This window comes from Fusobacterium sp. FSA-380-WT-3A (assembly GCF_012843705.1).
Taxonomy (GTDB): domain Bacteria; phylum Fusobacteriota; class Fusobacteriia; order Fusobacteriales; family Fusobacteriaceae; genus Fusobacterium_B.
On record NZ_JABAFQ010000006.1, the window covers coordinates 1 to 103,588 of the forward strand.

Here is a 103,588-nt window from a genome sequence, read left to right on the forward strand (position 1 = left end):
TAACACTTACCGTTATTTAAACACCAAAATATGGTTGTTTGCTTGTCATATATCTCTATTCTGTTGTTAATGTCCTTAGTTCCGTATCTCACGGACAAGATTAATTATACCTTAGAAATTAAAATATGTCAACATATTTTTAAAATATTTTTATGTTTTTATTTTTTTTCTTTATTTTCCAATATTTTTTAATAATTTTAAATCAATTTGATGAAAAATATAATATAAAAATTACACTTTATCTTTAAAATTAAAATTTTAAGGTAAAGTGTAATTTAATATTTTATTTAGTCTATTATAATAGCTCTTTCTTTTAATATTTCTGGTAATTCTATTCCTAATTCCTTCATAGAAGTTCTATTAATTAATAAAACTGTATTTTCTAATGTTTCAATTGGTATATCATTAGGTTTTTTACCATTTAATATTTCTATAGCCATTTCACCAGCTTGATATCCTGAATTTTTATAACTAATAGTTTCAGTCGCTAGTGCTCCTTGTTTTATTTGATCCTCTATACAGCCTATTACTGGAACTTTATTTTCTTTTGCTTTTGATAATACAAGTGGTGTAGCCGCTACTATTAAATTATCAGTTGGTGTATAAAGAACATCTACTTCTTTTAAAATTACATCCATTGCTTGACCTATTTCATTTATATTTGTTATGCCTTTTTCTACAATTTCGTACCCATATTTATTACTTTCTTTTTTTAATATATCTACTAATACTAAAGAATTTTCTTCGCTTGTATTGTATACAACACCTATTTTTTTAGCAGTTGGTAATAAAATTTTTATAAGTTCTACCTGTTTTTCTACTGGAGCCATATCACTAACTCCTGTTACATTAGCTCCTATAAGTCCTGCAGATATTGGATCTGTTACAGCCGCTACAATTATAGGTATTTCTTTTGTTACATTATACATTGCTTGAGAAGATGGTGTTGATATTGCCAAAACTAAATCTTTTTTATCTTGAACATATGAATTTGCTATAGTTTGTGCAGTACCAAAATCTCCTTGAGCATTTTGATAATCTATTTCAACTTTTGTTTCATCATATCCTTTATCTTTTAAACACTCCTTAAAACCTACTACAACCTCATCCAAAGCAGCATGCTCTATTATTTGTGTTATTCCAATTTTTATCTTTTCTTCTTTTTTTTCTCCACATCCAACTAATACTCCTAATATTGATAAAATTAATAATATTTTTTTCATCATCTTCATTTCCTCCTAAAATTAAAAATTTATTTATGAAATAATAATAACATATTTTAATTTTAGTTTATAGATAACAATTTTTTTATTTTTTTGTTCTCTATTTCTATCAATTTTATTTTCTATTTATTTATTTTCACAATTATTAGAATAATTAAAATTGTTCGATATTTATTTATTTTCTTAATAATTACAAGTCTCTTAATAGAATTTTTATCTTTTTAATATAATATACTTTTACTTTTTTACAAAAAATAACTTAAAAACCTTTTAATACTTTTTCTCCTTATTATTTTAATAAATTCAAAATTCTTTATACAATATCAATCTTTTTTTTAATTATAATTTTTTTAATTTCTTTTCTTATCTTTTTGATAAATTTTTTTATCATAAATATAAATTTCTCTATATTTTATCTATTTTTATCATATTTTGATAATTTTTCTAAACTGTTCTCTCCTATATCTTTTTAATTTTCTATAAATTTTAGTTAAAAATTATAATTTCTTATATAATAAAAAAAAGATTGATAAAGTGATCTATTTATCAATCTTTTTTTATTCTTATTTAAAATTTAACACTAAATGAACTTTACAAATAAAGGTACTAATACTAAAGAAACTATTGTCATTAATTTTATTAAGATATTTAAAGCTGGTCCAGAAGTGTCTTTAAATGGATCTCCTACTGTATCTCCAACAACTGCTGCTTTATGTCTATCTGATCCTTTTTTATCTCCTTTATATCCACCTTCAATTTGCTTCTTACCATTATCCCAAGCTCCACCAGCATTTGCCATCATTATAGCCATTAATATTCCTGTAACTAATGCTCCTGCTAATAATCCTCCTAATGCTTCAACAGACCAAAGTCCAACAACAACTGGAGCTACTATAGCCAATATTCCTGGAACTATCATTTGTTTTAATGATGAATGTGTAGAAATTTCAACACATTTTCTATAATCAGGTTTTGCTTTTTTCTCCATAATTCCTGGGATTTCTCTAAATTGTCTTCTAACTTCTTCAACCATTTCCATTGCAGCTTTTCCTACTGCTGTCATAGTTAATGCAGAGAATAAGAATGTTAACATTCCTCCTATAAATAATCCAACAATTACATCTGGATTAGTTACATCTATTCTTAATTCATCAGCTGTTAAATTATTAACTGCTTCTCTATAAGATGCAAATAATGATAAAGCTGTTAATGCTGCAGACCCTACTGCAAATCCTTTTCCTACTGCTGCTGTAGAGTTTCCTACTGCATCTAATTTATCTGTACATTCTCTTACTTCGTGAGGTAATTCAGACATTTCTGCTATTCCACCAGCATTATCTGCTACTGGTCCATAAGCATCAACTGCTACTACCATTCCTGTAGTTGCTAACATTCCGACTGCTGCTATAGCGATTCCATATAATCCAGCTGTTTTAAATGCTACTAAAATTGCTGCTGATATAACAATAATAGGTGCTACTGTAGATTCCATTCCAACTGCTAATCCTTCTATTATAGCTGTAGCTGCTCCTGTTCCTGCAGCATCAGAAATTCTATTAACAGCTGTTTTTCCTGTATCTGTATATATTCCTGTAAAGTAAGCTATTAATATACCAGCTACCAATCCAGCAACAATAGCCCAAAATACTCCCATAGGCATTGCTAAAAATTTAACAATTCCAAAAGATGCTACTATCGTTAAAATTCCAGCTATTCTTGTTCCACCTTCTAATTTAGCATGTACTTTACTTGGGTCATCTGTTTTTACTGTTACAGTTGCTAAAATTGAAGCTATAATTCCAAATCCTGATAATAAAATTGGAGCTACTACATACCCCATATTATTTAATTGTTGAGCTGTTAAAAATCCTAATGTTACAGCTGCAATTATAGAACCAACATAAGATTCAAATAAGTCTGCTCCCATACCTGCAACGTCTCCAACGTTATCTCCAACGTTATCAGCTATTGTTGCTGGGTTTCTTGGGTCATCCTCAGGAATTCCTGCTTCTACTTTTCCAACTAAGTCAGCTCCAACGTCAGCAGCTTTAGTATAAATTCCTCCTCCAACTCTTGCAAATAATGCTATTGAAGAAGCTCCCATTCCAAATCCTGTTAAATCAGCAAATGCTGTTGCATCTTGACCAAATACTAACATTAATAAAGATAACATTAACATTCCTAATCCAACAACTGAAAGTCCCATAACTGCTCCACCAGAGAAGGCAACGTCTAAGGCTTTTGCTAATCCTCCTTCTTTGGCAGCAATTGAAGTTCTTCCATTTGCTTTAGTAGCTATTCTCATTCCAATGTTACCTGCTAATGCTGATGTAACTGCTCCTAATACAAATGCTATTGCTGTGTTTACAGAAATAAAAAATCCTAATATTACAGCTACTCCGACAACAAACCAAACTAAAATTTTATATTCTGCTACTAAGAAAGCCATTGCTCCTTCTCTTATAGCCTCTGTTATTTCAGCAACTCTTGGTATGTTGATTTCATAACTTTCAACTTTTTTAGAATAGAAAAATGCTGCTATTAAAGCTAATATTCCAGCACCTATTCCTAGATACAATATTTGTTCCATTTTAACCTCCTAAAAATTTTTCATACCTTATTATTATATTAATTTCTTAAAATATTTTCAAGTTTTTTCTTATTAAATTTTAAAATTTTTTGATTTTGTTATACTATTATCAGTTTTTACGATTAAAAATTCAACATTATTTTCATTAGAAAAATTTTTTATCTTTTCTTCAGTCATTCCAAAAAAGCTTGTTGAATAAATGTCAGCTAAAAAAGCAGATGAACAAATAACTACAACCATTCTCTTGTCATTTATTGGATATCCAGTATTTTTATTCATTATATGATGATATTTTTCTCCTGATATTTCTACATATGTTTGATAATCTCCAGAAACTCCTATGGATTTATCTTTAATCTCTAGTACTCCTAACCTTTCATTTTGATTTTTAGGATTTTGTAATCCTATTTTCCAAGAACTTCCATCCATTTTTCCATTTATAGTTGCAATACTAGAAATCGAAGAAATAAAACCATTTCTTATACCATTTTCTCTTAAAATTTCTTTTGCTCTATCTAAAGCATATCCTTTTAAAAACGAACCTGTATCAATTTTTATATTCTTTTCTTTAGTTAAAATTCCATCTTTTATTTTTACTTTAGAAAAATCTATATTTTTTTTAACTTCTTCTATTTCTTTTTGACTTGGAACTGATTTTCTTGCTTCTTCACCAAATCCCCATAACTTCAATAAAGGTTCTATTGTTATATCATATATACCATCTGTTACTTCATACATCTTCTGTATTTCATTAAAGATATATTTTCCTTCTTCATCTAACTCTATTTTTTCAATTTCAGAATTATTAAGTTTATATATTAATGAATTTTTATTCTTACTATTATATTTATTATCTATTCTTGCTATTTCATTAAAAGCTTTTTCCATAATTGAATTAGCTTTTTCTTTATTATCAGAGTAGATTATCATTTGAATATAAGTACCAAATAAAAATCTTTCTTGAGTAAATTTTTCTGGTGTTTTTTTACATCCAATTATTGAAATAATAAAAAATATTAAGAATAAATTTTTTAAGAATTTATTAGTCTTCAACTTTTTCATCTTTTTCATATGCATAAGTTATTTTTCCTTCAACTAATTCTTTAAAAACTTTTTTCATTAAAGGATCTTTTTTATTTGTTTTTACTAAAAGAGGTTTTCCTTTTATAATTTCTCTCATTCTTTTTCCTGTTGTTAATGTTAAAATATATTTGTTTGGAATTTTTTCTAATAATAAATCATATGTTATTTCTTGTTTCATTATTTTTCCTCCTCTTTACTTCTTATTATATTAATTAATTCTTCACAAGATTTTTCAACTGTATAATTAATTATTGTTGTATCATACTCTTTTTCATATTCTAGTTCTTTTAATGAATTTTTTAATCTTAATTGAATAGTTTCTTCACTGTCAGTTTTTCTACCTCTTAATCTTTGTTCTAATTCTTCTTTTGTTGGAGTTTTAAAAAATATCATATTAGCATTTGGATATTTTGCTTTTACTTGTAATCCACCCTGTACATCTATTTCTAATATTACATTTTCTCCACTTGCTAATCTATTTTCTACTTCAGATTTTAAAGTACCATAATAATTTTCATGTACTTTTGCATATTCTAAAAATTCATCATTTTTTAATCTTTTTTCAAACTCTTCTATAGTAAGAAAATAATAATCTTTTCCATCTACTTCTCCAACTCTTGGTTTCCTAGTAGTAGCAGATGTAGCTAAATTTATATTTAACATTTTCCTGACAAGTCTACATATTGTTGATTTTCCAGCTCCACTTGGTCCTGAAACTACAAATAAATTTCCTTTACTCATAATTTTCCTCCGTATTTCTATTCCAATTTGATTATTCTATATTCATTGCTTGTTCTCTAATTTTTTCAATTTCATTTTTACATTCTACAACAATTTTTGAAATTTCATATGAAGATGATTTTACTCCTGTAGTATTTAACTCTCTAAAAATTTCTTGTAAAATAAAATCTATTTTTTTACCTACTATCTTATCCTCAGATTTTATTTCTATTTCTAATTGCTTTAAATGACTATCTAGTCTTGATATCTCTTCAGATATATCACTTCTATCTGTAAAAAGTAATATTTCTTTTAAAATATCTTCTTCATTAAAAGAAACTTCTTCTTTTATATTTTCTAATCTTTTTAATAATTTTTCTTTATAAATAGCAACAACTTGATTTTTATATTTTTTTATTTCAGTTATTCTTTCTTTTATAAATTCAAGTCTTTCTATAAAGTATTTTTTTAATCTATTTCCTTCTGTATCTTTAAATTCTAAAAATTCTTCTAATAAATTATCTAGTTTAGAAAAAATAATTTCTTCATAATCATTATAATCATTTTCTTTTCTTTTTATGACATTAAAATTTCTTATTAAATAATCCATTTTATTAGTAAATTTTTCACCAAAATTATTTTCCATATCTGTTAAAACTTTTAAATAAGCTTTACAAATTTGTTCATCATATTCAAAAAGATTTTCAATTTCTCTTCTATCTTCGAAATCTATTTTTAAATCTATACTTCCTCTAGTTACTTTTTCACCAATTTTTGTTCTAATTTTAGTTTCTAAAAAATTTAAAGAAGCTGGCATTTTTATCTTTAAATTTAAATTTTTATTATTAACACTCTTTATTTCCATATCAATTATAAAATTTTCATCTTGATGTGAATATTTAGAGTATCCTGTCATACTTCTCATAAGGTTCTCCTTTGTTTTCAGATGACAAAATAGGCGACCTGTGTCGCCTATTTATTAAATTACTGTTCCTCTTTTACTTCTTCTGGGATTATTCTTTTGTAATCTACATAACCTGTTCCAGCAGGTATTTTCTTACCAATAATTACATTTTCTTTTAATCCTTCTAAGTAATCTTCCTTACCTTCTATTGCAGCGTTTGATAAAACTTTTGTTGTTTCTTGGAATGACGCAGCAGATATGAAACTTTCTGTATTAACAGCTGCTTTTGTAATACCTTGAATTACTGGCTCATATTCAACAAGTTTTTTACCTTTTGCTTTTAACTCTTCATTTTCTAAGTCAACTAGTCTCTTCTCAATTACTTCATCTTCTAATAATAATGAAGAACCTGAATTTGTGATTCTAACTTTCTTAAACATTTGTTTAACAATAATTTCTATATGTTTATCATTTACAGTAACCCCTTGGTCTCTGTATACTTGTTGTACAGACTCAAGAATGAACTGTTCAGCAGCTACTAATCCTTTAATATTTAATATATCATAAGGAGAAATAGCTCCTTCTGTTATTTTGTCTCCTGCTTTTATTAGCATTCCATCAGTTACTACTAAGTGATCCCCAACAGAAACTAAATATTCTTTAAATTTCTCTGGATTCATTTCATCTTTTATTAAGATTACTCTCATACCTTTTTTCTTCTTAGCAGTAATTTCAACTTTTCCACTAACTTCGCTTAATAAAGCTTTTCCTTTTGGATTTCTTGCTTCAAATAATTCTTGTACTCTTGGAAGACCTCCAGTAATGTCTTTTGTTCCTTCTCCCTCTTTAATAAGTTTTGCAATTACTTGTCCTTTTGTTACTTTATCTCCTTCATGAACCATCATATAAGCACCAAATGGAATTTGATAACTTGCTTTAACTTGTTTATTTTCATCTAATATAAGTAATCTAGGGTTAACATCACCAGAATCTAATGGTTTTACTGATAAATATTCAGTAACTCCATATTTACTATCATAATTTGATTTAATTGTTAATTCTTTATAAGCTACAATTCCTTCTTGGTCACAAATTATAGGTACATGATATGGATTTAAGTTAGCAAGAACTTGTCCTTTTTCAACCATATCCCCATCTTTTACTTTTAAGATAGACCCTGAAGGGATTTCGTGGTCATTATTTCCAATAGTAATTTTAGCTGATTGGCTAACAACAATCTCCTCTCCTGTTTCTTCACTTACAAGTATTTTTACATCTTTAAATACTACTTTTCCTGAGTTTTCAGCTTTTTTAGTTGTAGCTGAAGCTGTTGCTGTAGCAACTCCTCCTGTATGGAATGTTCTCATAGTAAGCTGTGTTCCTGGTTCTCCAATTGATTGAGCTGCAATAACTCCAACTGCTTCCCCAAGTAATACTTCTTTGTGGTTTGACAAATCCATTCCATAACATTTTTTACATACACCTTTTTCTAATGAACATGTTAAAGGTGATCTAATTTTTACTTTTTGAATATTTAATTCTTCTATTCTCTTAATTAAATCTTTTCCAATTAAAGTATTTCTAGGAGCTATAACTTCACCATTTACAATTAAGTCTTCTGCTAATACTCTTCCATTTATTCTTTCTGATAATTTTTCTATTACTTTACCATCAGAAACTAGGTCAGAAACTTCAATTCCTTCATGAGTTCCACAATCTTCTGAATTAACTATAACTTCATGAGAAATATCTACTAATCTTCTTGTTAAATATCCTGAATCGGCTGTTCTTAAAGCTGTATCGGCTAATCCTTTTCTAGCTCCATGTGATGACATAAAGAACTCTAATACTGTTAGTCCTTCACGGAAATTAGCTTTGATAGGTACTTCTAGAATTCTACCTCTTGTATCGGCCATGTTACCTCTCATGGCAGCTAACTGTCTCATCTGTTGAATAGATCCTCTGGCTCCTGAAGTCGCCATCATATAAACTGGGTTAAATTGGTCTAGTCCACCCATCATTGCATCTGTAACATCTTGAGTTGCTTGAGCCCAAACTGCTATAGTTTTTCTATATCTTTCTTCATTTATTATTTTTCCATCTTTATATTCTTGAGCTATAGCTGCTACATCTTCATCAGCTTTTTTTAAGATATCTTTTTTAACAGCTGGTATTTCTAGGTCCTCTACTCCAACAGAAACTCCAGCAAATGTTGAATAGTGATATCCAAAGTTTTTAATATCATTAATTATATCAGCTGTTTTTGAGAATCCATATCTATCATATAAATCAGCTATTAATTTCTTTAATGGATTTTTTCCATAAGTCATATTATAATCTCTGATTTCTTCTGGTAAAATTTCAGAGAATAATATTCTTCCTGGAGTAGTTGTGACCATTTCTCCATTTATTCTTACTTTTATTATAGCATGTGTATCTATAACCCCATTTTCATAAGCTGTTAAAACTTGTTCTCTATTAGAGAATTCTTTTCCTTCTCCTCTACATCCAGGTCTATCTTTAGTCATATAGAAACATCCCATAACCATGTCTTGTCCTGGAACTGCTATTGGTTGTCCATTAGATGGAGCTATAATATTATTAGGAGCAAGCATTAATAATTTTGCTTCCATTATAGCTTCTGGAGATAATACTAAATGTACTGCCATTTGGTCTCCGTCAAAGTCAGCATTGAAAGCTGAACATACCAATGGATGTAATCTAATTGCTTTTCCTTCTATTAATACTGGTTCAAAAGCTTGAATAGATAATCTATGTAAAGTCGGAGCTCTGTTTAATAATACAGGATGTCCTTCTATAACATCTTCTATAATATCCCATACTTTATCATCTGATTCTTCAACTAATTTTTTAGCTGTTTTTACATTAGAAGCTAATTCTCTTTTTACTAACTCTCTCATTATAAATGGTTTATATAACTCAAGAGCCATTTTCTTAGGAATTCCACATTGATTCATTTTTAATGAAGGTCCTACTACAATAACAGATCTTGCTGAATAGTCAACCCTTTTTCCTAGTAGATTTTGTCTAAATCTTCCTTGTTTTCCTTTTAACATATCAGATAATGATTTCAATTCTCTATTGTTTTGAGCAACAACAGGTTTTCCTCTTCTTCCATTATCTATTAAAGCATCAACTGCTTCTTGTAACATTCTCTTTTCATTTTTTACAACAATTTCTGGAGCTTTTATTTCTAAAAGTTTTTTCAATCTGTTATTTCTATTAATAACTCTTCTATAAAGGTCATTTAAGTCAGATGTTGCAAATCTTCCACCATCTAATTGTACCATTGGTCTTAAGTCAGCTGGTATAACTGGAACATTTTTTAATATCATCCATGCTGGTTGATTTTCAGATTCAATAAAGTCTCTAACTATTTTTAGTCTTTTTGCAACTTTCTTTCTTTTTTGGCTAGAATTTACATCATCTAATTCTCTTTCCAATTCTTCTCTTAAAACAGGTAAATTTAAATCTTCTAATAATCTTAAGATTGCTTCTGCTCCCATTTTAGCGTCAAAAGAGTTACCATACATTTGTTTAAATAATTTATACTCTTTTTCATTTATAATTTTTCCAACTGGTAATGTTTCTTCATTACTTTGAACTACTATATATCTAGCAAAATATAAAACAGATTCAAGTTCTTTTGGAGAAATTCCTAAAATTAAAGCCATTTTATTTGGTGTTCCTTTAGAATACCAAATATGAGATACAGGGGCAGCTAAAGCTATATGCCCCATTCTTTCTCTTCTTACTTTTGATTTAGTGACTTCTACTCCACATTTTTCACAAACAAGACCTTTATATCTCATTCTTTTATATTTTCCACAACTACATTCCCAATCTTTTGTTGGTCCAAATATTTTTTCACAGAATAATCCATCCATCTCTGGATTTAATGTTCTATAATTGATAGTCTCTGGTTTAGTTATTTCTCCATGAGACCATTCATATATTTTTTCAGGTGAAGCAAGTTTTATTCTAATTTTTTCAAAACTCTTTATTCCCATATTAAATGTAATGCCTCCTTAATCGAGATAAAGTTTTTACACTTTATAATTTTTTGACCTAAATAATTAAGTATTATTTATTAATCATCTAATCCATCAAATGATAAATCTTCATCAAAAGATTCTTCAAATCCTTCATCTAATTCTTCTCCAAAAGTTGGAGTTCCTAATGAAAATTCAGTTATTGTTTCTTCTTTATTATAATCTTCATCAACATTTATTAGATTTCCATCTTTATCAAATAACTCTATATCTAATGCTATAGCTTGGAATTCTTTTAATAATACTTTAAATGATTCTGGTAAATCTGCCTCAGGCATTTCTTCACCTTTTACTATAGCTTCATATGTTTTTGTTCTTCCGTTTATATCGTCAGATTTAACTGTTAACATTTCTTGTAAGATATTTGAAGCTCCGTATGCTTCTAAAGCCCAAACTTCCATCTCTCCAAGTCTTTGTCCTCCAAATTGAGCTTTTCCTCCTAATGGTTGTTGAGTTACTAATGAATATGGTCCAATTGCTCTAGCATGCATTTTATCTTCTACTAGATGGTGTAATTTTAACATATACATTATTCCAACTGTAACTTTATTATCAAATGGCTCTCCAGTTCTTCCATCATATAAGGTTACTTTTCCACTTCTTGGATATCCAGATTTTTCTAAACGATCTTTTATTTCATCTTCAGTAGCTCCATCAAATACAGGAGTAGCTATATATCTTTCATCTTTATTTGGTATTTTTTGAAGTGCTAATCCTAAATGCACTTCCAATACTTGTCCTATATTCATACGTGAAGGAACCCCTAATGGGTTAAGTACTACATCTAAGTGTGTTCCATCTGCTAAGAATGGCATATCTTCTGCTGGTAATACTCTTGAAACAACCCCTTTATTTCCATGACGTCCAGACATTTTATCTCCAACAGTTATCTTTCTCTTTTCAGCTATAAAAATTCTTATAACTTTATTAACTCCAGCCTTTAAGTCATCTCCATTTTCTCTAGAAAGTTCTAATACTTCTACTACAGTTCCTTTTGAACCATGAGGCATTCTTAAAGATGTATCTCTTACATCTCTTGCTTTTTCTCCAAATATAGCTCTTAATAATTTTTCTTCTGCTGGAGGTTCTGTTTCTCCCTTAGGTGCTGTTTTTCCAACAAGAATATCTCCAGCTTCTACTTCAGAACCTACTATTATTATACCGTTTGAATCTAGATTTCTTAAAGCACTTTCTGAAACATTTGGAATTTCTCTAGTTATTTCTTCGTCACCTAGTTTTGTATTTCTAGCTTCTATTTCATATTCTTCTATATGAATTGATGTAAATACATCATCTTTTCTTAATCTATCTGATATTAAAATCGCGTCCTCGTAGTTATACCCTTCCCAAGGCATGAATGCCATTAATATATTTCTACCTAATGCTAAATCTCCACCTTTTGTAGCTGGTCCATCAGCTATTACAGTCCCTTTTTCTACCCTTTCTCCTAAATCTACAATTGGTTTTTGATGTAAACACATTGCTTGGTTTGATCTTTCATAATTTAACAATGGATAAGTAACTTCTATACCATCATCAGACATTATTTTAATTATATGAGCATCAACATATGTTACTACTCCAGAGACTTCTGTTGTTACAACTGCTCCAGAATCTATAGCTACTTTTCTTTCTATTCCTGTTCCTACATAAGGAGCTTCTGTTCTTAGTAATGGTACTGCTTGTCTTTGCATGTTAGAACCCATTAATGCACGGTTAGCATCGTCGTGCTCTAAGAATGGAATTAATCCAGCTGATACAGAAACAACTTGTTTTGGAGAAACATCTATATAGTCTACTTTTTCTCCTTCAACTTGTAAAATTTCATGTCCAAATCTACAAGTAATATTTCCTAATAATTTACCATTTTCATCAAATTTTGAGTCTGCTTGGGCTATAAATAATCCATCTTCTTCGTCAGCAGCTAAATAATCTATTCTATCAAATTGAATTACTCCATTTTCTACTTTTACATATGGAGTTTCCATAAATCCATATTCATTTACTTTAGCATAAGTTGCTAATGAACCTATAAGTCCAATGTTTGGTCCCTCTGGAGTTTCTATTGGACAAATTCTTCCGTAGTGAGAATCATGTACGTCTCTAACTTCGAATCCTGCTCTATCTCTTGAAAGTCCTCCAGGTCCTAAAGCTGATATTCTTCTTTTATGTGTTAACTCAGCTAATGGGTTTGATTGGTCCATAAATTGTGATAATTGACCAGAACCAAAGAAATCTAAAATTAATGCATTTAATGGTCTAGTATTCAATAATGATTGAGATGATAAAGTTTCAGAATCTTGAATAGTCATTTTCTCTCTTACCATTTTTGACATTTTTGCAAGTCCTGCTCTTATTTGCATTAAAAGAAGTTCTCCTACTCCTCTTATTCTTCTATTAGATAAATTATCTATATCATCTGTATGACCTTCACCATTAAATAAATCCATTATAACTTCTATTGTTCTCTTAACATCTTCTTTTGTTAAAACAATTTCATTAGGATCTACATTAATTCCTAATCTTTTATTTAATTTATATCTTCCTACTGGTTCTAAATCATATCTTTGTGGATTAAAGAACATTTGTCTAATTAAAGATTTAGCTGAATCTATTGTTACTAAATCTCCAGGTCTTAGTTTTTTAAATACCTCAGTTACTGCTTCTTCTTTAGTTTCAGTATCATCATTTAAGATAGTATTTGCTAAAACTTTTTCTTTTGGAGTTACATTATAATAAACTATTTTTTCTACTTTTTTCTCTATTAATCCTAAAATAGTTTCTACATTTATATAAGAACCTGCTTCTCCTATAAATTCTCCATCTTCTTCATTTACTACATCTTCTTTTAAGAAACATCCTTCTATTTTTTCTCTTAAATTTTCTAATATTTCTTCAGAATTACTATATTTTTCATAATAAGGAGTTAAATCTAGTTCTTTTGTTTCTAAAAATTCTTCCATTATTTCTTGGTTATTTTCAAAGAATTCAACTGCTTTTAAGAAAACAGTTGCTAAAACTTTTTTCTTTCTGTCTATTTTTACATTTAAGAAATCATTTTTATCAGTTTCAAACTCTAACCAAGTTCCTTTATAAGGAATAATTTTTCCAATAAAAAGGTCTTTTCCAATTTGTAAGTTTACCTCTTTGTCAAAAGATACACCAGGAGATCTATGTAATTGAGACACTACTACTCTTTCTGCTCCATTTATTATAAATGTTCCTCTAGGAGTCATTAGTGGTAATTCACCAAAATAAACTAAACTTTCTTGTATCTCATTTCCACTTTTCTTATTAGTTAATCTTAATCTTACTTTTAATGAAGCTGAATATGTTTTTCCTCTTTTTTTACATTCTAATTCATTGTTTAAAGGTGGTTCAGCATCATGTAATTCATAAGAGATATAATCTAAACGAATATCTCCATTAGAAGACTCTATTGGAAATATTTCTCTGAAAGCAGATTCTAATCCCTTATTTTCTCTAGATAGTGGATTAATTCTTGATTGAATAAAATCTTCATAAGAATTTAATTGAAATTCTAAAAAATGAGGCATTTCTCCTCTCTCTTTTATTTTTCCAAAATTAAATCTTTCAACGAGTTTCCCCATTTACTCACACTCCTTCAACTTTAATGTCAATACCTAACCTCTTGAAAATAACTTTTTATTTAGTTTCAATAGATTAAGTATCAATCTTTAGAAATAAATTTATATTTATCTTATAGATGACTAAAATAGGCACTCAGTTGGAGTGCCTATTTCTTTTTTCTTCTGTACAAACTATCAGTTTATAAAAGAACTATTTAACTTCTACTGTTGCTCCAGCAGCTTCTAATTTAGCTTTAATTTCTTCAGCTTCTTCTTTAGATGCTCCCTCTTTTATAGTTCCACCATTGTCAGCTAATTCTTTAGCTTCTTTTAATCCTAAACCAGTGATTCCTCTGATTTCTTTGATTACTCCTATTTTCTTATCTCCAGCTGATTTTAATATTACATCAAATTCAGTTTTTTCTTCAACTTCAGCTGCTGCTCCTCCTACTGCTGCTACTGCTACAGGTGCTGCTGCAGTTACTCCAAAGTGCTCTTCTAAAGCAGTTACTAATTCTCTTAATTCTAATACTGACATAGCTTCTAAGTCAGCAATAAATTGTTGTTTATCAAATGCCATTTATTTTTCCTCCTTAAATTTCTACAATAATATGATTTTTATTTTTATATTTTTAATTATTCTGCAGATCCTTCTTTTTTATCTGCTACTGCTACTAATCCATAAGCAAGTTTTCTTACTGGTCCTAACATTCCATTTAACACCATAGATAATAATTGTTCTCTTGATGGTAAAGTTGCTAGTTGTAATACTTCAGCTTCGCTAACTCTTTTTCCAGTTAAATATCCACCTTTTATGTTGAATATTTTTGCTTTTGCATTAGCTTTAGATACTTCATTCATTATTTTAGCAGGAGCTACGATATCGTCATATCCAAATGCAAATGATGTAGTTCCTTCTAGTATATCGTCAAAAGAGTCTTCAACACCAGCTTCTTTTAGAGCTATTTTAAATAATCTATTTTTAGCTACTAAATATTCTCCACCAGCTTCTCTTAAAGATTTTCTTAGTTGAGTTTCTTCTTTAACTTTAATTCCTTCATAGTCTACTAATACGATAGATTGAGCTCTTTTAATTCTTTCAACAAGTGCTGCTACTGCTTCTACTTTAGCTTGATTTGCCATTCCAAGTCACCTCCTCTTTTTCTTAAAAAATACCCCCGACTAATAAAGACGGAGGCTGTATTTTTCTTTGAGGTCTATGAATACCTGATTCCAACCTCGGTAGGATTTATTGCCTAAGCCACCTACTGTCTTTAGTATGGATTTATATTTAATTTTTATCCAACAATCTATTATAATATATTTTTCTCTTTTTTGCAAGAAAAATTTATTATTTTATTATCCAATTTCTTTTGCAACTAATGTTGGGTCCATTTTTATTCCAGGTCCCATAGTTAAAGAAACTGCTACAGTTTTTAAATATTGTCCTTTTGCATCAGCAGGTTTTAATCTTACGATTTCAGCCATAAATGCTTTAAAGTTTTCATATATTTTTTCATCAGAGAAATCTGCTTTACCAATTGGTACGTGAATAGATCCTAATTTGTCTACTCTGAATGCTAATTTACCTTTTTTGAATTCTGATACAGCTGCTGCTATATTAGGAGTAACTGTTCCTGATTTAGGGTTAGGCATTAAACCTTTAGTTCCTAATATTTTTCCTAATCTTCCTAATTTAGGCATCATATCTGGAGTAGCTATAACTAAATCAAAGTCTAACCATCCTTGTTGAATTTTTTCAATATATTCTTCAGCCCCAGCAAAATCTGCTCCAGCTTCTAAAGCTTTGTTTATATTTTCTCCTTGTGTTATTGCTAATATTTTAACACTTTTTCCAGTTCCATGTGGTAATACAACAGTTCCTCTTATTTGTTGACTTGCATGTCTAGGATCTACTCCTAATCTTAATGCAACCTCAACAGTTTCTAAGAAATTAGCTGATCTTGTTTTTACAACTGTTTCTAAAGCTTCTTTCACGTCATATAATCTTGTACTATCTACTAACTTAGCAACTTCTAAGTATTTTTTACCTCTATGTTTTGCCATTTATTTATTTCCTCCTCTGTGGTCAATGGATTTTATCCTACCACTATATATAAAATAATTCGCTATCAAATTAGTCTACTATTTTTATTCCCATAGATCTTGCTGATCCAGCTAATATTCTCATAGCTGCTTCAACTGATCCAGCATTTAAGTCAGGCATTTTTGTTTCTGCTATTTCTCTTAATTTAGCAGTAGTTATTGTTCCTGCTACTTCTTTTTTAGAGTTTCCTGCTCCTTTTGATGTTCCAGCAGCTTTCTTTAATAAATCAGAAGCTGGAGGAGTTTTCATTATAAATGTGAAAGATCTGTCATTGTAAACAGAAATTTCTACTGGTATAATCCATCCTGCTTTATCTTGTGATTTAGCGTTAAATGCTTTACAAAACTCCATAATGTTAACACCATGTTGTCCTAAAGCTGGTCCAACTGGTGGTGCAGGGTTTGCTTTTCCTGCTGGTAATTGTAATTTTATAACTTTAATAACTTCTTTTGCCATTCCTAATATTACACCTCCAAAATATGTGGTACTAATGAATTTTCTCCCACGTGATTAATTATAAAAATTAATCTTCTTTCTTAACATCAGTGATATTTGCTTCGATTGGTGTTAAACGTCCAAACATATCAACCATCACTTTAACTTTTCTATTCTCTAAATTAATTTCAGCAACTTTTCCTTTTTGACCACCAAATCCTTCAGAAACTATTGTTACATAATCTCCTATTTCAAAGTCTACTGCTACTAATTCTGCATCTTCTTTTTCACCATTTTCTTGACTGTAACCAATAACTCTAAAAATATTTTCCACTTCATCATCTTCCATTGGAATTGGGTCAGAACCTACTCCAACAAAACCAGTAACACCATTCGTATTTCTTACAACATACCAAGCATCAGAATCAACACTATAGTTAATTCCATTTTCATTTTCTTCTCTTGTTGCAACCATTTGTAGCATTACATATCCTGGAAATAATTTTCTACTTATTACTTTTTTCTTTCCTCTTCTAAGCTCAACAGAGTGTTCTTCAGGAACAAGTATTTTGGTTACTATTTCATTCATTCCTAAAGTTTCTATTTTTTGCTCCAAATCAGTTTTAACTTTCTTTTCATATCCTGAATAAGTATGAATCATAAACCATTTTTTTTCTAAAACTGTATTCATGTTATTGTCCTCCAAATAGAGATACAAGTATCTTTAAAAGTCTTAAAACAACTATATCAAAAACTCCTAAATATATGCTCAAAGCAACACTCATAGCTGCTACCCATGCAGTTGCATGAATTACTGCCTTTTTTCTAGGCCATTCAACTTTAGAGTATTCCATTTTTACATCTCTTAATAATTTCATAGTTTGTCCACCTTTTTATTTTTTCATAAAAATGGCAGGTCAAGAGGGACTCGAACCCCCAGCCCTCGGTTTTGGAGACCGATGCTCTACCAATTGAGCCATTGACCTGCATGTTGATAACTATTTTACTGAATATTTATTTTATTTTTTAGTTTCTTTGTGTAGAGTTTCTTTTCCACACCATTTACAATACTTCATTAACTCTAATCTTTCAGTAGTATTTTTCTTATTTTTTGAAGTACTGTAATTTCTTCTTTTACATTCTGTACATTCTAATTGAATATTAACTCTCAATTCATACACCTCCATTTATTTATCGGATAATCTTTAATCCTCCCATATTCTTATATATGATATGGTAATAGAGTTTTTATGACTTTAGTTTATTAAGACATAGATAATTATACATTATCTTTTATTTTTTGTCAACTATTTTTTTATTTTTTTATCCTCTAGAATATTTATTCTAGAGGATTTTCTTTTTTGTTTTCTAATTCTTCTAATTTTTTTTCTATATTTTTTATTTTAATGTTCATTTCATTAACCTTAATTTCAATAGAATTAAGTATCCAATATTGAAAATGATTTGTTTTTTTCATTTCATAGATAAGCCAAATTATCTTTACTATTCCTAATAAAATCGCACAATAGACAGAAACATCTAAGGAAATACGTCTTAATACTCCTCCCATAAATAGTAAAACTATTATCATAGAAATCAATAAAATATTTACTCTCTTATTTTGAGTATTATCTCTTCCACCTATTCTTCCTACTATTTTATTTATTTTTTCTTTTTCTTTATGAAAAGCTTCTAATTCTTTCATTAAGTTTTCGTGTGAAGTAGTTTGAGTATTATTATCCATAGTATCCTCCTATTTAATTTTTGCTATAGTTGGCATATTTCTTTTATATTCATTTCTTGATATTTTTTTGAATATTGATTCGACTATTTCTTTATTGTATCCCATATTTTTCATTTCTTCTTCATTTTTATTTTTATAGATTATATGGTAAAGTATCTCATCTGCTAAATCATAAGAAAATCCTAATTCATCTTCATCTGTTTGTCCAGCCCATAAATCAGCACTAGGTTTTTTATCTATTACTTCTTTTGGTACTCCCATTCTTTTAGATAACTCCCAAACTTGAACTTTTAATAACTCTCCAATAGGATTTATTCCACAAGCCATATCACCAAATTGAGTTCCATATCCCAATAATAATTCTGTTTTATTAGAAGTTCCAATTACTAAAGCATTCTCTTTAGCTGAATTGTCAAACAATACACACATTCTAGTTCTTGACATATAGTTTCCTCTTCTAAGTCCAGAAGCTTCTCCAGCCATTCCAAAATAAGCATCTACCATAGGAGTTATCTCTACTTTTTTACAATTTATTCCAGTTGCTTTTACTACTAACTCAGCATGTTCTATACTTTCTTTGCTTGATGTCTTATATGGCATCATTATAGAATAAACATTCTCTGGCCCTATAGCTTTGGCTACTATAAAAGCTACTAAAGCTGAATCAATTCCTCCAGAAAGTCCTAATATAACTTTTTTAAATCCTCTTTTTGTAACTTCATCTTTTACAAAATTAACAACTTTATCTTGGATTTCATCCATATTTCCTACTAGTTCTTGATAAATTTCTTCTTTCATTATATTACTCCTTCTCATTTAAAATTTCTCTGTCTAATCCAAATTTTCCAAGTTTTCCAGCTCTATAATCTCTTAGAAGTGTTAATACAGCTTGATGAGTATTTAAACTTCCGCCCTTTTGAATCATATTCATTCTATAAGCTATATTTTCTATTATATTTCCTGCTACTCCTTCAAAATCTTCATCTAATAACTTATATCTTTCTTTTAAATTTTCTTTTAAACCATAAGCTATCATTTTATCTAAAAATTTACATGCTACATCATCTATTGGTAATATATCATCTTTTATAGCCCCTGAAATAGCTAAATTAAATCCAACTCTTTCATCTTCAAATTTAGGCCATAAAATTCCTGGAGTATCTAAAAGTTCTAATCCTTCTTTTATTCTAACCCATTGTTTTCCTCTAGTATATCCTGGCATATTTCCTACACCAGCACTATTTTTACCAACAATTCTATTAATTAATCTTGATTTTCCAACATTAGGAATTCCAGCTACCATCAATCTTGTATTTACTTTTTTTAAACCTTTTTTCATCATTTTTTCTTTTTTTTCAGAGGCTACTTTATCTATTATGGAATAAAGTCTTCTCATATTAAAACCTGTTTCAGCACTTAACTCTAGTACTTCATCAGCATCATTATGTTTTATAAAGTAGTCTCTCCATTGATTTATTTCTTCTTTGTTAACTAAATCTGATTTATTTATTACTATTATTCTTTTTTTTCCTTTAGCAAATACAGAGATATCTGGATTTCTACTTGATATTGGTATTCTAGCATCTACAACTTCTAATACTATATCTATTAAAGGCATATTTTCTTTTATCATATCCTTAGTCTTTTTCATATGACCTGGATACCAGTTTATTTTTGTCATTGACATAAATGTTTACTCCTCTTCTTCCTCGTCATCTATATCTTTAGCGTATTTATTAACTTTTTCTTTTTTCTCTTCTATCTCATTACCTTTAATTATTACAACAAATTCCCCTTTAAAAGTTTTATTTTCATATTGACTTATAAGCTCTTTTGTTGTTCCTCTTATGATTTCTTCATAAATTTTTGTTATTTCCCTTACTAATACTATTTCTCTTTCTCCAATGAACTCTTCTATATCTTTTAAAGTTTTTATAATTCTATGTGGAGATTCAAAAAACATTATAGTTCTTTTTTCATCTTGGAAGCTTTTTAATAAAGTTTGTCTACCTTTTTTCTTTGGTAAAAAACCTTCAAATACAAATCTTCTCATAGACACTCCAGCTACTGAAGCTGCTGCTGTCATGGCGCTTACCCCTGGAATCGGAACTACTTTTATATCTCTTTTCAAAGCTTCATCTACAACTTCATATCCTGGGTCTGATATACATGGAGTTCCAGCATCAGTTACTAAAGCTATATTCTTTCCCTCTTCTAATAAATTTATGATAGTATCTATTTGATATTGTTTACTATGTTCATCATATCTATAAATTGTTTTTTCAATTTCTAAGTGATTTAAAAGTTTTTTAGTTACTCTAGTATCTTCAGCGAATACATAATCTACTTCTTTTAAGATTCTAATAGCTCTCAATGTAATATCTTCTAAATTTCCTATAGGTGTTGCTACTATATAAAGCATATTTTACTCCTTATTTTTTATCTTTTCTCTCTTTAATCATAGAAATAACTGCTGCCTCAGCTGTTTTAAGTTGTTTATCTTCTTTCTTTATAAGTTTTTCAGCTTTCTCTTTTCCTACAACTGATGTTAAAAGTTTTTCTTTACTAGCTTCTTGATCTTTATCATTAACATTTGTTATAAACCCATCATAGAATAGATAGTCTTCATCTTCCTCTACAACTATATCTGGTTTTATTCCTTTTCCATGAATATTTTCTCCTTTTGGAGTATAATACTTAGCAATAGTTAGTTTAATTCCATCTTCATCTGGCAAAGGTAAAACTACTTGTACACTTCCTTTTCCAAAACTTTTTTCTCCTATTAATAATCCTCTTTTATAATCTCTAATAGCTCCTGATACTATTTCTGAAGCTGAAGCACTACCTTCATTTATAAGAATTACTAATGGAAAATCTCCATAATATTTACCTTCTCTATAAGAAAATATCTCTTTTCCTTTTTTAGGTCTTTCACTTACTATAACTCCTTCTTCTATGAACATTGAGGATATTTTTATAGCTTGTCCTATTATCCCACCAGGATTATTTCTTAAATCTAAAATTAATCCTTCCATTCCTTGTGACAATAATTTTTCTAGTTCTCTTTTAACTTCTAAGTCTACATCTTCAGCAAATTGAGTAAGTTTTATATATCCTACATTACCATCCAACATTTTACTTCTAACATTTTCTAATTTTATATCTGCTCTTATTAATGTTATCTCTCTTTCTTTTTTCTCAGACTCTCTATAAAGTTTTAACTTTACTTTTGTTCCTGATTTTCCTTTTAATAATCTAGAAGCTTCTTCTAATTCTATATCATAAGTAGATTTATCTTCTATATATAATATTTTATCATTAGGTCTTATTCCTGCATTAAAAGCTGGGCTCCCCTCTATTAATAATTCTACTGTTACAGGCTCATTAGCCCCTTTTCTAATAATCATCCCTACACCAGAATATTCCCCTTTTATTTTTCCTTCTAGCTCTTCCATTCCTTTTTTAGAAAAATAATTAGAATGTGGATCTTCTAAACTATCTATCATTCCTTTTAATGCTCCTTGCATTAAAATTGTTTTATCTATTTTTTTTTCTCCAACAAAATTTTCTTGAATAATATCCATTACATCTGAAATTTCTTTTAATTGTTTTATATTATTCATAAACCCAATTTTTTCTTCATTAGCAAAAATATTTGTTGAAATAGAAGTTATACTAATTATTATAAGTAATTTTTTTAGTTTATTTTTTAACATTTATTCCTCCACTACTCTAACTTATCTAATCTCTCTTTTATATTTATATCATTTTTTTTATTTTTTCCAAATAAAGATATATATTCTATATTTCCTTTTCCACCTTTTATAGGAGAAATATCCAAAGCTTCTAAATATATTCCATTTTCATTTGCACTTTTTACAACTTTTTCTATTGAATAAAGATGATATTCCTTTTTTCTAACTATACCCCCCTTTTCTATCATAATTTTTTCAACTTCAAATTGAGGTTTTATTAAGACCATTAATTTTGTTTCTTCTTCAAAAAACTCTTTCAAACATTTTAATATGTTAGTTATAGATATAAACGATACATCCATTACAATATAATCTATTTTTGAAAAACCAATTTCTTCTTTTTTTAATTCATTTATATGTCTATTCTCTATAGAAGTTACTCTTGAGTCATTTCTCAATTTCCAATCTAATTGATTAGTTCCCACATCTACAGCATATACATGCTTCGCTCCATTCATTAAAGCACAATCTGTGAATCCTCCTGTTGAAGCTCCTACATCTAAAACTACTTTATCTTTAAAATCTAAACCAAAAACAGATATTGCTTTTTCTAATTTTAATCCACCTCTACTTACATATTTAGATTCTTTTCCCTTTATTCTAATATGTAATTCCTTTTCTGTATCTATTTTTATCATAGTTCCAGGTTTTTCTATTTTTAAATCATTTACTAAAACTATTCCTGCCATTACAGCTCTCTTTGCTTGTTCTACATCAGGATAAAAACCATTATTGACTAAAAGTACATCTATTCTTTCTTTCATCAATTTATCTCCTAATTTTTAAATATCTCTTTATCTTTTAATACTGATAAAACTTCATTTTTTAAAATCAATTGTCTAAACCCCTCTTTTTCAACTGATTTTATCAATTTTCCTGTCTCAACAATTCTTTTTGTAAAAAAATCATCTCCTAAAGGAACTTTTTTATTTTTCTTAAAATAATTTAATAACTGTTTTGTTGAACCAAGTTTCAATTCTTGTTTAGATTTTTTTAATCTATCTTTTATAACTCCTGTTGTACACTTAAATTTTTTTCCTATCTCTATTAAATTTTCTCCTTTTTCAAAACTTTTAAGTATATCATTCACATCAACAGGATTTATTCTATGATATTTAGCTGAATACATATCAGCCCAATGAACCAATTGAGCTTCTTTAGTACTGGGGATTACTTTTCCCCATTTTCCATGATGTGAAACAACTATATGAATTATATTTTTTTTTACCTCTTCTTTTAAATAAAAGCTTGTTTTCTCTTCTATTTCTTTTAATAAATTTTCTGTTTCTTTTACTATATATTCTGGATTTTTTAACATAATTTGAGAATGAGATATACTGTCTTCATTTTTTCTAAGCGTTCCTTTACTTAAATCATGTATTATTATTCCAACAACTACAGAAAATAAATCTAACTGTTTTTTTGCACTTTCAAAATTATGATAAATTTTTTTTATCTCATTAATAGATAAATTAAAAACATCATAAGTATGAGCTGTTATCTTAACTCCTTGGTCATTATAATTTTCTAAATCAAGAACTTTTTCTTCTATTAATAATTCTTCAAGAAATTTTATTGTTCTCTTATTGTCTTCTACCATTAAGTTTCCCTTCAATTCTTTCGACTAATTTTTTTCCTCTTAATCCATAAATCTCTAATAACTCCTCTCTTCTTCCATGAGGAATTTCACCTGTGTCAATAGAGACTTTTATCACTCTCTTCATTATATTATTATCATTCAAATAATTTATTATACTACTACCAAAACCATTTATTGTATAAGATTCTTCTAAAACAAAAATATTCTCATAATTTTTAAACTCTGTTTCTATATATTGAGTATCCATAGGAATTATAGAAGCTGCACTTACTATAGTTCCCTCTATACCTCTTTCTAATAATAAATCTTCTATATTTAACATTTCTTTTAACATACTACCAGTACATATAAAAAGATTTTTCTTTCCTTTTTTTATTTCTTTCCATTTTCCAATTTGAAATTCTTTATCATTTTCTATATTAAAAACTTCCTCTTTTGGATATCTTATAGCTATAGGACAAGATATATTCACTGAATAATCTAAAACTTCTCTTAATTCTTTTTCTGTAGTTGGTGCTACTAATATAAAATTAGGAATCATTGTAAACATCGGTATATCATAAAGTCCATTATGAGTTTTACCATCTTCTCCCACTATTCCTGCTCTATCTATAAGTAGTCTTATTGGTAAATTTTGCAAAGATATATCATGAATTAATTGCCCAAATCCTCTTTGTAAAAAAGTAGAATATACTGCAAAATAAGGTTTTTTTCCTGCTTTTACTAGCCCTCCAGCAAATGTTATTCCATGTCCTTCTGTAATCCCTATATCAAAAGCTCTTTCTGGATATCTATCAAAAAATCTCTTTAATCCTGTTCCTTTTACCATTCCTGCTGAAATTCCTACAATATCTCTGTCTTTTTCACCTAATTCAGTTAATTTTTCTCCAATAATCTCTGAATAAATTTTTCCATTTGATTTTTTACAAGAACTAGGTCCCACTCCATGAAATTTTTCTTGCTCTTCCTCGGCTGGTTTATATCCCTTTCCTTTTTTAGTTTTTACATGAATAAAAACAGGTCCTTCAATATCCTTAGCTTTCTCAAAAATAGAAATAAGTTCTTTTAAATTATGTCCATCTATAACACCAAAATATTTAAACCCTAAATTTTCAGCTATACTTGCTGGTAAAAAAAAGTTTTTTATAGAATTTTCTGCTCTTTTTATTGTAGTACTTACTTTCTTTCCAAAATTTCCTTTTCCAATAAGTTTTTTTACATCTTTTCTAATAGACATATAAGTTTTGCTTAAAATTAGTTTACTAAAAAATTTAGAAAGTCCTCCTACATTTTCTCCGATAGACATTTCATTATCATTAAGAACAACAATTATATTTTTAACATCTACCATATTATTTAATGCTTCTAATGAATGCCCATTTCCTATAGAAGCATCACCTATCATCACAATTACTTTGTCATCTGGATTTCCAATAGCTAATCCTACTCCTGCTGATAAAGCATTCCCAGCATGTCCACTTATAAAATAATCGTAAGGACTTTCTTTAGGGTCTGTAAATGGCCCTACTCCACCTAAAGTTCTTAAAGTGTCAAATCTATCTTCTCTATCTGTAAGTATTTTATAAACATACGATTGATGTCCAACATCAAATAAAAACTTAGTATTTTTTTCATTAAATACTTTTTTTAGAGCTACTGTTAACTCAACTACTCCTAAATTAGAAGCTAAATGTCCTCCATTTTTTAAAACAACATCTATTATTTTTTTTCTAATTTTTTCACAAAGAGATTTTAATTCATCTATTTCTAAATTATCTAAACACATACTCCGCCTCAAATCCTATTTATATTAAATAATCTTTAAATAAGAATGCAATTATCATACCTAAAATTGTCCCTATTAATACTTCAAAAGGAGTATGCCCCAACAACTCCTTCAATCTTTCATCAGAAAATTTTTGTCCTATCCCTAATTTAAAAGGTAACTCCTCCAACATTTTATTTACTATTCTAGCTTGTTTTCCAGCTGCTCTTCTTATTCCAGCAGCATCATACATAATAATACCTGAAAAAACTATAGAAATAGCAAAATATGGAGTATTAGTTCCATAAACTATCCCTATACAAGTAGTTAAACAAGAGACTGTAGAGGAATGAGAACTTGGCATTCCTCCAGTTTCAAAAAATCTCTTTACATTAAATTCTTTATCTATAAATATTGTTTCAAGGACTTTATAAAACTGAGCTATAAACCAAGCTATAAAAGTGACATCTAATATTTTATTATCAAAAATAATCCCAGCTTCATTCATAAATTTTCTCCTTTCAACAAAATAATTTTATCTATTTTTTAATTCTAAAGAAATTTTTGGATTTTCTTCATTTTCTTTATATAAAATTATTGTTTTTCCTATTATCCCTACTACTTCACAACCTGTTTTTTCTTGAATCTCTTCTGCTATCTCTCTTTTATCAGTTTCTACAGTTTGTAATAATTTAACTTTTATTAGCTCTCTAGAGGCAATAGCTTCTAATATACTTTGTCCTACATTATCTGTATATCCATCTTTCCCTATTCTTACTATTGGCTCTAACTCATGTGCTTTTTTTCTTAAAAATTCTCTCTCTCTACTATTCATTTAATCTTTTTCTCCTATCTTTTTTATACTTCTAAAATAATTGGTAATATTACTGGATTTCTCTTTGTCTTACTATAAACATATTTTGAAACTGCTTCTTTTGTTATATTTTTTATAGGTTGCCAATCTAAGAAACCTTCTTTTTCAACTTTTTTAATTTTTGCATTGATGTGCTCTATAATATCATTTATTAATTCATCTGATTCTTTTGAATATGTAAATCCTCTTGTTATAATTTCTGGACCTGATATAATTTTTCTATTTTCTTTGTCAAATGTAAATCCTACTATTATAACTCCATCTTGTGACAATTGTTGTCTATCTCTTAAAACTGTTTGACCTATATCTCCTACACCTAAGCCATCTATAAATGTAGCTCCAGCACTTACTTTTCCTTTTAATTTTATTCCACTTTTTGTAACTTCTATTTTATTACCATTAAGGGCCAATAAAATGTTATTTTTAGGAATTCCTACTTTTAAAGCTGTATCAATATGAGCTTTTAACATTTTATATTCTCCGTGAATTGGTACAAAATTTTTAGGCTTTATCAAATTAAATATTAATTCTTGTTCTAATTTTGACCCATGACCTGAAACATGAATTCCAGCAACTTTTTTAAATATTACTTCTGCTTCATATTTCAATAAATTGTTAATATTTTTTGATACTGCTTTTTCATTTCCAGGTATTGGAGTAGCTGATATTATAACAGTATCTCCCTCTTTAACTCTAGTATGTTTATGGATATTAGAAGCTATTCTTGAAAGCGATGCCATTGGCTCTCCTTGAGTTCCTGTACATAGTATTACAACTTTATTATCTTTTTGTTCATCAACTTCTGATAATGAAATTAAAGTATCTTTTTTTATTTTTAAATATCCCATTTTAGCAGCTATTTCAAAAACTTTTATTAAACTTCTACCATCTACAGCTATTTTTCTTCCATAAGCTTCTGAAATCTCTATAATTTGTTGTAAACGATGGATATGAGAAGCAAAAGCCGCTATTATTATTCTACCTTTAGCTTTGGCAAACTCAATTTGAAAAGCTTCTCCTACTGTCTTTTCTGATGGAGTAAACCCTTCAGATTCAGCATTTGTAGAATCTGATAGTAATAAATCTACTCCTTTTTCTCCCAATTGAGCCAATCTTGCTAAATCTGTTCCTTGTCCATCCACTGGTGTAAAATCTATTTTAAAATCCCCTGTCAACAACACATTTCCAGCTGGAGTAACTACATGTATAGCATAAGAATCAGCTATAGAGTGAGTTATTCTTATAAATTCTACATTAAAATATTTTCCTATTTTAACTTTAGATCTATTCCTTACCTCTCTCATTTTAGGCATATCTTTTATTTTTAAGTTTTCAAACTTTGATTCGATTAAAGCTAAAGTTAATTTTCCTGAAAAAATAGAAACATCAGTATCTATTTTTTGATATAAATATGGAATTGCACCTATATGGTCTTCATGTCCATGAGTTACAAACAGTCCTTTTATTTTACTTTTGTTATTTTCTACATAAGAAAAATCAGGAATAACTGCATCTATCCCTAATAATCCTTCTCCTGGAAACCCTAGTCCACAATCTACTATTATTATTTCATCTCTATATTGGACTAAAGTCATATTTTTTCCAACCTCGTCCAAACCACCTAAAGGAATAACATACATTTTCTCCTCTTTTATTTCTTTAGGTTCTTCTATTATTTCTACTTTTTTTTCTTCTTTTTTTTCAAAAGAATTCACCTTTTTCTTTCTAAACATCATTTTTCTTCCTCTTTCATTAATTAATCTCCTACTAATATAATTATTTTATTTTTTAATTTTTTATCCTCTTTTAAATTTTCTACTCCTAATTTTTTAGAAATTTTAAAAGCAACAAAGTAATCTTCTGGATTATAAAGAATTTGACTCCCCTTTTCTGAAACTTTAGTATCTATTGATTTTATTCCTAAGTATCCTGCCTTTTCTAAAGTTCTCTTGTACATATCTTTTTCTTTATTTTTTCCCTTTAACTCTATATCATATATTTTATCAGTTTCTTTTCCTAATACTATAACTACATTTGCTAATGTAGGTATTGTAGCATCTTCTTTTAATTTAAAATATTTTTCATCAATAGTCATTATTATATCTTCTACTTGCTTTCTATTTAAATCATTGATTATAATATAACTTTCATTAATATTAGTTTCATAGTTAGCTGCATTACATTTTATTCCTAAAACTTTTTTTAATTTCTCTCCTGTTTTTCTAGCATATCCAGCTTTTCCATTGGCATTAAGAATATCCACAACTATTTTAGAATTTTCAATAGTTGCTTTTTCTTCTATATTATAAAAATCTTCAAATAAATTTTCTATACTAGATGTTAATATATATCTTTTATCATCTACCATTACTTCTGGAACCTTTTTAGAATTTTGTACTTTTAAATCAATATTTCCAACTTTTGCTACCTTATAATCTTCTATTTTTTCTGGGAAGATATAGTTTATATTATTTAAAATTTCAGTATAATTTTTTACTTTTATTAAATCTTCTATTGTTTTTTCTTTATCTAGTTGTATATCAAAAGGTATTTCTATAGCTAATTTATCTTCATAAACTAAAAAAATATTTTGTTTTCCTACTAACATATATCTACTATAATTTTCTTTATTAGTATTATCATGCAAAATGATAAATATTAGAGAACAAACAAAAATTGTAAATACAATTAATCCGCTTAAAACATATCTTATTCTAGTCAATCTCTTCTTATAATTCACCTATCAACATCTCCTTTTCTATAGAGATTATTTCTATATTAATTTCGTCATTCACTTGTAATTTAATACCATTTTTATTTTTTATTTTTACTCTTAAATAATTTTGGCTATATCCATAGTAACTATTTTCTTTTTCTTCCTCTATTAATACTTGAACTTTCTTTCCAATATATTTTTCTCTAATAGTTCTATTTATACCTTTTTGAATATTTTCTAAGTCAATTACTCTCATCTTTCTTTGGTGGACATCCACTTTTCCATCCAGTTTAATTGCCTGTGTATTTTCTCTTTCTGAATATGGAAAAACATGTAAATCAGAAAATTTAATTTCTTCTATTACCTTTTTAGTATTTTCATATCTTTCCTTAGTTTCTCCAGGAAAACCAACTATAACATCAGCTGTATACTCTATTTCTGGAATATTTTCTCTCAATTTTTTTAGCCTTTCTTTTATAAGAGATGTTCCATAATTCCTTCTCATAAGCTTTAAAATTTCATCATCACAAGATTGTAAAGAAATATGTAAATGAGGCATTATTTTTTTATTTTTCATTACCTCTATAAACTTATCACTTATTCTATCAGGATATATAGACCCTATCCTTATTCTAGTAATTCCATCTATTTTTACAATTTCTTCTAATAATTCTTCAAAAGTTCTTGTTTCATCTAAGTCTTTTCCATAATCTCCTATATTGATACCAATAAGAATTATCTCTTTATATCCCTCTAAAGATAATTTTCTTGCTTCCTCTAGGATATTTTGGAAATCTCTAGATCTACTTCTCCCTCTTCCAAAAGGTATTTTACAATATGAACAAAAATTGTTACAACCATCTTGTATTTTTATATAAGCTCTTGACATTTCTCTTAATGTAGAAAACTCTAATTCTTTATATTTTTTCTCCATAAAAATATCAGAAATCATCAAATTGTTTTTTACCTCATCTTTTTCCAATTCTTTTACAAGATTTACTATTTCCTCTTTATTACTATTTCCTACTACATAGTCTACTTCATCTATATTTAATAATTCTTCCCCATTAGTTTGAGCATAACAACCTGTTACTATAACTTTACTTTTGGGATTATTTTTCTTTGCTCTTCTAAGTATATTTCTTGTCTTTTTATCAGCTATTGATGTAACTGTACAAGAATTTACTATATAATAATCTGAATATTCTTCAAATTCTACATTTTCATACCCTAAATTCATAAGTTTTGTCTTTAAGCTTTCAGTTTCATACTGATTAACTTTACAACCCAAAGTATAAAAAGCTACTTTTTTATTTAAACTCATTGATTAGTATTCCTCCTACTACAATACTTGCAGTCTCTGCTCTCAAAATATTTCTACCTAAAGTTATTATATTTGTTTTTTCAATATTTTCTAAAAATTCAATTTCTTCTGTATCAAATCCACCTTCTGGTCCAATAATATATAAAATCTTCTTAGGATTTATTGTTAAATTATTAAAAAGTGTTTTTAATTTTTTATCTTCTTCACATTCATATGGAACTATGATTAAATCATATTGTGAAAAATCTATGTCTTTTAATTTAGTTAAATTTTCTATTTTTAAAAATTTAGTTCTTTGACATTGCTTTACAGCTTCTCTTGAAATTACATCCCATTTATCTTTTTTCTCATTTAATTTTACTATTGTTCTTTTAGTTTCTATGGGTATTATTTTATCTATACCTACCTCTGTAAGTTTTTGAATAGTTAATTCCATCTTATCATTTTTTATTACTGAAATTCCTGCTGTAATTTCCACTTCATCTTTTTGAGCTGCTTTTTTCTCTATTATTTCTAAAAAAATTTCTTTTTTTTCTACAGTCTGAACTCTACAAATATATTCGTTTTCACCATCTACAGCTCTTATAATATCATTTTCTTTAATTCTAAAAGAATTTTTTAAATGGTTAATGTCATTTTTATCTTTAACTTCTATTACACTTCCTGATATATCTTTTTTTTCTACAACTACTGTTATCATCTTTTATCCTCAAATTAAATTATATCTTTATTTTTAACTAAATCTTCCAAAGTAGTAGATTTTAGAATATCTTTCATAGCACTATCTAATCTATTCCAAATACAAGTTCCATTACACCCATCATTTGAACACTCTTTAGTTTCTTTTACATTTTCATTACAATTAATTATCCTATCATCATCATCTAAAATTTTATATATTCTATAAAGAGTGATTTCATTTGGATTAATTAATAGTTTATATCCACCATTTGGTCCTCTTTTTCCTTCAATTATATTTTCATTTTTTAATTTATTTAATATTTGTTCTAAATATTGTATAGAAATATCTTCTTTCTCAGATATCTCTTTTATTCTTACCATCTTTCCTTTTAAACTTTCTTCTACTATATACACTAAAGCTTTTAATCCATATCTAACTTTTGTGTTTATTTTCATTTTTTTACTCCTTATCTTTAAAATACTCTTTACATTTCTCTGTAACAACTCTTCCTCGAGGAGTTCTTTTAATATATCCTTTTTTTACTAAATAAGGTTCATAAACTTCTTCTATCGTTCTTCTATCCTCTCCCAATAAAAGTGAAAGAGTCTCTATTCCTACAGGTCCACCATTATAATTTTCTAACATAGAATTTATAATTCCTCTATCTAAATCATCTAATCCCTCTTTATCTATTCCCAATAACTCCAAGGAATCTAAAACAATTTTTTTAGTGATTATTCCATTTCCTTTTATTTCAGCATAATCTCTTATTCTTTTTAAAAATCTATTAGCTATTCTAGGAGTTCCTCTGCTTCTTTTAGCTATTTCTAAAGCTCCTTCTTTATTGATTTCTACCTCTAGAACTTTTGCACCTCTTATTAAGATTTCTACTAATTCTTCATCTGTATAGTATTCCATTCTATGAGTTACTCCAAATCTATCTCTTAAGGGAGAACTTAAAAGTCCAGCTCTTGTAGTAGCTCCTATTAATGTAAAAGGTGGTAATTCTATTCTTATAGATTTAGCTGAAGGTCCTTTACCTATAATAATATCTAATTCTCCATCTTCCATAGCTGGATATAAAATTTCTTCTACAGATGTATTAAGTCTATGTATCTCATCAATAAACAATATGTCATTTTCTTCTAAAGACGTTAAAATAGCAGCTAAATCCCCTGCTTTATCCAATACTGGTCCTGAAGTTATTCTTAAATTTGTTCCCATTTCATTAGCTATCACTCCAGCCAAAGTAGTTTTTCCTAATCCAGGAGGACCATATAATAATATATGGTCTATACAAGAATTTCTTCTTTTAGCTGCTTCTATAAAAATTTTCATTTTTTCTTTTAATAATGATTGGCCAATATACTCATCAAAACGTTTTGGTCTAAGAGTTTTTTGTATTTCTTTTTCATTTTCTAACTCTTTTTCCGTAACAAATCTATCCATTGTTCCCCTCTAAACATTCCTTATCTATTTTATAAACTATTATATCATTTATAATGTTTTTTTAAAAGTTTTTTCTAATATAATAAATATTTGTTTAATATTATTCCATATATTTTTCAAATAAAATTGTATTCTTTCTAAATATATAGTATAATATACAAAACAAAGCTTTAAAAGGAGGATAAAAATGATTAAGAAAGTTTGGGGTATGTATTTCACTGGTACTGAAACTACAAAAAAAGTAGTCAATCATATAGGAAAAAAACTAGCAAATAAATTAGAAGTTGAATTTGAGGAATATGATTTTAGCTTACCTGCTGTAAGAAAAGTAGAAAAATCTTTTACTGCTGAAGATTTAGTTGTATTTGGAGTTCCTGTTATTGCTGGAAGAGTACCTAATTTATTACTAAAATATCTAGATACTTTAAAAGGAAATGGAGCTCTTACTGTCCCTATAGTTTTATATGGAAATAGAAATTTTGATGATGCTTTAATAGAATTGAGAAATATTTTAAACGATAAAGGATTAAAACCAATTGCTGGTGGAGCTTTCATCGGAGAACATTCTTTCTCTACTATATTAGGAGCTGGAAGACCTGATGAAAAAGATATGGATATAGCTACATCTTTCGCTATAAGTATCTTTGAAAAAATTACTGGTAAAGATTTTGATTCTGATAAATTAATAGAAGTAAAAGGAGAAACTCCTATTCGTTTCTACTATCAACCTAGAGATTCTAAAGGAAATCCAATAGATATTAGAAAAGTTAAACCAAAAACTAATAAAGACCTTTGTACAAAATGTGGAACTTGTGTGGCTATATGCCCAATGGGTTCTATTAATCCTGAAGACCCAAGTGATGTTTTTGGAATTTGTATGAAATGTTGTGCTTGTGTAAAAAGATGCCCTAATGGAGCTAAATACTATGATGATGCTAACTACTTATATCATCAACATGAATTAGAAGACCAATATGCTTCAACTAGAAAAGAGCCTGAACTTTTCTTATAAAATCTATAAAAAAGATTTTTTTAATAGAAATTTATATAATATAAATAGAGGATGTTACAAAATTGTAACATCCTCTTATCTTTTAATTACTATTCCCCTGCTGTTCCATATTTTTCTAGTAATTCTTTTGTTTCTTTTTTCTCTAAATCAATTTCATATGATTTTACAGAAATTTTTATTCTTTGTTTTTCTCTGTCTATTTCAATAATTTTTCCTTTAATTACATCTCCTACTTTAAATTTATCTTTTACATTTTTTATAAAATCTTTAGAAAGTAGTTGTGTTGGAATAAATCCATCTACTCCATCTTCTAAATTTACAAATACTCCAAAATCTTGAATATTTTTAATTGGTTTTTCTACTACATCTCCTACTTTATAGTTTCTTAGAGCTTTTTCCCAAGGACTTTCTTCTAAAACTTTAATACTTCCTTTAATTTTTTTCTCATTAACATCCAATTCTGTTACTTGTAATTCAACTATTTCATCTTTTTTAAATTTTTTATTTCCTATCCAACAGAAATCAGCTTGATGAACAAAAATATCTACTCCCTCTTCTACTTCTACAAATATTCCATAAGGTTTTACCTCTGTTACTTTTCCAGAAACTTTATTTCCTACAGCATATTTAGTTTCAGCATTAGTCCATGGGTCTTCAGATAATTGTTTAATTCCTAATTTTAATTTTCTTGATTCTGGTTTAAATTCAAGAACTTTTACTTTTATAGTATCCCCTACTTTAATAAATTCATTAATAAATACTTTTTTCTTATTCCAAGTTAAATCAGAAATATGGATTAATCCTTCTACACCATCTAAGATTTCAGCAAGAACTCCATATGGTAATATTTTTGTCACTTTTGCATCTACTATATCTTCTGTTTTATAAGTTTCTCCTGCTATATCCCAAGGATTTCTAGTTAAAGATTTTATAGAAAGTTTAATATTTTTCTTATCTTCTTCTAGTTCAATAACTTTTACTGTTATCTTCTCTCCTACATTATATCCTTCAATCTTTTCAGATTTTTTCCATGAAAGTTCAGAAATATGAATAAATCCTCTTAACTTTCCTATAGTTACTACTATTCCAAAAGGTAATATTTCAGTTATAGTTCCTTCTACTATATCTCCTACAGAAATTTTTTCAAATTCCTCTTGTTTTTCTGCCATAATAACATCTTTTCTAGATACAGTAACTTTTTTTCCTTTTTTATCTTCTTTTATTTCTTTTACCATAACTTCTATTTCTTTTCCTAAAATTTCATCAGAATTTTTAGTTTCTGATAAAGATTTAGGTAAAAATGCTTGGTGAGAATATATTTCAACAATATATCCACCTTTTATTTCTTTTATTACTTTTCCAACTATTTTTTCTTCATTAGATGATGCTGCTTTAATTTTTTCCCATCCAAGTTCCATTTCTATTCTTCTTCTAGAACCAATTAAATATTCTCCTTCTGGAGTCTCTCCAACTAGCATAACCTCTATTTCATCACCAACATTATAGTTTATTAATTCCTCTGTTCTAACTCTTACTGTAGTTGCTTCTCCAGGAACATCTAGAAAGCAAAAATTTCTCTCTTTACTTTCAATACGTCCAACTACTTTTTTACCATTTCCTCCTTCAGATGGTAGGTAGTTTTCTAGTAGTTCTTCAAATTCATTATAATCCATGTTTGTCATCCAAGTTCCCCCTTATATATTTTTCTATCTCTATTATTATCTTTTCTGGTGTTGACGCTCCTGCTGTAATTCCAACTCTAGAAATATCTTTAAACCAATTTAAGTCCAATTGATTTTTATCTTCAATAAGATAACTATTCTTATTAATATTTTTAGATAATTCTAAAAGTTTCTTACTATTTGAACTAGTTTTATCTCCAACTACTAAAACTAATTCAACTTCAGAAGCAAGTTTTTCTACTGCTCTTTGTCTTTCATATGTAGCTCCACAAATTTTACTATAGATTTCTATATTTTTAAAATTTGCCACAATATAATCTTTTATTTTAAAAAATATTTCTTTATTAAATGTAGTTTGTGTTAATAATGTATATGAAACTTTTTCATCAATCTTAAAATTAATAAATTCTTCATAGGAAGCAAATATCTTTATATTTTTACCAAAAGATATTATTCCCTTTACTTCTGGGTGGAACTTATCTCCAATAAAAAGTATTTCATTTCCTTTTTCTTCTGCCTCTATAAGAGCTTTTCTTATTTTCTCAACAAAAACACAAGTTGCATCATACAATTTACAATTACTTTTTTTTAAAATATTATAAATCTCTTTTGTTGTTCCATGGGCTCTTATTACAACTAAGTCTTTTGAACTAAGATTTATCTTTCCATTTAATAAATCTTCTTCTAATAATATTTTAAAACCTTTTAAGACTAATTCATTTACAACATTTTTATTGTGAACCAACATCCCTAATATGTATATATTCTCAAATAAAGAATTATTTTTTTTGATAATTTCTTCACAAAGATTTACAGCTCCAGATACTCCAAAGCAAAATCCCATTTTTTCGGCTCTTTTTATTATCATAAAAATTATTCTTCTCCAAATTGCTCTACTTCTATAAGATTTCTTAAAGCTTCTAACATTTCATCTTCATCACTACCATTAGCAGTAAGTGTAAGTATTGACCCTTGTTCTGCTGCTAAAAGCATAAGTCCCATTATACTTTTTCCATTTATCTCTTCATCTTCATATTTTACTTTTATTTCAGAATCGAAATTTCCTGCTGTTTGAACAAAAAGTGAAGAAGGTCTAGCATGAAGTCCAGCTCTATTTTTTATCTCCACAGTAATTGTTTTCATAAACTATTACTCTCCTTTTTATAAAATTATATACTTAAATTTTTTAAACTACACATAACTAAATTATATATTATTTATAGCTATTTTTCAAACTTTTTCTAAAAAATATTTATTTTATTTTCAAAGAAAAAAACAAAAAAAAGGATATTTTTACAATATTAATTTTATAATATTCAAAATTAAAAAAAACTTTACATAAAAATAAAATTATGATAAAATTGCTCCCATAAATATTTTTTATAAAATTGTATCTAAATATTATTTTTTTATATTTTAAATATATGGGAGGGTTTTTCATGAAAAATATGTTAGAAGCTTTTGGAAAAAATTACTTTTCTGAATTAGAGCTTAAAAGTAGAGTTCCTAGTTCTATTTTTAAAGAATTCAAAGCAGTTCAAAGAGGTGAAAAAGAATTATCTATTTCTGTAGCTGAAGTTATAGCTAATGCTGTAAAAAATTGGGCTACTGAAAAAGGTGCTACACACTTTACACATTGGTTCCAACCTCTTACTGAATTAACTGCTGAAAAACATGAGTCCTTTATATCTGTATCTTCTGATGGAAATATTTTATCTCAATTTTCAGGAAAAGAACTTATAAAAGGAGAAGCTGATTCCTCTTCTTTCCCTAATGGTGGACTTCGTTCTACTTTTGAAGCAAGAGGTTATACTGCTTGGGATATATCTTCACCAATGTTTTTAAGAGGACCTGAAAAGGCTAAAACTTTATTTATTCCAACAGCCTTAATAGGATATCATGGAGAAACTCTTGATAAAAAAGTTCCACTTTTAAGGTCAATAAATACAGTTACAAAAGAAGCCTTAAGAATTAAAAGAGTTCTAGGAGATTATAAATCTAATAAAATTGATGTTACTCTTGGAATAGAACAAGAATATTTTCTTATTGAAAAATCTTTCTTTGAAAAAAGAGAAGATTTAATGTTTACTGGTAGAACTTTATTTGGTTCTCTACCACCTAAAGGTCAAGAGTTAAGTGACCACTACTATGGAGCTTTAAAAGAAAAAGTAGAAGTGTTTATGGCTGAGTTAGATGCTGAAATGTGGCAGCTTGGAGTCATGGCTAAAACTAAACATAATGAAGTAGCTCCAAATCAATTTGAATTGGCTATTATGTACTCTTCAGCCAATGTAGCAGCTGACCAAAATCAACTTTGTATGGATATGATTAAAAGAGTAGCTGATAGACATGGATTAGCTGCCTTATTACATGAAAAACCTTTTGAAAAAGTAAATGGTTCCGGAAAACATTGTAACTGGTCTTTAAGTACTGATACTGGTGAAAATTTATTAGACCCTGAAAATCTTTCTAAAGGAAATTTAGATTTCTTAGTATTTTTAACTGCTATTATAGAAGGTGTTGATAGATATGGTGAAGTTTTAAGAGTATCTACTGCTACTCCTGGAAATGACCATAGACTTGGAGGTTCTGAAGCTCCTCCAGCTATAATTTCAATATTTATAGGAGAACCTTTACAAGAATTGTTAGAAAATGTTGATAAAATTAATATCAATAAAACTAAAACAGAATCTATTGAATTAGGAACTTATAACTTCCCAAAAATTCCTAAAGATAGTTCTGATAGAAACAGGACTTCTCCTTTTGCTTTTACTGGAAACAAATTTGAATATAGAATGCCTGGTTCTAGTGCTTCTCCTGCTACTCCTGTTTTTATGATAAATACTATAGTGGCTGATATTTTAAGGGAATATGCTGATATTTTAGAAAAAACAGAAGATAAATCTAATATAAATGATGAAGTTATTAAATTAGTAAAAGATAGATACAATAAACATAAAAGAATTATCTTTAATGGAAATGGATATGATGATTCTTGGATTAAGGAAGCTGAAAATAGAGGATTACCTAATTTAAGTTGTACTGTTGAAGCTCTACCAGTTTACAAAAAAGATTCTACTATAGACTTATTTGAAAGAAATGGAGTTTTAAGTAGAGAAGAATTAAACTCAATCTTTGTTATTTATACAGAAAGATATAATAAACAATTAAAAATAGAAACTACTACTGCTATAAGAATGGCTAGAAATGAAATATATCCAGCTATAATGAGATATATGAATAACATTGCTACTTCTATAAGAAATATTCAAGAAGCTTTAGGTAGTGACTATGAACAATGTGTTGCTGGAGATAAAAAACATCTTCTAAAAGTTATAAATGGAAAAGACCATTTAAGAAGTTCTTTAGCTGAATTAGAAAAAGATTTTGCTGAAGCAATAAGCATTAAAGACCAATATGAAAGAGCTAAATATTATAACTCTCATGTTGTTCCAAGACTTAAACATTTAAGAGAATGGGTTGATGTATTAGAACATCTTTGTGAAAAATCTTTATGGCCATTCCCTGTATATGAAGATTTATTATTCAAATTATAATTTAATAGATTTTAGTTAATAAATAAAAATCACTCTTTTATCTTTTTAGATAGAAGAGTGATTTTTTATAATATTGAGTACTCATAAAAATTTTTTAATAACAAATATTAACATTTTATCTTTTATTTATAAAATTAAAAATTTTTATAATTTCTTATAATTACTGAATAATATTATATTTTCTTTTTTAAAAAAATTATTATATAATAATATATTAAAGGAGGTTATTATGAAATATTTAGGGGAATTTTTTGCATTTATAACAGCTTTAGGCTGGGCTTCAAGTTCATTATTTTTTGAACATGCTTCAAAGAGAACTGATAGTGTTTCGGTTAATGTAATAAGATTGGTTTTTGGAATTATTTTTTTAGGAAGTTTTACTCTTGTAGATAGAGGAATATTTTTACCAACCGATTCTACTATATATAATTGGAAGTGGTTAGGATTATCTGGCTTTGTAGGTTTATTTTTAGGTGATTTATTTTTGTATGAAGCCTATACTTTAATAGGAGCTAGAATATGTATGCTTTTCATGACTATGACTCCTCTTATAGTAGGAATATTTGGATATCTTTTTCTAGGCGAGACTCTAACTTTACTTCAAATTTTGGCTATGATAATTACTTGTAGTGGAGTTTTACTTGTAGTAATCAAACCTAAAAATAAAACTGATGAAAAAAAATTCTCTACTAAAGGAATTTTATTTATATGTATAGCAACAATTTTTGAAGCTACAGGGATAGTTCTTACTAAAATGGGTTCAATGGGATATGACCCTAGCTCCTCTACTCAAATAAGAATGATTTGTGCTTTAGGAGTATTTATACTATTTCTTACTTATAAAAAATTATGGGGTAAAGTTTTTGAAGCTACAAAAGATAAAAAAGGAATATTATTAATAATCGGTGGAACTGTCACAGCTACAGCTGGTATAACATTTTTAGTAGCTGCTCTTAATTTAGGACATGCTGGTATTATCTCTACTATCTCTTCTACAAGTCCTATTCTAATAATTCCTATTTCATATTTTATTTTTAAAGAAAAAGTAAAATTAAAAGAGATAATCGGAGCTTGTATTTCTGTATTTGGAATTGTTTTATTTTTCTTATAAAAAATCAATAAATAATTAAAAAATTTTTTAATCATTATAAATAAAAAAGCCTGAAATAAACTATAAAAAATTATTTCAGGCTTTTTTATTTAATAACTAATCATTAATCTTTCCAACAATCAGCATTTTTTATTTCTGGTACATTTTTAGATTTGAATACAGGGTCTACACCTTTAGCTCTTTGCTCTTGATAATCTTTAATAACAGCAAAAGCAATTTTTGAAAGGATAGCTATTGTAATTAAATTCATTGTAGCCATAAGTCCCATAAATAAATCTGCTAAGTCCCAAACAATTTGAATATGGGCTACACACCCAAATAATACCATTCCAACTACCATTATTCTATAAATAGTTAACCAACCCTTATTAGCTTTTATAAATTCTATGTTAGTTTCACCATAATAATAATTCCCTATTACAGAAGAAAAAGCAAAGAATAGTATACAAGCAGCTATAAATATTGAACCCCAAGAACCAACTTGAGAAACTATAGCATCTTGAGTTAATTGAATTCCATTAGAACTTCCAGAAGTATAATTTCCTGAAATTAAAATTATGAAAGCTGTACAAGAACAAATTACTATTGTATCTGTAAAAATTCCTAAAGCTTGAACTAATCCTTGTTTTACAGGGTGAGATACATCAGAAGTAGCAGCAGCATTAGGAGCACTTCCCATTCCAGCTTCATTAGAGAAAAGTCCTCTTCTAATTCCTTGCATTATAACAGCTCCAAATAATCCTCCAGCTACTGGTTTAAATCCAAAAGCACTACTGAAGATTAAAGAAAAAATAGATGGAATTATTGCAATATTCTTTAATATTATAAAAACAGCTACAAAAATATAAGCTACAGCCATAACTGGTACTAATATTTCTGCTACACGAGCTATTCTTTTAACTCCACCAAAAATTATAATAGCTGTAACTACAGCTAAAACAATTCCTACATGTAATCTTTGAATATTAAAAGCCTTTTCAAAAGCAAAAGATATTGTATTAGCTTGAACTGAGTTAAATATCAATCCATAAGTTATAGAAATAAGAATAGAAAATACAACTCCCATCCATCTTTTTCCTAAAGCTTTTTCCATATAATAAGCTGGTCCACCTCTAAAATGTTCTCCATCTTTTATTTTATATACTTGAGCTAAAGTACATTCTATTAAACTTGAACTAGCTCCTATAAGAGCTATAAGCCACATCCAAAACACAGCTCCTGGCCCTCCAATAACTATTGCTATAGCAACACCAGCTAAATTTCCTGTTCCTACACAAGAAGCTATTGAAATACAAAAAGCTTGGAATGATGAAATACCATTTTTTGAACTAGAGTTTTTTCCTCCTAAAAGTTTTAACATTTCTCCTATAAGTCTAATTTGAATAAATCCTGTTTTTAGTGAGAAATAGAATCCTAATACTAGAAGTAATGCAATTAATAAATATGAATACAACCAAGTATTAACTGTTCCCACAAAATTTGATAAAGCTTCCATTTTTCCTCCTTAGTTTTTTAAAATATTGTTAAGTTTAGTTCTTTTGATAGTTCTTCTAATAAAGCAACTCCAGCCACAGAGTTCCCTTTTTTATCCAATGATGGTCCAAAAACTCCTATTCCCATTTTACCAGGAACTACTGAAACTATTCCTCCTCCTACTCCACTTTTAGATGGAATTCCAACTCTTACTGCAAATTCTCCAGAATTATCATACATTCCACAAGTAACCATCAAAGTTTTTATTATTGTAGCTATTCTTGTGCTTATAACTTGTTCTCCTGAACTTAATTTTCCACCTCTTGCCAAAAATAATCCTATTTTAGCCAAATTTTTAGCAGTTACTTCTATTGAACATTGCTTAAAATATACATCTAAAGCGTCTTCTACATTCCCCTCTATAATCCCTTGACTTTTCAAGAAATATCCCATAGCTCTATTTTTATTTCCTGTTTCTGATTCTCCACAATAAATTTTATAGTTTACATCTAAAGTTTCATCTTCTGTTATTTTTCTAATAAAATCTAATAACCTTTGGAATTTTTCTCTAGCATCTTTTCCATAAATCATAGAACTTACAGCTATAGCTCCAGCATTTATTAAAGGATTGTATGGTTTCTTTCTACTTGAAGTTTCCAATTTCGTTATAGAGTTAAACGGATCTCCTGTAGGTTCCATTCCCACCTTTGAAAAAACATACTCTTCTCCATTATCTAAAATAGCTAACATCAAACTTAAAATTTTAGATATACTTTGAATAGTGAATTTTATATCATAGTCCCCAGCACCAAATTCTTCTTGGTCCATATTATAAATATAAACTCCTAAAGCATCCTTTTTAGCTTTATCTAGTTCTGGAATATAATTAGCTACTTCACCTAATTTTGTCTTTCCTAGATTTTTTTTCACTAAACTCCTTAATAAATCTTCCATTTTTCCTCCAAAATATTTTTTTATGAAACTCTTTTATCATATTTTAAATATATAACCTTCTGACAAATATGTCAATAAAAATTTTAAATTATTGTTATATATTTTTTTTATAACCTAAATATTTCTTTTAGTTATTTTATTTTTTATGTTTTTTAACAGTTTTATCATAAATAAAATATATGGATTTTTCGAATTTTGTATATAGTTCTTTTAGTTAGCTAATATACCCATTTTAAATAAAATTTGTGTTATTATAAATATAACTGGAAAACTTATTATAGTTCTTAATATAAAGAATTTTAATGTATCCCAAAAATCAAACCCTATTTTTGAAGCAACTAATATCATTCCTGTTTCACTTAAAAAAATTAATTGAGCAAAAGATAAAGTTCCAATCAAAAATCTTGCCATCTCACTTGGCACACTTTCTATCAATAATGAAGGTAAATACATATCTGAAAATCCAACTATCATTGATGGGGCCATAACTTCAGCTACTTTTTGAGAAAATCCAAGTAACTTTAGTATTGGAACTAATGGCATTGAAATTATATTAAAAATAGTTGTATGTTCAGCAATAACAAGACCTAAAGTTCCCATAAACATTATTACAGGAATAAAAGTTATATAAAGTATTCCTACTTTCTTTATAGAATCTAATAAAATTTTAACTTCATTAGCTTTTTGAGCTGTTTCTGTAGCTTTTCTTATAGCTACAAGGACAGAAGTACTAGCTTCTTCTCCTTTAAAATCTCTTCCTAAATAATATTCATCTTTAAATTTCTTTAAAGGTAATCTTGCTATAATTATTCCAGCAATAACTGTTGAAAAAGCTATTGTAGCATAGAAAATTATAAATCTATCTGATAATCTTAATAAATCTGAAACTACTGCAGCAAAGGATATTCCAACTATTGAAAATGAAGTAGCTATTATTACAGCTTCTCTTTGAGTATAATATCCCTTTTGATATTGTTCATCTGTTACTACTATTCCTATTGTTCCATCTCCTAAAAATGAAGCTATAGCATCTATTGCAGCATATCCTGGAACTTTAAAAACTTTTCTCATAAATGGAGCTATTAATACTCCAATAAATTCAACAAGACCAAAAGCTGTAAGTAATGGCATTAATAAAACTCCTACACAAAATGTTACCATTAATGATGGTAATAAATCATTTGCCATCATTCCACCTGTATTAGGGTCTAATATTATACTTGGTCCTACACCATAATGAACCATTAAAAAGAAAATTGCCCCTAATATTCTAGCTGTTCCATTTATAGGCCCACAGACAAAGAATTCTTGAAAATATTTATTTTTAAAATCTCTTTTTATAAATCCTAAAATAGTTCCTAATATAGTTACACAAGATACTATAACTACTAACACTCTTATTTCCTCTATATATCCATCTATTATTATAGATTTTATATGTCCCATTAAAATAGATGACTCTTCACCAATTTTAAAAGGTGCTAAGAAGGCTAGTATTCCTAAAATAGAATAAAATAAAAATTTAAAAATTGCCATTTCTCCTCCTAATTATAAAATTATTTTTTAAAGATATCTATGTTGACATCTACTGTTATTTCTAATTCTTTTAAAGAAAATAATTTTTCTATCCCCTCTTTAGGACTTCTCCACCTATATGGAGTCATATTAAATAAACTTTTTATACTTTCATTTTCTTTTATATAGGTTTTATATTTACAATTCTTAGTTTCTACATATTCAAATATTTTTAAATCTTCTATTGGAGAATAAAAATCTTTCCTTATATTCTCATACACTACTTCTTTTATCTCAACTAAATGATTTTCTCCTGTAGATACTATTATTAAATATCCATCTTTTTTCAAACATCTCATCTTCTCTTCTGGAATAATCTTAGCAAACATACATATAATAAAATCTAAACTCCCATCCTCTAAAGGAAGATTTGAAGCACTAGCTACTACCCATTCAATGTCTTTATTCTTCTTTGAAGCCACTAAAACAGCTTCTTTTGATATGTCTATACCTATTATTCTATTTTCTATTTCCTTTTCACTTAAAAATTTTTTTAATCTTTCTGTATAATATCCTTCTCCACACCCTATATCCAATATATTAATGTTATTTTTGGTTAAAAGTGATATTATAGTTTCATTTACCTTTTCTGATATTCCTTGATAATAACCTTTTTCTAAAAATTTTTTTCTACTAATAACCATATCTTTATCATCACCAGGATTTTTACTATGTTTTTGATTATCTAATAACAAATTTACATATCCTGATTTAGATATATCATATGTATGATTATTTTTACAAGAATAACTTTTTCCATTTTTTATTAATTTCTCTTTACATTTTGGACAAATTTTGATTTCTTCCATTATTTTTATCCCTCTAAAATTTTTTTTATTTTTTTATTTAATAATTTATATCCTTCTGGGCTTAAGTGAACTCCATCAGCACTATATTTATTATCTATTATTCCCTCTTCATTTAAAAATAAATTATGTATCATTAGTTTTTCTACAAACATTTGATTTCTCAATAAAAAATTCAAGTTTTTTATTTTTTTATTTTTATCCTTATACATTGTTGGCAACACAGATATTAAAATAATTTTTTTAAATCTTTCCTTTAATATTTCTATTATTTTTAATAGATTATTAAAGATTTTTTCAGAGGGAATATCCCCTAATATATCATTAACTCCTACCATTAAAACTACTGTATCACCTTTTATATCTTCTCTGTCCTCAAGAAGCCACAATACATCTCTAGAACAAAATCCTGGAACCCCATAATTTTTTACATTTGGATAATTATTCCAAGCTGTTATACTATCACCTAAAAAAATTACCTTTTCCATATTTTCTCCTTAAGATAAGTTTTATTTTTAGAAATCAATCTATTATACCACATAATCCATTATTTGTCCTCTAATATTTTTTATTTAAGTCTATTTTTATGTAATTTTATTGACACATAAAATACATATTAATCTGATAAAATGCCTTTTAAAATTTTTGTTGGATATTTCTATTTTTTATGATAAAATACTAAGTATTTTATACAAAAATTTATTTGGAGATGATTTTTAAATGAAAAAAAATAAGGCTATCTTTTTAGATAGAGATGGTACTATCAATATTGATAAAGATTATATGTATCGTATTGAAGATTTTGAGTTTGAGCCTAAAGCAGATGAAGCTTTAAAAATTTTAAATGATTTAGGTTATATACTTATTGTTGTAACTAATCAATCTGGTGTTGCTAGAGGATACTATACTGAGAAAGATATACAAACTCTTCATGAAAAACTTTCAAAAATTTTGAAAGAAAAAAATATAAATATATCTAAATTTTATTATTGTCCTCATCATCCTACTAAAGGAATTGGAGAATATAAATTAGATTGTTTTTGTAGAAAACCATATCCTGGTATGTTGTTAAAAGGAATGGATGAATTTAATATAGACCCCTCTCTTTCTTTTATGGTAGGAGATAAATTGTCTGATGTTGAAGCTGGTTTAAAAGCAGATGTGACCCCTGTAATTTTAAAAACTAGAAATGATATTGATTTTTCTTCTTTATCAGAAAATATTTTAGTTTTTAATTCTCTCTATGATTTTGCTATAAATTTAAAAAACTCAAATAATAATTAAATTACAAAAATATTTTATTTTTTATTGTAAAACAATCACTAAAAGTGTTAGAATATAAATTGGCACTTTAACTTTTTCTATAAATCTAAAAAAGGAGATTTAATTTTTATAAAAATGAAACAATTATTAAAAGTAATAGAAGAAAAATTTCATAAAACTTTTAAAATACATGATATTTCAAAAGTTGAAATTGATAGTCGAAATATCAAAAAAGGAGATTTATTTTTCGCTATTAATAATGGTAAAAATTATATTGAAAATGTCTTAAAAATAGAAGATACCATTGTTATATGTGATGATAATAAATGGAAAAACAATGAAAGAGTTATTGTAGTAGAGGATACTGTAAAAGCTATGCAATCTATTGCTAAAGATTATCGTAAAAAATTAAATATTAAATTAATTGGAATTACTGGTAGTGAAGGAAAAACTACTACAAAAGATATAGTTCATGGTATTTTATCTTCTAAATATAAAGTCAAAAAAACACTAGGAAATTATAATAATCATATTGGACTTCCTTTTACAATATTGCAACTAAATGAAAATGACGAGTTTGGGGTAATAGAAATGGGAATGAGTCATAAAGGTGAAATTTCTGCTCTATGTGATATTTCTGATATTGATTATGGTATTATTACTAATATTGGTGATTCTCATCTTGAATTTATGGTTAATAGAGATAATGTATTTTTAGAAAAAAGTCAAATCAAAAACTATATTTCAGAAAAAAATCTTTTTGTTTTTGGAGATGATATCTATTTAAAAAATCTTTCTGGAAATAAAATTGGATTTAATAAAGATAATAACTTTATTATAACTGCTTACTCTGAAACATTAGATGGAGTTAATTTTTTTGTAAATGGTAATCAATACACTTTTAAACTTAATGGAAAACATAATTGTATAAATGCTTCTATTGGAATAGCTCTTGGACTTTCTTTAGGTTTAACTATTTCTGAAATTCAAAAAGGTCTTGATTTAGTTCAAGTAACTCCTATGAGATTTCAAAAAATAGAAAAAGAAGGAATTTTATATATTAATGATGCTTATAATGCTAGTCCTGTATCAATGAAAGCTTCTTTAGAAACCTTTGATAAAATTAATTTTTCTAAAAAAAAATTAGCAATTCTTGCTGATATGGGAGAAATGGGAGAAAATGCGATTTCTTATCATGAAGATGTTTTAAGATTTGCTAATAAAAGTAATATTGAAACTATCATTATTCTAGGTCCTTTAATGAAAGAAGCATATAAAAATATAAGCTCAAGTAAATTTATTTTAGTTGAAAATAAAGAAGAAATAAAAAAATTAATTAAAAATAATTTTTCAGATAGAATTATTTTATTAAAAGGTTCTAATTTTAACCGTTTATGGGAAATTATCTAGGTTGAGGAGAAAAAATGTTATATATCTTAAGTGAATTAAATAATAATTTAAATTTTTTGAAATCCATATATTTAAGAATTTCAATAGGTTTCGTCCTTTCATTTTTAATTGTTCTTATTTTAGGAAAACCATTTATAAAATATTTAAAAAAAATTAAATTTGGAGAAGAAATAAGAGAATCTGGACCAGCTTCTCACTACTCAAAAAAAGGTACTCCTACTATGGGAGGAGTTCTTATGATTTTTGGGGCTTTAATTTCTTCTTTAGTTATTTGTGATTTAAAAAATAAATTTGTTGTTTTGCTTATAATTACAACTCTTCTTTTTAGTGCCATTGGATTTATTGATGACTACAAAAAATTTACAGTAAATAAAGATGGACTTGCTGGAAGAAAAAAATTAATGCTTCAAACTATTATTGCTATTATCGTTTGGATATTTATAAAAGAATTCGGAATTACAGGTAATAAAATTATTGATTTTTCAATTATAAATCCTCTTTGGTCAGGTTCTCATATATATATAGGTAGCTTTTTTATGTTAGTGTTTACAATTCTTGTTATCAATGGTACATCAAATGCTGTTAATATTACTGATGGACTTGATGGACTTGCTACTATGCCTGTTATAATCAGTTGTAGTATCTTAACAACTATTGCTTATTTTAGTAGTCACTTTGAATTAAGTTCTCACTTAAGATTATTTTATATTGTTGGAGCTGGAGAAATTGCTGTATTTCTATCAACTATAATAGGGGCTGGTTTTGCTTTTCTATGGTATAACTGTTATCCTGCACAAATTTTTATGGGAGATACTGGTTCTCTTACTCTTGGAGGAATAATTGGAGTTATAGGAATTATTTTAAAACAAGAACTTCTTCTCCCTATAATCGGTGGAGTTTTTGTTATGGAAGCTGTTTCTGTTATGTTACAAGTTGGTTCTTACAAGTTAAGAAAAAAAAGAATATTCAGAATGGCTCCTATTCACCATCATTTTGAATTAATGGGAATTCCAGAATCAAAAGTGACTTTTAGATTATGGATTATGGCATTAATTTGTGGAGGAGTAGCATTAAGTATTGTAAGACTTAGAGGTATATTATAATTTATAATTAATTTTGGAGGTAATAATCATGGAAAGAGCTATTATTTTTGGAAATGGTGTTAGTGGTAAAGGTGCAAAAAAATTACTTGAATCAGAAGGAGTTGAAGTTATTTTAGTAGATGATAATAGTGGTATTAAATCATCTGATGCAATTAAAATCTTAAATGAAATAAACCTTTTTATTAAAAGTCCTGGTATTCCTTTTGATAATGAATTGGTAAAAAAAGCTTTAGATTTAGGAATTGAGGTTATTGATGAAATTGAATTAGGTTATAGATATATTATTGAAAAAAAATTGCCTACTAAAATAATTGCTGTTACAGGAAGTAATGGAAAAACTACAACTACTTCTAAAACTACTGAACTATTACAAAAAGCTGGTTTTAAAGCTATGCATGCTGGTAATATAGGAAATTCTTTTGCTGAATTAATTTTAAAAAATCCTGACCTTGATTATGTAGTTTTAGAGTTAAGTTCTTTCCAATTAGAGGGAATCAAAGATTTTAAACCTTATATCTCTCTAATTGTAAATCTTTCTCCAGACCATCTTGACAGATATGCTGTAGTTGAAGATTATTATGAGGCTAAATTTAATATTTGTAAAAATCAAAAAGATAATGATATCTTTATTTATAATGTAAATGATGATGAAACTATGAAAAGAATTACATCAAAAGTTTTCTGTGATACAAGAACTATAACTGTTGGAAAAAATAAAGGGATTTCTAATTGTTTTGATGAAAATGGTTGGGTTCTTTATAATGGAGAAAAAGTTTTAGAAGTTGATAAGCTTTCATTAAAAGGAAAACATAATTTAGAAAACTCTCTTTTCATAATTACAGTAGGTAAAATTTTAAATATTTCTAATGAAACAATACAAAACTGTTTATATAATACAAAATCTCTAGAGCACAGAATGGAATTATTCTATAAATGGGGACATACAGTATTTATAAATGATTCTAAAGGAACTAACTTAGATTCTACAAATTTTGCAATTGCTGCTTATAAAGGTTCTACCCTTATCTGTGGTGGTAAAGATAAAGGTTTACCTTTAGATAGTATGGTTAAAAATATAAAACTTAATATTAAAAAAGTTTATTTAATAGGAAAAATGGCTGATAGAATTGAAAAATCTCTTTTAGAGGTTAACTATCCAAAAGAAAATATCTTCAATCTTGGAACATTAGAAAATGTACTAAAACATATTAAAGAAACTATAACTTTAGAAGACAAAGAAGTAGTTTTACTTTCTCCATCAACTTCTAGTTATGACCAATTCAAATCTTTTGAACACAGAGGAAAAGTCTTTAAAGAATTAGTTAAAGAAATTTTTATTGGAGGAGAAATATTGTGAAAATAGTTATTACAACAGGAGGAACAGGTGGACATATTTATCCTGCTTTATCTGTAGCTAAAGAATTTCAAAAAAGAGGGCATGAAGTTACCTTTGTTGGAAGCTCCTCAAGAATGGAAAAAGATTTAGTCCCAAAATCTGGAATTAATTTTATAGGTTTAAATATTAAACCTGGAAAGTCTATTAAAAATATTATTTCTATTTTCTTTTTAATTTTACATTGTATTAAATATATAAAAAGAGAAAATCCTGATGTTATTATAGGATTTGGAAATTATATCTCTTTTCCTATGGTTTGTGCTGCTTTTATTAAAAGAAAAAAAATATATCTTCAAGAACAAAACGCTAATATAGGAATGACTAATAAATTTTTCTATAGATTTGCTGAAAAAGTGTTTCTAGCTTTTAATCACACTTTTGAAGAATTACCTATGAAGTTTCAGTATAAATTTAAAGTAACTGGAAATCCTTTAAGAGAAGAAATTTATAAAATAGATAAAAAAGAAGAAAGAGAAAAACTAAAAGTTTCTTCTGAAGAAAAAATTCTAGTTATAACAGGTGGAAGTTTAGGAGCTAAAAGTATCAATGAAGCTATAGCAAAATATTGGGATGAATTAGAAAATAAAAAAGGGCTTAGAATTTATTGGGCTACTGGTACTAAAAATTATGAAGATATCTTAAAAAATTTAGAAATAAAAAATGTTAATCATGTAGTAAAACCATATTTTGATAATCTTATTAATGTTATGGGAGCTGCCGATTTAATTATTTGTAGAGCTGGAGCCTTAACTATATCTGAAATTATTCAACTTGAAAAACCAGCTATATTAATTCCATACAATTCTGTAAAAGTAGGTCAGTATGAAAATGCTATGATATTAAAAGAAGCTGGTGGAGCTCTTATTTATAATGATAAAGAAGTGGATGAAGCAATTGAAACAGCTCTAGAAATTTTAGAAAATGAAAATATTTTACATAAAATGGGAAACAATATTAAAAACTTAAAAATAAATAATGCTACAAAAGCAATTGTAGATACAATTGAAATTTGGAGGAACAATTAATGAAAAATATCTTTTTTGTTGGCATCAATGGTATAGGTATGAGTGGTTTAGCTCAGATAATGAAAACATTAAATTACAATGTTTCTGGTTCAGACCTTTCTAATAGTTATTTATCTGAAAAAATGAAAAATCAAGGTATCAATATTTATTCTAAACATGACAGTAAAAATATTGACAATATTGATACACTTATAGTTTCTACAGCTATTGGAGAAAATAATCCCGAATATAAGAGAGCTAAAGAAAATAATTTAACTATTATTAAAAGAGGAGAACTTTTAGCTAATCTTTTAAACGAAAAAATAGGAATTGCTGTGGCTGGTACTCATGGTAAAACTACAACTAGTTCTATGCTTTCTTCTGTTTTATTAGAAAAGGACCCAACTATAGTTGTTGGAGGAATTATTCCTGAAATCAGTTCTAATGCTAGATGTGGTAAAAGTGATTTATTTGTAGCTGAAGCTGATGAAAGTGATAACTCTTTCTTATTTATGAAACCTAAATATTCTATCATCACAAATATTGAAGCTGATCATTTAGAAAAACATGGATGTTTAAATAATATTATTCATTCATTTAATACTTTTGTTTCTCAAACTTCTGAAGAAATTATTATTTGTGAAGATTGTCCAAATTGTAATGATATAATTAAAAATCATTCAGTAAAAACTTATAGTTTAATTAATAAAAAAGCCTTTCTTTTCGCTGACAATATAAGAGTTTATGGGAAAAAAACTTTTTTCGATGTATATATAAATGAAGAATATCTAGGTGAATTTATATTAAGTATCCCTGGAAAACATAATGTTTATAATTCTTTACCTGTTATATATTTAGGCCTAAAATTTGGAGTTTCTAAAGAAAATATTAAAAAATCTATATCTAACTTTACAGGTGCTAAAAGAAGATATGATATCTTATTAGATAAAGAAAATGTCAAAGTAATAGATGATTATGGACATCATCCTACTGAAATAAGAGCTACTCTTGAAGGAGCTAAAAGTATTGAAAATAAAGAAATTACTGTTATTTTCCAACCTCATAGATTTAGTAGAATTAAATTTTTATTAGACCAATTTGAAGGTGCTTTTGATAAAGCTGATGAACTTATACTTTTACCTGTTTACAGTGCTGGAGAAAAAGATGAGTTTGGAGTTACTATTGAAAATCTTTTTGAAAAAATAAAACATCCTAATTCAAGGATTGTATTTTCTGAAAGTGAATTAGAAAAAGATATACTATCTAAGAATATCCCTAGAACATATATATTTATGGGAGCTGGTAATATCTCTACTTTTGCTCATTCTATTGCTGAAAAATTAAAATAATTATTGAGGTCTCAATATGATTATAACTAAAAACTATAATATGAAGAATCATTCTAGCATAAAAATTGGTGGTGTAGCTAGACAATTTATTGAAATAGAAAATAAAGAAGAATTATATCCACTATTGAAAAATTTAAAAAATTATTTTATAATAGGAAATGGGACTAACCTTCTTTTATCTGATGATTTTTTAGATTTGAATTTTATTTCATTAAAAAAATTACGTAAAATATCTATTATTGATGAAAATAGAATAAATGTAGAAGCAGGTTTAGATTTTCCTCTTTTTCTTAATTATTTAGAGAAAAATAATCTTTCTGGATTGGAAGAATTAATAGGAATCCCTGGTACTGTAGGTGGGCTTATTTTTATGAATGGCGGTGCCCATGGAAGAGAAATTTTTGATTGTATAGAAAGTATTGAAATTTTAGATGAAAAAGGGAATATTTCAATAATAGAAAAAAAAGATTTAAAAATAGGTTATCGTTATACTGAAATAAAAGAACATAATTGGATTGTTCTAAGTGCAAATTTTATATTTCAAAAAAATTTTAATAAAGAATTGACTGAAGAGATAAAAAATAAAAGAAAAAATTCTCAACCACTTGAATTCCCTAATTTAGGTAGTACCTTTAAGAATCCATCTGGTTTTTTTGCAGCAAAACTTATTTCAGAATCTGGTTTACAAGGTCATAAGATAGGGGGAGCTCAAATTTCTACAAAGCATTCTAATTTTATTGTTAATGTTGATGGAGCTACATTTTCAGATGTTACTTCATTAATAAAATTAGTAGAAAAAACTATCAAAGAAAAATATAATATTAACTTAGAAAAAGAAATAATAGTTTTAAAATAAAGGGGGAATACAATTTTGAGAATAGCTGTATTTATGGGAGGAATTTCCTCTGAAAGAGAAATATCTTTAAAAACAGGAAAAGCTATATTAGAAAGTCTTCAAAGACAAGGCTATGATGCTTATGGTATTGAACTTAATCATGAAAATTTACTATCTGCTTTCCTTGAAAATGAATATGACTTAGCTTATTTAGCGCTACACGGTGTCTATGGAGAAGATGGAAGAATACAAGGACTTCTTGATATCTTAGGTAAAAAATATACTGGTTCTGGTATGATTGCTAGTGCTGTATCTATGGATAAAAATTTAACTAAACATGTAGCTGAAAATATAGGAATTCCAGTTCCAAAAAGTTATTCAAAGGAAGAAATTGAATCTATAGAAAAATATCCTATTGTTGTTAAACCTAGTACTGAAGGTTCTACTATAGGACTTTATATTTGTAATAATCTTGAAGAACTAAAAAAAGCTATTGAGTTTTCTGGTGATAAAGATATTACAATAGAAGACTTTATAAAAGGTGAGGAACTTACTGTTGGAGTTATTGAAGGAGAATCTCTAGGAGTTATAAGAATAAAACCAAAAAATGGTCTTTACGATTTTACTTCTAAATATACTAAAGGAATGACTGAATATGAATTTCCTGCTAAAATAGATGAAGATTCTTATAATAAAGCTATGGAATATGCATCAAAAATTCATAAAGCTCTTAATATGCGTGGAATTTCTAGAAGTGATTTTATTTTGAGAGAAAATGAAATTTTCTTCCTTGAAGTCAATAGTTGTCCTGGAATGACTGAAACTAGTCTTGTTCCTAAAGTAGCTACTTTAAAAGGATATTCTTTTGATGATTTAACAAGAAAAATGGTTGAAAATTTTAAATAAATATACTATAGGTGATTTTTTTGGGATTACTTATTCGTTTAAGCATATTTGTTCTATTATCAGTTGGAATTATTAAAACACACAATAATTTTTTTAAAAGAGATGACTATAAAATTAATTCTGTAGAAATAACTGGTTTATCTGAAGAAAAAAAAGATGAATTTTCATTTTTTAAAGATAATTTTTTAGGAGAATCCCTTTTACATATAGATGCTGATAAAATTAAAAATTTCATAAAACAAGATGTCAGAATAGAAGATGTCAAAGTTAATATATCAGATTATAATAAGCTAAATATTGATATAAAAAAAAGAAAACCAAAATATTATTTACAATATAATAATAGTATTTTTTTGATTGATAAAAATAATATTATATACGGTGAAATACATGAAGAAAAAATTTCTAGCCTTCCTTTTATTTTAGTAAAAAATAGCTTTGAAATTTTACCATTATTGGGTATAATAAAGAATATCGAAAATATTTTAAAAGGTAGCATTTCTCAAATATATAAAGTAGATGACAATTGTATTAATATTGTTTTAACAAATGGTTCTATTTTAAAAACTAATGAAAAAGTACCTTTAGAAAAATATGTAATAGGTGAAACATTATGTTTTGGATTATCTAAAAATAAAAAAATAGACTATGTTGACCTTAGATTCCAAGATTACATAGTCAAATATTTGGAGGATAAAAATGGGGAATAACAGTATACACAAGTTTGTTCTTGATATAGGAAATTCAACTATTAAATTATTAGCTGGAGAACTTGATGAAACAGGAAATAAATTAAGAGTTATCAGTTATCAAGAAGTTAAAACTCAAGGAATGAAAAAAAATATTATTGAAAATCCTATTATTTTAAGTAACTGTATCAAAGATGTTGTTAAACTTGTAGAAGAAGAAACAGGGCTTATTGTTGAAAAAGTTACTTTAGGGTATGGGGGAACTAATATTTTCTCAAGGACTAAAAATGTTAAAATTGATTTTAATCAAGAAAAAGTCATAACTAATGAGGATATAGAAAAACTTTATAGTATAGCTTATCATGATTTGTGTAATAACGATGAAGAACTTTTAGAAAGAGAAATTTATAATACAAAAGTCAATAATGGTGGACTTATAAAAAATCCTATTGGAATGGTTGGAAGATATTTCCAAGGAGATGTTCATTTAATTTTTATAAAAAAAGAAAATCTAAATGATTTATTAGAAGTTATTCACAGAGCTGATTTAGAAGTAGAATCTACTATATTAAATTCATATGCAGCAGCTAAATCTACTCTTAAAGAGGAAGATAAAAAAAGTGGTGTTGCTCTTATTGATATTGGTGGTGGAAGTACAGATATCATCATTTACAAAAATAATAAACTTATATATACTAAATCTCTTCCTATTGGAGGATATCATTACCTTAGCGATTTAGGATATATTTATAATGTTTCACTAGAAGAAGCTCAAAGTATTATTTATAAAACAGCAGTTATAAAAGGTAATAAATATATTTTACCTAGTAAGGAACTTGAAATAAAATCTGTTTCTGAAGCAATCAATGCTCGTTCTAGTGATTTTATTGGACTTATTAGAAAAACTATAGATGAATCTGGTTTCCAAGGATATCTTGAAAAAGGTATTTTCTTAACTGGAGGAGTTGCTAAAATGGATGAAATGTACGATTGGATTAATATAAAAATTGGTTACCCTGTAACAAGAGTTAATCCTCTAAGAATAAATGGTATAATAAATCCTACTCCTGAAATGTCTGTATCAATTGGTATTCTTTTAGAAATTATGGAGAAAGAGTACTTAGAAATAAAGAAAAGAGAAAAAGAACAAAATGAAAAAAATACTTCTTCTGAAATAGCAAGTAATGTTACTGAAAATTCTACTGAAAAAAATGCTAATGAATCTGCTGAAAAAATTAATCAAAAAACTAAAAAGAAAGAAAGTTTCTGGAAGAAAATATTTTCTAATTTTATATAAAATATTGGGAGGTTATAAATGTCTGACAACATTGTAAAAATAAAAGTTATTGGAGCTGGTGGAGCTGGTGGAAATGCTATAAACGATATGATAACTACTGGAGTTTCTGGGGTTGAATTTATAGCAGCTAATACAGATGCTCAAGATTTAAGTAAATCTCTAGCTGATGTAAGAGTCCAATTAGGGGAAAAATTAACTAGAGGACTTGGAGCTGGAGCTAATCCTGATGTAGGAAGAGAATCTGCTGAAGAAGATGTTGATAAATTAAAACAACTTCTTGAAGATGCTGATATGTTATTTATTACAGCTGGAATGGGTGGAGGTACTGGTACTGGTTCTTCTCCTGTAATAGCTAGAATAGCTAAAGAATTAGGAATTTTAACTGTAGGTATAGTTACAAAACCTTTTGGATTTGAAGGGGGAAAAAGAAGAAATAATGCTGAAAGGGGAATTGCTGAATTAAAACAATATGTTGACTCTTTAGTAGTTATCCCTAATGACAAATTATTTGAATTACCTGATAAAACAATAACTCTACAAAATGCTTTTAAAGAAGCTAATAATATCTTAAAAATTGGTATTAAAGGTGTAGCTGACTTAATGATTGGAAATGGTCTTATAAATCTTGACTTTGCTGATATTAAAACTACTATGCAAAATTCAGGAGTTGCTGTTTTAGGATTTGGAGAAGGAGATGGAGAAAATAGAGCTATGAAAGCTACTGAAAAAGCTTTAAAATCTCCTCTATTAGAAAAATCAATTTCTGGAGCTAGTAAAATCCTTCTTAATATAGCTGGTTCTTCTGATTTAACTTTAATGGAAGCTCAATCTATAGCTAATATTGTTAAAGAAGCAGCTGGAAAAGACGCTGATGATGTTATGTTTGGTGTTAATATCAATGATGAATTAGAAGATAGAATAGAAGTTACTATTATAGCTAATAATTTCGTTGATGAAATGGAAAAAACTGAACCATTTATCAATATTCAATCAAAACAAGAAAAAGTTTCAACTACTCCTGTTGAGTCAAATACTACTACTAGAAACAATGATTTAGATTTAGATTTACCACCTTGGATTAGAAGCAGTAGATAAAAAAATAAAGAGTATTGTAATATTTACAGTACTCTTTTTTGTTTTTTAATACCATATTTTTCACTTTTATTTTATATTCTTTATTTTTTTATTATAATTTTCTAAAATATAAAAAAATCCTTGATTTTATTATAAAAATATGATATTATAATTAAGGCCCTGCTCAATTAATTTAATTTTTTGGGCTAAAACCATAGGGAGGAGGTAAACAAATGAAAGCTTACGAAATCATGTACATCATCAACCCAACTGTTTTAGAAGAAGGTAGAGAAGCTGTTATGGCTAAAGTTAATGATATCTTAACTGCTGCTGGAGCAACTGTTGCTAAAACTGAAAAATGGGGAGAAAGAAAATTAGCTTATCCTATCGACAAAAAGAAAACAGGATTTTATGTGCTTGTTACTTTAGAAATGGACGGAACTAAATTAGTAGATGTTGAAAGAAAACTTAACATTACTGAAGAAGTAATGAGATATATCATCGTTAAAAAAGACTAGTTTCAAAAAATCTATTATTAAGTAAAAGTTTATTTCAAAAGGAGGTATTTAAAATGGCTGAATTCAGAAGAAGAAGAGCTAAATTAAGAGTTAAAGCTGAAGAAATCGATTACAAAAATGTTGATCTTTTAAAAAGATTCGTTTCTGATAAAGGAAGAATAAACCCATCTAGAGTAACTGGAGCTAATGCTAAGTTACAAAGAAAAATAGCTAAAGCTATTAAAAGAGCTAGAAATATCGCTTTAATTCCTTATACAAGAATAGAAAAGTAATTTAGATAAAAAAAGCAGAAAATAAATTTCTGCTTTTTTTTATTTTTTTGAAAAATAAATGAAAATATTATATTTTATAAAATTAATAATAATTTTTGTAGTAAAAAATATTTTTTATAATTTTTAAAATAATCTAATTATAAAAAATAATACTGTTTAATATAAATAAAGTTTTTAAGAATAGAAAAGTAAAACAATTTAATTATTTTTATAGTAAAATAATTTAAAATAACTCTATATTTTTTTAGTCTATTATATTAGATTCAAAGAATAATTTAGGATTTACAAAAGTAGTTCCTACACTAATTGTAAAATGCAAATGAGGACCAGTAGTAAATCCAGTATTTCCACTTTTACCAACAACTTGTCCCTTTTCTACTATATCTCCAACTTTGACATTAAATTCACTCATATGGGCATAAGCTGAATACAAATTCATTCCATGGTCTATTATTAAAGTATTCCCTGTTGTAGTCAATTTTTCAGCAAGAACTACTTTTCCATTATTTGTAGCTTTTAAAGTTGTCCCAATAGGTACAGGGAAATCCATTCCAGAATGATAACCTACAACTTTATTATTTACAAATCTCATAGCTCCAAAAGTACTACTTATATCATGATATTTTTTGTCTTCAATAGGATAAATAAAATTTCCTGTCCATAATTTTTCTTTTATTGGATTTGATTTTGCTTCAGCTGTTTTATTTGTCATAACTTTCATATTAGATGATGACCTTTTTTCTTTCATAGTATTACTAACAGTAATATAACTTTTTTTGAAATTTCCATCTGTTATTTTTATATCTTTTTTATAAATTAATTGATTTTTATTATAAATTTCTAATGGATAATCTCCCTCTTCTGTAGAATAATGGACAGGAATTAAAGTAATTTTTTTATCATTATGGATAAAAGTTTTTAATTTTGTTTGAGATTTTTTAAAAACAATTTTATAATCCTTTTTTTTAGGATATTCAACTACAAATAACTCTCCTTGTTTTACTGTTTCAGTAGAAATTTTTATATTTTTTTTAGTCATATAAATATCAAAATCTTTGTAAAAAAATATACAAGAAAATATGCTTATGCTCAATAATAAAATTAATATTTTTCTCATAAATACTCCTTTTTCTAGTTTTTATTAGTTTATATTATATCATAATTGGTAGAAAAATATAAAATATATCTTTATAAATATTAATTTATTTGGTATAATTATTACAGATAAACAAAAATAAATGTAAATATTTTTTTTTATAAGAATTGGGGGAAGTATGAAATTATCTGTAGCTATGATAACTTTAAATGAAGAAAAAATATTAGAAAAAACTTTAAAATCTTTAGAAAATATAGCTGATGAAATTGTTATTGTAGACAATGGTTCTACAGATAATACAAGAAATATAGCTGAAAAATATGGAGTTAAATTCTTTGAAGAAGAATGGAAAGGCTATGGTCCCCAAAGAAATTCCTCTATTGATAAATGTTCACATGAATGGATATTAAATATAGATGCTGATGAAGAAATTTCTCCTAAATTAGCTGAAAAAATAAAAGAAATAAAAGAGAAGGAAACTGAAAAAAAGGTTTTTGAAATAAACTTTTCTTCAGTTTGTTTTAATAAAAAATTAAAATATGGTGGTTGGAGTAATCAGTATCACATTAGACTTTTTAAAAAAGAAGCTGGACGTTTTAATTATAATGAAGTCCATGAAGGATTTGAAACAAAAGAAAAAATATATAGATTAAAAGAGGAAATATATCATCACAGTTATGTTTCTTTGGAAGATTACTTCAATAAATTTAATAAATATACAACTTTAGGTGCTTTAGAATACTATCAAAGAGGTAAAAAACCTTCTAATTTTCAAATAATCTTCAATCCTATCTTTAAATTTTTGAGAATGTATATTATAAGATTAGGATTTTTAGATGGTATCGAAGGACTTATGATAGCTACAGCTAGTGCTATGTACTCAATGGTAAAATATTTTAAACTTAGAGAAATTTATAGAAATGGTTCTTATAAAAAATAGAGGTATATATTTATGGATATAAATAAAATAAAAAAAATCATAATTTCTAGAACTGATAAAATAGGAGATTTACTTTTATCTATTCCTAGTTTTTTTATGGCTAGAAAACTTTTTCCTAAAGCTGAAATTATGATACTTGTTAGAAATTATAATTATGATATTGTAAAAAATTTACCTTATATAGATAAGATTTTAAAAATAGATGATTATGATGAAAAAGCTTTAACTGATGAAATAAAAAAATTTAATGCTGATGTTTTTATAGCCCTTTATAATGATAAATTTATTTCAAAGATTGCAAAAATAAGTAAAATTCCCTATAGAATAGGACCTATTTCTAAAATTTATTCTATTTTTGCTTTTAATAAGGGAGTTTGGCAAAAAAGGTCACACTCTATAAAAAATGAAGCTTTTTATAATTTAGATTTAATAAAAAGAATAGATGAGAAAAAATTTGATGAGCTTTATGAATTAAATAGTAAAATCTATTTAGAAAAAGAAAATATAGAAATAGCTAATAAATTTTATTCTGAAAATAAAATAGAAGGAAAAGTTTTTTTAATCAATCCTTTTATGGGTGGTTCTGCTAAAACTATTACAGATGAGCAATATACTTCTCTTATTCAAAAGTTTTATGATAAAGTAAAAGATATAACTGTAGTTATAACTTGTCATATTTCTGAAAAAGAAAGAGGGGAAAAAATTGTAAAAAATATAAGTCGAGAAAAAGTTTTTTTATTTGCTAATGAGGGTTCTGTGTTAAATTTAGCTGCTGTTATTGATAGATGTGATTTATACTTAGGTGGGTCAACAGGTCCTACACATATAGCTGGAGCCTTAAATAAAAAAATAGTTGGAATTTATCCAAATAAAAAAACTCAACATCCTATTAGATGGGGAGTAATAAATAATGAAAATGTAACCTATATTATTCCTGATAGACCAGAAAGAAATGTAGTAGAAAACTATTCAAAAGAGGATAAATATTTTAAATCTTATGATAGTGAAATTGAAAATGAATTATTATTAGCTTTGGAAGAAAAGCTTAAATAAAAGTAGGTGAATATTTTGAGAATATTAATTATACATACAGCTTTTATAGGAGATATAGTTTTATCTACTCCACTTATTAAAAAAATAAAGGATATTTATCCTGATTCTGATATTACCTACGTAACTACTCCTAGTGGAGAAGCTATTTTAAAAAATAATCCTCACTTAAACAATATTATTGTATATGACAAAAGAGGAGAACATAAAGGTTTAAGTGGAGTTTGGCAATTAGGAAAAAGACTTAGATATGAAAATTTTAATATGGTTATAGTGCCTCATAGATATTTAAGAAGTTCTGTTTTAGCTTGGCTTTCTCGTTCTCCTATTAGAATAGGTTATGATATTGCTTCTGGTAAATGTTTATTCACTCAAAAAATTAAATATGATAAGACTAAACATGAAGTAGAAAAACTATTAAGTTTTATTGCTCCAGAAAATAAACAAAGATATGAGATTGAATTGTATCCTAGTGAAAGTGAAAAAGAAAAAATATCTAATATTTGGAAAGAAAATAATCTTGAAGATAAAAAAGTGGTAATTCTTGCTCCTGGAAGTAAATGGTTTACTAAACAATGGCCTGTAGAATATTTTAATGAAGTTATAGAAAAGTTAAAAGTTAATAAAAATATAGGTATTGTTGTTGTAGGTGGTAAAGAAGAGGAAAACTTACCAATAGTAAAAGATGGAGTTGTTGATTTAAGAGGAAAAACTTCTCTTTTACAATTAGCTGATGTTTTATCAAGAGGAGATATTGTTGTTACTAATGATTCCTCTCCTATCCATATAGCTTCAGCTTTTAAAAAACCTAGAATACTTGCAATTTTTGGTCCTACTGTAAAAGAATTTGGTTTCTTCCCTTGGAGTTTAAATAGTAAAGTATTTGAAGTTGAGAATCTAAATTGTAGACCTTGTGGAATTCATGGGGGAAAATCTTGTCCTAAAAAAGATTTTCAATGTATGAAGAAAATATTACCAGAATATATTTTATCAGAAATAAATAGCTATTTAGGATGTGATAAAAATGTATAAAGGGATAATGGAAAAAAAGAGAGTTTTTTTTAATGAATTATCTTCTATTGAATTTTTTGATGCTATAAAAGAAGAAAGATATAGAATTCTAAAAACTTTAAAATCTGACCATAGAAGTATTGTTAAGCTTATACAATTTAGAGGAAAATCATATATATATAAAGTTCCTTTAGAAAAAAATACTAGAAAATGGCAAAGATTCTTGTCTCTTTTTAGAGGCAGTGAAGCACAAAGAGAATTTAAAAATTTAGAAAAAATATTGGAAAATGGTTTTGATACTCCAAAACCTTATTTTGCGTGTGAAATAAAAAAATTTGGAATGGTAGTTGATTCTTATATAATAATGGAGTATATAAACGGAAATGCTGGAGATATTAATAGTTTACCTTTTATTACTGATACTCTTAGTAAAATTCATAAAAAAGGTTATATTCATGGAGATAGTCAACTTTCTAATTTTATTCTTACTAATGATAAATGTTATATAATAGATGCTAAATTTAATAAAAGTATTTTTGGAAAAATAGCTCAAGCTTATGAATTCATATATCTAGAAACTAGTTGTGGGCAAGATATAGGACAATTCTATAATAAAAAAGGTATTGTTTATTTAATAGCTAGAGGTATTGATAATTATCTTATTCTTTGGGGAAGATTTAGAGCTTGGATAAAATCCTTAATAAGAGGAGAAAAAAATATTTCTTCAAGTGATACATCTAAAGAAAATTTCATTGATAAATTTAAAAATAAAATATCTAAAAAGAAATTTAGTCAAAGTTTTTCAAAAGTTTTTAAGAAAAAAGAAAATCAAAATGAAAATAAAGAGAATGATGAAACAAAATCAAATAATCAGGAGGAACTTAAGTGAGAATTTTAATTATTAGACTAAGTTCCATAGGAGATATAATTTTAACTACACCTATTCTAAAACAATTAAAAGAAAAATATCCAAATATTACCATTGATTTTTTAGTTTTAAAAAATTTTAAAGACTCTATAGAAGGAAGTCCCTATATTGATAATTTAATTTTATTTGATAAAAAAATCAATGATGGATATAAAAATATCAAAGAATTTGCAAAAAAATTAAGTAAAAATAATTATGACTATGTTTTTGATTTACATAGAAAATTTAGGTCAAAATTAATTTCTAGTGGAATTAAATCTAAAACTTTTACATATCCTAAAAGAAAAATATGGAAAACTCTATTAGTTAGATTAAAAGTTATAAAATATCATGTAGATGATTCTATTATAAAAAATTATTTTAAAGCATTTAAAATTTTAGATTTAAAATATAAGTTTGAAGATTTACATTTTCCATTTACAAAACAAGATTTAGAAAAAGTAAAAGAATTTGGTGGATTATTTGCTATAGCTCCTGGAGCTTCTAAAGAAACTAAAAAATGGTTACCTGAAAACTTTGGAAAATTGGCAAAAAAATTATATGATAAATATAATATAAAAACCGTTTTATTAGGTGGAAAAGAAGATATAGAAAGGTGTAATTTAATAAATAATGTAAGTGATAATTCTTGTATTAATTTAGCTGGTAAACTTTCTTTAAAAGAAAGTGGAGCATTACTTTCCATATCTAAATTATTAATCACCAATGACTCTGGTCCTTTTCATATAGGAAGAGGGGTTGGGTGTAAAACTTTTGTTATCTTTGGGCCAACAGACCCTAATATGTTTCAATTTAATAAAGATACTACTTTAATTTATTCTCATGAAAAATGTGCTCCATGTAGCCTTCATGGGGAAAAACAATGTCCTAAAAAACATTTTAATTGTATGAATAATATAAAAGTAGATTATGTTTTTAATTTAATAAATAAAAATTTAAATAAGGAGGAATTATAGTGGCAGTAAAAAAAGTTACAACAGAAGTTGTAGATAAAAATAAAGCTCTTGAAAATGCTATAAAACAAATTACTAAAGATTTTGGTGAAGGTTCTATAATGAAACTTGGAGAAAATAAATCTATGAATATAGAAGTTATTTCTACAGGAAGTATAAATCTAGATGCTGCTTTAGGACTTGGTGGAGTTCCAAAAGGAAGAATTATAGAAATATATGGAGCTGAAAGTTCTGGTAAAACAACTATTGCTCTTCATATTATAGCTGAAAGCCAAAAAAAAGGTGGAATAGCAGCTTTTATAGATGCTGAACATGCTTTAGACCCTGTATATGCTAAAGCTTTAGGAGTAGATATTGATGAACTTTTGATATCTCAACCAGATTATGGAGAACAAGCATTAGAAATTGTTGATTCTTTAGTTCAATCTTCAGCTATTGATGTAATTGTAGTAGACTCAGTTGCTGCTCTAGTTCCAAAAGCTGAAATTGATGGTGAAATGTCAGACCAACAAATGGGATTACAAGCAAGACTTATGTCAAAAGCTCTTAGAAAATTAACAGGAACTTTAAATAAATCAAAAACTACTATAATCTTTATTAACCAAATAAGAGATAAAATTGGTGGATTTGGTTTTGGACCTCAAACAACAACTACAGGAGGAAAAGCTCTTAAATTCTATGCTTCTGTAAGACTTGAGATAAAAAGAGTTGGTTCTGTAAAACAAGGTGATGATATAATAGGAAACGAAGTTGTAGTAAAAGTTACTAAAAATAAAATAGCTCCTCCTTTTAAAGAAGCAGCTTTCCAAATTATGTATGGAAAAGGAATTTCAAGAGTAGGAGAAATATTAGATGCTTCTATTAAAGCCAACATTGTTTCTAAGTCTGGAGCTTGGTTTAGTTATGGAGATATAAGACTTGGTCAAGGAAAAGAAAATGTTAAAGCAAGACTTGAAAAAGAAGAAGACCTTTTAGAAAAAATCTATAGTGAATTAAAAGAAAAAGGAGTTAAACTTGCAACTTCTACAAGTGAAGAAGATGAAGAAAATTTAGGAGAAAATATTACTGAAGATGAAAATATTGAAAGTTCAGAGGAATAAAATACTTTTTGAAAATAATGTAGAAATTAGTCTTCAAAAAACAACAATAGATGAATATAAATTAAAAGAGGGAGTAGAGATTGAGAAAGATATTTATCTTAATCTTGTTGAGAGAGCAGCTCTCTCTTTTTCTTATTGGTTACTTGCTAAAAGAGATTATTCTACAAAGGAATTTACATCAAAATTGATGATGAAATATAGAGAAAAAAATATTATTATAAATATAGTTGAAAAATTTAAAGAATTAAATTATCTTAATGATGAGGATTTTGCTCTTTCTTATATCAATTCTCATAAAAGTTGGGGAAATAAAAAACTTGAATATAATCTTTTATTAAAAGGTATAGATAGAAATATTATTCATAGTCTTTTAGAGGATAACATTGAAGAAGAATTAAAAGAAATAGAAAAATTATATATAAAGATGGGTACAAAGGATAAAAAAAAGAAAATAGAAAGTTTAATGAGAAAGGGATTTAAATATGAGCATATTAAAAAAGTAATCTCTTATTTAGAAAATTAAATCATTGATAAAAAAAGGAAGATATGATATTATATAGCTTGATTAATTTTTGAAAGGGTATAAAAATGAGAAATATAAAAATAACATACTCCTATGATGGAAGTGACTTCTTTGGTTTTCAAAGACAAATAGATAAAAGGACTGTTCAAGGTGAATTAGAAAGAGTTTTAAATATTATTTTAAAAAAAGAAATAAATCTTATAACAGCTGGAAGAACTGATAGAGGAGTACATGCTAATGTACAAGTTTCTAATTTTTTTGTTGATGACTCCATAACTATACCTTTAAAAAATTTTCAAAGAGCTTTAAATAAATTATTACCAAATGATATTGATGTATATAAAATGGAAGAAGTCCCTCTTAATTTTAATTCTCGTTTTGATGCAAAATATCGAGCTTATGAATATCTTATCACTTGGAAAAAAAATGTATTTACTAGAAAATATATAACTTATATAAACAAACCTATTGATTGTAAAAAATTTTTAGAAATATTATTACCACTTGTAGGAGAACATGATTTTAATAATTTTAGATTAAAAGATGAAAATAATAAAACAAGTATTAGACAAATACATAAAATTGATGTGTATTTGAAAGATGAAACTACATTGGGAATATATATAGAGGGAAATGCTTTTTTAAAAACTCAAATAAGAATTATTGTAGGAACTGCATTAGATGTATACTTTGGTAGAAAACCTGAAAATTATATTAAACTATTATTAGAAGAACCAAATGTAGAGAGAAAAATAGAGATAGCAGAGCCTTCTGGTCTTTATTTGACAAAAGTAGAATATTAGGGAGTAAAAATGGAAATAAGAGAAGTTTCTATAAAAGATAAAGATATAATGAATGAAATAGTTGAAATGGAAAAGGACACCTTTGGAAAATTTGGTGGAGTTGATTTATGGATATTAAAACCTATTGTAAAATTTGGTAAGGTATTTGTTGCTATAGAAGATGAAAAAGTAGTTGGTGCTGCTGAATTTATGATAGCTTTTGATAGACCTGAAGTTTTTCTATATGGATTTTCTGTTATGAAAGAATATAGAGAAAAAGGAATTGGAACTACACTTTTATTATATTGTGAGGAATATTTTAAACAATATGATAAAGAAACTATATCTTTAACTGTTGACCCTAAAAATATAAAAGCTATTAATCTTTATCAAAGAATAAATTATTTTATTGAAAGTCTAGAAAAAGATGAGTATGACATAGGTATTGATAGATTTATTATGAAAAAATCTTTAACTTCTTAAAAAAAACTTTACTTTTTTCTAATTTTAAATTATAATAATATAAAAATCATTATAAAATGAAAGGAGTACAAATATGAATAATCATGTAGAAGAAGTTAAAGATGTTGGTAGTTTTTTAAAAGAACACGGAATAAAACCATCTTATCAAAGAATGCAAATCTATAAATTTCTTTTAGAAAATAAAATACATCCTACTGTTGATACAATATACAAAGCTTTATGTGATGAAATTCCTACTCTTTCAAAAACTACAATTTATAACACTTTAAATACTTTTGTTGAAAAAGGAATCGTTAGTGTAATAGTTATTGAAGAAAATGAAACTCGTTATGAAGCTAATATGACATTACATGGACATTTTAAATGTAATGATTGTGGAAATATATATGACATTTTCTTAGATACATCTTCTTTAGATTTAAGTCAACTTGATAAGTTCGATATAAAAGAAAAACATATATATTTTAAAGGTACTTGTGAGCATTGCCTAAAAAAAGCTAAAAGTCATAACTAATAGTGATATTAATGGAAAGTAAAGAATTTTGTAGTTGTACAGATTTAAACTGTCCTAATCATCCTACTAATCATGACAAAGGCTGCAATCTTTGTATTTTAAAATGTTTAAAATTAGGTGAAATCCCTTCTTGTTTTTTTAATGATATTTCTAAAGAAAAACCAGAAAATGGAGATTATTCCTATAAAGGATTTGCCAATTTTATATTAAAACATAATAAAAATTAATAAATAGCACGATATATTCGTGCTATTTTTATTTTCTAATAAAGAAAAAGAACTATTACAAATTATTATAAAATGTAATAGCCCCCTTCCTTTAGTTTTAAAAGTTTTGGTTTGTTTACTTATTATTTATTTCTTAAAAGAGCTTGAATTTTAATAGGTAGTCCAAATAAGTTTATAAATCCTTCAGCATCTTTTTGGTTATAAACATTATCTTCATCAAATGTAGAGAAGTCTTCAGAATATAATGAATATGGAGATTCCATTCCTTGAAGTATAATATTTCCTTTATAAAGTTTTAAATTTACAACTCCTGTTACAAATTTTTGTGAAACATCTACAAAAGCAGAAATTGCTTCTCTATAAGTTGTAAACCATTGTCCATTATAAATTAATTTTGCCATATAGTTAGATAAATTTTCTTTAGCTTGAAATGTTTCTCTATCTAAACATAATCTTTCTAATTCTTCATGGGCAAAATATAAAATTGTTCCACCTGGTGTTTCATAAACTCCACGAGATTTCATTCCAACTAATCTATTTTCTACTAAATCTATAACTCCTACTCCATGTTTACTTCCAAGTTCATTAAGTTGTTTTATTAATTCTACCCCTGAAAGAGCAACTCCATTTAATTTAGTAGGTACTCCTTGTTCAAATTCTATAGAGATTGTTTCTCCCTCTTCTGGAGTATCTTCTAAAGGTTTTACCCATTGTAAAAGTTCTGAATAATTAGGTGTATTACTTGGATTTTCAAGTTCTAGACCTTCATGGCTTATATGGAAAAGATTTTCATCTCTACTGTATGAAGAATTTTCTTTAAAAGGTAATTCAATTCCTTTTGATTTTAAATATTCAATCTCTTGTTTTCTAGATTTTATATCCCAAATACGCCAAGGAGCGATAATTTTTATATTAGGAGCTAAAGCTTTTATTCCTAATTCAAATCTAACTTGGTCATTTCCTTTTCCTGTTGCTCCATGAACAATATAGTTAGCTCCTTCTTGTTTAGCTATCTCTACTAAAGCTTTTGATATAACAGGTCTTGCTATTGAAGTTCCTAAAAGATATTTTCCTTCATATTTAGCTCCTGATTTTATCATTGGAAATATATATTCGTCTACTAATTCTTGTGTTTTATCTACAGCATAAAATTTTGATGCTCCACTTTCTTTGGCTTTTTTAGCTACTGCCTCAAAATCATCTTTTTGTCCTACATTTACAGATACTGCTATTACTTCAAAATCATAATTTTCTTTTAACCAAGGTATAATTACTGATGTATCTAATCCTCCAGAATATGCTAAAACAACTTTTTCTTTCATTTTCTTCCTCCATAGATTTATTATAAATTAATTAGTCTTGTGCAAAATATTTTTTCATAAGTTTATCAAAAGTTCCATCTTTTACTAATGATTTATAGGCATCATTAATTTCTGTTGCTAATTCTTTATTATCTTTTCCAACAGCTATTGAATATTCTTCTTTAGCTATATCTGTATTTATTAATTTTAAATTTTTATTAGTTTTTACATAATTTTTTGCTGGTTCTGAATCTAATACAACTGCTTGAACTTTTTTAGATTTTAAAGCCATAACAGCTTCTGAAGTAGCATTAAATCTTTGAACTTCTACTCCCTCTACTTTACTTACAGCTATATCTCCTGTATATCCTAAAACAACTCCAACTACATTTCCTGGTAAGTCATCATAAGATTTAATATTTTTAGATTTTGAATCTTCTGTATTTACTATTATCATTTGACTTGATACAAAATAAGGGTCGGAGAAATTAACAAATTTCTTTCTCTCTTCTGTGGCTGTCATTCCAGCTATAATTACATCTATTTTTTTAGATTGAAGTGCTGGTAATAGTCCATCAAAAGCTATATTTTTCCAAATAATTTCTTTATCTATTTTTTCTCCAATAGCCTCCATTAATTCAACATCAAATCCAACTATTTTTCCATTTTCTAAATATTCAAAAGGTTCAAATTCTGCATTTGTTCCAACATATAATTTGTCAGATTTTCCAAAAGTAACAAGTGATAAAAGTGTCATAATAAGTAAAACTAATTTTTTCATAAAAATCCTCCTAGTAAAATAAAATTTATAAAAATTAAAAATTTTTGGCAATAAAAAAAGACCAACTTTAATGTTAGTCTTCATCGCAAATAAACTATAAAACATATAAGATTAAATTTAAAATAAAAATATTAAGAAAAATACCTACTCTAACTCAAACTTTAAATTAATCCTGCCTTAAAGAAATTACAATGTCTTGATTAACATTAAATAAACTAAGATATTTAGTTGTTGTAGAATTTTTCCTGTTCCTTAAATTTAATGTTACTAACATTGTCTCTTCCTCCTTCTTATTTTATTAGAGCAATATTATCACAAAAAAATTTTCTTGTCAACAAAAAATTAAAAAATTTTATAAAAAAAATTTTCTTTAAAGTTAAAAGAGAATATAGTATAATCTTTTTATGAAAAAACATTTGAGGTGAATAATTTATGCTGATAAGTAAAAAATACCTATTTAAAATCTTTATGTTTTTAATATTTCCTGTACTATCTTATGGAAATAATATAACACTTGATGAGATGTTAAATATGATAGATATAAAAAATTTTGATAAAAAAATCTATGATTTAGAGATAGAAAAAAATCTTTCTAAAGAAAAATTTTATAATTTAGATTCATATAATGGGGTTAAAGGTGAAGCTGATATAAAATATGATTATGATAAAGATAAGTATGACACAAATGGCAAATTGACTTATGGAGATTTCTATGTAAATATCTCTAAAAATAAAATCTCAAATGATATAGATAATGGAGATAGTGAAATTATCTGTGGTATAAATAAAAATTTAAAAAATATAATTTATTCTAAAAGTGATAGTGAATTAAAAAAATTAGACTATTTAAAAATGAAAGATAAATTTTATTATTTAGATAAACTTGAAAGTAAAAAAATAGATTTAATAAATCTTTATGAAGAATATAAAAATAATGAGTTTGAAACAAAATTAAAAAGTAACAATCTTTCAAAATTAAAAACAGAAGAAAAAATCTTAAAAAAATCTTATGAATTAGGTGCTATTCCAAAAATTGATTTACAAACTTTACAAGTTAGTAGAGAAAATTTAGAGATTGAATTAAAAATCTTAGATAAAAATCTAAAAAAAATAAAAGATAGGTTTTTATATGAATTCAATATTGATATTTCTAATAAAACTTTGGCAGATATTCAAGTAAAACAAATTGATATTTCAAAATACATTCCAAATATTGGAGAAAGATATTTACAAAGTTTAGACTTAGATAGAAAAATTACAATAGAAAATATCAATTACCTATCTTATTCTAATAAAGTTCCTGATATTTCTTTGGGAATAGAAAGAAAAAAAGAGACTCATAACAATACAAATTCAGAAAATAGAATATTTTTAAAAGTTTCTAAAGATTTATTTTATTATGATGTAAATCTAGAAAATGAAAAAATAAATCTTGCTCAACAAAATATAAATTACAGAAAAGAAAATGAAAAAAATATTTCAAATCAATTAAAAATACAAGAAAATTATAATAATTTTTATAGAAATTATATTATAAATAAAAATAAAGCGAACTTAGAAAGTAATAAATATGAAATAATGAAAAAAAAATATACTTTAGGAAATATCACTTATGTAGAAGTTATGGATGTATTTGAAGATTACCTAAAATTTGAAGTAGAAGCTGAAAAGGCTAAAAATTTATTTAATGGATATATCTATGAAATAATGGTCAGAGGAGAAAAAAATCATGAATAAACAACTGAGAATAATTACTGTTATAAGTCTTATATTGATTTTATTAGGTAGTGGTATTTTTATTTCAAAAAATAAAAAAAGCAATAAAAAAGAAATAATATATCCTACAAGAATTATTTCAACTAATAATAAAAGAGGATATATCAATGTAGAAGGAAAAATAGAAGCAAATGATACAAAAAAAGTGTTTGTTGATAAAAAATTAAAAGTAGACGAAGTATTTATTCAAGAAGGTGATTATGTTGAAAAAGGTCAAATTCTTATGACTTTTGATGAAACAGAAAGGAATAATATAATTAGAAATTTAAAAAGAGAAGAATTAAGCTTAGCAAAAATTAAAAGAAATTTAGAGGTTGAAAAAGAGTTATTAAAATTAGGTGGAAGTTCTGTTAATTACATTAAAGAATTAGAAGAAGAAATTCAAAGATATGAAATAAATATTGAAGAATATCAAGAAGATTTATTGAAAACTGCTGAAAAAATAATAAGTCCTGTAAGTGGAACTGTTACATCTTTACTTGCTCAAGAAAATTATTCTGTAAATACTGATGAACCCTTGATGGAAATAGCAGATTTATCAAATATAAAAATAGTTTTAGAAGTTGCAGAATATGATATAAAAGACATTTATCTTGGTCAAAATCTTGAAATAAAACCAGAAGCTTTTGAAAAAAAACTTTCTTTTAAAGGAAAAATTACTAAAATATCTAAAATTTCAAAACCATCTTCTACTACATCTGAAAATATTGTAGAAGTTGAGGTTACTCCTCTTGAAGAAATACCAAATATAATTCCTGGATTTAAAGTTTCAGCAAAAATCTTTTTAGAAAAAAATGATGATATTACTATTTCTAAAAATGCTTTGCTTGAGGATAACAATCAATACTATGTTTTTATTGTTGATTCTAATAACACACTTATTAGAAAAGATGTAGAAATTGAAAATATAAAAGGTGACTCAATAATTATAAAAAGTGGTTTAAAAATAGGAGATGAAATATTAACAACTCCTAGTCTTACATTAAAGCCTAATGATAAAATTTTTAAAAAGACTCTTAATAAGGTTGAAAATAAAGGTGAAAAACTTGATAATACAAATAAATAATATAAATAAATATTATATAAATGGAGAAAACAAACTTCACGCTTTAAAAAATATTAATTTTAGTATAAAAAAAGGTGAGTTTGTCGCTATTATGGGAAGTAGTGGAAGTGGTAAATCTACTATGATGAATATTTTAGGTTGTCTTGACAAAGAGTTTGAAGGAGAATATATACTAGATGATGTAAATATTTCAAACTTAACAGAGAATGAAATTTGTAAAATTAGAAATTCAAAAATAGGATTTGTTTTTCAATCTTTTAATCTACTTCCAAAATTAACTACTGAAGAAAATGTAGAACTTCCTTTAGTTTATGCTGGTGTTGAAAAAGAAGAGAGAAAAAAGAGAGCTTTGGAAGTCTTAAAAAAAGTTGGACTTGAAAAAAGAGTTCACCATAAACCTAATGAACTTTCTGGTGGACAAAGACAAAGAGTAGCCATTGCTAGAGCTTTAATCAATAACCCCTCTGTTATTCTAGCTGATGAACCTACTGGAAATTTAGATAGTGTTTCTGAAAATGAAATAATGAATCTATTTGAAGAATTGAATAATCAGGGAAAAACAATAATAATTGTAAGCCATGAGCCTGAAATAGCAAATTTTTGTAAAAGAATTTTAGTATTTAAAGATGGTGAAATAATAAAAGATGGTGAAAGTAAATGAATTTTATAGAAAGTTTTAACAGTGCCATAAAAAGTTTAAAAGGAAATAGAGCTCGTTCTTTTCTTACTATGTTAGGAATTATCATAGGAATTTCATCTGTTATAACTATGTCAGCTATTGGAAAAGGTGGTCAAAAAAATATAACTGGAAAATTAAAAGAAAATGGTTATGGAAAATTTACTGTTTATGCTGATATGAAAGATGAAAATTTTAGATGGAAATATCTTTTTGAGGATGAAATGATAGAAAAATTAAAGACTACAAAAGAATTTAAAAATATAAGTCCTAAGATTACTCAAAGAATTTATTCCAAAATTAAAGACAGATTTGAAATTGTATGGTTAACTGTAGCTACTCCTGAATATCAAAAAATAGATAAAGTAAATTTTTTATATGGTAGAGATTTTATATCTTTTGAATATAATTCAGGTGAAAAAATAGTTATAATTGATAATATCACAGCTAAAGATATTTTTGGCTCTCCACAAAATGCTTTAGGAAAAAATATAAGACTAGCTCTTACTAGAAAAGACCCTGAAATAGATTATAGAATAGTTGGAGTCTTTGAAAATAATTTTGAAGATTATGTTAAGGCCATGGGTGGAAAAAGAATTCCTCGATTTGCAAGATTTCCTCTTTCTACCTATGAAAGATTGTATGATAATGCTTCTAATTATAGTAGTATTGTTGTAGAATCTAAGGACCCAACAAAAGCTTCAGAAGATATGGCCAAAATGAAAAAAATTTTAGAAGACATTACTGGAGTTTCTGATTTGTATGAAGTAAAAGCTCTATCTGACGGAGCTGCTTCTTTTGATAATATTCTAAGTACTCTAAATTTATTTGTAACCTTTGTAGCTGGTATCTCTCTTTTTGTTGGAGGAGTTGGAGTAATGAATATTATGCTTGTTAGTGTAATTGAAAGAACAAAAGAAATTGGAATAAGAAAAGCTATTGGAGCTACTAACAGAGATATTATGTTTCAATTTTTAATAGAATCTATTATTCTAACTGGATTTGGTGGACTTTTAGGAATTATTTTAGGATTCATTCTTGGAAATATTATTGGAAAAATCGTTAATATTCCACCATTATTTTCAATCTCTTCAATGATAATTTCTTTAATAGTTTCTATGGGAATTGGTATTTTATTTGGAGTTATTCCAGCTAAAAAAGCAGCTGAACTAAATCCAATTGAAGCTTTAAGAAGTGAATAAATTTATATTTTTATTCTATATTTAAAATAAAAAAGAGGATGATAGAAATTTCTAAACATCCTCTTTTATTTTATAGCACTTTTATTTTTTTAATCTTTTTATTATAGTCTCATATCCACCTGTTCCATATTTTAAGGCTTTGCTCACACGACTTAAAGTTGATGAAGAGATATTAAGATCTTTTAATATTTCTTCATAAGTTTTTCCTTTATTTAAAAGTTTTGCAGCTTCTAATCTATTACTCATTGCCTCAATCTCTTTATAAGTACATATATCTTCAAAAAAATCATAACATTCTTCTATAGTTTCTAGTTTTAAAAAAGCTTCAAATAAAGCATCATTCATGGGATTTTTTAGTTTATTCATACTTCCCTCCAAGAGCACTTTAATAATTTAGTCAACTAAATTATAATACTTATTCCCAAAAAAATCAACTTTTTTATATTAATTTTGTAAAACTCTTTTTTCTAAATGCTTATTAAAAATAAATATAAATGTGGTGATAGTAATGCAAGAAGTCACTATATCACATATTGGTTGAGCAAAAAAAGCAAATTTTGCTTGAAAAAATATAGGTAAAACTATAGCACTAGCCATATAAATAATTTTTCTAGTCATTGAAAGGATAAAGGCTGTTTTTATTCTTCCTACAGCAGTAAATCCATCTACATAACAATATTGAAATGAAAGAGGAATTATTCCCCAAAGACTATTTTTTATTCCCCAAAGTGAAATTTCTACAAGTTCTTTTTCCTCAGTAAAAAAGTTTATAAATTTAGGAGAAATATAATCTGTTAGAAAAAACATAGAGCCTGTTAAACATAAAGCGACCATTATAATATATTTTTCAGCTAATTTTACTCTCTCTATTTGTTTAGCTCCATAATTATAACTTAAAAGTGGTTGAGTTCCTCCAGAAAGTCCTATTAAAGGTCCTGTAATAAGTAAAAGAAAACTTTGAACTATTGTGGCTGCTGATATTAATAAATCTCCTTGAGTTTCCCCACCATATTTTTGTAACATAGCATTCAACATTATTAAAATAAGACTGTCTGTTGCCAAAATAAAAAAAGGTAAGAATCCAAATCTTATAATATTTTTTATTATTTTTAAAGAATATTTTTCTTTTGTTATAGGAATAATAATTTTTTTACTTCTTAAAAATGAAAAAGCAAAAAGAAATGATAAAACTTGAGCAATTACTGTAGCCCAAGCTGCTCCACTAACTCCCATGTTAAAATAAAAAATAAAAATTGTATCTAAAATAATGTTTGTTATGGCTCCTATAATTACTGTAGCCATTCCCACCATAGAAAAGCCTTGACAAGTTATAAAAAAGTTTAGTCCTACAGCCATTAAAGCAAAAAAACTTCCTAAAGTATATATAGTTAAATATTGGTTAGCATAAACAAAAGTAGTTTCACTTCCACCAAAAATCATTATTAACTTATTTTTTAAAACTAAAAAAATTATTGTTAAAACAATACTCAAAACTCCCAACATAAAAAAACTATTAGATAAAATTTGTCTAGCTTCTTTTTCATTTTGTTCTCCCATTTTTATAGACATAGTTATAGAACCACCTAATCCTACAAGGGTTCCAAAAGAAGATAAAAAAGCTACTATAGGTCCACAAACTCCAACTCCTGCTAATGCTAAACTTCCTATTTCTGGAATATGTCCTATATACATTCTATCTACTATACTATAAAGTAAATTAACAAGTTGAGCTAACATTGTAGGTATGGCCAATTTAAAAACTAATCCAAGAACAAAATCTTTTCCTAAATCATTTGATAATTTCATAATGTTCACCTTTTTTAATTTTTATTTTCAGCAAAGTATAGTATAACATATTATTTAATTAAAGAAAATACCTATAAAAATTTTTTAATATATTTAATTTTTTATTTATATTTTTATTTATAATTCTAAAAAATACCATTTAAATATAATAAAATTATATTTTTTAGTAAACTCAATATTATAAAAAATCGTTCTCCTTTATAAGATTATCAATAATAAATAAAATTTCTAAAATTAAAAATATTTTCATAATTTATAAAATAAATTGAACAATTAAAAAATTATACTATTTAAATAAAAAAGAGTTATTATAAATTAAAAAAGTATAATAACTCCTTCATTCTTTATTTTATTCTCTCAACTTCAAGATTAAATATTTTTCCATTTATTTTTACACTATATTTTCTCATTACAAATTCATCTTTTTCTTCTACATTAAATCTATCATATGAAGAAATCTTTTCTATTATTTCATTTATAGATTTCAAAGAGTTTAAAGCTTCATCTAAAGAATATCTTTTAAATCTTATTTTTGAACCTGGTGTTGCTTGAGCAAGTTTTGGTAAATCACTAGAAATTACATTTCCTATCTTTGTATATCCTCCTGTAGTTTGTCTATCTGCCATCATTATTATTGGTTGACCACTACCTGGTACTTGAATAGCTCCAAAAGTTATTCCATCAGAAATTATATCTCCTCCATTTTTATGTTCTATTGTTTCTCCAGATACAGAAGATAATCTAATTCCCATTCTATCACTTTCCTGAGTTACTGTATATACTTCATTAAAGAAAGTTTCAATACCTTTTTCTGTAAAATGGTCATCTTGTTGTCCTAGTATAACCCCAACTTCTATTTCTTTTTGATATTTAGGTATATATTCATCTTTTAATTTTAATATATTCTCTTCAGTAGAGTTTCCTATAGATAAAACATCATTAGTCATAAGTTTTCTACCTTGGAAACCACCTATTTTTGCTTTTAAATTTGTTGATTTACTATTCATAATTACTGGAACATCTATTCCACCTGAAAAAGCTATATAATTTCTAAGCCCAGATTTACAAATTCCCATTTTTAAAATGTCACCTTTCTTAGCTTTATAACTTTTCCATAATTCTATTTTTTCTTTATTTAAAGACGAGTCGCATTGAGCTCCTGTTATTGAAAACATTGTATCTTTCAAAAATTCTACTTTTATTCCTTTTAAAGTTGTTTCCAATACTGCTTCTTCCTGAGAATTTCCAACAAGGATATTAGCGATTCTAGCTGAAAAATTATCCATTACACCTGAAGCAGAAACTCCATATCTTTGATAACCATATCTTCCTAAATCTTGTACAGTTGTTAAAAGTCCTGCATCTAAAATTTTTAAAGTTTCCATTATTATTCCTCCTTCAAGTAACGCTTTTCAACATAAGTTTTATTTTTCACTTGTTCAAGAATATCCTTATATTCTTTTTCAGAAACAGATACAAATTTTATATATTCCCCAGCCTTTAATAAAAATGGTTTTTCATTTTCTGGATCAAATAAATTTAAAGGAGTTCTTCCTAATAATTGCCACCCTCCAGGACTTTCAATTGGATATACCCCTGTTTGTTCCCCAGCTATTCCTACTGATCCTCCAGGTATTTTTGTTCTTGGTGTTTTTAATCTAGGAGTTGCTATTCTCTTATCCATTCCTCCTAAATATGGGAATCCTGGCGTGAATCCCAACATATATACTAAATATTCCCCAGATGTATGGATTGATATAACTTCTTCTACTGAAAGTTCATTGTGAGAAGCTATATTTTCTATATCTGGACCATATTCTCCACCATATAAAACTGGTATTTCCACTATTTCTTTTTTTATTTTTACTATATTAGAATCTTCTACCTTACAATTTTTTTCTACTATTCCTTTTAATTCATCAAAAGAAATTACAAAAGGGTCATAGTAAACTATAATTGACCTATAAGTAGGTAATAAATCTTTTATACCTTTATGATTTAATGAATCTAAATATTCTGTAATCTTTTTTAAATTATAGTTTATTATTGGGGAAATTTCATTTCCTAATTCTATTATTAATGCTGAGTCACCAGCTTTTAAAAATTTCATAAAGTCCTCCTAAAACTAAAAGTGAAATGAATATAAAATTTCTCCTGAAAATCAGGAGAAATTTATATTATTTAAAAAGTTGCATTATTCCTTTTAAAGACATTATTCCTGCATATCCAGTTACAAAAACAACTATTGTTCCTAGAACAGTAAGTAATGTTGAATGTTTGTATTCTCCTACAATCTCTTTTTTTCTTGAACCTAATAATACTACTCCTAAAGTTATTGGAAGTATTAATCCATTAAGTGACCCTGCTAAAACTAATAAAACAACAGGTTTGCCTAGAAAAGCCATAACTAAAGTTGAAAATACTATAAATCCTATTATAAAATATTTTTCTTTTTCCATTACTGTTTTAGATAAAGTTTTTAAGAATGAAACTGAAGTATAAGCAGCTCCTACTATTGATGTTAAAGCAGCAGCAAAAATAACTAATCCAAATATTTTGTATCCTATAATTCCAGCTCCAGCTTTAAAAGCAGAAGCTGGTGGATTAGCTGGGTCTAATTTAAATCCAACTGAAACAACTCCAAGTACAGCTAAAAATAACATAATTCTTATAAGAGAAGCTATTGAAACTCCCATTATAGAACTTTGATTAATTTTATCTAAATTTTCTATTCCTTTAGTATTGGCATCTATAAGTCTATGAGCTCCAGCAAACGTTATATATCCTCCAATTGTTCCTCCAAGTAAAGTTACTATAGATAAAGTTAAATCACTATAACTTTCTGGAAAAATTGCTCCATGAAGAGCTTCTCCTACTGGAGGGGCTGATAATACTGCCACATATCCCATAACTATTATCATTAAAGCTCCTAAAAATTTTGTTAATTTATCCATTACAGTTCCCATATCTTTAGATAAAAAAACAAATACAGCTAAAGCCCCAGATATAACTACTCCTAAAGTTATGTCACATCCAAATAAAGCATTTAATCCTAAAGCTGCTCCCCCAACATTTCCTATATTAAAAGCAAGTCCTCCTAATGAAACTAATCCAGCTATAAAATACCCTAATCCTGGAGCTACTTTATTGGCAATGTCTTGTCCTCTCATTCCAGAAACACAAATTACTCTCCAAATATTTAATTGAACAATTAATGTAGCTATTGTAACAACTAAAATAGTAAAAGCAAAATTAGCTTTAAAAGTTTCTGTAAAAACAGCTGTTTGTGTTAAAAATCCTGGTCCTATAGCTGATGTTGCCATAAGGAAGGCTGCCCCTACTATGGCTCCTTTATTTTTGTTATCCGCCATTATTCATCACCTCTTAACGAAGAAATTTCAACTCCTTCATTAATAAGAGCTTCTCTTATTTTTTGTGAGAATACTAAAGCTTCTGGATTATCTCCATGTATACATATAGTATGAACTTTTATATCTACATCTTTTCCATTTATACTTTCTACTTTTCCTTCTTTTACCATTCTTATAACTCTTTTTATAGCTAAATCTTTATCATGGATAACTGCTCCTGGTAAAGTTCTAGCTACCAATGTTCCGTCATCATTATAAGCTCTGTCAGCAAAAACTTCATTAGCTACTTTTAATCCTAAAGCTTCTCCAGCTTTTATCATTTCACTATTAGCTAATCCCATTAAGATTAAACTATCATCAACTTCTTTTATAGCCTCAGCTATAGCCATAGCTAGTTTACTGTCTTTTGCTGCCATATTGTATAAAGCCCCATGAGGTTTGACATGTTGTAAAGTAACTCCTTCAGCCTTAGCAAAAGCTTGAAGAGCTCCTAATTGATATTTTATATATGTTTTTACTTCAGCTGGTGAAGCATTTAAATTTCTTCTTCCAAATCCCATTAAATCAGGAAATCCTGGATGGGCTCCTATAGCTACTCCATTTTTTTTAGCTAAAGAAACTGTTTTTTCCATAACAACAGAATCCCCAGCATGCCATCCACAGGCTACATTAGCTGAAGAAATATACTTTAAAACTTCTTCATCCATTCCTATTTTATACGCCCCAAAACTTTCTCCAAGATCACAGTTTAAATCCACTCTTATCATATCCCTACCTCCATGTAATAAATTAATGTATTCTTTTTTAAAAACATAAGATATGTTTCATTATTAAATATACCATATGTTTTTTTATTTTTCAATCTCAATCAAAATATAAAAAATATATACTTTATTAAAAAATCATATTTTTAAATAATGAGATTTTATATTATTCTTTTTGAAATGTCAATAAAAATTTTATAAAAATAAAATTGACAAAACTAAATTGAGTGATATAATAAAATTACTATTTTTTTATACGTAAAATATTAAAAAAATATACATAATACTATAATGAGAAAAATAGGAGGGAAAATATGAGTTTAATGATTTCTTTTATTTTAATTTTGTTAGCTTTAGTTATTGGAGAAATTGTTTCTATAAAAACAAAAGCAATTATTCCATCAGTATTTATTACCGCCGTTATTTTTTTAGTAGGATATTGGACTATTTTTCCTGCTGATATTTTAAATAAAGCAGGATTTTCTACAAATATAATTTATTTATCTATGTATTTTCTAATTGTTCATATGGGAACCATGTTGAGTGTTAAAGAATTAATTGCCCAATGGAAAACTTTTTCTATTTCTATATTAGGAATTTGTGGTATATGTTTTGGTACTCTTGTACTTGGAAAATTATTTTTTTCTTGGGATATGTTATTAGTAGCTACTCCACCATTAACAGGAGGAGTCGTTGCTTCTATAATAATGTCTCAAGCAGCAACAGCTAAAGGAATGCCTACTTTAGCTGTATTGGCTGTTGGAATGTATGTTATGCAAGGATTTGCTGGTTATCCATTAACAGCAATAACTTTAAATATGGAAGGAAAAAAATTAATAGAAAAATTTAGAGCTGGAGACATAAAAAAAATAAAAAAAGAAGATGAACAAAAAGAAGAAAAAAAATTAATTCCACCTTTACCAAAAAGATATCAAACAACTTATATGTTTTTATTTCAATTAGGAATTTTAGCTCAATTAAGTATATTTATTGCTGAGATTACTAATAAAGTTGTTTCTGAATTTGTTATTTGTTTAATTGTAGGAGCAATAGCAGCTGAAATAGGATTAATAGAGAGAAAACCTCTTAATTTATCTGGGTCTTTTGGATTTTTTATGACTGGATTAATGGCTTTTATTTTTGGTGGATTAGCTCAAGCTACTCCTGATATGATAAAAAGTCTAATTATTCCATTTATAGGAATTATTGGTCTTGGAGTTATTGGTTTAGTTATTTTTTCTATTATTGGAGCTAAAATATTTAATGAATCTATCCCAATGGCTATAGCTATATCTCTAAATGCCTTATATGGTTTCCCTGTCAATTATACTTTGACAAATGATTCTGCTAAAGCTCTAGGAAAAACAGACGAAGAAGTTGAATTTTTATTAGAAGCCATGCTTCCTAAAATGTTAATTGGAGGATTTGCTTCTGTAACAATTGTTTCTGTTGTTATAGCTGGTATATTTGCAAAAATGTTATAAAACTTTAAGGAGTGATAAGAATGGAAATAAAAGAATTGGCTAAAAAGTACAAAGAATATGTTATTAATCTAAGAAGAGAATTTCACCAAATTCCTGAACCTAGTTTAGAAGAATATAAAACTTCTAAAAAAATTCAAGAAGAACTTGAAAAAATGGGTATAAAATATAAAGTTGTAGCAAATACTGGAATAGTTGCTGAAATTGGTAAAAATTATCAAGGAAAAAAAATAGCCTTAAGAGCTGATATAGATGCTTTACAAGTAAAAGAATGTACTGGAGTAGAATATGCTTCTAAAAATACAGGTATGATGCATGCTTGTGGTCATGATGGACATATCTCTATTTTACTAGGTGCTGCTAAAATATTAAAAGAAATCGAAAATGAAATAAATGGAGTAGTAAAATTATATTTCCAACCAGCTGAAGAAATTGCTCAAGGGGCAAAAAAAATGATAGAAGAAGAACCTCTAAAAGGAGTAGTTGATGGTTGTTTTGGTATTCATTTATGGTCTGATATTCCAAGTGGGAAAATTTCTGTAGAAGAGGGACCTAGAATGGCTTCAGCAGATGTTTTAAGAATTGAAATAAAAGGAAGAGGAGGGCATGGTTCTTTACCTCACCAAACTATAGATTCTGTTGTAGTAGGTTCATCTTTAGTTATGAATTTACAATCTATTGTAAGTAGAGAAATAAGTCCAGTTGATTCTGCTGTTGTTACCATTGGTTCATTCCATTCAGGAACAAGATTTAATGTAATAGCTAATCAAGCTACCTTAGAGGGAACTGTTAGAACTTTTAGTAAAGAAACTGGAAAGAAAGTAGAAGATGCTATAAAAAGATTTGTTAAATCAACATGTGAAGCTTATAGAGCTTCTGGAGAAGTTTTCTATTCTTATGGAACTACTCCTGTAATAAATGATTCTACTTGCTCTAAAATAGCTGAAAAATCTGTTGAAAAACTTTTGGGAAAAGAGGGATTAACAAAATTTGAAAAAATAACTGGGGCAGAAGATTTTTGTTATTTCTTAGAAGAAGTTCCTGGAGTTTTAGCCTTTGTTGGAATAAGAAATGAAGAAAAAAATGCTAATTATCCACATCATCATGAAAAATTTAATATGGATGAGGATGCTTTAGAATATGGTATGGGACTTTATGCTCAATATGCTATAGATTTTTTAAATAACTAGAATAAATATATCTCTATTTTGAATTTACTTAAAATATTGTATTTTTTAATACTATAAATTAAAATGCTGAAGAGTTTTCTTCAGCATTTTTTATATTTTAAATATAAGATTTTATTTTCTATTTAACAGCTATTAATTCTATTTCTACTTTTACATCTTTTGGTAATCTTGCTACCTCTACACAAGCTCTTGCTGGTTTTACTTCTCCTAAATATTCATTATACACTTCATTTATTGCTCCAAAATCATCCATATTTTTTATGAAACATGTTGCTTTTACTACATCTTTAAATGTATACCCTGCTTCATCTAGTATTGCTTTTAAATTTTCTAATGATTGTCTTGTTTGAGCTTTTACATCATCTGATACTAATGTCATTGTTTCTGGCACAAATGGTATTTGTCCTGATATGTATAAAGTTCCATTTACCTCTACTGCTTGTGAATATGGTCCTAAAGCTGCTGGTGCTTTTGGTGTATTTATTATTTTTTTCATTTCTAATCCTCCTATTAATTTTGATTTTTTATATTTAAAATTATAACACACTATCTTATAAAAATCAAAGTTTATACCTTAATATTGATAAAATTTATAAGAAATGTTATAATCATAATTAATAAATTTATATAATATTTTAGGGAGAAAAATGAAAAAATTTATAATAGAACCAGAAAATAATAATCTAACAGTTGGAGAATATCTAAAAAATATAAAAGGTTACTCTACTAGAAACTTACGAAATGCTGATATTTATCTAAATAACAAAAAAGTAAAACTTGATAAAAAAGTAAAAAAACTTAATAGATTATTAGTTGTAGAAAAAGAAAAAGGAACTAATATAGAACCGATTGAAATGCCTTTAGATATAATATATGAAGACAAAAATCTATTAATTGTTAATAAAGAACCTCAATTAGTTGTACATCCTACACAAAAAAAAGTTGATAAAACATTGGCTAATGGTATTGTTCATTATTTTTTTAAAACCACTGGAAAAACTATTGTTCCAAGATTTTATAATAGATTAGATATGGACACTTCTGGTTTAATAGTTATTACAAAAAATGCTTTTACCCAAGCTTTTTTACAAGATAAAGCAAAAGTAAAAAAATATTATTTAGCTATTGTTGATGGGATTGTTGAAAAAGATGAGTTTCTTATTGAAAAAGCTATTGGAAGAGTTGGAGATAATATAAAAAGAGAAGAATTATCTCTAGAAAATGGTGGTCAAGAAGCAAAAACTCTAGTTAAAGTCTTAAAAAGAGATTTTGAAAAAAATATTTCTTTAATAGAATTAGAACTTTTTACAGGAAGAACTCATCAAATAAGAGTACACATGTCTTTAGAAGGTCATCCTATTGTAGGTGATTCCCTATATGGACCTGATATTCAACCAGTTTCAAGACAATTTTTACATGCTTATAAATTAATAATAAAAAATCCTGAAACTCTTGAGGATTTTACTCTTGAAATTCCTCTTCCTAAAGATATGAATGATTTTTTAAATATCAAATAATAACCAAAAAAATGGTCAAATTTAATCTAACAGAAAATTGACAAACCATGTATAAATGCGTATAATAACCGTAAAGAATAAATAAAACAAAATAAATTTATATATTTTTAAGGAGGCTTTTTAAATGGCAGTTAAAGTAGCAATTAACGGATTCGGAAGAATAGGAAGATTAGCATTAAGATTAATGGTTCAAAACCCTGAGTTTGATGTAGTAGCAATCAATGACTTAACAGATGCTCATATGTTAGCTCACTTATTCAAATATGACTCAGCTCAAGGAAGATTCAATGGAACTATCGAAGTTAAAGAAGATGCTTTCGTAGTTAACGGAAAAGAAATAAAAGTATTCGCGCAAGCTGACCCAGCTAACTTACCTTGGGGAGAATTAGGAGTAGACGTAGTATTAGAATGTACTGGATTCTTTACTAAAAAAGAAAAAGCTGAAGCTCATATTCAAGCAGGAGCTAAAAAAGTTGTTATATCAGCACCAGCTACAGGAGATTTAAAAACAATAGTTTATAACGTAAACGACAATATATTAGATGGAACTGAAACAGTTATTTCTGGAGCTTCTTGTACAACTAACTGTTTAGCACCTATGGCTAAAGCATTAAATGACAACTTTGGAATCGTTGAAGGATTAATGACAACTATCCATGCTTATACAAATGACCAAAACACATTAGATGGACCACACAGAAAAGGAGATTTAAGAAGAGCTAGAGCTGCTGCTGCTAACATTACTCCTAACACAACTGGAGCTGCTAAAGCAATCGGATTAGTTATTCCTGAATTAAAAGGAAAATTAGATGGAGCTGCTCAAAGAGTACCAGTAGTAACAGGATCTATTACTGAATTAGTAACAGTATTATCTAAACCAGTTACAGTTGAAGAAGTTAACGCTGCTATGAAAGCTGCTGCTACTGAATCTTTCGGATATACTGAAGAAGAATTAGTATCTAGCGATATTATCGGAATCAACTATGGTTCATTATTCGATGCAACTCAAACTAAAGTTATGACAGTTGGAGACAAACAATTAGTTAAAACAGTTGCTTGGTATGACAATGAAATGTCTTATACTTCTCAATTAATCAGAACTCTTAAAAAATTTGTTGAATTATCTAAATAATTCCATTTGAGAAGAAATAAATAAAATACAAAAGAATAACGGAACCTTTGGGTTCCGTTTTTTATAAGATATAAATTTAGGAGGATTAAAATGGCAAAACAAATCGTAACAGATTTAAATGTAAGAGATAAAAAAGTTCTTATGAGAGTAGACTTTAACGTTCCTATGAAAGATGGAAAAATAACTAATGATAATAGAATAGTTGCTGCTTTACCAACTATAAAATATGTTCTTGAAAATGGTGGAAAAGTTATAGCTTTCTCTCACTTAGGTAAAGTAAAAACTGAGGAAGATTTAAAAACTAAATCTATAAAACCAGCTGCTGAAAGATTATCTGAATTATTAGGACAAGAAGTTAAATTTGTTCCAGCTACTAGAGGAACTGAATTAGAAGAAGCTATCAATAATTTAAAATCTGGAGAAATCATGATGTTTGAAAACACAAGATTTGAAGACCTTGATGGTAAAAAAGAATCTAAAAATGACCCTGAATTAGGAAAATATTGGGCTTCTTTAGGAGATTTATTTGTTAATGATGCTTTTGGAACAGCTCACAGAGCTCATGCTTCTAACATTGGAATCGCTGCTAATATTGGAGAAGGAAAATCTGCTGCTGGATTCTTAATGGAAAAAGAAATTAAATTTATAGGGGAAGCTGTTGATTCTCCTGTAAGACCTTTAGTTGCTATCTTAGGAGGAGCTAAAGTTTCTGATAAAATAGGAGTTATTGAAAATCTATTAGTTAAAGCTGATAAAGTTCTTGTAGGTGGAGCTATGATGTTTACATTCTTAAGAGCTTTAGGTAAAAATACAGGAACTTCTTTAGTAGAAGAAGATAAAATTGAATTAGCAAAAGCTTTATTAGAAAAAGCAAATGGAAAATTAATATTACCTATAGATACAGTTGTTGCACCTAAATTTGATAATGATGCACCTCATATGACAGTTTCTGTTGATGAAATTCCTGCTGACCAAATGGGATTAGATGTTGGTGCTGCTACAATTGAATTATTCTCTAAAGAAATAGCTGCTGCTAAAACAGTAGTATGGAATGGACCAATGGGTGTATTTGAAATGCCTAACTTTGCAAAAGGAACTATTGGAGTTTGTGAAGCTATCGCTAACTTAAAAGATGCTACAACTATAATTGGAGGAGGAGATTCTGCTGCTGCTGCAATGCAATTAGGATATGCTGATAAATTTACTCATATCTCTACTGGTGGAGGAGCTTCTCTTGAATATTTAGAAGGAAAAGAATTACCAGGAGTAGTTTCTATTTCTGACAAATAATTTCTTGGATACAACTCAATAATAATAAATAAAAATGACCTCAAGTATGAGGTCATTTTTATTTAAAACTTTTTATTATTTTACAAAATTTTCTAACTCTTCTTTTGATAAAAGCCCAACTGATTTATTTACAACTTCTCCATCTTTAAATAATAATAATGTTGGAATACTCATTACTCTAAATTGTGAAGCAAGTTCTGGTTGTTCATCTACATTTATTTTTCCAACTTTTACATTAGAATTTCCGTTAGCAAAGTCTTCTAAAATAGGTCCTAAAGCTTTACAAGGTCCACACCAAGTAGCCCAAAAATCAACTAATACTAATCCTTTACTATTTAATACCTCTTCATTAAAATTTTCTTTTGTTATATTTAACATAATACCACTCCTTTTTATTTTTTATATAAAGATAATCCTACTAATAAACATCCGTCTATATAAGGATATTTTTTTTCTTTTAAATATTCAAGAAGCTCTTCATCACTTGCTCCTGGTTGAATTACTATAGATTTAAAAGTTTTGTTACATTCTTTTATAAGACGAAGTCCATCTTTTGCATTAATACATAAATCTATAATATCTATTTCTTCTGGAATATCATTTAAAGATTTTAATTCTTTTCCTACAGCATAAACATTATATCCATTAGAAATCATTTTATTTTTTATTATGCAAGCATATTTTTCTTCGTTTAAAGTATCTCCTACTATTACAAAAGTTTTTTCTTTCATAATTTCTTCTAAATCCATCTTAAGCTCCTTTCTTGACTTTATATTTATATTATATTATAATTTTATTAAAAAATATGTTGTTTTTACAACAAAAGGAGAAAATATGAAAGATTTTTTAAAAATTATAAAAAAATCTGAACTTTTTTATAGTCTAAATGATAAAGAAATTGAAGTATTATTTGAATGTCTCCAAGTAAAAATAAAAGATTTTGATAAAGAAACTTATGTTTTTAGAAGTGGAGATAAAATTAGTGAAATAGGTTTAGTCTTAAGTGGTAAAGTTCATATTATAAATGAAGATTATTGGGGAAATAGAAATATTATATATGAAATAAAAGAAAGTGAAATTTTTGGAGAAGCTTTTGCTTGTACTCAAAATATTCTTCCAGTAAGTGTTATTTCTATTCAAAAAAGTAAGGTAATGTTTATAGACTTCAACAGGATAACAAAAACTTGCTCTTTTACTACCTCTGTTAGAGAAATTTTAATTAGAAATCTTGCTATAATCCTTTCTAAAAATAATATTATTTTAACCTCAAAAATAGAACATATGTCAAGAAGAAATACAAGAGATAAATTACTTTCTTATCTTTCAGAACAAGCTAATATTGCAAAAAATTCAAAATTTTCTATTCCTTTTAATAGACAACAATTAGCTGATTATCTTTGTATTGATAGAAGTGCTATGTCAAATGAACTTTCTAAACTAAAATCTGAAGGAATTATAAAATATAAAAAAGAACAATTTGAATTATTAAAATCTTAATAATAGATAAAAAACTGAACTTTTTATGTAATATTTTTATCTAATAACAAAAATTTTATATTTTTTTTAAAAAAATATTGTTTTTTTTGAAATTTTTTAGTAAAATGTAGCATAAAAATTTTTATTGATTCAATAGGTAAACTTTATTTTATTATTTTTATATTTTTAGGAGGAAAAATGAAAAAATTAGACATGGTTTATGAAGGAAAAGCTAAAAAAGTATTTGCTACTGATTTAGAAGATCAATTTATAGTGGAATACAAAGATGATGCTACTGCCTTTAATGGACTAAAAAAAGGATCTATCGCTGGAAAAGGAGTTATCAATAATAGAATGACAAACATTGTATTCAAGTATCTTGAAGAAAATGGAGTTGAAACTCATCTTGTCCAAGAATTGAGTGATAGAGAAACTCTTGTAAAAAAAGTTTCTATAGTTCCTTTAGAAGTAATTGTTAGAAATGTTGCTGCTGGAAGTTTTTCTAAAAAATTTGGAGTAGAAGAAGGAAGAGAGTTACTTAATCCTATCTTAGAATTTTCATATAAAAATGATGAACTAGGTGACCCTATGATTAATGATTTACAAATTCTTGCTATTGGAATAGCTACAAAAGAAGAATTAAAAAATATTTCTGAACAAGCATTAAAAATAAATGAATTAATGAAAAAATTCTTTATAGAAAGAAATATCAAACTTATAGATTTTAAAATAGAATTTGGTCGTTATAAAGATAGAATAATATTAGCTGACGAAGTTTCTCCAGATACTTGTAGATTATGGGATTCAACAACTAATGAAAAATTAGATAAAGACCGTTTCCGTAGAGATTTAGGAAGAGTTGAAGAAGCTTATGAAGAAGTTTGGAGAAGAATAACTAAATAATTTTATTTTATAACGGAGGATTTATGAGAGAAGAAGATGTTCTTAAGGAAGAATGTGGAGTATTTGGAATTTATAATAATGATTCAAGAGAAGACTCTGGTAGAATAGTTTATTATGGATTATATTCTCTACAACATAGAGGACAAGAAAGTTGTGGAATCGCTGTTATGGATGACATAACTGTTAAACAATATAAAGATATGGGATTAGTTCCTGATGTATTTAATAATGAAATTTTAGATAAACTTACTGGTAGTATTGCTATTGGCCATGTTCGTTATTCTACTGCTGGAGGAAGTATTGTTCAAAATGCTCAACCTCTTGTATCTAGATATTTAAAGGGAGCTTTAGCTATAAGTCATAATGGAAATTTAGTTAATGCTCATAAATTAAGAGAGCAATTTGAAAATGAAGGTTTTATATTCCAAACTTCAATAGATTCAGAAGTTATAGCTACTATAATAGCTAGAGAAAGAGTTAGACAACCTTCTGTAGAAGATGCTGTAAGTAAAATGATGGAAATAGTAGAAGGAGCTTATTCTCTTTTAGTTATGAGCCCTAAAAAATTGATAGCTTGTAGAGACCCTCATGGATTTAGACCACTTTGTATTGGTAAATTAGATAATTCTTATGTTGTGGCTTCTGAAAGTTGTGCTTTAGACGCTGTAGGAGCTACTTTTGTAAGAGATGTTGAACCTGGAGAAATTGTTGTTATAGAAGAAACAGGAATTAGGTCTATTACTACTCATTGTAAAAAATGTGATTCTAGTTTATGTATATTTGAATTTATCTATTTTGCTCGTCCTGATAGTCGTATTGATGGAATGAGTGTTTATGAAGCTAGAAAAAGAGCTGGACGTCAACTAGCTAAAGAACATCCTGTTGAAGGAGATATAGTAATAGGTGTTCCTGACAGTGGACTTGTAGCAGCCATAGGTTATGCTGAAGAAAGTGGAATTCCTTATGGAATGGGACTTATAAAAAATCGTTATATTGGAAGAACATTTATCAGTCCTACTCAATCAAAAAGAGAAGATGGTGTAAGAGTTAAATTAAATGCTCTTAGAGAAAATGTAGAAGGAAAAAGAGTTATTATGATAGATGATTCTATTGTAAGAGGAACTACTATAAAAAGACTTGTTAAAATATTAAGAAGTGCTGGAGCAAAAGAAATACATATGAGAGTTACAGCTCCACCTTTCTTATGGCCTTGTTATTATGGAACTGATGTTCCTTCAAGAGACAAATTAGTAGCTGTTAATCACTCTGTAGAAGAAATTGCAAAAATGTCTGGATTAGATAGTTTAGGATATTTAGGATTAGATAATCTAACTAATATTGCAAAAGGATGTAAATGTAATTTCTGTGATTCATGTTTTAGTGGAAAATATCCAACACAAATCGAGATTCAAGATGAGGAGGAAAATATAAATGAAATCGAAATACGAAAGTCCCCTAAATTCAAGATATGCTAGTAAAGAAATGAGTTACTTATTTTCACCAGATTATAAATTCAAAACTTGGCGTAAATTATGGATAGCTTTAGCTGAAGTAGAAAAAGAATTAGGACTTAATATTACTCAAGAACAAATAGACCAAATGAAAGAATTTAAAGATGATATCAATTATGAAGTGGCTGAAGCTAGAGAAAAAATAGTTCGTCATGATGTAATGAGTCATGTTTATGCTTTTGGTACTCAAGCTCCTCTTGCTATGCCTATAATACATTTGGGGGCAACTAGTTGTTATGTTGGAGACAATACTGATATTATTATAATGACTGAGGCTATGAAACTTGTAAAAAAACAACTTGTTAATGTTATAAATGAACTTTCTAAATTTGTAATGGAATATAAAGATTTACCTACATTAGGATTCACTCATTTCCAACCAGCTCAAACAACAACTGTTGGTAAAAGAGCTAGTCTTTGGTTACAAGATTTAGTAATGGATTTAGAAGATTTAGATTATCAAATTTCAAAAGCAAAATTATTAGGTTCAAAAGGAACTACTGGAACTCAAGCAAGTTTCTTAGAATTATTTGATGGTGACCATGAAAAAGTAAAAAAAATAGACCCAATGATAGCTGAAAAAATGGGATTTAAAAAATGTTTTGCTGTTTCTGGACAAACATATCCAAGAAAATTAGACAGTCAAATTTTAAATGTACTTAGTCAAATAGCTCAAAGTGCTTTTAAATTTAGTAATGATATAAGACTTCTTCAACATTTAAAAGAAATAGAAGAACCTTTTGAAAAAAATCAAATTGGGTCTTCAGCTATGGCTTATAAAAGAAATCCAATGAGGAGTGAGCGTATTGGTTCTTTAGCTAGATATGTAATTGCTGATTCTATAAATCCAGCAATTACAGCTTCTACTCAATGGTTTGAAAGAACATTAGATGACTCTGCTAACAAAAGACTTTCTGTTCCTGAAGCATTTTTATGTGTAGATGCTATCCTTTCATTATATAGAAATGTTGTAGATGGACTTGTAGTTTATCCAAAAGTTATAGAACAACACTTAAATAATGAATTACCATTTATGGCTACAGAAAATATAATGATGGACGCTGTTAAAAAAGGTGGAGATAGACAAGAACTTCATGAAAAAATAAGAAGTCATTCTATGGAAGCTGGTCGTATGGTAAAAGCTGAAGGAAAACCAAATGATTTATTAGAAAGAATAGCTAATGATAAATCTTTTGGATTAACATTAGAAGAATTACAATCTATAATGGATGCTAAAAACTTTGTTGGAAGAGCTCCTGAACAAGCAAAAGAGTTTGTAGAAAATATTGTTAATCCTATTCTTGAAAAAAATAGAGATTTAATAGACAGTCATGCTGAAAGTATAAGAGTATAATTGACTTAATTTGGATTTTAGTGTATAATATAATGTAAAAATTACATTTTAGGAGGAAGAAAATATGGTAAAAGCCATTGTTGGAGCTTGTTGGGGAGATGAAGGAAAAGGGAAAATAACAGATATGTTAGCTTCTAATGCTGATATAGTTATTCGTTTTCAAGGTGGAAGTAATGCAGGACATACTATAATAAATGATTATGGTAAATTTGCTCTTCATCAAATGCCTAGTGGAGTTTTTAATGAAAATACAGTAAATATCATAGGACCAGGAGTAGCATTTAATGTACCTTACTTTATCAAAGAAATGAATTATCTAAAAGAAAATGGAATTAAAAATCCTAAAGTTTTAATTTCTGATAGAGTTCAACTTTTAATGCCTTATCATATCTTATTAGATACATATGAAGAGGCTAGACTTGCTGATAAAAAATATGGTTCTACAAAATCAGGAATAGCTCCATTCTATTCTGATAAATATGCTAAAACAGGAATTCAAATTTGTCATTTATTTAATGAAGAAATTTTAAGAGAAAGAATTGAAGCAGCTTGTGAAATAAAAAATGTTTTAATTGAACATTTATATCACATGCCTAAATTAAATCCAGAAGAAATTTTTAATGAAGTTATCCAATATAGAGATTTAATTGCTCCATACATTATAAACACTACTGAATACTTAAATAAAGCTGTTAAAGATGGAAAAAATATTTTACTTGAAGGTCAATTAGGAGCTTTAAAAGACCCTGACCACGGAATATTCCCTATGACAACTTCTTCATCAACTTTAGCTGGATTTGGTTCTATTGGAGCTGGACTTCCTGCTCGCTCAATAGAAAAAGTTTATACTGTAGCTAAAGCTTACTCATCAGCAGTAGGAGAAGGAGCTTTTGTAAGTGAGATATTTGGTGATGAAGCTCAAGAACTTCGTCTTCGTGGTGGAGATGCTGGAGAATTTGGAGCAACTACAGGAAGACCTAGAAGAATGGGTTGGTTTGATTGTGTAGCAACTCGTTATGGATGTATGTTACAAGGAACTACAGATGTAGCTTTCACAGCTATAGATGTATTAGGATATTTAGATGAAATTCCTGTATGTGTTGGTTATGAAATTGATGGAGAAGTAACTAAGGAATTCCCTGTTACACCTTTATTAGAAAAAGCTAAACCAGTATACAAAGTATTACCAGGATGGAAATGTGATATAAGAGGAATCTCTAAATATGAAGACTTACCTGAAAATGCTAGAAATTATGTAGAATTTATAGAAAAAGAATTAGGATTCCCAATTACAATTGTTTCTAATGGACCAAAAAGAAATGAAATTATTTTCAGATAATTAAAAGGACACTTTAAAGTGTCCTTTTTTATTTAAGATATTTTTCAATTTTTATACTAATTCAAATCTATATTTTTGAGTAGCCTCAGGATATTTTACTCTATCAACTTTTGAAGCAAACATATCATAAGGTCTTGCATATATTCCAAAATCTCCATAAAGAGCTTGGTAAATTACTAATTTTTCCTTTGTTTCTGAATGAGTGGCTATATGAAGAACCTTATATTCTTTTCCTTTAAAATGTCTATAAATTCTATCAGTCAAAATTTCCCTCATAAATTTCTCCTTATTTTTTAAATAAAAAGGAGGTATTACATAATTTTGTAATCCTCCCTTACAAATTAAATATTATATTTTTCTATCATTTTCTTCATTCTGTTAATAGTTCTAGTCTTTCCTATTATGAAGATTAAGTTGTATAAGTCAGCACCTCTAGGTTCTCCTGTTAATACAGCTCTAAGTGGCATATAAACTTTTGCTGGTCCTTCTCCAATTTCTTCTAAAGTATCTGTAAGAAGTTTTTTAGCCTCTTCTAAAGGAATATCCTCAGTTGGATAGTTTTCTATTTTTTCTAAGAATAATTTTATAGATTTTTTACCTGTTTCGTCAGCTATAGCATTGTATAATCTTTCGATTCCTTTTCTCTCTTTTTTATCCATATCTTCTGTTAATTCAGGTAATTCATATTCATCTTTAAAATAAACAGTTGATTCATCAGCTATTTCTTTTAATGTATGAGCATGCTCTCTAAGAATTTCAACTATTCTTTCTAATGCTACCATTTCTTTATCAGAAACTTCTTCTCCAACAAATCCTTTTGCTCTAAAGAATGGAACAGTCATCTCTGTTAATTCTTTTAAATCTTTTAATCTCATATGTTGGTTGTTTATCCATCCTAATTTTACTAAGTCAAATACAGGTCCTCCAAGAGAAACATTATCTATATTAAAGTTTTCTTTAAATTCTTGAAGAGTAAATATTTCTTTTCCATCTCCAAATGAGTATGCCATAAGACCTAAGAAGTTTAATAATCCTTCTTTTAAATATCCATTATCTCTATACCAATTTAAAGAAACAGGATTTTTTCTTTTAGAAATTTTTGTTCTATCATTATTTCTTAATAGTGGCATATGAATAAATTCAGGTTGTTCCCAACCAAATGCTTTATAAAGTTGAATATGTTTAGGAGTAGAAGAAATCCATTCTTCAGCTCTTATAACTGTAGTAACTCCCATTAAGTGGTCGTCTACAACATTTGCAAGGTGATATGTTGGATATCCATCAGCTTTTAATAAAACTTGGTCATCTATTTTACTATTTTCAAAAACAATATCTCCTCTTAATCTATCATGAATAACTGTTTCTCCCTCATAAGGCATTTTTAATCTGATTACATATGGTTCTCCAGCAGCTATTCTAGCTTCAACTTCCTCTTTAGAAAGACTTCTACAATGACCATCATATCCTGGAGCTTTTTTCATAGCTTTTTGTCTCTCTCTTAAATTGTCAAGTCTTTCTGGAGTACAGAAACAATAATAAGCTTCACCTTTTTCTACTAATTGTTTTGCATAATCAGCATAAATTCCAAATCTTTCAGATTGTCTGTAAGGACCATAAGGACCACCTACATCTGGACCCTCTTTCCAATCTAAACCAAGCCATCTTAAACTTTCATAAATCATTTCTTCAGAACCTGGTGTATATCTATTTTGGTCAGTATCCTCTATTCTTAGAATAAAATCTCCTCCATGTTTATAGGCAAAAGCTATATTGAACATAGCTATATAAGCTGTTCCCACATGTGGGTCTCCTGTAGGAGAAGGAGCTACTCTTGTTCTAATTCTTCTTTCCATCTTTATCCCTCCCGATTATATTTTCATTTATACATATTGAGTTTATCATATTTTTAATAATTTTTAAAGAAAATATTAAAAAATATTATTTTTTATTCCACCTTAAATAAGCATTAATGAAGGAGTCTATATCTCCATCCATAACAGCTCTAATATTTCCTGACTCATGATTAGTACGATGGTCTTTTACCATTGTATATGGTTGAAAAACATAAGACCTTATTTGATTTCCCCAACCTATATCAGTTTGTTCTCCTTGAATTTTTTTCATTTCTTCTTCTTTTTTCTTAATCTCTAAGTCAAGTAATTTGGCTTGTAAAACTTTCATAGCTTTTTCTCTATTTAGTAATTGAGAACGCTCTTGTTGACAAGTAGTTATAATTCCTGTAGGTAAGTGAGTAATCCTTACAGCAGAATCTGTCATATTTACATGCTGACCTCCAGCTCCTCCAGCTCTATAAGTATCTATTCTTAAATCTTCTGGTCTAATGTTAATTTCTATATTATCTTCTACTTCTGGTAACACATCTACCGAAGCAAAAGATGTATGTCTCTTTTTATTAGCATCAAACGGAGAAATTCTTACAAGCCTATGAACTCCTTTTTCACATTTTAAATATCCATAAGCAAAAGTTCCCTCTACTAATAAAGTAATAGATTTTATTCCAACTGAATCTCCAGGCATGAAATCAAGTTGACTTACTTTATACCCTTTATCACTCATCCAACGAGAATACATCCTATAAAGCATATCAACCCAATCACAAGCTTCTGTTCCTCCAGCTCCAGAGTGTATAGTTATTATAGCATTATTATTATCATATTTTCCATCTAATAAAAGTTTTGTATCAAGTATTTCTAGCTCTTTTCCTAATAAAATATGTTTTTCTTCTAATTCTTTTTCAAATTCCTCTTCTCCCATATCAATAAACTCTATTAATACTTCTTCCTCATGAAAAAGACTCTCTATCTTTTTATATTCTTCTACAAAATCTTTATTTTCATTTATTTTTTTTATAATACTTTGACTTTGATTTTTATCATTCCAAAATCCTTCTTCAAAAGTTTTCTTTTCAAGAGTAGCTATTAGATTTAATCTTTCTTCATATTTTATAGTTTTCTTTATTTCAACAATTTTTTCTTTATAAAACTGAAATTCTCTTTTTAATTCTAAAATATCCATTAGTATATATCACTCCTTTTAAATGTTATAGCCACTGCTGTAGCATATTCCTTACAATGAGAAATTGAAATATTTACTGAATATTTTTTATTAAACTCCTCTATATTATTTTTAAAAATAACATAAGGTTTTCCTAAATCATCATTTAAAACTTCAATATCTGTTAAAGAAAAATCTCTAAAACCAGTTCCTAAACTTTTTGAAATAGCTTCTTTTACAGCAAATCTTCCAGCATAAGTTTCTACTCTATTTCCTTTTATTTCAAATAATTTTATTTCATTCTCTGTAAAAACCTTTTTAATAAAATTACTATTTTTTATTGCTTTTTCTATTCTTTTTATTTCAATAATATCATTTCCAATTCCTATAAATTCCATTTAATCAATCCTATATATTTTTTTAGCATTTTCTGTTGTAATTCTTAAAACTTCTTCAAAAGGTATATTTTTTATTTCTGATATTTTTTCTAAAACATATTGAACATAAAGAGGTTCATTTCTCTTTCCTCTAAAAGGTGTAGGAGTTAAATAAGGAGAATCTGTTTCTATAACAATTCTTGATATATCTACTTTTTTTACAAACTCCACTGTTTTTTTAGAATTTTTAAAAGTTAAAACTCCTCCAATTCCAAAATAATATCCTTCAGGAATTTCTGATAAACTTTCAAAACTTCCAGGATAACAATGAAAAATCCCCTTTACATTTGGAAATTCTTTTAAAATTTCAATAGTATCAGCCATAGCATCTCTAGAATGAATTACCACAGGTAAATTTAATTCTTCAGCTAATTTCATTTGTTTTCTAAAACCAGCCTTTTGAACCTCTTTTTCATCCTCCATCCAATAATAATCAAGACCAATTTCTCCTATAGCTACTACTTTTTTATTTTTTGATAATTCTTTCAAAGAATTTTCAGCTTCCTCACTATATTCTGAAATGGAAGTTGGATGAAATCCAATTACTGCATAAATAAAATCATGAGAATTAGAATATTCTATACTTTTTATAGAAGATGGTAAATCAAAACCAATATTTACTACAAACTCCATTTTTTCTTCCATTTTTTTTATAAGTTCTTCTCTATCTATATCATATCTTTCATCATCTAAATGACAATGTGTATCTACTAATTTCATAATATATTATCCTCTCAAAAAAATAATTAATAACAATATTTTACTCTAATTTTCTTTTAAAATCTAGTTTTTTTAAATTTTTTTAAAAAAATGCTTGATTTTTTTCCTAAAATATTGTATGATTTTACGCAAATAAGAAATTTTAAAAATATAATTAAGGAGGACAAAATGACTGTATCATTTATGCTACTAAACCTAATGATGATTCTGATGCTACTTATGCTGTTACTAAGTAGTAAATTTTCATATGGAAAAATTATGTTAGGTTTATTCAATAGAAATTTTGTCCAAATTACTTTTAATAAAGGACTCCTATCTCTCTAAAATAGATAAATTAATTTTTAGAAATTTGAACAACCTAACTATAGGTTGTTTTTTTTATTCAAAATTATTTTAGGAGAAGTTTATGGAGAAAAAAATATATATAAAAATAAAAATTTTCCTCTAAAAAAAACTTGTGTAATATTTAAATTTTTATTAAATTATGGGAGGAAAAAATTATGGAAAAAAATAATATAAAAAAAGTAGGATTTTTAGGAGTATTTTCAGTTGCATCTGTTTTATTTAGTTCTCATGCTGGTGGAGGATTTGCCACAGGAAATCAAGCTACTCAATATTTTGTTTCTACAGGAATTTGGGGAATTTTTTCAGCTATCTTAGCTATGTTTTTATTGGCAATGACTATAAGAGAATGTATCATTATGAGAAATTCAAGAAATTTAAAAAGTTATAAAGAGTTATTTGAAACTTTATATCATCCTTTTGATAAGTTAGAATGGATTTTTGAAATATATTTTCATATAATGGTTGTTTGTGCTGTAGGAGCTGTTATAGCTGGGGCTGCTTCTTTAATCTCCATCAGTAGTCACATTTCTTATGGCTTTTCTGTTATGGCAGTTGGAAGTATTTTATTTATTTTAACTATTTTTGGAGCTAAATTAGTTTCTAAAGTTTCAACTATTATGTCTATTTCTATATTAATTTCAGTATTTATTATTTTCTTTGTTGGGATAAAAGCAAGATTTTCAGAAATAACAATTATAATTTCTAATATTTCTATTACAGAAACTGAAAATCCTATGAAGGCCATTATTAATGCCTTTACATATGCTGGTTTCCAATCTGTTGTAATTCCTACAATGATTGCTTGTGGAAAACCATTAGAAAATAAAAATGATGCTACAAAATCAATGACTATAGCTTTTATTATGAATTCAATAGCTTTAGTAATGTCTGTAGTAATGTTATTAGGTTGGGCTCCTGAATTTATAAGAGATAATCAAACGACACTACCTTCTTTATATATTTGTAAACAATTGGATATAAATATTTTATATTGGTTTTATAATATAGCTTTATTATTATGTTTAATTTCTACAGGTGTAACTACTATATATGGTTTTGTTTCTAGATTTTCAACTTTAAAAGTTATGGAAAAAATAGAAAGACCTATAGCTCGTAGAATGATTTCTTCTATATTATGTATGGGAGTTTCTATGAGTGTTTCTATGTTTGGATTGAGTAAAATTGTTAAATATGGTTATGGATATTGTGGTTATGTTGGAATATTTGCAATAATAATTCCATTTTTAACAATAGGATACTATAAAAATAAAAAATATATGAGAGAAAGTAAAAAAGAAAAATCTAAAGTAGAAAATATATCAATAGTTTTTGGCGTTAAATAATTTTACATACAGGAGGAAATTTATGTCACAAAATATGTTTTTACCAAATTACACAATAGGACAAGATGCTTATAAGGAAATCAAAAATATTTGTGAAAAATATGGAACAAAAATTGTTTTTATTGGAGGAAAAACAGCTTTAGAAAAAGCTAGTTTTTTAGTAAGAGATGCTATAAAAGAAAGTAAATTAGAAATAATTGATGAAGTTTGGTATGGTGGAGAAGCTTCTTATGAAAATGTAGAAATGTTAATGAAAAATGAAAATATAATAAATTCTCATATGATATTTGCTTTTGGTGGTGGAAAAGCTTGTGATACTTGTAAAGTATTAAGTGAAAAACTTGATAAACCTTTATTTACTTTTCCTACTATTGCTTCTACTTGTGCTAGTGTAACAAGTGTTTGTGCTATGTATTATCCTAATGGGGTTTATAGAGATTTATTTTTTAAAAAAGCTCCAGCTGTTCATACATTTATAAATACTCAAATAATAGCTGAAGCTCCTACAAAATATCTATGGGCTGGAATTGGAGATACTCTTGGAAAAGGATATGAACCAGAATTCTCTGCTAGAGGAAAAGAATTAGACTATCCTAATAAACTAGGAATTACTCTATCTTCTCTTTGTAAAGAACCTCTTTTTGAATATGGAGATAAAGGTTTAAAAGATTGTGAAAATAACATTAGTTCAAAAGAATTAGAAGAAACTATTTTAACTATCATAGTGACTACTGGACTTGTTTCTAATTCTCTAAAAATGTCTTACAATAGTGGTTTAGCTCATGCTGTTTGTTATGGATTTTCAACTATAAAAGAAGTGGAGGAAAATCATTTACATGGAGAACTTGTTTCTTACGGAGTTCTTGTATTAGAAATGATGGATAAAAATTATAAAGAGTTAGATAAATTAATAAATTTCTATAAAAAAATAAATTTACCAATTTCTTATAAAAACTTTAATGTAGAAATTAAAGATATGACAAGTGTTTTTGATAAAGCTTCTTCTGTAAAAGACATTGAAGTTTCAGCTTTTTCTATCACTAAAGATATGATATATAACTCTATAAAAGAGCTAGAAGAATATATATCAAAAAATTAACATTTAATTATATAGAATAAATCAAAGTCAGTAAAAAATTTATTTTTTATTGACTTTTTAATTTTTGTTATGATATACTTAGATATTCATTTAAGTATACACAAGTATACACAAGTATATTGTTAAAAATTTTTTGATATAAAGTTAGGAGGGTAATAATGATTGCTCAGAGATTAGTAGGAAAACAAGTTGGAAGAGGGGCTTTCGGAATAGCTAGAGAAGTTAAAGCTACTGAAAAAAAATTCGGAAAAGATTCTGTTATAAATTCTACATTAGGAACTTTTTTTTGTGAAGATGAAAAATTAGGAGTATTAGAACTTGTTGATAAAACATATAGGGAATTAGAATCTCCAGATACTTTCGGATATGCTGCTGGTGTAAGTGGTTCTGCTGAATATAAGGAAGCAGTTAAAAAAAGTATATTTGGTACTCATTGCAAAGAAATATTAGAAAATGCCTTTGTTGATGTTGCTTCTACACCTGGAGGTACAGGAGCTATATATACAGCTTTTAAAGGATATGGAAATGACGGAAATACTGTTTTATTACCTGAATATATGTGGGATGCCTATGTACATATTACAGGGGCTAACAGATTAAATAATACTATATATAAATTATTTGATGGGGAGAAATTTAATACTAAAGATTTCTCTGAAAAAATGTTAGAAGTTGTAAAAAGAGATGGTAGAGTTCTAGCTGTTATCAATGACCCTTGTCAAAATCCTACAGGATATTCTCTATCTTTTGAAGAATGGAAGGAAGTTGTTGAAATTTTAAGAGAAGCTTCTAAATATGGAGAAGTTATTCTTATTAATGATATAGCATATATAGATTATGATTTTAGAGGAAGAGATAATGCAAGAGAATATATGAAACTATTTTTAGGACTTCCTGAAAATGTTTTGATTCTTTTTGCTTATAGTATGTCAAAATCTTTTACGAGTTATGGACTTAGAACAGGAGCTATAGTTGCTTTATCTTCAAGTAAAAAAGTTATAGATGAATTTACTGTTGTTGCTGAATATTTATGCCGTTCTTCTTGGTCTAATGTATCAAGAGGTGGAATGGCTCTATTAGTAAAAGCTTATGAAAATGAAAATATAATCAATGGTATTAATTCTGAAAGAGATAAATGGGTAGAAACATTGAAAAAAAGAGCTGAAATTTTTGAAAGAAAATCAGAAGAGGTCGGATTAAAATATTGTCCTTTCTCTAGTGGATTTTTCTTAACAATTCCTTTAGAAGAAAATAAAGATGAGATAGTAAATGACTTAAAAGAGAAAAAAGTATTTGTTCTTCCTATAAAAAAAGGAATTAGAATAGCTATCTGTAGTATCTCTTGTAAAAAATTAGAAATTCTTCCAAAATTAATTAAAGAATCTATAGATAAATTTAATAAATAAAATTATCATAAAAAATAAAGGTATTACAAAATTCTGTAATACCTTTTTTAATAAAAAATTTATTATTTTTCCATCTCTTATTTTTTAATATATAACTTTCTAATATTATATAAAATTATTATTTTAATTTTTCATAAAACTTTAAAGTAATCATTAATAATATAAAAAGCTAGAAAGAAATCTCTCTAGCTTTTTTATTTAGAAATTTTTTAATAATTATAATAGAATTTTTATTTATTATTAACCATTATATTTAAAATTACTTCATCAGTTACTTGCATTCCATCTTTACCTAAAATTCCTGTATTTTTAATAGTAGCTTCTACATCTCTTCCTATTATTCCTTCTCCAAATAATAATCTTCTATTTTTCTTAGCTGTATAATATGAATCAAAAGCACAAGAAATTCCACTTGCTATTTTTGTAGCACATGAACTTTTTGCTCCATCACAAATCAATCCTGACATTGTTCCTAATGTAGTTTCTACTGCCATTGCACATTGCTCTAATGTTAATCCATCTAAGAATGATATAGCTCCAGCTACTCCTGCACTAGCACACATAGCTCCACAATAAGCTGATAATCTTCCTATATTTGTTTTTATATGTATTGTTGTCATATGAGAGAAGAATAATCCTCTTATTAATTGCTCATATGGAATATTTTTCATTTCACAGAATTTTATTACTGGTAAAGAAGCTGTCATCCCTTGATTTCCACTTCCACTTGTTGTCATAACTGGTAAAGAACATCCGTTCATTCTAGCATCACTACCAGCACTAGCAAAAGAAGCCATATTATTTTTTAAATCATTTCCATAAATTCCTTCTTCAATTCCTTCTTTTATAGTTTTTCCTATAGCAATTCCATATTCTGTAGTTAATCCTTCTTTTGCTATAGCTGTATTACAGTCAATTACTTTTTTAAATATAGGCTCTATTAATGATAAATCTATTGTTTTTGCTGTATTATATATTAACTCTAAAGTTAAGAAACTTCTATCTGTCATTGGTGATTCTCCACCACACTTATCATCACATGAACATCCTATTACTTTTTCTCCATTTTTAGTAATTTCTGTGATATTTGTATGATAATGTTGAATCTCTACTGTAGCAACATCATTTCCACAAGTACCAGTCAATTTAATATATAATTTTACATCTCCTTTATTTAAAACAACATTCATTCTATTTTCAGATAAATATTTTCTAACTTCAGGTAATTTTGTTCTATCTACACCAGAAATAACCATTAATTCTTTTGTTGAATCTCCTAAAATAAGACCCATAGCTACTGCAGCCTCAATTCCTACCATTCCTTCTGAACTAGGAATTTTAACACTTTTTACATTTTTTATCATATTTCCAGATAAAGAAATTTCTATTTTTTCTGGAATATTTCCTAATATATCTCTTAATTTACTTCCAGCATATGCTAAAGCTATTGGTTCTGTACATCCTTCAGCAGGCACTATTTCTTCTTCTAAAATTGCTAATATTTTATCTAACATTTTATCCTCCTAAGAATTTTTTGACTTTTTATTATTAATATTAGCAATTTCTATACCATTTTTTATATCTATATTTCTTATATAAAAAAATATTTTAAATTATATTTTTTTCAAAATGAAAATATATCTTTTCTTTAGTTTTTCTTTTTGAAAAATTTTTTCAAAAAGAAAAAGGACTAAATTTCTTTAGTCCTTTTTTATCTCTAATAATTTTTATTATTATTTGATAATTTCTGAAACAACTCC

Annotated in this window: 101 protein-coding genes, 1 tRNA gene and 1 other annotated feature; of the genes, 44 read left to right on the forward strand and 58 right to left on the reverse strand. The window is 27.0% G+C overall.

Going from position 1 to position 103,588, the window contains the following annotated elements:
- Positions 1-287: 287 nt before the first annotated feature.
- From HF862_RS05110 to ruvB, 32 genes are all read right to left on the reverse strand, one after another.
- Positions 288-1,226, reverse strand: coding sequence for an ABC transporter substrate-binding protein (locus tag HF862_RS05110; protein WP_304206693.1), 939 nt, complete (start codon positions 1,224-1,226; stop codon positions 288-290).
- 577 nt (positions 1,227-1,803) lie between these two features.
- Positions 1,804-3,813 carry a sodium-translocating pyrophosphatase gene (locus HF862_RS05115; protein WP_170186852.1) on the reverse strand — a complete coding sequence of 670 codons (2,010 nt, stop codon included), beginning with the start codon at positions 3,811-3,813 and terminating at the stop codon, positions 1,804-1,806.
- A gap of 72 nt (positions 3,814-3,885) precedes the next feature.
- Positions 3,886-4,875 (reverse strand): FAD:protein FMN transferase, encoded by a 990-nt coding sequence (locus HF862_RS05120; protein ID WP_170186853.1) that lies wholly within the window; start codon positions 4,873-4,875, stop codon positions 3,886-3,888.
- Positions 4,856-5,074, reverse strand: coding sequence for a DNA-directed RNA polymerase subunit omega (locus tag HF862_RS05125; RefSeq protein ID WP_027128403.1), 219 nt, complete (start codon positions 5,072-5,074; stop codon positions 4,856-4,858). Before HF862_RS05125 ends, HF862_RS05120 begins: the two co-directional genes overlap by 20 nt.
- Positions 5,074-5,637: a guanylate kinase gene (gmk, locus tag HF862_RS05130; RefSeq protein WP_170186854.1), complete on the reverse strand. Its 564-nt coding sequence runs from the start codon at positions 5,635-5,637 to the stop codon at positions 5,074-5,076. Before gmk ends, HF862_RS05125 begins: the two co-directional genes overlap by 1 nt.
- 31 nt (positions 5,638-5,668) lie before the next feature.
- Entirely contained in the window at positions 5,669-6,541 is an 873-nt protein-coding gene (locus HF862_RS05135) for a YicC/YloC family endoribonuclease (RefSeq protein WP_170186855.1), read from the reverse strand.
- 59 nt (positions 6,542-6,600) lie between these two features.
- On the reverse strand, positions 6,601-10,551 hold the full coding sequence (gene rpoC / locus HF862_RS05140) for a DNA-directed RNA polymerase subunit beta' (protein WP_170186856.1): 3,951 nt from the start codon (positions 10,549-10,551) through the stop codon (positions 6,601-6,603).
- Positions 10,552-10,631: 80 nt separating this feature from the next.
- On the reverse strand, positions 10,632-14,204 hold the full coding sequence (gene rpoB, locus HF862_RS05145) for a DNA-directed RNA polymerase subunit beta (RefSeq protein WP_170186857.1): 3,573 nt from the start codon (positions 14,202-14,204) through the stop codon (positions 10,632-10,634).
- A 190-nt stretch (positions 14,205-14,394) separates the two neighbouring features.
- Positions 14,395-14,763 carry a 50S ribosomal protein L7/L12 gene (gene rplL / locus HF862_RS05150; RefSeq protein WP_027128408.1) on the reverse strand — a complete coding sequence of 123 codons (369 nt, stop codon included), beginning with the start codon at positions 14,761-14,763 and terminating at the stop codon, positions 14,395-14,397.
- A gap of 56 nt (positions 14,764-14,819) precedes the next feature.
- Positions 14,820-15,326: a 50S ribosomal protein L10 gene (rplJ, locus tag HF862_RS05155; RefSeq protein ID WP_027128409.1), complete on the reverse strand. Its 507-nt coding sequence runs from the start codon at positions 15,324-15,326 to the stop codon at positions 14,820-14,822.
- Between the two features lie 16 nt (positions 15,327-15,342).
- Positions 15,343-15,479: a sequence feature (ribosomal protein L10 leader region), on the reverse strand.
- A 63-nt stretch (positions 15,480-15,542) separates the two neighbouring features.
- Positions 15,543-16,250 carry a 50S ribosomal protein L1 gene (gene rplA, locus HF862_RS05160; RefSeq protein WP_027128410.1) on the reverse strand — a complete coding sequence of 236 codons (708 nt, stop codon included), beginning with the start codon at positions 16,248-16,250 and terminating at the stop codon, positions 15,543-15,545.
- A 70-nt stretch (positions 16,251-16,320) separates the two neighbouring features.
- Positions 16,321-16,746 carry a 50S ribosomal protein L11 gene (gene rplK, locus HF862_RS05165; protein ID WP_027128411.1) on the reverse strand — a complete coding sequence of 142 codons (426 nt, stop codon included), beginning with the start codon at positions 16,744-16,746 and terminating at the stop codon, positions 16,321-16,323.
- A 67-nt stretch (positions 16,747-16,813) separates the two neighbouring features.
- The gene (gene nusG / locus HF862_RS05170; protein ID WP_170186858.1) at positions 16,814-17,416 is read right to left on the reverse strand and encodes a transcription termination/antitermination protein NusG; all 603 of its coding nucleotides are present in this window, start codon (positions 17,414-17,416) and stop codon (positions 16,814-16,816) included.
- Position 17,417: 1 nt separating this feature from the next.
- Positions 17,418-17,603 carry a preprotein translocase subunit SecE gene (gene secE / locus HF862_RS05175; RefSeq protein ID WP_170186859.1) on the reverse strand — a complete coding sequence of 62 codons (186 nt, stop codon included), beginning with the start codon at positions 17,601-17,603 and terminating at the stop codon, positions 17,418-17,420.
- 32 nt (positions 17,604-17,635) lie between these two features.
- A tRNA-Trp gene (locus HF862_RS05180) sits at positions 17,636-17,711 on the reverse strand.
- Positions 17,712-17,744: 33 nt separating this feature from the next.
- Positions 17,745-17,912 (reverse strand): 50S ribosomal protein L33, encoded by a 168-nt coding sequence (gene rpmG, locus HF862_RS05185; protein WP_255456936.1) that lies wholly within the window; start codon positions 17,910-17,912, stop codon positions 17,745-17,747.
- A gap of 152 nt (positions 17,913-18,064) precedes the next feature.
- Positions 18,065-18,469 (reverse strand): hypothetical protein, encoded by a 405-nt coding sequence (locus HF862_RS05190; protein ID WP_170186860.1) that lies wholly within the window; start codon positions 18,467-18,469, stop codon positions 18,065-18,067.
- 9 nt (positions 18,470-18,478) lie between these two features.
- Positions 18,479-19,231 carry an NAD+ synthase gene (locus tag HF862_RS05195; protein WP_170186938.1) on the reverse strand — a complete coding sequence of 251 codons (753 nt, stop codon included), beginning with the start codon at positions 19,229-19,231 and terminating at the stop codon, positions 18,479-18,481.
- 40 nt (positions 19,232-19,271) lie between these two features.
- Complete coding sequence (gene ylqF / locus HF862_RS05200) at positions 19,272-20,156, reverse strand: ribosome biogenesis GTPase YlqF (protein WP_027128417.1); 885 nt, start codon at positions 20,154-20,156, stop codon at positions 19,272-19,274.
- Between the two features lie 6 nt (positions 20,157-20,162).
- Entirely contained in the window at positions 20,163-20,891 is a 729-nt protein-coding gene (rsmI, locus tag HF862_RS05205; protein WP_170186861.1) for a 16S rRNA (cytidine(1402)-2'-O)-methyltransferase, read from the reverse strand.
- Between the two features lie 10 nt (positions 20,892-20,901).
- Positions 20,902-22,185 (reverse strand): S41 family peptidase, encoded by a 1,284-nt coding sequence (locus HF862_RS05210; protein ID WP_170186862.1) that lies wholly within the window; start codon positions 22,183-22,185, stop codon positions 20,902-20,904.
- Between the two features lie 11 nt (positions 22,186-22,196).
- Complete coding sequence (locus HF862_RS05215) at positions 22,197-22,988, reverse strand: TlyA family RNA methyltransferase (protein WP_170186863.1); 792 nt, start codon at positions 22,986-22,988, stop codon at positions 22,197-22,199.
- 11 nt (positions 22,989-22,999) lie between these two features.
- Entirely contained in the window at positions 23,000-23,824 is an 825-nt protein-coding gene (locus HF862_RS05220; RefSeq protein WP_170186864.1) for an HD domain-containing protein, read from the reverse strand.
- Positions 23,808-25,610, reverse strand: coding sequence for a 1-deoxy-D-xylulose-5-phosphate synthase (dxs, locus tag HF862_RS05225; protein ID WP_170186865.1), 1,803 nt, complete (start codon positions 25,608-25,610; stop codon positions 23,808-23,810). The genes HF862_RS05220 and dxs overlap by 17 nt, the downstream gene beginning before the upstream one ends.
- 19 nt (positions 25,611-25,629) lie before the next feature.
- A complete protein-coding gene (locus tag HF862_RS05230) occupies positions 25,630-26,097 on the reverse strand; it encodes a divergent PAP2 family protein (protein ID WP_170186866.1) in 468 nt (155 codons plus the stop codon).
- A 27-nt stretch (positions 26,098-26,124) separates the two neighbouring features.
- Positions 26,125-26,424, reverse strand: coding sequence for a ribosome assembly RNA-binding protein YhbY (gene yhbY / locus HF862_RS05235; RefSeq protein WP_170186867.1), 300 nt, complete (start codon positions 26,422-26,424; stop codon positions 26,125-26,127).
- A 23-nt stretch (positions 26,425-26,447) separates the two neighbouring features.
- Entirely contained in the window at positions 26,448-28,199 is a 1,752-nt protein-coding gene (locus HF862_RS05240; RefSeq protein WP_170186868.1) for a ribonuclease J, read from the reverse strand.
- Positions 28,200-28,219: 20 nt separating this feature from the next.
- Positions 28,220-29,203, reverse strand: coding sequence for a LytR C-terminal domain-containing protein (locus tag HF862_RS05245; RefSeq protein WP_170186869.1), 984 nt, complete (start codon positions 29,201-29,203; stop codon positions 28,220-28,222).
- A complete protein-coding gene (mtaB, locus tag HF862_RS05250; RefSeq protein ID WP_170186870.1) occupies positions 29,193-30,503 on the reverse strand; it encodes a tRNA (N(6)-L-threonylcarbamoyladenosine(37)-C(2))-methylthiotransferase MtaB in 1,311 nt (436 codons plus the stop codon). The genes HF862_RS05245 and mtaB overlap by 11 nt, the downstream gene beginning before the upstream one ends.
- A complete protein-coding gene (locus tag HF862_RS05255) occupies positions 30,490-31,203 on the reverse strand; it encodes a 16S rRNA (uracil(1498)-N(3))-methyltransferase (RefSeq protein ID WP_170186871.1) in 714 nt (237 codons plus the stop codon). The genes mtaB and HF862_RS05255 overlap by 14 nt, the downstream gene beginning before the upstream one ends.
- A gap of 14 nt (positions 31,204-31,217) precedes the next feature.
- Positions 31,218-31,640 (reverse strand): Rrf2 family transcriptional regulator, encoded by a 423-nt coding sequence (locus HF862_RS05260; protein ID WP_027128429.1) that lies wholly within the window; start codon positions 31,638-31,640, stop codon positions 31,218-31,220.
- 4 nt (positions 31,641-31,644) lie between these two features.
- Positions 31,645-32,634 carry a Holliday junction branch migration DNA helicase RuvB gene (ruvB, locus tag HF862_RS05265; RefSeq protein ID WP_170186872.1) on the reverse strand — a complete coding sequence of 330 codons (990 nt, stop codon included), beginning with the start codon at positions 32,632-32,634 and terminating at the stop codon, positions 31,645-31,647.
- Positions 32,635-32,821: 187 nt separating this feature from the next.
- On the opposite strand from ruvB, the gene HF862_RS05270 reads away from it, so the two are divergent.
- The gene (locus HF862_RS05270) at positions 32,822-33,646 is read left to right on the forward strand and encodes an EFR1 family ferrodoxin (RefSeq protein ID WP_170186873.1); all 825 of its coding nucleotides are present in this window, start codon (positions 32,822-32,824) and stop codon (positions 33,644-33,646) included.
- 89 nt (positions 33,647-33,735) lie between these two features.
- On the opposite strand, the gene HF862_RS05275 is transcribed toward HF862_RS05270, so the two are convergent.
- The 3 genes from HF862_RS05275 to HF862_RS05285 are packed head-to-tail and all read right to left on the reverse strand — an operon-like array spanning position 33,736 to position 36,471.
- Positions 33,736-35,328, reverse strand: a complete 1,593-nt coding sequence (locus HF862_RS05275; RefSeq protein ID WP_170186874.1) for a S1 RNA-binding domain-containing protein — start codon at positions 35,326-35,328, stop codon at positions 33,736-33,738.
- Positions 35,309-36,196: a 4-hydroxy-3-methylbut-2-enyl diphosphate reductase gene (gene ispH, locus HF862_RS05280; protein ID WP_170186875.1), complete on the reverse strand. Its 888-nt coding sequence runs from the start codon at positions 36,194-36,196 to the stop codon at positions 35,309-35,311. Before ispH ends, HF862_RS05275 begins: the two co-directional genes overlap by 20 nt.
- 5 nt (positions 36,197-36,201) lie before the next feature.
- The gene (locus HF862_RS05285; protein WP_170186876.1) at positions 36,202-36,471 is read right to left on the reverse strand and encodes an HPr family phosphocarrier protein; all 270 of its coding nucleotides are present in this window, start codon (positions 36,469-36,471) and stop codon (positions 36,202-36,204) included.
- Positions 36,472-36,767: 296 nt separating this feature from the next.
- On the opposite strand from HF862_RS05285, the gene HF862_RS05290 reads away from it, so the two are divergent.
- Both HF862_RS05290 and HF862_RS05295 read left to right on the forward strand, forming a co-directional pair.
- Entirely contained in the window at positions 36,768-38,885 is a 2,118-nt protein-coding gene (locus HF862_RS05290) for a glutamine synthetase III (RefSeq protein WP_170186877.1), read from the forward strand.
- A gap of 229 nt (positions 38,886-39,114) precedes the next feature.
- Positions 39,115-39,996 carry a DMT family transporter gene (locus HF862_RS05295; protein WP_170186878.1) on the forward strand — a complete coding sequence of 294 codons (882 nt, stop codon included), beginning with the start codon at positions 39,115-39,117 and terminating at the stop codon, positions 39,994-39,996.
- A 103-nt stretch (positions 39,997-40,099) separates the two neighbouring features.
- Here the strand turns inward: HF862_RS05295 and HF862_RS05300 are convergent, their stop codons facing one another.
- The 5 genes from HF862_RS05300 to HF862_RS05320 form a co-directional block, all read right to left on the reverse strand.
- Entirely contained in the window at positions 40,100-41,491 is a 1,392-nt protein-coding gene (locus tag HF862_RS05300; protein ID WP_170186879.1) for a sodium:alanine symporter family protein, read from the reverse strand.
- Positions 41,492-41,508: 17 nt separating this feature from the next.
- Positions 41,509-42,423 carry a glutaminase A gene (gene glsA / locus HF862_RS05305; protein ID WP_170186880.1) on the reverse strand — a complete coding sequence of 305 codons (915 nt, stop codon included), beginning with the start codon at positions 42,421-42,423 and terminating at the stop codon, positions 41,509-41,511.
- 210 nt (positions 42,424-42,633) lie between these two features.
- A complete protein-coding gene (locus HF862_RS05310) occupies positions 42,634-43,959 on the reverse strand; it encodes a YjiH family protein (RefSeq protein WP_170186881.1) in 1,326 nt (441 codons plus the stop codon).
- 20 nt (positions 43,960-43,979) lie between these two features.
- The gene (locus HF862_RS05315; RefSeq protein WP_206039028.1) at positions 43,980-44,807 is read right to left on the reverse strand and encodes a methyltransferase domain-containing protein; all 828 of its coding nucleotides are present in this window, start codon (positions 44,805-44,807) and stop codon (positions 43,980-43,982) included.
- 5 nt (positions 44,808-44,812) lie between these two features.
- Complete coding sequence (locus HF862_RS05320; RefSeq protein ID WP_170186882.1) at positions 44,813-45,292, reverse strand: GDSL-type esterase/lipase family protein; 480 nt, start codon at positions 45,290-45,292, stop codon at positions 44,813-44,815.
- 232 nt (positions 45,293-45,524) lie between these two features.
- Between HF862_RS05320 and gmhB the strand changes: the two genes are divergently transcribed.
- The 13 genes from gmhB to rpsR all read left to right on the forward strand — a co-directional run bounded on the left by gmhB (position 45,525) and on the right by rpsR (position 57,920).
- The gene (gene gmhB / locus HF862_RS05325; RefSeq protein ID WP_170186883.1) at positions 45,525-46,088 is read left to right on the forward strand and encodes a D-glycero-beta-D-manno-heptose 1,7-bisphosphate 7-phosphatase; all 564 of its coding nucleotides are present in this window, start codon (positions 45,525-45,527) and stop codon (positions 46,086-46,088) included.
- A 114-nt stretch (positions 46,089-46,202) separates the two neighbouring features.
- The gene (gene murF / locus HF862_RS05330; protein ID WP_170186884.1) at positions 46,203-47,477 is read left to right on the forward strand and encodes a UDP-N-acetylmuramoyl-tripeptide--D-alanyl-D-alanine ligase; all 1,275 of its coding nucleotides are present in this window, start codon (positions 46,203-46,205) and stop codon (positions 47,475-47,477) included.
- Between the two features lie 14 nt (positions 47,478-47,491).
- A complete protein-coding gene (mraY, locus tag HF862_RS05335) occupies positions 47,492-48,580 on the forward strand; it encodes a phospho-N-acetylmuramoyl-pentapeptide-transferase (RefSeq protein ID WP_170186885.1) in 1,089 nt (362 codons plus the stop codon).
- A gap of 28 nt (positions 48,581-48,608) precedes the next feature.
- On the forward strand, positions 48,609-49,937 hold the full coding sequence (murD, locus tag HF862_RS05340) for a UDP-N-acetylmuramoyl-L-alanine--D-glutamate ligase (protein ID WP_170186886.1): 1,329 nt from the start codon (positions 48,609-48,611) through the stop codon (positions 49,935-49,937).
- Positions 49,931-51,001, forward strand: coding sequence for an undecaprenyldiphospho-muramoylpentapeptide beta-N-acetylglucosaminyltransferase (gene murG, locus HF862_RS05345; protein ID WP_170186940.1), 1,071 nt, complete (start codon positions 49,931-49,933; stop codon positions 50,999-51,001). The genes murD and murG overlap by 7 nt, the downstream gene beginning before the upstream one ends.
- The gene (gene murC / locus HF862_RS05350; protein ID WP_170186887.1) at positions 51,001-52,329 is read left to right on the forward strand and encodes a UDP-N-acetylmuramate--L-alanine ligase; all 1,329 of its coding nucleotides are present in this window, start codon (positions 51,001-51,003) and stop codon (positions 52,327-52,329) included. The genes murG and murC overlap by 1 nt, the downstream gene beginning before the upstream one ends.
- Positions 52,330-52,345: 16 nt before the next feature.
- Complete coding sequence (gene murB, locus HF862_RS05355; protein WP_170186888.1) at positions 52,346-53,185, forward strand: UDP-N-acetylmuramate dehydrogenase; 840 nt, start codon at positions 52,346-52,348, stop codon at positions 53,183-53,185.
- A gap of 15 nt (positions 53,186-53,200) precedes the next feature.
- Positions 53,201-54,070, forward strand: coding sequence for a D-alanine--D-alanine ligase (locus HF862_RS05360; RefSeq protein ID WP_170186889.1), 870 nt, complete (start codon positions 53,201-53,203; stop codon positions 54,068-54,070).
- Positions 54,071-54,090: 20 nt separating this feature from the next.
- Positions 54,091-54,780, forward strand: coding sequence for a cell division protein FtsQ/DivIB (locus HF862_RS05365; protein ID WP_170186890.1), 690 nt, complete (start codon positions 54,091-54,093; stop codon positions 54,778-54,780).
- Complete coding sequence (ftsA, locus tag HF862_RS05370) at positions 54,770-56,056, forward strand: cell division protein FtsA (RefSeq protein WP_170186891.1); 1,287 nt, start codon at positions 54,770-54,772, stop codon at positions 56,054-56,056. The genes HF862_RS05365 and ftsA overlap by 11 nt, the downstream gene beginning before the upstream one ends.
- 18 nt (positions 56,057-56,074) lie before the next feature.
- On the forward strand, positions 56,075-57,151 hold the full coding sequence (gene ftsZ / locus HF862_RS05375; RefSeq protein ID WP_170186892.1) for a cell division protein FtsZ: 1,077 nt from the start codon (positions 56,075-56,077) through the stop codon (positions 57,149-57,151).
- Positions 57,152-57,363: 212 nt separating this feature from the next.
- Positions 57,364-57,648, forward strand: a complete 285-nt coding sequence (rpsF, locus tag HF862_RS05380) for a 30S ribosomal protein S6 (RefSeq protein ID WP_027128451.1) — start codon at positions 57,364-57,366, stop codon at positions 57,646-57,648.
- Between the two features lie 53 nt (positions 57,649-57,701).
- A complete protein-coding gene (gene rpsR, locus HF862_RS05385) occupies positions 57,702-57,920 on the forward strand; it encodes a 30S ribosomal protein S18 (RefSeq protein WP_027128452.1) in 219 nt (72 codons plus the stop codon).
- Positions 57,921-58,164: 244 nt separating this feature from the next.
- Here rpsR and HF862_RS05390 read toward each other — a convergent pair whose 3' ends face one another.
- Positions 58,165-59,037, reverse strand: a complete 873-nt coding sequence (locus tag HF862_RS05390) for a M23 family metallopeptidase (protein ID WP_170186893.1) — start codon at positions 59,035-59,037, stop codon at positions 58,165-58,167.
- Positions 59,038-59,194: 157 nt separating this feature from the next.
- On the opposite strand from HF862_RS05390, the gene HF862_RS05395 reads away from it, so the two are divergent.
- The 11 genes from HF862_RS05395 to HF862_RS05445 all read left to right on the forward strand — a co-directional run bounded on the left by HF862_RS05395 (position 59,195) and on the right by HF862_RS05445 (position 67,527).
- A complete protein-coding gene (locus HF862_RS05395; RefSeq protein ID WP_170186894.1) occupies positions 59,195-59,956 on the forward strand; it encodes a glycosyltransferase family 2 protein in 762 nt (253 codons plus the stop codon).
- 12 nt (positions 59,957-59,968) lie between these two features.
- Entirely contained in the window at positions 59,969-61,009 is a 1,041-nt protein-coding gene (locus HF862_RS05400; RefSeq protein WP_170186895.1) for a glycosyltransferase family 9 protein, read from the forward strand.
- Positions 61,010-61,024: 15 nt separating this feature from the next.
- Positions 61,025-62,038 (forward strand): glycosyltransferase family 9 protein, encoded by a 1,014-nt coding sequence (locus HF862_RS05405; RefSeq protein WP_170186896.1) that lies wholly within the window; start codon positions 61,025-61,027, stop codon positions 62,036-62,038.
- The gene (locus HF862_RS05410; protein WP_170186897.1) at positions 62,031-62,906 is read left to right on the forward strand and encodes a lipopolysaccharide core heptose(II) kinase RfaY; all 876 of its coding nucleotides are present in this window, start codon (positions 62,031-62,033) and stop codon (positions 62,904-62,906) included. The genes HF862_RS05405 and HF862_RS05410 overlap by 8 nt, the downstream gene beginning before the upstream one ends.
- Positions 62,903-63,901 (forward strand): glycosyltransferase family 9 protein, encoded by a 999-nt coding sequence (locus HF862_RS05415; RefSeq protein ID WP_170186898.1) that lies wholly within the window; start codon positions 62,903-62,905, stop codon positions 63,899-63,901. Before HF862_RS05410 ends, HF862_RS05415 begins: the two co-directional genes overlap by 4 nt.
- A complete protein-coding gene (gene recA / locus HF862_RS05420; RefSeq protein ID WP_027128458.1) occupies positions 63,901-64,998 on the forward strand; it encodes a recombinase RecA in 1,098 nt (365 codons plus the stop codon). Before HF862_RS05415 ends, recA begins: the two co-directional genes overlap by 1 nt.
- A complete protein-coding gene (locus tag HF862_RS05425; RefSeq protein WP_170186899.1) occupies positions 64,970-65,521 on the forward strand; it encodes a regulatory protein RecX in 552 nt (183 codons plus the stop codon). The genes recA and HF862_RS05425 overlap by 29 nt, the downstream gene beginning before the upstream one ends.
- Positions 65,522-65,580: 59 nt before the next feature.
- Positions 65,581-66,324: a tRNA pseudouridine(38-40) synthase TruA gene (gene truA, locus HF862_RS05430; protein ID WP_304205749.1), complete on the forward strand. Its 744-nt coding sequence runs from the start codon at positions 65,581-65,583 to the stop codon at positions 66,322-66,324.
- A gap of 9 nt (positions 66,325-66,333) precedes the next feature.
- On the forward strand, positions 66,334-66,786 hold the full coding sequence (locus HF862_RS05435; RefSeq protein WP_170186901.1) for an N-acetyltransferase: 453 nt from the start codon (positions 66,334-66,336) through the stop codon (positions 66,784-66,786).
- Positions 66,787-66,859: 73 nt separating this feature from the next.
- On the forward strand, positions 66,860-67,300 hold the full coding sequence (locus HF862_RS05440) for a Fur family transcriptional regulator (RefSeq protein WP_170186902.1): 441 nt from the start codon (positions 66,860-66,862) through the stop codon (positions 67,298-67,300).
- Positions 67,301-67,311: 11 nt separating this feature from the next.
- Entirely contained in the window at positions 67,312-67,527 is a 216-nt protein-coding gene (locus HF862_RS05445) for a DUF6485 family protein (RefSeq protein ID WP_170186903.1), read from the forward strand.
- A gap of 122 nt (positions 67,528-67,649) precedes the next feature.
- Here the strand turns inward: HF862_RS05445 and HF862_RS05450 are convergent, their stop codons facing one another.
- Positions 67,650-68,849, reverse strand: a complete 1,200-nt coding sequence (locus HF862_RS05450) for an argininosuccinate synthase (RefSeq protein WP_170186904.1) — start codon at positions 68,847-68,849, stop codon at positions 67,650-67,652.
- Positions 68,850-68,880: 31 nt separating this feature from the next.
- Positions 68,881-69,609: a basic amino acid ABC transporter substrate-binding protein gene (locus tag HF862_RS05455; protein ID WP_170186905.1), complete on the reverse strand. Its 729-nt coding sequence runs from the start codon at positions 69,607-69,609 to the stop codon at positions 68,881-68,883.
- Between the two features lie 468 nt (positions 69,610-70,077).
- Between HF862_RS05455 and HF862_RS05460 the strand changes: the two genes are divergently transcribed.
- The 4 genes from HF862_RS05460 to HF862_RS05475 are packed head-to-tail and all read left to right on the forward strand — an operon-like array spanning position 70,078 to position 74,329.
- Positions 70,078-71,346, forward strand: a complete 1,269-nt coding sequence (locus HF862_RS05460) for a TolC family protein (protein ID WP_170186906.1) — start codon at positions 70,078-70,080, stop codon at positions 71,344-71,346.
- Positions 71,339-72,451 (forward strand): efflux RND transporter periplasmic adaptor subunit, encoded by a 1,113-nt coding sequence (locus tag HF862_RS05465; protein ID WP_170186907.1) that lies wholly within the window; start codon positions 71,339-71,341, stop codon positions 72,449-72,451. Before HF862_RS05460 ends, HF862_RS05465 begins: the two co-directional genes overlap by 8 nt.
- Positions 72,432-73,112 (forward strand): ABC transporter ATP-binding protein, encoded by a 681-nt coding sequence (locus HF862_RS05470; RefSeq protein ID WP_240934792.1) that lies wholly within the window; start codon positions 72,432-72,434, stop codon positions 73,110-73,112. The genes HF862_RS05465 and HF862_RS05470 overlap by 20 nt, the downstream gene beginning before the upstream one ends.
- Positions 73,109-74,329 (forward strand): ABC transporter permease, encoded by a 1,221-nt coding sequence (locus HF862_RS05475; protein ID WP_170186908.1) that lies wholly within the window; start codon positions 73,109-73,111, stop codon positions 74,327-74,329. Before HF862_RS05470 ends, HF862_RS05475 begins: the two co-directional genes overlap by 4 nt.
- 81 nt (positions 74,330-74,410) lie before the next feature.
- Here the strand turns inward: HF862_RS05475 and HF862_RS05480 are convergent, their stop codons facing one another.
- The 6 genes from HF862_RS05480 to HF862_RS05505 all read right to left on the reverse strand — a co-directional run bounded on the left by HF862_RS05480 (position 74,411) and on the right by HF862_RS05505 (position 80,273).
- Positions 74,411-74,695 (reverse strand): YerC/YecD family TrpR-related protein, encoded by a 285-nt coding sequence (locus HF862_RS05480; protein WP_170186909.1) that lies wholly within the window; start codon positions 74,693-74,695, stop codon positions 74,411-74,413.
- A gap of 78 nt (positions 74,696-74,773) precedes the next feature.
- Positions 74,774-76,135 (reverse strand): MATE family efflux transporter, encoded by a 1,362-nt coding sequence (locus tag HF862_RS05485; protein WP_170186910.1) that lies wholly within the window; start codon positions 76,133-76,135, stop codon positions 74,774-74,776.
- 344 nt (positions 76,136-76,479) lie between these two features.
- Positions 76,480-77,520: a biotin-dependent carboxyltransferase family protein gene (locus HF862_RS05490; RefSeq protein WP_170186911.1), complete on the reverse strand. Its 1,041-nt coding sequence runs from the start codon at positions 77,518-77,520 to the stop codon at positions 76,480-76,482.
- Positions 77,521-77,522: 2 nt separating this feature from the next.
- Complete coding sequence (pxpB, locus tag HF862_RS05495; RefSeq protein WP_170186912.1) at positions 77,523-78,245, reverse strand: 5-oxoprolinase subunit PxpB; 723 nt, start codon at positions 78,243-78,245, stop codon at positions 77,523-77,525.
- A 67-nt stretch (positions 78,246-78,312) separates the two neighbouring features.
- Positions 78,313-79,506 carry an NRAMP family divalent metal transporter gene (locus tag HF862_RS05500; RefSeq protein ID WP_170186913.1) on the reverse strand — a complete coding sequence of 398 codons (1,194 nt, stop codon included), beginning with the start codon at positions 79,504-79,506 and terminating at the stop codon, positions 78,313-78,315.
- Entirely contained in the window at positions 79,506-80,273 is a 768-nt protein-coding gene (locus HF862_RS05505; RefSeq protein ID WP_170186914.1) for a LamB/YcsF family protein, read from the reverse strand. Before HF862_RS05505 ends, HF862_RS05500 begins: the two co-directional genes overlap by 1 nt.
- A 311-nt stretch (positions 80,274-80,584) precedes the next feature.
- Here HF862_RS05505 and HF862_RS05510 point away from each other — a divergent pair, with 311 nt between their 5' ends.
- Together HF862_RS05510 and HF862_RS05515 are read left to right on the forward strand one after the other, a co-directional pair.
- Positions 80,585-81,754 carry a hypothetical protein gene (locus tag HF862_RS05510; RefSeq protein WP_170186915.1) on the forward strand — a complete coding sequence of 390 codons (1,170 nt, stop codon included), beginning with the start codon at positions 80,585-80,587 and terminating at the stop codon, positions 81,752-81,754.
- A 20-nt stretch (positions 81,755-81,774) separates the two neighbouring features.
- Positions 81,775-82,941, forward strand: coding sequence for a M20 family metallopeptidase (locus HF862_RS05515; RefSeq protein WP_170186916.1), 1,167 nt, complete (start codon positions 81,775-81,777; stop codon positions 82,939-82,941).
- A 118-nt stretch (positions 82,942-83,059) separates the two neighbouring features.
- Here the strand turns inward: HF862_RS05515 and HF862_RS05520 are convergent, their stop codons facing one another.
- On the reverse strand, positions 83,060-83,437 hold the full coding sequence (locus HF862_RS05520) for a RidA family protein (RefSeq protein WP_170186917.1): 378 nt from the start codon (positions 83,435-83,437) through the stop codon (positions 83,060-83,062).
- Between the two features lie 151 nt (positions 83,438-83,588).
- Between HF862_RS05520 and HF862_RS05525 the strand changes: the two genes are divergently transcribed.
- The 3 genes from HF862_RS05525 to pgk all read left to right on the forward strand — a co-directional run bounded on the left by HF862_RS05525 (position 83,589) and on the right by pgk (position 86,880).
- Complete coding sequence (locus HF862_RS05525) at positions 83,589-84,458, forward strand: RluA family pseudouridine synthase (RefSeq protein ID WP_170186918.1); 870 nt, start codon at positions 83,589-83,591, stop codon at positions 84,456-84,458.
- Between the two features lie 124 nt (positions 84,459-84,582).
- On the forward strand, positions 84,583-85,590 hold the full coding sequence (gap, locus tag HF862_RS05530) for a type I glyceraldehyde-3-phosphate dehydrogenase (RefSeq protein WP_170186919.1): 1,008 nt from the start codon (positions 84,583-84,585) through the stop codon (positions 85,588-85,590).
- A 90-nt stretch (positions 85,591-85,680) separates the two neighbouring features.
- Positions 85,681-86,880 carry a phosphoglycerate kinase gene (gene pgk, locus HF862_RS05535; RefSeq protein ID WP_170186920.1) on the forward strand — a complete coding sequence of 400 codons (1,200 nt, stop codon included), beginning with the start codon at positions 85,681-85,683 and terminating at the stop codon, positions 86,878-86,880.
- 75 nt (positions 86,881-86,955) lie between these two features.
- Here pgk and trxA read toward each other — a convergent pair whose 3' ends face one another.
- Positions 86,956-87,258 carry a thioredoxin gene (trxA, locus tag HF862_RS05540; protein ID WP_170186921.1) on the reverse strand — a complete coding sequence of 101 codons (303 nt, stop codon included), beginning with the start codon at positions 87,256-87,258 and terminating at the stop codon, positions 86,956-86,958.
- Positions 87,259-87,272: 14 nt separating this feature from the next.
- Complete coding sequence (locus HF862_RS05545; RefSeq protein WP_170186922.1) at positions 87,273-87,629, reverse strand: CoA-binding protein; 357 nt, start codon at positions 87,627-87,629, stop codon at positions 87,273-87,275.
- Between the two features lie 85 nt (positions 87,630-87,714).
- Here HF862_RS05545 and HF862_RS05550 point away from each other — a divergent pair, with 85 nt between their 5' ends.
- From HF862_RS05550 to HF862_RS05570, 5 genes are all read left to right on the forward strand, one after another.
- Complete coding sequence (locus HF862_RS05550) at positions 87,715-88,377, forward strand: Crp/Fnr family transcriptional regulator (RefSeq protein WP_170186923.1); 663 nt, start codon at positions 87,715-87,717, stop codon at positions 88,375-88,377.
- Between the two features lie 177 nt (positions 88,378-88,554).
- Positions 88,555-89,259, forward strand: a complete 705-nt coding sequence (gene purC, locus HF862_RS05555; protein WP_170186924.1) for a phosphoribosylaminoimidazolesuccinocarboxamide synthase — start codon at positions 88,555-88,557, stop codon at positions 89,257-89,259.
- 23 nt (positions 89,260-89,282) lie between these two features.
- Positions 89,283-90,734: an amidophosphoribosyltransferase gene (gene purF / locus HF862_RS05560; RefSeq protein ID WP_170186925.1), complete on the forward strand. Its 1,452-nt coding sequence runs from the start codon at positions 89,283-89,285 to the stop codon at positions 90,732-90,734.
- Positions 90,691-92,124 (forward strand): adenylosuccinate lyase, encoded by a 1,434-nt coding sequence (purB, locus tag HF862_RS05565; RefSeq protein ID WP_170186926.1) that lies wholly within the window; start codon positions 90,691-90,693, stop codon positions 92,122-92,124. The genes purF and purB overlap by 44 nt, the downstream gene beginning before the upstream one ends.
- A gap of 64 nt (positions 92,125-92,188) precedes the next feature.
- Positions 92,189-93,463 (forward strand): adenylosuccinate synthase, encoded by a 1,275-nt coding sequence (locus HF862_RS05570; RefSeq protein ID WP_170186927.1) that lies wholly within the window; start codon positions 92,189-92,191, stop codon positions 93,461-93,463.
- A 51-nt stretch (positions 93,464-93,514) separates the two neighbouring features.
- On the opposite strand, the gene HF862_RS05575 is transcribed toward HF862_RS05570, so the two are convergent.
- From HF862_RS05575 to HF862_RS05595, 5 genes are all read right to left on the reverse strand, one after another.
- Positions 93,515-93,739, reverse strand: a complete 225-nt coding sequence (locus tag HF862_RS05575; protein ID WP_170186928.1) for a DUF1653 domain-containing protein — start codon at positions 93,737-93,739, stop codon at positions 93,515-93,517.
- Positions 93,740-93,804: 65 nt separating this feature from the next.
- The gene (gene gltX / locus HF862_RS05580; RefSeq protein WP_170186929.1) at positions 93,805-95,316 is read right to left on the reverse strand and encodes a glutamate--tRNA ligase; all 1,512 of its coding nucleotides are present in this window, start codon (positions 95,314-95,316) and stop codon (positions 93,805-93,807) included.
- Positions 95,317-95,401: 85 nt separating this feature from the next.
- Positions 95,402-96,499 (reverse strand): peptide chain release factor 2, encoded by a 1,098-nt coding sequence (gene prfB / locus HF862_RS05585; RefSeq protein WP_170186930.1) that lies wholly within the window; start codon positions 96,497-96,499, stop codon positions 95,402-95,404.
- On the reverse strand, positions 96,499-96,876 hold the full coding sequence (gene acpS / locus HF862_RS05590; RefSeq protein WP_170186931.1) for a holo-ACP synthase: 378 nt from the start codon (positions 96,874-96,876) through the stop codon (positions 96,499-96,501). Before acpS ends, prfB begins: the two co-directional genes overlap by 1 nt.
- On the reverse strand, positions 96,877-97,635 hold the full coding sequence (locus tag HF862_RS05595) for a TatD family hydrolase (RefSeq protein ID WP_170186932.1): 759 nt from the start codon (positions 97,633-97,635) through the stop codon (positions 96,877-96,879).
- 500 nt (positions 97,636-98,135) lie between these two features.
- Here HF862_RS05595 and HF862_RS05600 point away from each other — a divergent pair, with 500 nt between their 5' ends.
- From HF862_RS05600 to HF862_RS05610, 3 genes are all read left to right on the forward strand, one after another.
- Positions 98,136-99,323, forward strand: coding sequence for a hypothetical protein (locus tag HF862_RS05600; RefSeq protein ID WP_170186933.1), 1,188 nt, complete (start codon positions 98,136-98,138; stop codon positions 99,321-99,323).
- A 22-nt stretch (positions 99,324-99,345) separates the two neighbouring features.
- The gene (locus HF862_RS05605; RefSeq protein WP_170186934.1) at positions 99,346-100,422 is read left to right on the forward strand and encodes an iron-containing alcohol dehydrogenase family protein; all 1,077 of its coding nucleotides are present in this window, start codon (positions 99,346-99,348) and stop codon (positions 100,420-100,422) included.
- Between the two features lie 158 nt (positions 100,423-100,580).
- Positions 100,581-101,828: a pyridoxal phosphate-dependent aminotransferase gene (locus HF862_RS05610; protein ID WP_170186935.1), complete on the forward strand. Its 1,248-nt coding sequence runs from the start codon at positions 100,581-100,583 to the stop codon at positions 101,826-101,828.
- A 230-nt stretch (positions 101,829-102,058) separates the two neighbouring features.
- On the opposite strand, the gene HF862_RS05615 is transcribed toward HF862_RS05610, so the two are convergent.
- Positions 102,059-103,342, reverse strand: coding sequence for a serine dehydratase subunit alpha family protein (locus HF862_RS05615; protein ID WP_170186936.1), 1,284 nt, complete (start codon positions 103,340-103,342; stop codon positions 102,059-102,061).
- Positions 103,343-103,588: the final 246 nt, after the last annotated feature.

What these genes read in the sequence shown, in the direction of transcription:
- HF862_RS05110 (WP_304206693.1), bottom strand. Translation starts at nt 1,226, where the DNA reads ATGATGAAAAAAATATTATTAATTTTATCAATATTAGGAGTATTAGTT.
- HF862_RS05115 (WP_170186852.1), bottom strand. Translation starts at nt 3,813, where the DNA reads ATGGAACAAATATTGTATCTAGGAATAGGTGCTGGAATATTAGCTTTA.
- HF862_RS05120 (WP_170186853.1), bottom strand. Translation starts at nt 4,875, where the DNA reads ATGAAAAAGTTGAAGACTAATAAATTCTTAAAAAATTTATTCTTAATA.
- HF862_RS05125 (WP_027128403.1), bottom strand. Translation starts at nt 5,074, where the DNA reads ATGAAACAAGAAATAACATATGATTTATTATTAGAAAAAATTCCAAAC.
- gmk (WP_170186854.1), bottom strand. Translation starts at nt 5,637, where the DNA reads ATGAGTAAAGGAAATTTATTTGTAGTTTCAGGACCAAGTGGAGCTGGA.
- HF862_RS05135 (WP_170186855.1), bottom strand. Translation starts at nt 6,541, where the DNA reads ATGAGAAGTATGACAGGATACTCTAAATATTCACATCAAGATGAAAAT.
- rpoC (WP_170186856.1), bottom strand. Translation starts at nt 10,551, where the DNA reads ATGGGAATAAAGAGTTTTGAAAAAATTAGAATAAAACTTGCTTCACCT.
- rpoB (WP_170186857.1), bottom strand. Translation starts at nt 14,204, where the DNA reads ATGGGGAAACTCGTTGAAAGATTTAATTTTGGAAAAATAAAAGAGAGA.
- rplL (WP_027128408.1), bottom strand. Translation starts at nt 14,763, where the DNA reads ATGGCATTTGATAAACAACAATTTATTGCTGACTTAGAAGCTATGTCA.
- rplJ (WP_027128409.1), bottom strand. Translation starts at nt 15,326, where the DNA reads ATGGCAAATCAAGCTAAAGTAGAAGCAGTAGCAGCACTTGTTGAAAGA.
- rplA (WP_027128410.1), bottom strand. Translation starts at nt 16,250, where the DNA reads ATGGCAAAACATAGAGGTAAAAAATACTTAGAAGTTGCTAAGTTAGTA.
- rplK (WP_027128411.1), bottom strand. Translation starts at nt 16,746, where the DNA reads ATGGCAAAAGAAGTTATTAAAGTTATAAAATTACAATTACCAGCAGGA.
- nusG (WP_170186858.1), bottom strand. Translation starts at nt 17,416, where the DNA reads ATGAATACAGTTTTAGAAAAAAAATGGTTTATGATTCATACTTATTCA.
- secE (WP_170186859.1), bottom strand. Translation starts at nt 17,603, where the DNA reads ATGAAATTATTAAGAGATGTAAAAATGGAATACTCTAAAGTTGAATGG.
- rpmG (WP_255456936.1), bottom strand. Translation starts at nt 17,912, where the DNA reads ATGGAGGTGTATGAATTGAGAGTTAATATTCAATTAGAATGTACAGAA.
- HF862_RS05190 (WP_170186860.1), bottom strand. Translation starts at nt 18,469, where the DNA reads ATGGATAATAATACTCAAACTACTTCACACGAAAACTTAATGAAAGAA.
- HF862_RS05195 (WP_170186938.1), bottom strand. Translation starts at nt 19,231, where the DNA reads ATGGATGAAATCCAAGATAAAGTTGTTAATTTTGTAAAAGATGAAGTT.
- ylqF (WP_027128417.1), bottom strand. Translation starts at nt 20,156, where the DNA reads ATGTCAATGACAAAAATAAACTGGTATCCAGGTCATATGAAAAAGACT.
- rsmI (WP_170186861.1), bottom strand. Translation starts at nt 20,891, where the DNA reads ATGCTTTATATAGTAGCAACACCTATAGGAAATTTAGAAGATATTACA.
- HF862_RS05210 (WP_170186862.1), bottom strand. Translation starts at nt 22,185, where the DNA reads ATGTTAAAAAATAAACTAAAAAAATTACTTATAATAATTAGTATAACT.
- HF862_RS05215 (WP_170186863.1), bottom strand. Translation starts at nt 22,988, where the DNA reads ATGAAAGAAAGAATAGATGTACTTTTAGTCAATAATGGTTTTTATCCT.
- HF862_RS05220 (WP_170186864.1), bottom strand. Translation starts at nt 23,824, where the DNA reads ATGGTAGAAGACAATAAGAGAACAATAAAATTTCTTGAAGAATTATTA.
- dxs (WP_170186865.1), bottom strand. Translation starts at nt 25,610, where the DNA reads ATGTGTTTAGATAATTTAGAAATAGATGAATTAAAATCTCTTTGTGAA.
- HF862_RS05230 (WP_170186866.1), bottom strand. Translation starts at nt 26,097, where the DNA reads ATGAATGAAGCTGGGATTATTTTTGATAATAAAATATTAGATGTCACT.
- yhbY (WP_170186867.1), bottom strand. Translation starts at nt 26,424, where the DNA reads ATGAATAGTAGAGAGAGAGAATTTTTAAGAAAAAAAGCACATGAGTTA.
- HF862_RS05240 (WP_170186868.1), bottom strand. Translation starts at nt 28,199, where the DNA reads ATGATGTTTAGAAAGAAAAAGGTGAATTCTTTTGAAAAAAAAGAAGAA.
- mtaB (WP_170186870.1), bottom strand. Translation starts at nt 30,503, where the DNA reads ATGAGTTTAAATAAAAAAGTAGCTTTTTATACTTTGGGTTGTAAAGTT.
- HF862_RS05255 (WP_170186871.1), bottom strand. Translation starts at nt 31,203, where the DNA reads ATGATAACAGTAGTTGTAGAAAAAAAAGATATATCAGGAAGTGTAATA.
- HF862_RS05260 (WP_027128429.1), bottom strand. Translation starts at nt 31,640, where the DNA reads ATGAAAATAAACACAAAAGTTAGATATGGATTAAAAGCTTTAGTGTAT.
- ruvB (WP_170186872.1), bottom strand. Translation starts at nt 32,634, where the DNA reads ATGGATAGATTTGTTACGGAAAAAGAGTTAGAAAATGAAAAAGAAATA.
- HF862_RS05270 (WP_170186873.1), top strand. Translation starts at nt 32,822, where the DNA reads ATGATTAAGAAAGTTTGGGGTATGTATTTCACTGGTACTGAAACTACA.
- HF862_RS05275 (WP_170186874.1), bottom strand. Translation starts at nt 35,328, where the DNA reads ATGACAAACATGGATTATAATGAATTTGAAGAACTACTAGAAAACTAC.
- ispH (WP_170186875.1), bottom strand. Translation starts at nt 36,196, where the DNA reads ATGATAATAAAAAGAGCCGAAAAAATGGGATTTTGCTTTGGAGTATCT.
- HF862_RS05285 (WP_170186876.1), bottom strand. Translation starts at nt 36,471, where the DNA reads ATGAAAACAATTACTGTGGAGATAAAAAATAGAGCTGGACTTCATGCT.
- HF862_RS05290 (WP_170186877.1), top strand. Translation starts at nt 36,768, where the DNA reads ATGAAAAATATGTTAGAAGCTTTTGGAAAAAATTACTTTTCTGAATTA.
- HF862_RS05295 (WP_170186878.1), top strand. Translation starts at nt 39,115, where the DNA reads ATGAAATATTTAGGGGAATTTTTTGCATTTATAACAGCTTTAGGCTGG.
- HF862_RS05300 (WP_170186879.1), bottom strand. Translation starts at nt 41,491, where the DNA reads ATGGAAGCTTTATCAAATTTTGTGGGAACAGTTAATACTTGGTTGTAT.
- glsA (WP_170186880.1), bottom strand. Translation starts at nt 42,423, where the DNA reads ATGGAAGATTTATTAAGGAGTTTAGTGAAAAAAAATCTAGGAAAGACA.
- HF862_RS05310 (WP_170186881.1), bottom strand. Translation starts at nt 43,959, where the DNA reads ATGGCAATTTTTAAATTTTTATTTTATTCTATTTTAGGAATACTAGCC.
- HF862_RS05315 (WP_206039028.1), bottom strand. Translation starts at nt 44,807, where the DNA reads ATGGAAGAAATCAAAATTTGTCCAAAATGTAAAGAGAAATTAATAAAA.
- HF862_RS05320 (WP_170186882.1), bottom strand. Translation starts at nt 45,292, where the DNA reads ATGGAAAAGGTAATTTTTTTAGGTGATAGTATAACAGCTTGGAATAAT.
- gmhB (WP_170186883.1), top strand. Translation starts at nt 45,525, where the DNA reads ATGAAAAAAAATAAGGCTATCTTTTTAGATAGAGATGGTACTATCAAT.
- murF (WP_170186884.1), top strand. Translation starts at nt 46,203, where the DNA reads ATGAAACAATTATTAAAAGTAATAGAAGAAAAATTTCATAAAACTTTT.
- mraY (WP_170186885.1), top strand. Translation starts at nt 47,492, where the DNA reads ATGTTATATATCTTAAGTGAATTAAATAATAATTTAAATTTTTTGAAA.
- murD (WP_170186886.1), top strand. Translation starts at nt 48,609, where the DNA reads ATGGAAAGAGCTATTATTTTTGGAAATGGTGTTAGTGGTAAAGGTGCA.
- murC (WP_170186887.1), top strand. Translation starts at nt 51,001, where the DNA reads ATGAAAAATATCTTTTTTGTTGGCATCAATGGTATAGGTATGAGTGGT.
- murB (WP_170186888.1), top strand. Translation starts at nt 52,346, where the DNA reads ATGATTATAACTAAAAACTATAATATGAAGAATCATTCTAGCATAAAA.
- ftsA (WP_170186891.1), top strand. Translation starts at nt 54,770, where the DNA reads ATGGGGAATAACAGTATACACAAGTTTGTTCTTGATATAGGAAATTCA.
- ftsZ (WP_170186892.1), top strand. Translation starts at nt 56,075, where the DNA reads ATGTCTGACAACATTGTAAAAATAAAAGTTATTGGAGCTGGTGGAGCT.
- rpsF (WP_027128451.1), top strand. Translation starts at nt 57,364, where the DNA reads ATGAAAGCTTACGAAATCATGTACATCATCAACCCAACTGTTTTAGAA.
- rpsR (WP_027128452.1), top strand. Translation starts at nt 57,702, where the DNA reads ATGGCTGAATTCAGAAGAAGAAGAGCTAAATTAAGAGTTAAAGCTGAA.
- HF862_RS05390 (WP_170186893.1), bottom strand. Translation starts at nt 59,037, where the DNA reads ATGAGAAAAATATTAATTTTATTATTGAGCATAAGCATATTTTCTTGT.
- HF862_RS05395 (WP_170186894.1), top strand. Translation starts at nt 59,195, where the DNA reads ATGAAATTATCTGTAGCTATGATAACTTTAAATGAAGAAAAAATATTA.
- HF862_RS05400 (WP_170186895.1), top strand. Translation starts at nt 59,969, where the DNA reads ATGGATATAAATAAAATAAAAAAAATCATAATTTCTAGAACTGATAAA.
- HF862_RS05410 (WP_170186897.1), top strand. Translation starts at nt 62,031, where the DNA reads ATGTATAAAGGGATAATGGAAAAAAAGAGAGTTTTTTTTAATGAATTA.
- HF862_RS05425 (WP_170186899.1), top strand. Translation starts at nt 64,970, where the DNA reads ATGAAAATATTGAAAGTTCAGAGGAATAAAATACTTTTTGAAAATAAT.
- HF862_RS05435 (WP_170186901.1), top strand. Translation starts at nt 66,334, where the DNA reads ATGGAAATAAGAGAAGTTTCTATAAAAGATAAAGATATAATGAATGAA.
- HF862_RS05440 (WP_170186902.1), top strand. Translation starts at nt 66,860, where the DNA reads ATGAATAATCATGTAGAAGAAGTTAAAGATGTTGGTAGTTTTTTAAAA.
- HF862_RS05445 (WP_170186903.1), top strand. Translation starts at nt 67,312, where the DNA reads ATGGAAAGTAAAGAATTTTGTAGTTGTACAGATTTAAACTGTCCTAAT.
- HF862_RS05450 (WP_170186904.1), bottom strand. Translation starts at nt 68,849, where the DNA reads ATGAAAGAAAAAGTTGTTTTAGCATATTCTGGAGGATTAGATACATCA.
- HF862_RS05455 (WP_170186905.1), bottom strand. Translation starts at nt 69,609, where the DNA reads ATGAAAAAATTAGTTTTACTTATTATGACACTTTTATCACTTGTTACT.
- HF862_RS05460 (WP_170186906.1), top strand. Translation starts at nt 70,078, where the DNA reads ATGTTTTTAATATTTCCTGTACTATCTTATGGAAATAATATAACACTT.
- HF862_RS05465 (WP_170186907.1), top strand. Translation starts at nt 71,339, where the DNA reads ATGAATAAACAACTGAGAATAATTACTGTTATAAGTCTTATATTGATT.
- HF862_RS05475 (WP_170186908.1), top strand. Translation starts at nt 73,109, where the DNA reads ATGAATTTTATAGAAAGTTTTAACAGTGCCATAAAAAGTTTAAAAGGA.
- HF862_RS05480 (WP_170186909.1), bottom strand. Translation starts at nt 74,695, where the DNA reads ATGAATAAACTAAAAAATCCCATGAATGATGCTTTATTTGAAGCTTTT.
- HF862_RS05485 (WP_170186910.1), bottom strand. Translation starts at nt 76,135, where the DNA reads ATGAAATTATCAAATGATTTAGGAAAAGATTTTGTTCTTGGATTAGTT.
- HF862_RS05490 (WP_170186911.1), bottom strand. Translation starts at nt 77,520, where the DNA reads ATGGAAACTTTAAAAATTTTAGATGCAGGACTTTTAACAACTGTACAA.
- pxpB (WP_170186912.1), bottom strand. Translation starts at nt 78,245, where the DNA reads ATGAAATTTTTAAAAGCTGGTGACTCAGCATTAATAATAGAATTAGGA.
- HF862_RS05500 (WP_170186913.1), bottom strand. Translation starts at nt 79,506, where the DNA reads ATGGCGGATAACAAAAATAAAGGAGCCATAGTAGGGGCAGCCTTCCTT.
- HF862_RS05505 (WP_170186914.1), bottom strand. Translation starts at nt 80,273, where the DNA reads ATGATAAGAGTGGATTTAAACTGTGATCTTGGAGAAAGTTTTGGGGCG.
- HF862_RS05510 (WP_170186915.1), top strand. Translation starts at nt 80,585, where the DNA reads ATGAGTTTAATGATTTCTTTTATTTTAATTTTGTTAGCTTTAGTTATT.
- HF862_RS05515 (WP_170186916.1), top strand. Translation starts at nt 81,775, where the DNA reads ATGGAAATAAAAGAATTGGCTAAAAAGTACAAAGAATATGTTATTAAT.
- HF862_RS05520 (WP_170186917.1), bottom strand. Translation starts at nt 83,437, where the DNA reads ATGAAAAAAATAATAAATACACCAAAAGCACCAGCAGCTTTAGGACCA.
- HF862_RS05525 (WP_170186918.1), top strand. Translation starts at nt 83,589, where the DNA reads ATGAAAAAATTTATAATAGAACCAGAAAATAATAATCTAACAGTTGGA.
- gap (WP_170186919.1), top strand. Translation starts at nt 84,583, where the DNA reads ATGGCAGTTAAAGTAGCAATTAACGGATTCGGAAGAATAGGAAGATTA.
- pgk (WP_170186920.1), top strand. Translation starts at nt 85,681, where the DNA reads ATGGCAAAACAAATCGTAACAGATTTAAATGTAAGAGATAAAAAAGTT.
- trxA (WP_170186921.1), bottom strand. Translation starts at nt 87,258, where the DNA reads ATGTTAAATATAACAAAAGAAAATTTTAATGAAGAGGTATTAAATAGT.
- HF862_RS05545 (WP_170186922.1), bottom strand. Translation starts at nt 87,629, where the DNA reads ATGGATTTAGAAGAAATTATGAAAGAAAAAACTTTTGTAATAGTAGGA.
- HF862_RS05550 (WP_170186923.1), top strand. Translation starts at nt 87,715, where the DNA reads ATGAAAGATTTTTTAAAAATTATAAAAAAATCTGAACTTTTTTATAGT.
- purC (WP_170186924.1), top strand. Translation starts at nt 88,555, where the DNA reads ATGAAAAAATTAGACATGGTTTATGAAGGAAAAGCTAAAAAAGTATTT.
- purF (WP_170186925.1), top strand. Translation starts at nt 89,283, where the DNA reads ATGAGAGAAGAAGATGTTCTTAAGGAAGAATGTGGAGTATTTGGAATT.
- purB (WP_170186926.1), top strand. Translation starts at nt 90,691, where the DNA reads ATGAAATCGAAATACGAAAGTCCCCTAAATTCAAGATATGCTAGTAAA.
- HF862_RS05570 (WP_170186927.1), top strand. Translation starts at nt 92,189, where the DNA reads ATGGTAAAAGCCATTGTTGGAGCTTGTTGGGGAGATGAAGGAAAAGGG.
- HF862_RS05575 (WP_170186928.1), bottom strand. Translation starts at nt 93,739, where the DNA reads ATGAGGGAAATTTTGACTGATAGAATTTATAGACATTTTAAAGGAAAA.
- gltX (WP_170186929.1), bottom strand. Translation starts at nt 95,316, where the DNA reads ATGGAAAGAAGAATTAGAACAAGAGTAGCTCCTTCTCCTACAGGAGAC.
- prfB (WP_170186930.1), bottom strand. Translation starts at nt 96,499, where the DNA reads ATGGATATTTTAGAATTAAAAAGAGAATTTCAGTTTTATAAAGAAAAA.
- acpS (WP_170186931.1), bottom strand. Translation starts at nt 96,876, where the DNA reads ATGGAATTTATAGGAATTGGAAATGATATTATTGAAATAAAAAGAATA.
- HF862_RS05595 (WP_170186932.1), bottom strand. Translation starts at nt 97,635, where the DNA reads ATGAAATTAGTAGATACACATTGTCATTTAGATGATGAAAGATATGAT.
- HF862_RS05600 (WP_170186933.1), top strand. Translation starts at nt 98,136, where the DNA reads ATGGAAAAAAATAATATAAAAAAAGTAGGATTTTTAGGAGTATTTTCA.
- HF862_RS05605 (WP_170186934.1), top strand. Translation starts at nt 99,346, where the DNA reads ATGTCACAAAATATGTTTTTACCAAATTACACAATAGGACAAGATGCT.
- HF862_RS05610 (WP_170186935.1), top strand. Translation starts at nt 100,581, where the DNA reads ATGATTGCTCAGAGATTAGTAGGAAAACAAGTTGGAAGAGGGGCTTTC.
- HF862_RS05615 (WP_170186936.1), bottom strand. Translation starts at nt 103,342, where the DNA reads ATGTTAGATAAAATATTAGCAATTTTAGAAGAAGAAATAGTGCCTGCT.